Origin of the sequence: Falsirhodobacter sp. alg1, from assembly GCF_000739715.2 — a bacterium.
Taxonomy (GTDB): Bacteria; Pseudomonadota; Alphaproteobacteria; order Rhodobacterales; family Rhodobacteraceae; genus Falsirhodobacter.
This window is the reverse complement of sequence record NZ_BBJC02000004.1, coordinates 1-111,761: the sequence shown is the minus strand read 5'-3', so window position 1 is coordinate 111,761 and position 111,761 is coordinate 1. Positions and strand designations below refer to the sequence as shown.

At 59.5% G+C, this 111,761-nt stretch carries 125 protein-coding genes, 3 tRNA genes and 3 pseudogenes (1 of these 131 running past the window's edge); 36 read left to right on the top strand and 95 right to left on the bottom strand.

Going from position 1 to position 111,761, the window contains the following annotated elements; translation table 11 throughout:
* Positions 1-56, top strand: partial view of a helix-turn-helix domain-containing protein gene (locus TR36_RS08965; RefSeq protein WP_045391613.1) — the 3' portion only. It extends 355 nt beyond the left edge of the window; the window shows 56 of its 411 coding nt (coding positions 356-411); its start codon lies beyond the left edge, outside the window; its stop codon occupies positions 54-56.
* Positions 57-76: 20 nt separating this feature from the next.
* On the opposite strand, the gene TR36_RS08960 is transcribed toward TR36_RS08965, so the two are convergent.
* Positions 77-661 (bottom strand): TetR-like C-terminal domain-containing protein, encoded by a 585-nt coding sequence (locus TR36_RS08960; RefSeq protein WP_045391616.1) that lies wholly within the window; start codon positions 659-661, stop codon positions 77-79.
* 137 nt (positions 662-798) lie between these two features.
* On the opposite strand from TR36_RS08960, the gene TR36_RS08955 reads away from it, so the two are divergent.
* A complete protein-coding gene (locus tag TR36_RS08955) occupies positions 799-1,995 on the top strand; it encodes a multidrug effflux MFS transporter (RefSeq protein WP_045391619.1) in 1,197 nt (398 codons plus the stop codon).
* A 281-nt stretch (positions 1,996-2,276) separates the two neighbouring features.
* On the opposite strand, the gene TR36_RS08950 is transcribed toward TR36_RS08955, so the two are convergent.
* Genes TR36_RS08950 through TR36_RS08940 form a run of 3 tightly spaced genes read right to left on the bottom strand, consistent with a single transcriptional unit; the run spans position 2,277 to position 5,504 of the window.
* The gene (locus TR36_RS08950; protein WP_045391622.1) at positions 2,277-3,446 is read right to left on the bottom strand and encodes a hypothetical protein; all 1,170 of its coding nucleotides are present in this window, start codon (positions 3,444-3,446) and stop codon (positions 2,277-2,279) included.
* Positions 3,447-3,487: 41 nt separating this feature from the next.
* Positions 3,488-4,576, bottom strand: coding sequence for an NAD(P)/FAD-dependent oxidoreductase (locus TR36_RS08945; RefSeq protein ID WP_045391625.1), 1,089 nt, complete (start codon positions 4,574-4,576; stop codon positions 3,488-3,490).
* Positions 4,577-4,580: 4 nt separating this feature from the next.
* Positions 4,581-5,504 (bottom strand): pirin family protein, encoded by a 924-nt coding sequence (locus tag TR36_RS08940; protein ID WP_045391628.1) that lies wholly within the window; start codon positions 5,502-5,504, stop codon positions 4,581-4,583.
* A gap of 103 nt (positions 5,505-5,607) precedes the next feature.
* Between TR36_RS08940 and TR36_RS08935 the strand changes: the two genes are divergently transcribed.
* The 5 genes and pseudogenes from TR36_RS08935 to TR36_RS08915 form a co-directional block, all read left to right on the top strand.
* A complete protein-coding gene (locus tag TR36_RS08935; protein WP_062763048.1) occupies positions 5,608-6,501 on the top strand; it encodes a LysR family transcriptional regulator in 894 nt (297 codons plus the stop codon).
* Between the two features lie 310 nt (positions 6,502-6,811).
* Positions 6,812-7,648, top strand: coding sequence for a helix-turn-helix domain-containing protein (locus TR36_RS08930; protein WP_045391631.1), 837 nt, complete (start codon positions 6,812-6,814; stop codon positions 7,646-7,648).
* Positions 7,645-8,643 carry an ArsJ-associated glyceraldehyde-3-phosphate dehydrogenase gene (locus TR36_RS08925; protein ID WP_045391634.1) on the top strand — a complete coding sequence of 333 codons (999 nt, stop codon included), beginning with the start codon at positions 7,645-7,647 and terminating at the stop codon, positions 8,641-8,643. The genes TR36_RS08930 and TR36_RS08925 overlap by 4 nt, the downstream gene beginning before the upstream one ends.
* Positions 8,640-9,917 carry an organoarsenical effux MFS transporter ArsJ gene (gene arsJ, locus TR36_RS08920; RefSeq protein WP_045391637.1) on the top strand — a complete coding sequence of 426 codons (1,278 nt, stop codon included), beginning with the start codon at positions 8,640-8,642 and terminating at the stop codon, positions 9,915-9,917. Before TR36_RS08925 ends, arsJ begins: the two co-directional genes overlap by 4 nt.
* A pseudogene (locus TR36_RS08915) lies at positions 9,914-10,499 on the top strand (arsenic resistance protein); the annotation flags it as partial. The gene arsJ and the pseudogene TR36_RS08915, both read left to right, overlap by 4 nt.
* Before the next feature lie 151 nt (positions 10,500-10,650).
* Here the strand turns inward: TR36_RS08915 and TR36_RS08910 are convergent.
* Together TR36_RS08910 and TR36_RS08905 are read right to left on the bottom strand one after the other, a co-directional pair.
* Positions 10,651-10,727, bottom strand: a tRNA-Arg gene (locus TR36_RS08910).
* Positions 10,728-10,795: 68 nt separating this feature from the next.
* Positions 10,796-12,133 carry a HAMP domain-containing sensor histidine kinase gene (locus TR36_RS08905; protein ID WP_237763553.1) on the bottom strand — a complete coding sequence of 446 codons (1,338 nt, stop codon included), beginning with the start codon at positions 12,131-12,133 and terminating at the stop codon, positions 10,796-10,798.
* A 261-nt stretch (positions 12,134-12,394) separates the two neighbouring features.
* Here TR36_RS08905 and rpmH point away from each other — a divergent pair, with 261 nt between their 5' ends.
* The 10 genes from rpmH (at position 12,395) to TR36_RS08865 (ending at position 20,543) form a co-directional block, all read left to right on the top strand.
* On the top strand, positions 12,395-12,529 hold the full coding sequence (gene rpmH / locus TR36_RS14940) for a 50S ribosomal protein L34 (protein WP_082714905.1): 135 nt from the start codon (positions 12,395-12,397) through the stop codon (positions 12,527-12,529).
* 20 nt (positions 12,530-12,549) lie between these two features.
* Positions 12,550-12,930 carry a ribonuclease P protein component gene (gene rnpA / locus TR36_RS08900; RefSeq protein ID WP_045391643.1) on the top strand — a complete coding sequence of 127 codons (381 nt, stop codon included), beginning with the start codon at positions 12,550-12,552 and terminating at the stop codon, positions 12,928-12,930.
* A complete protein-coding gene (yidD, locus tag TR36_RS14935) occupies positions 12,927-13,163 on the top strand; it encodes a membrane protein insertion efficiency factor YidD (RefSeq protein ID WP_082714904.1) in 237 nt (78 codons plus the stop codon). Before rnpA ends, yidD begins: the two co-directional genes overlap by 4 nt.
* On the top strand, positions 13,156-14,025 hold the full coding sequence (ttcA, locus tag TR36_RS08895; protein ID WP_045391645.1) for a tRNA 2-thiocytidine(32) synthetase TtcA: 870 nt from the start codon (positions 13,156-13,158) through the stop codon (positions 14,023-14,025). The genes yidD and ttcA overlap by 8 nt, the downstream gene beginning before the upstream one ends.
* A gap of 84 nt (positions 14,026-14,109) precedes the next feature.
* Positions 14,110-15,930 carry a membrane protein insertase YidC gene (yidC, locus tag TR36_RS08890; protein WP_045391647.1) on the top strand — a complete coding sequence of 607 codons (1,821 nt, stop codon included), beginning with the start codon at positions 14,110-14,112 and terminating at the stop codon, positions 15,928-15,930.
* Complete coding sequence (locus TR36_RS08885; RefSeq protein WP_045391649.1) at positions 15,927-16,676, top strand: MOSC domain-containing protein; 750 nt, start codon at positions 15,927-15,929, stop codon at positions 16,674-16,676. Before yidC ends, TR36_RS08885 begins: the two co-directional genes overlap by 4 nt.
* Positions 16,676-17,323, top strand: coding sequence for a ribosome biogenesis GTP-binding protein YihA/YsxC (gene yihA, locus TR36_RS08880; protein WP_153010532.1), 648 nt, complete (start codon positions 16,676-16,678; stop codon positions 17,321-17,323). Before TR36_RS08885 ends, yihA begins: the two co-directional genes overlap by 1 nt.
* Positions 17,324-17,497: 174 nt before the next feature.
* Positions 17,498-19,102, top strand: coding sequence for an MFS transporter (locus TR36_RS08875; RefSeq protein WP_062763158.1), 1,605 nt, complete (start codon positions 17,498-17,500; stop codon positions 19,100-19,102).
* 77 nt (positions 19,103-19,179) lie between these two features.
* Positions 19,180-20,058 carry an acetylglutamate kinase gene (argB, locus tag TR36_RS08870; RefSeq protein ID WP_045392052.1) on the top strand — a complete coding sequence of 293 codons (879 nt, stop codon included), beginning with the start codon at positions 19,180-19,182 and terminating at the stop codon, positions 20,056-20,058.
* Positions 20,058-20,543 (top strand): histidine phosphatase family protein, encoded by a 486-nt coding sequence (locus tag TR36_RS08865; protein WP_045391653.1) that lies wholly within the window; start codon positions 20,058-20,060, stop codon positions 20,541-20,543. The genes argB and TR36_RS08865 overlap by 1 nt, the downstream gene beginning before the upstream one ends.
* Here the strand turns inward: TR36_RS08865 and TR36_RS08860 are convergent, their stop codons facing one another.
* The 58 genes from TR36_RS08860 to TR36_RS08575 form a co-directional block, all read right to left on the bottom strand.
* Positions 20,544-21,329, bottom strand: a complete 786-nt coding sequence (locus TR36_RS08860; RefSeq protein WP_275477448.1) for an amino acid ABC transporter ATP-binding protein — start codon at positions 21,327-21,329, stop codon at positions 20,544-20,546.
* A gap of 10 nt (positions 21,330-21,339) precedes the next feature.
* A complete protein-coding gene (locus TR36_RS08855) occupies positions 21,340-22,656 on the bottom strand; it encodes an amino acid ABC transporter permease (RefSeq protein WP_045391657.1) in 1,317 nt (438 codons plus the stop codon).
* 1 nt (position 22,657) lies between these two features.
* A complete protein-coding gene (locus tag TR36_RS08850; protein ID WP_045391659.1) occupies positions 22,658-23,920 on the bottom strand; it encodes an amino acid ABC transporter permease in 1,263 nt (420 codons plus the stop codon).
* Positions 23,921-24,028: 108 nt separating this feature from the next.
* Complete coding sequence (locus TR36_RS08845) at positions 24,029-25,045, bottom strand: amino acid ABC transporter substrate-binding protein (RefSeq protein ID WP_062763044.1); 1,017 nt, start codon at positions 25,043-25,045, stop codon at positions 24,029-24,031.
* Positions 25,046-25,262: 217 nt separating this feature from the next.
* Positions 25,263-25,964, bottom strand: a complete 702-nt coding sequence (locus TR36_RS08840; RefSeq protein ID WP_045391663.1) for an ATP12 family chaperone protein — start codon at positions 25,962-25,964, stop codon at positions 25,263-25,265.
* Between the two features lie 2 nt (positions 25,965-25,966).
* Positions 25,967-26,992 carry an RluA family pseudouridine synthase gene (locus TR36_RS08835; protein WP_045391666.1) on the bottom strand — a complete coding sequence of 342 codons (1,026 nt, stop codon included), beginning with the start codon at positions 26,990-26,992 and terminating at the stop codon, positions 25,967-25,969.
* Complete coding sequence (crcB, locus tag TR36_RS08830; RefSeq protein WP_045391669.1) at positions 26,989-27,363, bottom strand: fluoride efflux transporter CrcB; 375 nt, start codon at positions 27,361-27,363, stop codon at positions 26,989-26,991. Before crcB ends, TR36_RS08835 begins: the two co-directional genes overlap by 4 nt.
* Positions 27,364-27,394: 31 nt before the next feature.
* Complete coding sequence (locus tag TR36_RS08825) at positions 27,395-28,708, bottom strand: replication-associated recombination protein A (protein WP_045391672.1); 1,314 nt, start codon at positions 28,706-28,708, stop codon at positions 27,395-27,397.
* A gap of 44 nt (positions 28,709-28,752) precedes the next feature.
* Positions 28,753-29,400 carry an autoinducer binding domain-containing protein gene (locus TR36_RS08820; protein ID WP_153010530.1) on the bottom strand — a complete coding sequence of 216 codons (648 nt, stop codon included), beginning with the start codon at positions 29,398-29,400 and terminating at the stop codon, positions 28,753-28,755.
* A 115-nt stretch (positions 29,401-29,515) separates the two neighbouring features.
* On the bottom strand, positions 29,516-29,929 hold the full coding sequence (gene rplQ, locus TR36_RS08815) for a 50S ribosomal protein L17 (protein WP_045391675.1): 414 nt from the start codon (positions 29,927-29,929) through the stop codon (positions 29,516-29,518).
* Positions 29,930-30,052: 123 nt separating this feature from the next.
* Positions 30,053-31,069: a DNA-directed RNA polymerase subunit alpha gene (locus TR36_RS08810; RefSeq protein ID WP_045392058.1), complete on the bottom strand. Its 1,017-nt coding sequence runs from the start codon at positions 31,067-31,069 to the stop codon at positions 30,053-30,055.
* Positions 31,070-31,184: 115 nt separating this feature from the next.
* Positions 31,185-31,574 (bottom strand): 30S ribosomal protein S11, encoded by a 390-nt coding sequence (gene rpsK / locus TR36_RS08805; protein WP_045391678.1) that lies wholly within the window; start codon positions 31,572-31,574, stop codon positions 31,185-31,187.
* Between the two features lie 13 nt (positions 31,575-31,587).
* Positions 31,588-31,956 (bottom strand): 30S ribosomal protein S13, encoded by a 369-nt coding sequence (gene rpsM / locus TR36_RS08800; protein WP_045391681.1) that lies wholly within the window; start codon positions 31,954-31,956, stop codon positions 31,588-31,590.
* Between the two features lie 154 nt (positions 31,957-32,110).
* Positions 32,111-32,770 carry an adenylate kinase gene (locus TR36_RS08795; RefSeq protein WP_045391684.1) on the bottom strand — a complete coding sequence of 220 codons (660 nt, stop codon included), beginning with the start codon at positions 32,768-32,770 and terminating at the stop codon, positions 32,111-32,113.
* A 7-nt stretch (positions 32,771-32,777) separates the two neighbouring features.
* Positions 32,778-34,136: a preprotein translocase subunit SecY gene (secY, locus tag TR36_RS08790; RefSeq protein WP_045391687.1), complete on the bottom strand. Its 1,359-nt coding sequence runs from the start codon at positions 34,134-34,136 to the stop codon at positions 32,778-32,780.
* A gap of 97 nt (positions 34,137-34,233) precedes the next feature.
* A complete protein-coding gene (rplO, locus tag TR36_RS08785) occupies positions 34,234-34,713 on the bottom strand; it encodes a 50S ribosomal protein L15 (RefSeq protein WP_045391690.1) in 480 nt (159 codons plus the stop codon).
* Positions 34,714-34,917: 204 nt separating this feature from the next.
* A complete protein-coding gene (rpmD, locus tag TR36_RS08780; protein ID WP_045391696.1) occupies positions 34,918-35,103 on the bottom strand; it encodes a 50S ribosomal protein L30 in 186 nt (61 codons plus the stop codon).
* Positions 35,104-35,115: 12 nt separating this feature from the next.
* Complete coding sequence (rpsE, locus tag TR36_RS08775) at positions 35,116-35,670, bottom strand: 30S ribosomal protein S5 (protein ID WP_045391699.1); 555 nt, start codon at positions 35,668-35,670, stop codon at positions 35,116-35,118.
* A 10-nt stretch (positions 35,671-35,680) separates the two neighbouring features.
* Positions 35,681-36,040: a 50S ribosomal protein L18 gene (gene rplR / locus TR36_RS08770; RefSeq protein ID WP_045391702.1), complete on the bottom strand. Its 360-nt coding sequence runs from the start codon at positions 36,038-36,040 to the stop codon at positions 35,681-35,683.
* A gap of 11 nt (positions 36,041-36,051) precedes the next feature.
* Positions 36,052-36,585 (bottom strand): 50S ribosomal protein L6, encoded by a 534-nt coding sequence (gene rplF / locus TR36_RS08765; RefSeq protein ID WP_045391705.1) that lies wholly within the window; start codon positions 36,583-36,585, stop codon positions 36,052-36,054.
* Between the two features lie 10 nt (positions 36,586-36,595).
* Positions 36,596-36,994, bottom strand: a complete 399-nt coding sequence (gene rpsH / locus TR36_RS08760) for a 30S ribosomal protein S8 (RefSeq protein ID WP_045391708.1) — start codon at positions 36,992-36,994, stop codon at positions 36,596-36,598.
* A 13-nt stretch (positions 36,995-37,007) separates the two neighbouring features.
* Complete coding sequence (gene rpsN, locus TR36_RS08755) at positions 37,008-37,313, bottom strand: 30S ribosomal protein S14 (protein ID WP_045391711.1); 306 nt, start codon at positions 37,311-37,313, stop codon at positions 37,008-37,010.
* Between the two features lie 15 nt (positions 37,314-37,328).
* Positions 37,329-37,889 carry a 50S ribosomal protein L5 gene (rplE, locus tag TR36_RS08750; RefSeq protein WP_045391714.1) on the bottom strand — a complete coding sequence of 187 codons (561 nt, stop codon included), beginning with the start codon at positions 37,887-37,889 and terminating at the stop codon, positions 37,329-37,331.
* On the bottom strand, positions 37,889-38,194 hold the full coding sequence (rplX, locus tag TR36_RS08745) for a 50S ribosomal protein L24 (protein ID WP_045391717.1): 306 nt from the start codon (positions 38,192-38,194) through the stop codon (positions 37,889-37,891). Before rplX ends, rplE begins: the two co-directional genes overlap by 1 nt.
* On the bottom strand, positions 38,194-38,562 hold the full coding sequence (rplN, locus tag TR36_RS08740) for a 50S ribosomal protein L14 (RefSeq protein ID WP_022705624.1): 369 nt from the start codon (positions 38,560-38,562) through the stop codon (positions 38,194-38,196). The genes rplX and rplN overlap by 1 nt, the downstream gene beginning before the upstream one ends.
* Before the next feature lie 63 nt (positions 38,563-38,625).
* Entirely contained in the window at positions 38,626-38,862 is a 237-nt protein-coding gene (gene rpsQ, locus TR36_RS08735) for a 30S ribosomal protein S17 (protein ID WP_045391723.1), read from the bottom strand.
* 11 nt (positions 38,863-38,873) lie between these two features.
* Positions 38,874-39,077 (bottom strand): 50S ribosomal protein L29, encoded by a 204-nt coding sequence (rpmC, locus tag TR36_RS08730; protein WP_062763042.1) that lies wholly within the window; start codon positions 39,075-39,077, stop codon positions 38,874-38,876.
* 108 nt (positions 39,078-39,185) lie between these two features.
* A complete protein-coding gene (gene rplP, locus TR36_RS08725; protein WP_045391729.1) occupies positions 39,186-39,599 on the bottom strand; it encodes a 50S ribosomal protein L16 in 414 nt (137 codons plus the stop codon).
* 12 nt (positions 39,600-39,611) lie between these two features.
* Positions 39,612-40,319, bottom strand: a complete 708-nt coding sequence (gene rpsC, locus TR36_RS08720) for a 30S ribosomal protein S3 (protein WP_045391732.1) — start codon at positions 40,317-40,319, stop codon at positions 39,612-39,614.
* A complete protein-coding gene (gene rplV, locus TR36_RS08715) occupies positions 40,319-40,699 on the bottom strand; it encodes a 50S ribosomal protein L22 (RefSeq protein ID WP_062763040.1) in 381 nt (126 codons plus the stop codon). The genes rpsC and rplV overlap by 1 nt, the downstream gene beginning before the upstream one ends.
* Before the next feature lie 3 nt (positions 40,700-40,702).
* The gene (rpsS, locus tag TR36_RS08710) at positions 40,703-40,981 is read right to left on the bottom strand and encodes a 30S ribosomal protein S19 (protein WP_045391738.1); all 279 of its coding nucleotides are present in this window, start codon (positions 40,979-40,981) and stop codon (positions 40,703-40,705) included.
* Between the two features lie 3 nt (positions 40,982-40,984).
* Positions 40,985-41,821, bottom strand: coding sequence for a 50S ribosomal protein L2 (rplB, locus tag TR36_RS08705; protein WP_045391741.1), 837 nt, complete (start codon positions 41,819-41,821; stop codon positions 40,985-40,987).
* 125 nt (positions 41,822-41,946) lie between these two features.
* On the bottom strand, positions 41,947-42,243 hold the full coding sequence (locus tag TR36_RS08700) for a 50S ribosomal protein L23 (protein WP_045391744.1): 297 nt from the start codon (positions 42,241-42,243) through the stop codon (positions 41,947-41,949).
* A complete protein-coding gene (rplD, locus tag TR36_RS08695) occupies positions 42,240-42,860 on the bottom strand; it encodes a 50S ribosomal protein L4 (RefSeq protein ID WP_045391747.1) in 621 nt (206 codons plus the stop codon). Before rplD ends, TR36_RS08700 begins: the two co-directional genes overlap by 4 nt.
* Positions 42,857-43,711: a 50S ribosomal protein L3 gene (rplC, locus tag TR36_RS08690; RefSeq protein ID WP_045391750.1), complete on the bottom strand. Its 855-nt coding sequence runs from the start codon at positions 43,709-43,711 to the stop codon at positions 42,857-42,859. The genes rplD and rplC overlap by 4 nt, the downstream gene beginning before the upstream one ends.
* Positions 43,712-43,722: 11 nt before the next feature.
* Positions 43,723-44,031: a 30S ribosomal protein S10 gene (rpsJ, locus tag TR36_RS08685; protein ID WP_045391753.1), complete on the bottom strand. Its 309-nt coding sequence runs from the start codon at positions 44,029-44,031 to the stop codon at positions 43,723-43,725.
* Positions 44,032-44,103: 72 nt separating this feature from the next.
* Positions 44,104-45,279: an elongation factor Tu gene (gene tuf, locus TR36_RS08680; RefSeq protein ID WP_062763036.1), complete on the bottom strand. Its 1,176-nt coding sequence runs from the start codon at positions 45,277-45,279 to the stop codon at positions 44,104-44,106.
* Positions 45,280-45,399: 120 nt separating this feature from the next.
* Complete coding sequence (fusA, locus tag TR36_RS08675; RefSeq protein WP_045391759.1) at positions 45,400-47,523, bottom strand: elongation factor G; 2,124 nt, start codon at positions 47,521-47,523, stop codon at positions 45,400-45,402.
* A gap of 23 nt (positions 47,524-47,546) precedes the next feature.
* Entirely contained in the window at positions 47,547-48,017 is a 471-nt protein-coding gene (gene rpsG / locus TR36_RS08670) for a 30S ribosomal protein S7 (RefSeq protein ID WP_045391762.1), read from the bottom strand.
* A gap of 11 nt (positions 48,018-48,028) precedes the next feature.
* The gene (gene rpsL / locus TR36_RS08665; protein ID WP_045391765.1) at positions 48,029-48,400 is read right to left on the bottom strand and encodes a 30S ribosomal protein S12; all 372 of its coding nucleotides are present in this window, start codon (positions 48,398-48,400) and stop codon (positions 48,029-48,031) included.
* Positions 48,401-48,650: 250 nt separating this feature from the next.
* Positions 48,651-49,475 carry a glycosyltransferase gene (locus TR36_RS08660; RefSeq protein ID WP_045391768.1) on the bottom strand — a complete coding sequence of 275 codons (825 nt, stop codon included), beginning with the start codon at positions 49,473-49,475 and terminating at the stop codon, positions 48,651-48,653.
* 92 nt (positions 49,476-49,567) lie between these two features.
* A complete protein-coding gene (gene rpoC, locus TR36_RS08655) occupies positions 49,568-53,770 on the bottom strand; it encodes a DNA-directed RNA polymerase subunit beta' (RefSeq protein WP_045391771.1) in 4,203 nt (1,400 codons plus the stop codon).
* A 46-nt stretch (positions 53,771-53,816) separates the two neighbouring features.
* The gene (rpoB, locus tag TR36_RS08650) at positions 53,817-57,950 is read right to left on the bottom strand and encodes a DNA-directed RNA polymerase subunit beta (protein ID WP_045391774.1); all 4,134 of its coding nucleotides are present in this window, start codon (positions 57,948-57,950) and stop codon (positions 53,817-53,819) included.
* Positions 57,951-58,192: 242 nt separating this feature from the next.
* Positions 58,193-58,564, bottom strand: coding sequence for a 50S ribosomal protein L7/L12 (gene rplL, locus TR36_RS08645; protein WP_062763038.1), 372 nt, complete (start codon positions 58,562-58,564; stop codon positions 58,193-58,195).
* Between the two features lie 66 nt (positions 58,565-58,630).
* Entirely contained in the window at positions 58,631-59,146 is a 516-nt protein-coding gene (gene rplJ / locus TR36_RS08640; RefSeq protein WP_045391780.1) for a 50S ribosomal protein L10, read from the bottom strand.
* Between the two features lie 330 nt (positions 59,147-59,476).
* Complete coding sequence (gene rplA, locus TR36_RS08635) at positions 59,477-60,172, bottom strand: 50S ribosomal protein L1 (RefSeq protein ID WP_045391783.1); 696 nt, start codon at positions 60,170-60,172, stop codon at positions 59,477-59,479.
* 3 nt (positions 60,173-60,175) lie between these two features.
* Complete coding sequence (rplK, locus tag TR36_RS08630; protein ID WP_045391786.1) at positions 60,176-60,628, bottom strand: 50S ribosomal protein L11; 453 nt, start codon at positions 60,626-60,628, stop codon at positions 60,176-60,178.
* 76 nt (positions 60,629-60,704) lie between these two features.
* Positions 60,705-61,244, bottom strand: a complete 540-nt coding sequence (gene nusG, locus TR36_RS08625; protein WP_045391789.1) for a transcription termination/antitermination protein NusG — start codon at positions 61,242-61,244, stop codon at positions 60,705-60,707.
* Between the two features lie 145 nt (positions 61,245-61,389).
* Entirely contained in the window at positions 61,390-61,578 is a 189-nt protein-coding gene (gene secE, locus TR36_RS08620) for a preprotein translocase subunit SecE (protein ID WP_045391792.1), read from the bottom strand.
* Positions 61,579-61,646: 68 nt separating this feature from the next.
* Positions 61,647-61,722 (bottom strand) — tRNA-Trp (locus tag TR36_RS08615).
* A 100-nt stretch (positions 61,723-61,822) separates the two neighbouring features.
* Positions 61,823-62,065, bottom strand: a complete 243-nt coding sequence (locus tag TR36_RS08610) for a hypothetical protein (protein ID WP_045391795.1) — start codon at positions 62,063-62,065, stop codon at positions 61,823-61,825.
* Positions 62,066-62,235: 170 nt separating this feature from the next.
* A complete protein-coding gene (locus TR36_RS08605) occupies positions 62,236-62,460 on the bottom strand; it encodes a hypothetical protein (protein ID WP_045391798.1) in 225 nt (74 codons plus the stop codon).
* A 487-nt stretch (positions 62,461-62,947) separates the two neighbouring features.
* A complete protein-coding gene (locus tag TR36_RS08600) occupies positions 62,948-63,172 on the bottom strand; it encodes a hypothetical protein (protein ID WP_045391801.1) in 225 nt (74 codons plus the stop codon).
* Positions 63,173-63,631: 459 nt separating this feature from the next.
* On the bottom strand, positions 63,632-63,877 hold the full coding sequence (locus tag TR36_RS08595) for a hypothetical protein (RefSeq protein ID WP_045391804.1): 246 nt from the start codon (positions 63,875-63,877) through the stop codon (positions 63,632-63,634).
* Positions 63,878-64,055: 178 nt separating this feature from the next.
* Complete coding sequence (locus TR36_RS08590; protein ID WP_045391807.1) at positions 64,056-64,280, bottom strand: hypothetical protein; 225 nt, start codon at positions 64,278-64,280, stop codon at positions 64,056-64,058.
* Between the two features lie 284 nt (positions 64,281-64,564).
* Entirely contained in the window at positions 64,565-65,740 is a 1,176-nt protein-coding gene (gene tuf / locus TR36_RS08585; protein ID WP_062763036.1) for an elongation factor Tu, read from the bottom strand.
* Between the two features lie 85 nt (positions 65,741-65,825).
* Positions 65,826-66,443, bottom strand: coding sequence for a hypothetical protein (locus tag TR36_RS08580; RefSeq protein ID WP_062763034.1), 618 nt, complete (start codon positions 66,441-66,443; stop codon positions 65,826-65,828).
* 54 nt (positions 66,444-66,497) lie between these two features.
* Entirely contained in the window at positions 66,498-68,789 is a 2,292-nt protein-coding gene (locus tag TR36_RS08575; protein ID WP_062763032.1) for a DNA topoisomerase IV subunit A, read from the bottom strand.
* 134 nt (positions 68,790-68,923) lie between these two features.
* Here TR36_RS08575 and TR36_RS08570 point away from each other — a divergent pair, with 134 nt between their 5' ends.
* The 6 genes from TR36_RS08570 to TR36_RS08545 all read left to right on the top strand — a co-directional run bounded on the left by TR36_RS08570 (position 68,924) and on the right by TR36_RS08545 (position 72,756).
* Complete coding sequence (locus TR36_RS08570) at positions 68,924-69,334, top strand: SH3 domain-containing protein (RefSeq protein ID WP_045391816.1); 411 nt, start codon at positions 68,924-68,926, stop codon at positions 69,332-69,334.
* A 70-nt stretch (positions 69,335-69,404) separates the two neighbouring features.
* Positions 69,405-70,211, top strand: coding sequence for an SDR family NAD(P)-dependent oxidoreductase (locus tag TR36_RS08565; protein ID WP_237763544.1), 807 nt, complete (start codon positions 69,405-69,407; stop codon positions 70,209-70,211).
* Positions 70,211-70,417, top strand: a complete 207-nt coding sequence (locus tag TR36_RS08560; RefSeq protein WP_045391819.1) for a hypothetical protein — start codon at positions 70,211-70,213, stop codon at positions 70,415-70,417. The genes TR36_RS08565 and TR36_RS08560 overlap by 1 nt, the downstream gene beginning before the upstream one ends.
* Positions 70,417-70,986 (top strand): cob(I)yrinic acid a,c-diamide adenosyltransferase, encoded by a 570-nt coding sequence (locus tag TR36_RS08555; protein WP_045391822.1) that lies wholly within the window; start codon positions 70,417-70,419, stop codon positions 70,984-70,986. Before TR36_RS08560 ends, TR36_RS08555 begins: the two co-directional genes overlap by 1 nt.
* Before the next feature lie 97 nt (positions 70,987-71,083).
* On the top strand, positions 71,084-71,842 hold the full coding sequence (locus tag TR36_RS08550; RefSeq protein WP_062763030.1) for an electron transfer flavoprotein subunit beta/FixA family protein: 759 nt from the start codon (positions 71,084-71,086) through the stop codon (positions 71,840-71,842).
* Complete coding sequence (locus TR36_RS08545; protein ID WP_045391828.1) at positions 71,842-72,756, top strand: electron transfer flavoprotein subunit alpha/FixB family protein; 915 nt, start codon at positions 71,842-71,844, stop codon at positions 72,754-72,756. Before TR36_RS08550 ends, TR36_RS08545 begins: the two co-directional genes overlap by 1 nt.
* 34 nt (positions 72,757-72,790) lie before the next feature.
* On the opposite strand, the gene TR36_RS08540 is transcribed toward TR36_RS08545, so the two are convergent.
* From TR36_RS08540 to TR36_RS08510, 6 genes and pseudogenes are all read right to left on the bottom strand, one after another.
* Positions 72,791-73,060 carry an HPr family phosphocarrier protein gene (locus TR36_RS08540; protein ID WP_045391831.1) on the bottom strand — a complete coding sequence of 90 codons (270 nt, stop codon included), beginning with the start codon at positions 73,058-73,060 and terminating at the stop codon, positions 72,791-72,793.
* The gene (locus TR36_RS08535) at positions 73,057-73,455 is read right to left on the bottom strand and encodes a PTS sugar transporter subunit IIA (protein WP_045391834.1); all 399 of its coding nucleotides are present in this window, start codon (positions 73,453-73,455) and stop codon (positions 73,057-73,059) included. The genes TR36_RS08540 and TR36_RS08535 overlap by 4 nt, the downstream gene beginning before the upstream one ends.
* Positions 73,456-73,459: 4 nt before the next feature.
* Positions 73,460-74,356: an RNase adapter RapZ gene (gene rapZ / locus TR36_RS08530; RefSeq protein WP_045392064.1), complete on the bottom strand. Its 897-nt coding sequence runs from the start codon at positions 74,354-74,356 to the stop codon at positions 73,460-73,462.
* A gap of 5 nt (positions 74,357-74,361) precedes the next feature.
* Positions 74,362-74,769, bottom strand: a complete 408-nt coding sequence (locus TR36_RS08525; RefSeq protein WP_045391837.1) for an HPr kinase/phosphorylase — start codon at positions 74,767-74,769, stop codon at positions 74,362-74,364.
* A pseudogene (locus TR36_RS16430) lies at positions 74,766-76,147 on the bottom strand (ATP-binding protein). The gene TR36_RS08525 and the pseudogene TR36_RS16430 overlap by 4 nt, the downstream one beginning before the upstream one ends.
* The gene (locus TR36_RS08510; protein ID WP_045391840.1) at positions 76,116-76,811 is read right to left on the bottom strand and encodes a response regulator transcription factor; all 696 of its coding nucleotides are present in this window, start codon (positions 76,809-76,811) and stop codon (positions 76,116-76,118) included. Before TR36_RS08510 ends, TR36_RS16430 begins: the two are co-directional and overlap by 32 nt.
* Before the next feature lie 324 nt (positions 76,812-77,135).
* Between TR36_RS08510 and TR36_RS08505 the strand changes: the two genes are divergently transcribed.
* The gene (locus tag TR36_RS08505) at positions 77,136-78,734 is read left to right on the top strand and encodes a phosphoenolpyruvate carboxykinase (RefSeq protein WP_045391843.1); all 1,599 of its coding nucleotides are present in this window, start codon (positions 77,136-77,138) and stop codon (positions 78,732-78,734) included.
* A gap of 40 nt (positions 78,735-78,774) precedes the next feature.
* Here the strand turns inward: TR36_RS08505 and TR36_RS08500 are convergent, their stop codons facing one another.
* The 13 genes from TR36_RS08500 to folK form a co-directional block, all read right to left on the bottom strand.
* Entirely contained in the window at positions 78,775-79,539 is a 765-nt protein-coding gene (locus tag TR36_RS08500; RefSeq protein ID WP_045391846.1) for a sulfite exporter TauE/SafE family protein, read from the bottom strand.
* Positions 79,540-80,298: a DNA repair protein RecO gene (gene recO, locus TR36_RS08495; RefSeq protein ID WP_045391849.1), complete on the bottom strand. Its 759-nt coding sequence runs from the start codon at positions 80,296-80,298 to the stop codon at positions 79,540-79,542.
* 6 nt (positions 80,299-80,304) lie between these two features.
* Positions 80,305-80,640 carry a DUF1491 family protein gene (locus TR36_RS08490; protein ID WP_045391852.1) on the bottom strand — a complete coding sequence of 112 codons (336 nt, stop codon included), beginning with the start codon at positions 80,638-80,640 and terminating at the stop codon, positions 80,305-80,307.
* Complete coding sequence (gene era / locus TR36_RS08485) at positions 80,637-81,545, bottom strand: GTPase Era (protein WP_045391855.1); 909 nt, start codon at positions 81,543-81,545, stop codon at positions 80,637-80,639. Before era ends, TR36_RS08490 begins: the two co-directional genes overlap by 4 nt.
* Position 81,546: 1 nt before the next feature.
* Positions 81,547-82,227, bottom strand: a complete 681-nt coding sequence (gene rnc / locus TR36_RS08480; protein WP_045391858.1) for a ribonuclease III — start codon at positions 82,225-82,227, stop codon at positions 81,547-81,549.
* Complete coding sequence (lepB, locus tag TR36_RS08475) at positions 82,224-83,021, bottom strand: signal peptidase I (protein WP_062763026.1); 798 nt, start codon at positions 83,019-83,021, stop codon at positions 82,224-82,226. Before lepB ends, rnc begins: the two co-directional genes overlap by 4 nt.
* A gap of 52 nt (positions 83,022-83,073) precedes the next feature.
* Entirely contained in the window at positions 83,074-83,481 is a 408-nt protein-coding gene (gene acpS, locus TR36_RS08470) for a holo-ACP synthase (RefSeq protein ID WP_045391865.1), read from the bottom strand.
* Positions 83,478-84,215, bottom strand: coding sequence for a pyridoxine 5'-phosphate synthase (locus tag TR36_RS08465; RefSeq protein WP_045391868.1), 738 nt, complete (start codon positions 84,213-84,215; stop codon positions 83,478-83,480). Before TR36_RS08465 ends, acpS begins: the two co-directional genes overlap by 4 nt.
* Position 84,216: 1 nt before the next feature.
* Positions 84,217-84,855: a DUF2062 domain-containing protein gene (locus tag TR36_RS08460; RefSeq protein WP_062763024.1), complete on the bottom strand. Its 639-nt coding sequence runs from the start codon at positions 84,853-84,855 to the stop codon at positions 84,217-84,219.
* A 63-nt stretch (positions 84,856-84,918) separates the two neighbouring features.
* Positions 84,919-85,563 (bottom strand): DUF2062 domain-containing protein, encoded by a 645-nt coding sequence (locus tag TR36_RS08455; RefSeq protein ID WP_045391874.1) that lies wholly within the window; start codon positions 85,561-85,563, stop codon positions 84,919-84,921.
* Positions 85,564-85,576: 13 nt separating this feature from the next.
* Positions 85,577-87,691 carry a bifunctional (p)ppGpp synthetase/guanosine-3',5'-bis(diphosphate) 3'-pyrophosphohydrolase gene (locus TR36_RS08450; protein WP_045391877.1) on the bottom strand — a complete coding sequence of 705 codons (2,115 nt, stop codon included), beginning with the start codon at positions 87,689-87,691 and terminating at the stop codon, positions 85,577-85,579.
* A gap of 17 nt (positions 87,692-87,708) precedes the next feature.
* Positions 87,709-88,062 (bottom strand): DNA-directed RNA polymerase subunit omega, encoded by a 354-nt coding sequence (gene rpoZ, locus TR36_RS08445; RefSeq protein ID WP_045391879.1) that lies wholly within the window; start codon positions 88,060-88,062, stop codon positions 87,709-87,711.
* Positions 88,063-88,099: 37 nt separating this feature from the next.
* Entirely contained in the window at positions 88,100-88,675 is a 576-nt protein-coding gene (folK, locus tag TR36_RS08440; protein ID WP_045391882.1) for a 2-amino-4-hydroxy-6-hydroxymethyldihydropteridine diphosphokinase, read from the bottom strand.
* Positions 88,676-88,755: 80 nt separating this feature from the next.
* Between folK and ispH the strand changes: the two genes are divergently transcribed.
* Positions 88,756-89,718, top strand: coding sequence for a 4-hydroxy-3-methylbut-2-enyl diphosphate reductase (gene ispH, locus TR36_RS08435; protein ID WP_045391885.1), 963 nt, complete (start codon positions 88,756-88,758; stop codon positions 89,716-89,718).
* Positions 89,719-89,906: 188 nt separating this feature from the next.
* Positions 89,907-90,371, top strand: coding sequence for a ribonuclease HI (gene rnhA, locus TR36_RS08430; RefSeq protein WP_045391888.1), 465 nt, complete (start codon positions 89,907-89,909; stop codon positions 90,369-90,371).
* Positions 90,372-90,387: 16 nt separating this feature from the next.
* On the opposite strand, the gene TR36_RS08425 is transcribed toward rnhA, so the two are convergent.
* The 4 genes from TR36_RS08425 to def (TR36_RS08410) all read right to left on the bottom strand — a co-directional run bounded on the left by TR36_RS08425 (position 90,388) and on the right by def (TR36_RS08410) (position 93,724).
* Complete coding sequence (locus TR36_RS08425; protein ID WP_062763022.1) at positions 90,388-91,668, bottom strand: Nramp family divalent metal transporter; 1,281 nt, start codon at positions 91,666-91,668, stop codon at positions 90,388-90,390.
* A gap of 133 nt (positions 91,669-91,801) precedes the next feature.
* A complete protein-coding gene (gene fmt / locus TR36_RS08420) occupies positions 91,802-92,692 on the bottom strand; it encodes a methionyl-tRNA formyltransferase (RefSeq protein ID WP_045391891.1) in 891 nt (296 codons plus the stop codon).
* Positions 92,693-92,705: 13 nt separating this feature from the next.
* The gene (def, locus tag TR36_RS08415) at positions 92,706-93,203 is read right to left on the bottom strand and encodes a peptide deformylase (RefSeq protein WP_045391894.1); all 498 of its coding nucleotides are present in this window, start codon (positions 93,201-93,203) and stop codon (positions 92,706-92,708) included.
* A complete protein-coding gene (def, locus tag TR36_RS08410; RefSeq protein ID WP_062763153.1) occupies positions 93,200-93,724 on the bottom strand; it encodes a peptide deformylase in 525 nt (174 codons plus the stop codon). Before def (TR36_RS08410) ends, def (TR36_RS08415) begins: the two co-directional genes overlap by 4 nt.
* Positions 93,725-93,829: 105 nt before the next feature.
* Here def (TR36_RS08410) and TR36_RS08405 point away from each other — a divergent pair, with 105 nt between their 5' ends.
* The gene (locus tag TR36_RS08405; protein ID WP_045391897.1) at positions 93,830-95,002 is read left to right on the top strand and encodes a MalY/PatB family protein; all 1,173 of its coding nucleotides are present in this window, start codon (positions 93,830-93,832) and stop codon (positions 95,000-95,002) included.
* 3 nt (positions 95,003-95,005) lie between these two features.
* On the opposite strand, the gene TR36_RS08400 is transcribed toward TR36_RS08405, so the two are convergent.
* Positions 95,006-95,356, bottom strand: a complete 351-nt coding sequence (locus TR36_RS08400) for a hypothetical protein (protein WP_045391900.1) — start codon at positions 95,354-95,356, stop codon at positions 95,006-95,008.
* A 147-nt stretch (positions 95,357-95,503) separates the two neighbouring features.
* On the opposite strand from TR36_RS08400, the gene TR36_RS08395 reads away from it, so the two are divergent.
* Both TR36_RS08395 and TR36_RS08390 read left to right on the top strand, forming a co-directional pair.
* Positions 95,504-96,373, top strand: a complete 870-nt coding sequence (locus TR36_RS08395; RefSeq protein ID WP_045391903.1) for a glycosyltransferase family 2 protein — start codon at positions 95,504-95,506, stop codon at positions 96,371-96,373.
* Positions 96,370-96,909 (top strand): hypothetical protein, encoded by a 540-nt coding sequence (locus TR36_RS08390; protein ID WP_062763020.1) that lies wholly within the window; start codon positions 96,370-96,372, stop codon positions 96,907-96,909. Before TR36_RS08395 ends, TR36_RS08390 begins: the two co-directional genes overlap by 4 nt.
* On the opposite strand, the gene TR36_RS08385 is transcribed toward TR36_RS08390, so the two are convergent.
* Positions 96,906-100,349, bottom strand: a complete 3,444-nt coding sequence (locus tag TR36_RS08385) for a chromosome segregation SMC family protein (protein WP_062763018.1) — start codon at positions 100,347-100,349, stop codon at positions 96,906-96,908. The two genes, TR36_RS08390 and TR36_RS08385, sit on opposite strands and share 4 nt — an antisense overlap.
* A 169-nt stretch (positions 100,350-100,518) precedes the next feature.
* On the opposite strand from TR36_RS08385, the gene TR36_RS08380 reads away from it, so the two are divergent.
* From TR36_RS08380 to TR36_RS08370, 3 genes are read left to right on the top strand one after another with little or no spacing between them, the layout of a single operon-like run.
* Positions 100,519-100,878 carry a CidA/LrgA family protein gene (locus TR36_RS08380; RefSeq protein WP_237763543.1) on the top strand — a complete coding sequence of 120 codons (360 nt, stop codon included), beginning with the start codon at positions 100,519-100,521 and terminating at the stop codon, positions 100,876-100,878.
* The gene (locus tag TR36_RS08375) at positions 100,878-101,588 is read left to right on the top strand and encodes an LrgB family protein (protein ID WP_202814395.1); all 711 of its coding nucleotides are present in this window, start codon (positions 100,878-100,880) and stop codon (positions 101,586-101,588) included. The genes TR36_RS08380 and TR36_RS08375 overlap by 1 nt, the downstream gene beginning before the upstream one ends.
* Positions 101,585-102,568, top strand: a complete 984-nt coding sequence (locus tag TR36_RS08370) for a P1 family peptidase (RefSeq protein ID WP_045391912.1) — start codon at positions 101,585-101,587, stop codon at positions 102,566-102,568. The genes TR36_RS08375 and TR36_RS08370 overlap by 4 nt, the downstream gene beginning before the upstream one ends.
* Before the next feature lies 1 nt (position 102,569).
* Here the strand turns inward: TR36_RS08370 and TR36_RS08365 are convergent, their stop codons facing one another.
* The 5 genes from TR36_RS08365 to TR36_RS08345 form a co-directional block, all read right to left on the bottom strand.
* Positions 102,570-103,004, bottom strand: coding sequence for a molybdenum cofactor biosynthesis protein MoaE (locus TR36_RS08365; protein ID WP_045391914.1), 435 nt, complete (start codon positions 103,002-103,004; stop codon positions 102,570-102,572).
* Between the two features lie 2 nt (positions 103,005-103,006).
* The gene (moaD, locus tag TR36_RS08360) at positions 103,007-103,255 is read right to left on the bottom strand and encodes a molybdopterin converting factor subunit 1 (RefSeq protein ID WP_045391917.1); all 249 of its coding nucleotides are present in this window, start codon (positions 103,253-103,255) and stop codon (positions 103,007-103,009) included.
* Positions 103,252-103,917: a CDP-diacylglycerol--glycerol-3-phosphate 3-phosphatidyltransferase gene (gene pgsA, locus TR36_RS08355; protein ID WP_045391920.1), complete on the bottom strand. Its 666-nt coding sequence runs from the start codon at positions 103,915-103,917 to the stop codon at positions 103,252-103,254. Before pgsA ends, moaD begins: the two co-directional genes overlap by 4 nt.
* 74 nt (positions 103,918-103,991) lie before the next feature.
* A complete protein-coding gene (uvrC, locus tag TR36_RS08350) occupies positions 103,992-105,860 on the bottom strand; it encodes an excinuclease ABC subunit UvrC (protein ID WP_045392073.1) in 1,869 nt (622 codons plus the stop codon).
* Positions 105,861-106,212: 352 nt separating this feature from the next.
* A complete protein-coding gene (locus TR36_RS08345) occupies positions 106,213-107,004 on the bottom strand; it encodes a S49 family peptidase (RefSeq protein WP_045391922.1) in 792 nt (263 codons plus the stop codon).
* Between the two features lie 112 nt (positions 107,005-107,116).
* Between TR36_RS08345 and leuB the strand changes: the two genes are divergently transcribed.
* From leuB to TR36_RS08325, 4 genes are all read left to right on the top strand, one after another.
* Positions 107,117-108,217: a 3-isopropylmalate dehydrogenase gene (leuB, locus tag TR36_RS08340; protein WP_045391924.1), complete on the top strand. Its 1,101-nt coding sequence runs from the start codon at positions 107,117-107,119 to the stop codon at positions 108,215-108,217.
* Positions 108,218-108,315: 98 nt separating this feature from the next.
* A complete protein-coding gene (locus TR36_RS08335; RefSeq protein WP_062763014.1) occupies positions 108,316-109,269 on the top strand; it encodes a DMT family transporter in 954 nt (317 codons plus the stop codon).
* A 51-nt stretch (positions 109,270-109,320) separates the two neighbouring features.
* Positions 109,321-109,397, top strand: a tRNA-Pro gene (locus TR36_RS08330).
* A gap of 415 nt (positions 109,398-109,812) precedes the next feature.
* On the top strand, positions 109,813-110,334 hold the full coding sequence (locus tag TR36_RS08325) for a GNAT family N-acetyltransferase (protein WP_211783562.1): 522 nt from the start codon (positions 109,813-109,815) through the stop codon (positions 110,332-110,334).
* Positions 110,335-111,278: 944 nt separating this feature from the next.
* On the opposite strand, the pseudogene TR36_RS08320 reads toward TR36_RS08325, so the two are convergent.
* Positions 111,279-111,761 (bottom strand): annotated as a pseudogene (locus TR36_RS08320) (integrase core domain-containing protein); the annotation flags it as partial.

Sequence of the window (111,761 nt, the reverse complement as noted above, 5' to 3'; positions counted from 1 at the left end):
GCGGGACGACGATTTCCGATTGCCGGATCATAGATGCACTGAACCACCGCCCCTGATCGGCGGCACCTTTGACGTCCTATCCGTTTTTCCGGAAGACCTCGGTCGTGATGGCATGGGCAAAGGCCGCGTCCATGGGATCGTCATTCAGCAGTGCGTACCAGAAAGCTCCATGGACGAATGCCGACAGCATTCCGATATCGCGATCGGCAGCAAGCTCACCGCATTGGCGGGCACGGGCCAGAATATCCGTAATCATCTGCTCGCGTGGCCTGACGAACCGTTCCTTGAACACCTTGCGGAACGCCGGATCTTCCTGCGCGGCTGCAATCAGCGACCGTACCGGACCGCCGCCCTCGGTCAGATGGTCAAACACCTGAACCAGAAAAGCCTCAAGCTGCGCGGCAAAGGACAGACCGCACTCCGTGAGGGGCGCCGCTGCATATCGGCCCGTTTCCTCGTATAGCGCGTCCAGCACCAGATCCGCCTTTGCATTCCAACGGTTATACAGGGTCTGCCTTGCAACCCCCGCCTCGGCGGCGATTGCCGCGATGCTGACGGCTCCGTACCCATTTTCACGCAACAATTTCAATGTGGCTGCCTTGATTGCACCTGCAGCCTCTGCATCCCGCGGCCGACCGCCCATGCGCTTCTGTTCACCCATGCACATCCTCTGTCCGGGCAAAACCACCCGAACCTTCCATTAAGTCTGGACTAGGGTTCTATTCTATTGATAGACCGCAGTCTACAAACCAATCCCGAAATTTCACTGATTGCCTTTAAACAACCAAAGGTTGCGAAATGCCCCATGAACCCCTGACCGCCCGTAAGGCTGCATGTCTGACAGCCGTCCTTGGCCTGCTCTCAATATTTCCCCCTCTGGCCACGGATATGTACCTTGCAGGCTTGGGCGATATCGCGGTGTCGCTGAACGCGAGCGCCTCGGCGACCGAGCTGTCCCTCTCCATCTTCTTCTTCGGACTGTGCGTGGGGCAGCTGCTTATCGGGCCATTGCTGGACGGGCTTGGCCGCAAGGGGCCATTGCTGGCGGCAACGGCGCTGTTCGTCGTCACATCGCTTGCGCTTATTGTGGTAAAGGACATCACGACCTTCAACACGCTGCGCTTCCTGCAGGCCTTGGGCGCGTGTGGCGGCATGGTTGTGGGCCGTGCCATCGTTAATGACCTTTATGAAGGGCGAAGGGCCGCACAGGCCATGACCGTGCTTGTCATGCTGCTGACGATCGGGCCGATCATTTCCCCGACGCTGGGAAGCCTTCTGCTGGGCGCTTTCGGATGGCGCTCTATCTTTGTCGTCATGATTACCGTCGGAATCATCGCATTCATCCTGTCACTGATCATCGTCCCGGAAACCCTGCCGCGGGAAAAACGGCTTGCCTCACCTTTCCGCAGCGGGGCAAAAACCGCAGCCACGCTGCTGCAATCCACCAACTTCATCATTCCTGCGGTTATTGCAGGGCTGGTTCAGGCGGGGATGTTCGCCTTCATCACCGGATCATCCGGGGTGTTTCAGGGCGTATTCGGCCTGAGCGCAGTATCGTTCGGGCTGATGTTTGCGGGTATTGCCGTTGCGCTGATGCTGTTCGGGCAGATCAACAACCGGCTGCTGGATCACTTCACCCCGGAGCGTATCCTGAAGACCGGCCTGCCCTGCTATGTCGCCTTTGCATTTATCCTTACGCTGCTTTCCAGCACCCAAACGCTGTGGATTTTCATTGTACCGCTTTGGCTGGCAATCGGCATGGTCGGACTGCTTTCGGCCAATGCGATGCATCTGGCCATGGCCGCAGCACGGAACAGCGCGGGGATCGGCTCCGCCGTTCTGGGCGCGGTCCAGTTCGGAATTGCATTCGCCGTATCGTCCTGCGTCGCATTGGGAGGAAGCGACAGCCCCCTGCCCATGGCATTGGGAATTCTGATCCCGGCGACAGGCGCATTCCTCTTGTCACGCATTCCATCCAAAAGGGTAGTCCAATAATCCGCAACCTGCGTGTGTCCCACTGCCGTTGGGACATACCGAGATAGATAGCACGACCAGATACCGTGGCGTCGAGTTTGAACATGCGTTGGCTATCGAAACCTAAACAATTGGGCCGTCTTCACAGACGGCCCGAAGCTGCTGTTGGCATAGTTACGCATGACAGCATTGCGAACCAGCCGTTCCAAATATCGCGCCGAAATGTTCATTTCTGGAGAGTTTACATCAAGGCATCCGGCCCCCCCTTGCGGCGAATGCCCGCAAGGGGAGCGAGCCTGGACCTACAAAAGCCAGTTTGCGTCCGATTTGGGAATACTTTCCGAGAAGGACATTTCGTGGATGATGTTGCCCGTTGCGACCTCGGCACCACCCGCGAGTGGCACCGTCACCCTGATGTCGCCGCCTAGGCGGATATAGCCAGGCCGTGCGGTTTCGGCATCCGGTTGCTGGTTGGAATTGAGCGCGTCGCTTAGAAGGTGATTGTTCGAAATCTCGATTCGGACCCTGTCGCAGTTGTAGGGTGCTTCGATCAGAAAGCCGTCAGGCCAGCCGTTGCCGGACTGCGGGCCGACATGGATTTCACCAACGAAACTGTCCTCGAATTCACCCGTGCTGAGCAAGATCTCACTGCCCTTTGCCAACATGAACTTGCAGACGACCTTGTTGCCGTAATCCGCGTTGTGAAGAATATACGAGAAATTCAGCGTGAAATCTCCGCATTCCGCACGGCCCCAGTGCCACGCCTTGAGAACACCTTCGATACCGGCATTGCCCCAGTTGTGGTCATGATAACCATGACCATCCTCGATCGTGATGGTTTCGCCCGCGACCTGAATGGTGCCGTTCACAACCGCGCGCGGTGCGGGCACGACATGCGCGTTGAATATCGTCAGCGCCTCGTCGAAATACATCGCACCGGATCCGGCACGCCAGGATTCAACGGTCGCGACAAGCTCAAGGTCGACGACCACATCCCCATGCTCGGCATGAAGCTGCCAATTCGGGTAGCGGCCTTTACACCAGTTGTTGCCCAGTTTTACGTCGCAATGCTCCTCGGAGGCGATGAAATCCACACCGGGAAACGGCACTTGGAAATCGCGGTTGGTGCCATCGGGGAGTTCGACATTCAACATCATCATCGGTGGCAGATCAGGGTTGTCCAACATGATCAACGGGCGGTCCATCAGGATCACCGCGGCCTTGAGGCCTGCCTGGGTGAACAGATCGAAATACCACCACTCGTAATGGCGCGGGTTTCCATCATTGTGATAGCCGTCGTCGCGGTCTGTCACGACCTCTTGGGCGGCCTGATCGTACAGGGCCGGTGCCTCGTAGTTGCCAATGACGCGTTTGGCCGTCTGGGCACGGGCAGCAGACCGCAAGCCGGGCACAAGTAGAAGCCCCGCTCCGACCGCGGTCGACGTCAGAAGGGATCTTCGGGAGTTTTCCATGACATTTCCCCTTTTGGAAGTTTGGTTCAGCCGTGTTCCGATCAGTGTTCAGGCCTGTTCAGCAGCTTTGCGTATTTCTTGAGAAACAGGTCCGCACCCTTCATCTTGCTGGTCAAAAAGTCTCCAGCGGTGAAGAACCCAAGGAAGGAGTTTCCCTGTTTGGGGCCAAGCGGCACAAGGATTGGCGCCCTGCTGCCCCATGGCTTGTAAGGTTTCATGTCCTCGACGGTTTTGCCCTGCCCCAATCCGGACAGCGTCCCCTTGAGCCAGGGCAGTTGGCGGCTTGTGGCGACGATGGTCATGGCGTCGCCTGCATCCGCGACATCGCCGACCGCAAAAACGTTCGGCAGCGACGATGGGCGCATCCACGGATCGACCTTGATCCGGTTTGCCGTCGTTTTCTGGACACCGGCAAGCGTTTCAAGCACCTCGGAATTCGCGCGAGATCCGATGACCGGAAAGATCAGGTCGAAGTCGTGCTGTGACCCATCGGTGAGTTGTAGGGTTCCCGCATAGGGCTCGGTCAAGCTTTTCAGGTTCTCCGCCCTCTGGCCAAGAATAAGCGTGACGCCAGCCTTGCGCAGTTTCGCGGCCAAAGAGGTGCCCAGCTTTGAGGGCATCGTCGGAAACAACGCCTCGTCGCTTGAGATCAACGCCACCTTCTTGTCCGGCATGGCATAGGCAATTTCGCCCGCAAGCTCGGTGCCAACGGCACCAGCCCCGACGATACCGATGCGCCGCGCTGCTTTGAGTTGCTGGTGAATGCGCTGGTTGTCCGCCCTGAGGCCCACAATGTCGGCACCCTGCGGCTTGAAGGGCATGGCGTTGCCGGACCCGGTGGCAACAACGATTTGATCCGCTTCTACCCGAGTGCCATCCTCCAATGTGACACCCTTCGCGTCTATGGCTTTTGCCTTGGACGCGATAACCCTGCCGTTTGTAAGCAGCCGATCATACGGAATGAGAGCGCGATCCAGCAGCGAAGGGTCGACAACCGCGCGGATCATGGCCGGGGCGTGAACAAAGTGACTGCGCGGCTCGATCAATGTGACGTCCGCGGTACCGTCCAGAGACTTCGCAAGTTCGGCGCCTATGTAGCCGCCGCCGACAATGGCAATTTTCTGTGACATGATTTTAACTTTCTTGGGGCTTTGCGGCGTTCGTTCCTGATTTGTGGGCGGCGTGATCGGCGGGATAGGTGATCCGCCCGAATTCCCCTGCGCGATACGCGCGGAACGCTTGCGCCAGTTCCCCCTCGCTGTTCATGACAAACGGGCCGCGCATGGCGATGGGGTCGGTGATCGCATCCCCGCCAAACAGCAGCAGATCGAGCGGTTCAACAGCCGGGTTGGTTATCTCCAACGTCCCGCCCCGAGCGTCCAACCCGATAAGGGTATGGGCATCGATCCTGGCATTACCAACCATGGCGCCATGCGTCGGCAGGTATCCCGCGACAGGCAGACCGGCGCGCAAGGCGATATCAACCGTCGCAAGCGGCTCGATCCTGAGGTGCCAGATAAATTCGCCCGCATAGGTTGGGATAGGCGAGGATTGCCCATCATAACCGCCAAGCAGAACTTTGACCTCTCCACGCCCACCCGCGAGCATCACAACGGGCAGGTCCGAAGATGCGACGGGCATGTATTTCGCAGGCTCGACCTTGTTCGGCGCGGGCAGGTTGATCCAGAATTGAAAGGAATGCAGCACCCCGCCATCACGGCGCAGGGGCGTCGCGAGCATTTCGTCATGGATAATGCCGTTGCCCGCATTCATCCATTGTACACCTCCCCCGGTGACGGTGCTGTTGTTTCCCAGGCTGTCGAAATGGGTCATGGCGCCTTCCATGACATAGGTGAAGGTGACGATCCCCGCATGGGGATGGGCGAAGCTGCCATCGGGCTCGGGCAATTCACCGGCAGCAATTTCGCGCCTTGGCAGATGATCGAGAAGCATGAACGGGCCGATCGCAGTCACAGCCCGGTTCGGAAGGGCACGTGCGATGGTGAATGTACCGACCCGATCGGGCTGCGCCGGTTTCTGGAAAGAAACTTGTTTCATTGAAACGCTCCGGTTGCTGATCCAGTGGTAGGCGAAGCGGAACTTGATTGATATTTATACTTTCTTAGCATCTATATAAGCAATTCTTAACTTCTGGCGCCTCATGAAACTCGATCAACTGAACGTTTTGCGCGCCGTTGTTGAAACCGGCTCGGTCAAAGCGGCCGCCGAACGCCTCAACCGGACGCAGCCAGCGATCAGCCAGGCGTTGAAGGCCTTGGAATTCCAGACAGGAACCGAACTGTTTGATCGGTCGGGGTATCGGCTAGACCTCACCCCTGTCGGCAAACGGGTCTATCTTCAATCCTTGCGCGTTCTGACGGAGGCAGAGGATCTGGGTCAGTTGATTCAGCATTTCGAGAAAGGGCAGGAAGAAACGATCACGATCGCGGTGGACACCAGCACCAACCTCAACGCGCTGACCCCCGTCCTGCACAAACTGCAAACGGACTTTCCCGAGACACGCGTGGTCTTGCGGCCCGAGGTTCTGTCCGGCGCCATCGAGGCCGTGAAAACGGAAACCGCGGCAATCGCGATTTCGCCAATGTCCTCGATCATGCTCGAGGAAGAGGGCTTCGACTACATCCCCATCGGGACATCGACGTTGCGCAATGTTACGTCCCCGTCCCTCTGGGCTGAGATGGACAATCCCAAGCGGCTCTCGGACATGCGACGCTTCCATCAGGTCATCGCAAGCGACAGCGGGCAAGCCGGAGGGCTGTTCCACCGCGAAATCGGCGTCCAGAAAGGGCAGCGCCGCTGGTACGTCAGCGATCTGCACACAAAGAAGCAACTTCTGATCGCGGGCCTCGGCTGGGGCCGCCTGCCAGAACACATGATTGCCGAAGAGTTGAAGCAAGGGTGGCTGTGCGAGATAGACCTGCCACACACGCATCTTGCCTTCGACGTCACCATTTATGCGTTTCGCCAGTCCAAACCAGTCGTCCGCGCCGTAGCGGAATTGCTCTGGAGAGAGTTTGAAGCCCATGCTTCGTAAGGCATGTATCGAGAAAGTCGGCTTTGTTGGCCGATTTCCTGACGCGGTCTGCTCCTGCCCCTTTATGAAAGTAGTGCCCTAACTCTCTCCGTGGTGCCGACACATGCATATGGGAACTGACCCGCTCCCCTGAAACGTCCGCGATTTGCGGTTAGTCTGTTCCTTGCAAATGAAACAAACGATGAAGCGATCAAGGTTCACGGAAAAGCGGATCATCGGCCTTTTGAAGCGGCCCCTGACCGCCTTTTTGATCTCTGTGTCACAGAAGCTTCACTTTGCATAAACCCATTATTTTAGTATTCCGTGAAATATGGAAAAAGAGATTCCCGACCAATTGGCCATCTTGGGCCACCCGCAGCGATTGGCGATCTTCCGGCTCTTGATGCGTCGCTACCCTGACCGTGTTCCGGCAGGGGAGATCGCCTCTACGCTTGGCGTCAAGGCAAGCACCATGTCCACCTATCTGTCCGCTTTGACGCGGGAGCGGTTGGTGGACCAACAGCGGGCGGGCACGTCGCTTCTCTACTCGATCAACATGACCACGGTGCAACGGCTGTTCGGCTTCCTGTTCAGTGATTGCTGCCGAGGCCGTCCCGACATCTGCATGCCTTTCAGCACAGGAACCGTCCCCATGATGCCTGACAGCAAATACAACGTTCTTTTCATCTGCGTGGGCAATTCCGCGCGGTCCATCTTCGCCGAGTCGATCCTGCGCAAGACGGCGGGCGATCGGTTCAACGCTTTTTCAGCAGGGACACGGCCCGGATCGCAGCTCGATCCCTTCGCCGTACAGGTCCTGAAGGACAAGGGGCACGATACTTCGGTCCTGCGCTCGAAAGATGTCTCCGAGTTCTCAGGGGCGAACGCGCCGCATTTCGATTTCGTCTTCACGGTCTGTGATCAGGCGGCGAACGAGGAGTGCCCGGCATGGGAGGGCCAGCCCGTCACCGGACACTGGGGCATGCCAGATCCGGTCAAGGCTACAGGTAACGATGCTCAGAAGGCGCTCGCCTTCCAAGAAGCCTATGGCGCACTCAAGCATCGCATCGACCTCTTTACCGCGCTCAATCTCGAAACCCTGAGCCGTATCGTCATCCAGCAATCTGTCGATGACATCGGCCGTACCAACCCTGAGGTACTCGCATGACCACCTACGCACTGAATGGCCTTGGGCGCATGGGCAAGCTTGCCCTCAAGCCGCTGATCGAAAGCGGCGCCAAGATCGCCTGGATCAATGACGCGGTCGGCGATCCGGAGATGCACGCGCATCTGCTGGAATTCGACACGGTCCACGGACGCTGGGATGCCGCGTTCTCGCATGATGCTGACAGTGTCACGATCAATGGCATGCGCCTGCCGTTCATCGGCGCACGCGCGATTGCCGATCTGCCGCTGGACGGCGTCGATGTGGTGATCGACTGCACCGGCGTTTTCAAGACCGAGGCCAAGATCGCCCCCTACTTCGAGGCGGGCGTGAAGAAGGTCGTGGTCTCTGCCCCGGTCAAAGATGGCAACGCCGCCAACATCGTCTATGGCGTCAACAACGAGACCTATGATCCAGCCGAGCACCGGATCGTCACTGCGGCTTCCTGCACAACCAATTGCCTCGCGCCGGTGGTGAAGGTGGTGCACGAGACTTTCGGCATCAAGCATGGCTCCATCACCACGATCCATGACGTGACCAACACCCAGACCATCGTTGACCGCCCAGCAAAGGACCTGCGTCGTGCGCGATCTGCGCTGAACTCGCTGATCCCGACGACGACCGGCTCGGCCACCGCGATCACCCTGATCTACCCCGAACTGAAGGGCCGTCTGAACGGCCATGCCGTGCGCGTGCCGCTGCTCAATGCCTCGCTGACCGACTGCGTCTTCGAACTGGAGCGCGCGGTAACGGTGGCAGAGGTGAACGCGGCCTTCGAGGCTGCGGCCAATGGCCCACTGAAAGGCATCCTCGGCTACGAGACGCGCCCGCTGGTCTCGACCGATTACACAAACGATCCGCGCTCCTCGATCATCGACGCGCCATCGACCATGGTGATCAATGGGACACAGCTGAAGATCTACGCCTGGTATGACAACGAATGGGGCTATGCCAACCGGCTGGTCGATGTGGCGCTGATGGTCGGAGCATCGTTGTGAGCAACGCCACCCAAGCCAGACCCGAAGGGCTGTCGGCCTATATCGCCGTCACGGCGGCCTATTGGGCCTTCATGTTGACCGATGGCGCGCTCAGGATGCTGGTGCTGCTGCATTTCCACACGCTGGGCTTCAGCGCGGTGCAGCTGGCCTATCTGTTCATCCTCTACGAAGTGGCGGGGATGATCACCAACCTCGCGGCGGGCTGGATCGCCCTGCGGTTCGGCCTCACCTCGACGCTCTATGCCGGGCTCGGGTTGCAGGTGGTCGCGCTGATTGCGCTTGCGCAGCTCGATCCGGGCTGGAGCATCGCGGCCTCGGTCGCCTTCGTGATGTGCGTCCAGGGTCTTTCAGGTGTGGCCAAGGACCTCGCCAAGATGTCCTCGAAATCAGCGGTGAAACTGCTCGCCCCTTCGGGCAATGGCGGGCTGTTTCGCTGGGTCGCGGTTCTGACGGGCTCGAAGAACGCCGTGAAAGGGCTGGGCTTCCTGCTCGGCGCCGCACTGCTGGCGGTGCTTGGCTTCGACTGGGCCGTGCTGGGTATGGCCATCGTTCTCGGCCTGATCCTCGTCGCGGTGGTGCTGTTCATGCCTTCGGGCCTACCCAAAGGCAAGAAGGGCACCAAGTTTTCCGAGGTCTTCTCGAAATCGGCCAACGTCAACTGGCTGTCGGCGGCGCGCGTATTCCTGTTCGGGGCGCGCGACGTCTGGTTCGTCGTGGGCATCCCGATCTACTTCTATGCGGTGCTCTCGGACGGCACCGAGGATGGCAACCGCGCGGCCTTTTTCATGATCGGCACCTTCATGGCGGTCTGGGTCATCCTCTACGGGATGGTGCAGGCCAGCGCACCGAAGATCCTGCATGCGGCAAGCCGCCCGGAGGGCGAGCTGATCCGTGCAGCTCGCGGTTGGGCGCTTGCGCTCTTCGTCGTGCCAGCCGCGCTGACAGTGGTCGTGGCACTTGCGCCTGCGCCTCAGACCTGGCTGACGGTGACGCTGGTCGTGGGCCTGCTGGCCTTCGGCGCGCTGTTTGCCGTGAATTCCTCGCTCCACTCCTACCTGATCCTCGCCTTCTCGAAATCCGAACGGGTGACGATGGATGTGGGCTTTTACTACATGGCCAATGCGGGCGGTCGGCTGATCGGCACGCTCCTGTCGGGCCTGACTTACCAGATTGGCGGGTTGACCCTCGTCATGGGCACGGCGGCGGTCATGGTCGCCCTGGCGGCCCTGACCTCGGGACGCCTGACCGACCAGACGAACGAGGTGTCTGCATGAGTATTCCCGGACGCTACCTGACCGTCCACGTCGGGCTCGTGATGATCGCCGGTGTCCTGATCGGCCAAGGTGCACCCTAGCTTGTCAGGACATTGCGGCGACCAAGATCGCGAGCGTGAACCTTGCCGTGGCAGTGCCTATCTGGAGCCATGGTACATCCGATGATGGTGGGGGTGGATTCCGGCGCGGTTGCTGGTGTCGCGCGCCAACCCAAAGGTCTTCTGGTGACGCTGGCTTATGAAGCCGTTCACCATGGCACTTCTGTCCGTGCTGTTCTTTGCCCCTGTCTTCACGCCGCTGATTTGGCCTGAAGATGCCGCCCAATATACGGCAGGTCTGATCCTGCTCGGGGCCGCGCCCTGCACGGCGATGGTCTTCGTCTGGTCGCTGCTGACTAGAAGCGATGCCACCTACACGCCGGTGCAGGTCCCGATGAATGATCTGGTCGTGGTAGTGGCCTTTGCACCAGGTTTGGCCCTTTTTCTGGACGTGACGGAGCTGTCGGTGCCGTGGGAAACACTTGTCCTGACCACAGTGCTGTATGTCGTCCCGCCCTTGGCAGCAGGTCTGACCATCCGCCGCAAGCCGACAAAGCGGGCTCGTTCCCGCCACTCGCTGCAATTTTCATGAATGACCACTTGGCCCCTACCCCGTCCTTCGGAAGTAGCGCCATGCTTTGGGTGAGCAATATGAGACAAAAGTCGGTTTTGTCTATCAACTTACAAAAGATAATTGGTGAACCCGGAGCGATTCGAACGCCCGACCCTCAGATTCGTAGTCTGATGCTCTATCCAGCTGAGCTACGGGTCCACTGTGGGGGCCTTCTAGCCAGTGGCATCGGAGGCCGCAAGGGGAAAATTTGATTTGCGACGATTTTTTTACACTTCGCCCATATTTTCAGATTTTGGCAGCCGGATCAGGAATTCCGAACCCGTCTCGCCAGAATCCAGCAGCTCCAGATTGCCGCCATGCCCACGGATCAACTCGGAGGCGATGGCCAGCCCCAGGCCGGAGCCTCCCTTGCGGGCACCCCCCTGGAACGCCGTAAACAGATGTTCCCGCGCCTTGGGGGGCAGGCCGGGGCCGGTATCGCCCACGCGGATCCACCATTCGTCATCCGCCTCGCCACCGGCAATCTCGATATTGCCCGGCTCTCCGGTCGCCTCGATCGCCTGACGTGCATTTCGGATCAGGTTCGAAAGGACCCGGTATATCTGTTCATGGTCCGCACGGATCATGACACCGGCCGGGACATCCAGCACAGGGGTGATGGCGCTTTGATCCGGGATCTCGGCCTCCAGCACCTCATCCACCAGGGTCCGCAATGAAAAGCGCGCCAATGTGGGGGGCGGCTCTTCGGCCTTGCCGAAGGCCAGTGTCGTTTCACAAAGGCTGACGGCGCGGCTGATCGAATTCAGCAGCTTGGGCGCAGCACGCGACACCACCGGATCGGCACTGTCACCGATCCGGTCGGCAAACAACTGGGCCGATGTCAGGATATTGCGCAGATCGTGGCTGATCTTTGCCACCGCGCTTCCCAATTGCGCCAGCCGCTGCTTTTGCCGCAGGGCGCTGGTCAGCTGCGTCTGCATGGATTTGAGCGCATCCTCCGCCTCCCGTATCTCCCGGACACCCGAACGGGGAGCGATCAGGCGGCGTGCATCCTCCGGCGCCTCCGAATAGGCCGCGATATGTGAAACGACACGACGGATCGGCACGACCATCAGCTTCTGCACGGCAATGAACAGGATGGCCGCCGTAACAATGGAGATGGCGGCCGAGATCGCCAGAATCCGCCGGCTGTACTCAAGCATTTCGGCACGCAGCGGGCCGGTGGACATCGCCACCTCGATCAGGTCGCCGCCCTGCTCTACCGGGCTGCCGATGACGCGGATCACCCGCAATTCCGGATCGAAGAATTCGGCCATGGCATCACGAATCAGCCCGGCATGGCTGACGGTGCGCAAATCATAGGTGGCATCGATCGGTAGCGGAATCGGCGAAGACAGAACCAGCTGCCGGACAGCATCGCGCCGCAGCACAACGTTATACACCCCCGCATTATCCAGCAGCTCTTTTTCCAGCTGCGGAGAAATGGTGCCATCGGTTGTCAGCAGCGCCAAGGACGCGATTTGCGCCTTTTCCAGCCGCAATTGCAGGTAATCCTCACGGAAACGGGCAATGGAGGGCACGAGAATCATGATCTCGGCCAACATCACGAATATGATCGTCAGCACGAAGAATCGCCCGGAAAGCGAATTCAGAAAGCCCGCACGCCCAAATATCACCATCACACCCGTTTTAACCTACATAGGTATATGTCAGCGTTACACCTTAACAACTAAATGGTTTACTGCAAATCACAGGGCGAAACGGTTGACTCGGGCGGGGGGTACCCTTATGGAGCGGTCTTCGAATAGATGGCGTACCGATCCGCACTCTGCGTTCACGTCTGCCCGAAGTCATGGAGTTTCGCAATGAAGCGCACTTTTCAACCGTCGAACCTGGTTCGCGCCCGTCGCCACGGCTTCCGCAGCCGTATGGCCACCAAAGGTGGTCGTATCGTGCTTAGCGCGCGTCGTGCCAAGGGCCGTAAAAAGCTGTCGGCCTGATATTACAGGACGATGACGCGATGACGCCGCCGGATCGTAAGGTACCGGCGGTTTTGTCGTGTTCAGGGGCGGATATGCAGGTTTTGATCAAACGTGCCGATTTCCTGCGTGCGGCGCAGGCACGGCGGCAAGGGGCCCAAGGGTTTCTGCTGCAGGCACGTGCACGGGGCGATGATGCCCCGATGCGGGTCGGATACACCTGCTCGAAAAAACTCGGCAACGCGGTGGCGCGGAACCGGGCCAAGCGCCGTCTGCGCGAGATTGCCCGCCTGACACTGCCCGAACTCGGGCGCGACGGGTGGGATTACGTGCTGGTCGGACGCCCCAAGGTGACGGGCACGCGCGAATTCTCTGCCTTGATGAACGATCTGAAGGTTGCGCTGCGGCAGATCCACAAATGACACCGCTGGCGCATATCGTCGCTTTGCCCATACGGGCCTATCGGTTATTGCTGTCCCCCTGGGTCGGACATGGGTGCCGGTTTCAGCCAACCTGCTCTGTCTACGGGCTGGAGGCGCTGTCGCGCCATGGTGCGGTTCGTGGAACATGGCTGACCGTGCACCGGCTGTGCCGATGCCACCCGTTTGGCGGATCGGGTTATGACCCTGTGCCGGAAAGGAAACGCGATGCTTGACGAAGCTGACGACATTCACCCGCTGTTCTACGGTGCCCCCAAGACGACCGAGTTTCGCAAGCTACGCAAACGTCTGGTGCGTGAAACGCGCGAGGCGATCGAGGCGTATGGCATGGTGCGGCCCGGCGATCGCTGGCTCGTATGCCTCTCGGGCGGCAAGGACAGCTATACCCTGCTGGCCGTCCTGACCGAGCTGAAATGGCGCGGCCTGCTGCCGATCGACATTCTGGCCTGCAATCTCGATCAGGGGCAGCCGAATTTCCCCGCCACGGTCCTGCCGGAATTCCTGTCGAAAATGGGCGTGGAACACCGGATCGAATATCAGGATACCTATTCCATCATGATGGACAAGGTGCCGCAGGGCCGGACAATGTGCGCCCTCTGTTCCCGCCTGCGCCGCGGAAACCTGTACCGCATTGCCCGTGAAGAAGGTTGTTCGGCGGTTGTGCTGGGCCATCACCGCGATGACATTCTCGAAACATTCTTCATGAACCTGTTCCATGGCGGACGGCTGGCCACGATGCCGCCGCGCCTGTTGAACGAGGATGGGGATCTTTTCGTCCACCGCCCCCTCGCCTTCGTATCCGAGGCGGATTGTGATGCATTTGCCCGCGCCCTGAATTACCCGATCATTCCCTGTGACCTTTGCGGATCGCAGGAAGGGCTACAGCGGCAACAGGTCAAACAAATGCTTGACGGGTGGGAGGCGAACAGCCCCGGCCGGCGTCAGGTGATGTTCCGCGCCCTGATGAATACACGTCCGTCCCATCTTCTTGACCCCGCCCTGTTCGACTTTGCAGGGCTTATGGCAGGCGAAATGCCTGCTTTGGGCGCGGCTCCGCGCCTGAACCCCGAGGGGTGACGGGGGGAAAAGGCTTGACCTTTGCGCCCCCCTTCTGTTGAACCACCCCAGACCTTGCACCCTGGAAAAGGCGCCGTCCGACGCATGGAAAATCCTAAGAACCTCCTTATAGCAATCCTACTCAGCCTCCTCGTGATGCTGGGGTGGTTCTGGGCCTTCCCGCCCGAACAACAGGCAAATAATCCTGAAGTGCCCGATCAGGTCACCTCGGCCCCGGCACAGCCCGTGACCGAGCAGACCGGCACCTCGCAGGCTGCCCCCGTCGCGGCCGAGGCCCCGCGGATCACGATCGACACACCGGAGCTTTCCGGCTCGATCTCCACCATCGGGGCACGTCTCGATGACCTGCTGCTCAAGGGTTACCACGTCACACTGGACGATGCCTCGGACAATGTCCGTCTGCTGACCCCGGTGGGTGAGGACCATGCCTACTACGCCCTTCAGGGCTGGGTTCCCGGCGGCGCGTTGGATTACACCGACGTTCCCGGACCCGATACGCAATGGACGGTTCTCGGCTCCGGCACGCTGACTGCCGATGCCCCCGTTGCACTGGAATGGCAAAGCCCCGCCGGCCTGACGTTCACCCGCACGATCTCGGTTGACCAGCAATACATGTTTACCGTTACCGATCGTGTGCAGAACAACAGCGAGGCAGAGCAGAAGCTGGCCCCCTACGGCATGATTGCACGGCACGGCACCCCGGCTGACCTGCAGGGCTTCTTTGTGCTGCACGAGGGCGTTGTGGGCCGCACGGATGGCGAGCTGCTGGAAACCAAGTACAAAGCGGTCCGCGATCTGCCTGCTGCCCCACGCGAAAACGGCCTTGTCGCCACGCATGAGGCTACGGAAAACGGCTGGATCGGTTTCACCGACCACTACTGGATGACCACCCTGATCCCGGCCGACGGGCAGCCGTTCACGGCCGTGGAAAAATACATCCCCTCGGGCGATATCTATACCACCGAAACCCGCCAGCCCCTCATGACCGTTGCCGCCGGCCAATCCATCGAGACGTCCTCGCGGATGTTCGCAGGCGCCAAGGAATGGGCGACGATCCGTCACTACCAGAACGATGCGGGCGTTGGCGGCTTCATCGACAGCATCGACTGGGGCTGGTTCTTCTTCCTGACCAAGCCGATCTTCTCGGTGCTGCACTGGCTGAACGCGCATATCGGCAACATGGGTGTGTCGATCATCGCCCTGACCTTCCTGTTGAAGGCGCTGGTTCTGCCGCTGGCCTATAAATCCTATGTCTCCATGGCCCGCATGAAAGAATTGCAGCCCGAGATGGAGGCCCTGAAGGCCCGCGCAGGCGATGATCGTCAGAAACTGCAGAAGGAAATGATGGTTCTGTACAAGGAGAAGAAGGTCAATCCGGCTGCGGGCTGTCTTCCGATCCTGATCCAGATCCCGATCTTCTTCTCGCTCTACAAGGTTATTCTGGTCACGATCGAACTTCGCCACGCCCCGTTCTTCGGCTGGTTGCAGGATCTGTCCGCGCCCGATCCGTCCTCGTTGTACAACCTGTTCGGCCTGCTCCCCTGGGATGCCCCCGAGGCGGGCACGACGATGGCCCTGGTCTTCATCGGTGTTCTGCCGATTCTTCTCGGGATCTCCATGTGGTTGCAGCAAAAGCTGAACCCGGCGCCCGCAGATGCCACGCAAAAGATGATCTTCGCCTGGATGCCATGGGTCTTCATGTTCATGCTCGGCCATTTTGCCAGCGGTCTGGTCGTCTACTGGATCACGAACAACCTGATCACCTTCAGCCAGCAATACATGATCATGTGGAGCCACGGCAAACGGCCTGAAATCTTCAGCAATATCCGCGACGGGTTCAAGCGTAAGCCAGCCCCTTCCGGCACCCCCGCGAAAGAACAGAAACCGGGGAAACCACGCAAATGATCACAGTCGCCGCTTTATACCGGCACCCGATCAAGGCACACGGACGCGAGGAACTCGCGTCCGTTCTGCTTTCCGCGGGAGCCTGCCTGCCATACGACCGCCATTGGGCTGTGGCGCATGAAGATGCGCGGCTGACCGAAGGCTGGAATCCATGCAATAATTTCTCGCGCGGGGCCAAGGCCCCTGCCCTGATGGCGATCACCGCACAGATGGACGGGGACCGCATCACCCTGTTGCACCCCGACCGCCCGGACATCACCTTCAGCCCGGATGACCCTACAGACCTGCCCCGCTTTCTTGACTGGGTCGCGCCGCTGATGCCCGCCAACCGCAGCGCCTCGGCACGGATCATTTCGGCCGGGCGGGGCATGACGGATAGTGCGTTTCCCTCCGTTTCCATCCTCTCGATGTCCACACTGGCGGATCTGTCGGCACGGATGGGGCACGATCTGTCGATCCATCGCTGGCGCGGCAACATCTGGCTGGACGGATTGCCCCCCTTGGCCGAACGTGACCTGATCGGCAAGACCCTGCGGATCGGCGATGCCCTGCTGCGGATAGAAGAACCGATTACCCGCTGCCGTGCCACCATGGCCGATCCGGCCACCGGAATGATCGATGCCGATACCTTGGCAGGGCTGTCCGCAGCCTATGGCCATCGTGATTTCGGCGTTTATGCCACTGTTGTCGAAGGGGGCCTCATTGAACGCGGCAGCCCCGTAACCCCCGCCGAGGAGCGCACCTGATGCTTACCTTCCCCCTCGCCCAGGATCCCGAATTTGCCGAACGCGAGGCAGGTCGCCTTCTGTTTGCGGGCCCTGTGGATTTTGTCAAAGGCGTGGTCGCCATGCCCGGCCTGCCCCCGGCCGACCGGGTGGAATTCTGCTTTGCCGGCCGTTCGAATGTGGGCAAATCCAGCCTCATCAACGCCCTGACAGGCCGCAAATCCCTGGCACGTGCATCGAACACACCCGGCCGGACCCAAGAGATCAACTTCTTTGCCCTGGGGCAGGAACGCTATATGGTCGACCTTCCGGGCTACGGCTATGCCGAGGCTCCCGTTGCCATCGTCCGCAAATGGCAGGCCCTGCTGAAATCCTATCTTGCCGGTCGTTCCACCCTGCGTCGTGCCTTCGTGCTGATCGATACCCGCCACGGCGTAAAGGATGTGGACGAGGAGATCATGACCCTGCTCGATAAATCCGCCGTCACGTTCCAGACCGTTCTGACCAAGGCGGACAAGGTCAGCAAGGCCGACCGCGAACGTATCACGGATCAGGTGCGTGGTGCGCTGGCGCGCCACCCCGCCGCCTATCCGGAACTGGTCGTCACCAGTTCGGAAAAAGGTGACGGAATCGAAACGCTCCGCGCCATCATTGCCGGTCTGGACTAGGCGCGATACGCCGCTAGGATCTTGTGGCAAGGAGATATCGTAATGCCAGCCGACGCCACACCCCCCGATAACAAAGGCGCCCCAGAACACCCGCAGGTGGTGACAGGCCCAAGCAGCGTGCCATTCGGACCGGGGGGTGCAGATCCTGCCCCCGACGTGAAAAAGGCGGAATCAATGTTCTCGCCCCTGCGCCACCCCGCATTCCGGATGATCTGGATCGCGACGCTGGTGGCCAATATGGGAACGCTGATCCAGAACGTCGGCGCCGGTTGGCAAATGGCAATCCTGACACCATCACATGACATGGTTGCGCTGGTTCAGGCCTCTACCACGCTGCCCGTCATGATATTGGCCATTGCAGCCGGGGCGCTGGCCGATAATTTTCCCCGCCGTCTGGTGATGCTTTCCGCCCAGAGCTTTTTGCTGGTGGTTTCCCTCGTGCTGGCAGTCGTGGCGTTCATGGGGTTGCTGACCCCCTGGCTTCTGCTGACATTCACGTTTCTTCTGGGATGCGGGAATGCGATGCACCTGCCGTCATGGCAGGCGTCCATGCGCGATATGGTTCCGCGGGAGGACCTTCCTGCTGCGGTCACCCTCAATTCCATGAGCTTCAATCTTATGCGCTCGGTCGGGCCGGCGATCGGCGGCATCATCGTTGCCTCCTCGGGGCCGGCAACGGCCTTCGCCCTGAATGCCATCAGCTATACTGCGGTGATCTACGCCCTTGCCCGCTGGAAAAGCCCGCAAGAGGCGCGCTCGCTTCCGCCGGAAAAGATCGGCGGGGCAATCGCGGCGGGGCTTCGCTATGTGGCACTCTCTCCAAAACTGGGCCGTGTGATCCTGCGCGGGCTCGTGTTTGGTGTCTCGGCCATCATCATGCTGGCGCTCCTTCCTGTTATCGCGCGGGATGTGCTGCAGGCCGAAGCCCGCACATTCGGTGTGTTGCTGGGTGCCTTCGGTCTGGGGGCCATTGGCGGCGCCTTTGCCGCGCCCCGCCTGCGCAAACAGTTCCGGATCGAAACCATCGTCGCCGGTGCATTCCTGCTTTATGCCATGGGAACGCTGGTCGTTGCCTTTTCCAGCTTCCAGCCTGTGACCATGATCGGCCTGATGATGGGCGGAGCCTCATGGGTCAGCGCCCTTTCGCTGTTCAACGTATCTGTCCAGCTATCGACCCCCCGCTGGGTGGTGGGGCGGGTACTGTCCATCTACCAGACGGCGACATTCGGCGGCATGGCCATGGGCAGCTGGCTATGGGGTGCATTATCCGAATCCTTCACAATCCAGATCACCCTGCTGATTGCAGTAGGGGTGATGCTGCTGGGCGCCCTCATGGGCCGGATCTGGCCCATGCCCGATTTCAACAATGAAAATCTGGACCCCGCCGATACGTTCAGCGCCCCTGCCCTGCGACTGGACCTGAAGCCCCAGTCGGGGCCGATCATGATCATGATCGATTGGGATATACCGCCGGAAAACACCGCGGCCTTTCTGGCCGCGATGACAGCGCGGCGGCGGGTGCGTATCCGGGACGGGGCGCGGCAGTGGGCATTGCTGCGCGATCTGGAAAACCCCGACATCTGGGTGGAAACCTATCACGTCCCTACATGGGTCGAATACATCCGCCATAACATCCGGCGCACCCGCGCAGACGTCGAAAGCTACAACGCATTGCGCGCCCTTCATCAGGGAGAGGGCGATCCCCCGGTTCACCGGATGATCGAACGGCAAACCGTCCCGCTGACAGACGATCTCGTAATACCGCCAAAGCTACCGTAACGCTTGGCAGGCCCCCGTAAAGCGGCTAGTCCTTGTGCGATCCTCAAGGACTGCCCCCCATGAAGAAACAGCTTGCCATGATGCGTGATTCCATTGCCACCGCCCGCACCCTGTCCGAAGCGCTGCCCTATCTGCAGCGCTACGCGGGTGCCGTTGTCGTCGTGAAATTCGGCGGAAACGCCATGGGCGATGATGAGGCGATGGCCGAATTCGCCCGGGACATCGTGCTGATGCGCCAGGTGGGCGTAAACCCCGTGGTCGTTCACGGCGGGGGACCGATGATCAATGATCTGCTGGGCCGGCTGGGTATCAAATCTGAATTCGTGCGCGGCAAGCGAGTGACCGACAAAGCAACCGTCGAAGTCGTGGAAATGGTTCTGTCCGGCCTTGTGAACAAGCGCATCGTACAGGCTATCAACGATCAGGGTGGCCGTGCTGTGGGAATTTCGGGCAAGGATGACGACCTGATGGTTGCCGTCGCCGATGATCCGGAACTTGGCTTCGTTGGCCGCCCTGTCGAGATGAACGTTCAGGTCATCCGTGACCTGTATCAGGCGGGTATCATTCCGGTCGTAGCCCCCGTGGCCACGGGCATGGAAGATAACGAGACGTTCAATGTGAACGGGGATACCGCCGCAGGCGCGATTGCCGGTGCATTGAAGGCGGACCGCCTGATGCTTCTGACCGATGTTTCGGGTGTGAAGAACAAGGCGGGCGATGTCATGACCCAGCTGACCCCGGACGATGTACGCTCAATGACCGAGGACGGGACCATTGCCGGCGGGATGATCCCCAAGACCGAAACGGCACTGGCCGCCATCGAGGACGGCGTGCGGGCCGTTGTCATTCTGGATGGCCGTGTTCCGAATGCGGTGCTGCTGGAACTTTTCACCGATCACGGTGCAGGCTCCATGATCCGTTCCAGCGAGGCACGCGTGAAACCGAGGGTCGACTGATGCCGCGCCTGATCCTGATCCGGCATGCAAAATCCGGATGGGATGATCCGCTTCTGACAGATCACCAGCGCCCGCTTGCCCCACGGGGAATAGAGTCATGTGCCGCCATTGCCGGATGGCTGGAGCAGCAGGGCATCGCCCCCTCCGAGATCTTGTGTTCGGATGCGCGGCGAACCCGGGAAACATCGGCGCTGGTATTTCCGGCGATCACGCCGACCCTTATTCCGGACCTCTATCATGCCAGCCCTGACTGCATGATGCGTGAATTGCGAAAGGCCACCGCAGGCACGGTGGCCATGATCGGGCATAATCCCGGGATCGGCAGTTTTGCCCAGAATATCCTGATGCGTTTTCCTTCGCACATACGCTTTGCCGATTATCCGACAGCCGCCACGCTGATTGCAGATTTTGGGGGCGACAGCTGGAAAGACGCAGGATTTGCGGGTGCGGAGCCGGTTGCCTTTACCGTGCCCCGCGACCTTTGATCAATGCCCCAGAATCTGGCTGAGGAATGTACGCGAACGTTCTGACTGCGGATTGTTGAAGAATTCGCGCGGGGTATTCTGCTCCACGATCTGACCCTGGTCCATGAACACGACACGGTTCGCGACAGCTTGGGCAAAGCCCATTTCATGGGTCACGCAGATCATGGTCATCCCCTCTTCTGCCAGGGAGATCATGGTATCCAGAACCTCCTTGATCATTTCAGGATCCAGCGCGGATGTCGGCTCGTCAAACAGCATGATGCGCGGCTTCATGCAAAGCGAACGGGCAATCGCGACCCGCTGTTGCTGCCCGCCTGAAAGCTGCCCCGGGTATTTATGCGCCTGATCGGGGATCTTCACCTTTTCAAGGAAATGCATTGCCGTGGCATCCGCCTCGGCCTTTGGCACCTTGCGCACCCAGATGGGCGCAAGGGTACAGTTTTCCAGAATCGTCAGATGCGGAAACAGGTTGAAGTGCTGGAACACCATACCAACCTCGGAGCGGACCTTGTCGATATTCTTCAGGTCCGATGTCAGCTCGGTGCCATCTACGATGATCTGACCGGCCTGATGCTCTTCCAGACGGTTGATGCAGCGGATCAGCGTCGATTTGCCCGAGCCGGACGGGCCGCAGACAACGATTCGTTCGCCCCGGTTCACGGTCATGTTGATGTCGCGCAATACGTGGAATGTGCCGTACCATTTGTTCATATCACGGATCTGGATCGCGATTTCGTCGCTGACCTGCATATGGCTCATATCGGGGGCGCGTTCGATGGTTTCCATGATGGTCTCCTTAACGGTGGTCGCGTTTCAGCCGGCGCTCCAGATACATGGAGTAGCGGGACATGCCGAAACAGAAGAGGAAGAAGATCGAGCCGACGAAGATATACGGCTCCCAATAGATGCCTTTCCAGTCGATCGAGGCACGGACGGCATCGGTGATACCCTTCAACGGGTCCAGAAGCCCGACGAAGATGACCAGCGTGGTATCCTTGAACAATCCGATGAACACCGACACGATTCCGGGGATGGAGATCTTCAGCGCCTGCGGCAGCACGATAAGGCGCTGCGCCTGGAAATAATCCAGCCCGAGGGAATCCGCGGCCTCATACTGTCCTCGTGGCAGGGCAGCCAGACCGCCGCGGATCACCTCGGCGATATAGGCGGCAGCAAACAGCGAGACCATGATGATGACGCGCAGGATGATGTCGAAATTCGTGCCCGGCGGCAGGAAGTAGTTCAGCAGCAGAGACGCCGTGAACAGCAGCGTGATCAGCGGAACCCCCCGGATGAATTCGATGAAGCCGACCGACAGTGTCTTGATCAGGAACATGTCCGACTGCCGGCCAAGCGCCAACGCAATTCCCAGCGGGAGGGAGATCGCAATGGCCGCCACGCCAATCGTCAGGGACAGAACAAACCCGCCAAACCGGTCCGAACGGACGGATTCGATTGCAAGCGGTGCGATCGAGCGGAACAGGTCGATGACCGGTCCGGCCAGCAGCAACCACCAGAGAAGCGCAATGACTACCGCCACCAGAATACCGACCAACGGACGGTTCTCCCGTAGCACTCGCCAAGCGATATAACCCAACACAAATCCTGCCATTCCACCCAGTGGCACCCAGGCCGAACCGCCCCAGAGCAGCCAGAACCCGAGGAACGGATAGATCGCCGAAAAGATCATCAGCTTGCGCGGGACACCCGGAAACAGGACCGGCGCCATGGCGACAAACATCAGGACCAGCGTCAGAACGGGCCGCCAGTACAGATGGCGCGGGTAGAAACCGAACAGCCATTGCGTCCAGCGTTCGCGCACGACGGCAAAACACGCCCCTGTCGCATCAGGTCCCCATTTTGCCGCGATGATCTGCCGGCATTCCGACAGGGTATCGGCCGTCCAGACCGAATGGGCAAACCACGGCAGCAGCCCACGCAGCAGGAAATAAAGCGCGATCAGACCGCAAATGGTCAGAATGGTATTGAACCACCCGGAAAAAAGGTTTTCGCGCAGCCACCGCACCGGGCCGGATTGCCCCGCAGGCGGCGGGACCTGCGGCAGCATCGTATCGCGCATGAAGAATACGGATTGTGCGTCGGTATCGCTCATCTTACCGCTCCTTCAGTTTTACGCGGGAGTTGTAGACGTTCATTCCGCTGGAGATCACAAGGCTGATCGCAAGATAGATCAGCATCATCAGCAAAACGCATTCCAGCTCTCGCCCGGTCTGGTTCAGGGTGATCCCGCCAAGTGTGCCACGCAGATCAAGATAGCCCACGGCAATGGCGAGGGACGAGTTCTTCATAAGGTTCAGGTATTGCGAAATGAGCGGAGGGATGATTACCCGCAGTGCCTGCGGCAGGATCACGAGGTTCATTGTCCGGCGCGGGCGCAGCCCCAAGGCAAAGGCCGCCTCGGATTGTCCCTGCGATACGGCAAGAATACCGGCCCGCACGATTTCTGCAATGAACGCTCCTGTATAAAGCGAAAGCGCCAGCCACAGGGCCATCAACGAGTTGGAAACATTGAGCCCTTCGACAAAGTTGAACCCGCGCAGCACGGGCAGATCGAAATGTGCGCCAAGGGCAATGCACAGCAGGATCGTCGGCAGGAAAACCACCAGAAGCGATTTCCACCAGGTCTGGGGCCGTTTACCCGTAGCGTGCTGCACTGCGGTGGCATGGCGAATGATGCGGCTGCGGACATAAAGCCCGATAGCCAGCAGGACGACCACAGCCGCGAACGTAAGGTTCAAAGAGAACAGGCCGAGATCCAGCGACCCGAGACCCTGCTCGAATTGCAGGTTCGGAATGGCGGTATAGCGGTTGGTGATCGCGAAAAGGCCAAGGAACAGCGTTTTCGTCACCTCACCTGTTTGCGGATCGGGGCGGAAGGCATTCGGTGCAGGAGAGGCTTCGGTAAAGACCGTGTAGATCAGCAGAATCCACAACAAGACCGGCACGTTACGGAAAATTTCCACGTAGACCGTCATCAACCGCGCAACAAGCCAGTTGGAGGACAGCCGCAGAACGCCGACCATCACGCCAACGATCGTGGCCATGATACAGCCCAGAACCGCCACCAGAAGCGTGTTCATCAGCCCGACCAGCAGCGCCATCGCATGCGTGCTGTTCTGCGAATAAGGGATCAACCGCTGCGCGATATCATAGCCTGCGCGGACACCCAGAAATCCGAAATCGAAATCCTTACCCAAAGCGGAAAGATTGCGGATGATGTTGTCGACGAGCCAGGCTGCGCCAGCCATAACAAGCAGGAAAACAATGACCTGAATGGTAAGCGACCGGTAACGTGTGTCGTAGATCAGCATGCTCAGCCGAAAGGTGTCTTTCGGCCTCTCCACGGCATGTGCCATGTGCACCCCCTGTTATGGAATGTCAGTCTTTGCGACCGGTGGCGTCTATGCGGCCTTACCTGTCGTCATGAAGCGGGCGCGGCAGTCATGCCGCCGCGCCCCGAAACCTTAGCGGAAGGGAGGCGCGTACAGCAGGCCGCCTTGTGTCCACTGGGCGTTCAGCCCGCGTGCCAGGCCGATCGGGGTCGATTCACCGATCGTGGCAGAGAAGATTTCGCCATAGTTGCCGCCGACCGAAATCGCGCGTTTTGCCCAGTCGGCATCAAGACCGATCATGGCGCCGAGGTTGTTTTCGGTTCCCAGAAGGCGCTTGACCTCGGGGTTCTGCGAATTGGTCGCCAGCTCTTCGATATTGGCCGAGGTGACGCCGTATTCCTCGGCCGCAACCAGGGCATTCAGCGTCCAGCGAACGATATCGTTCCACTGGCTGTCACCTTGGCGCGTAGCAGGCCCGAGCGGCTCTTTGGAGATGATTTCCGGCAGGATGATGTGGTCGGAAGGCGTGGCAAAGGCAGCGCGCGTCGCAGCCAGGCCGGACGCGTCCGTGGTATAGGCATCACATGCGCCTGCCAGATACTGCTGCTCGCCTTCGGCATTCGACTGGATCGCAACAGGCGTATAGCTCATGTTGTTGATCGCGAAGTAATCTGCGAGGTTCAGCTCGGTCGTGGTACCGGTCTGGATACAGATCGTCGCGCCATCCAGCTCCTTGGCCGATGTTACGCCAAGCGCCTTGTTCACCATGAAGCCCTGGCCGTCATAGTAGTTCACGCCTGCAAAATCGAGCGCAAGGTCTGTATCACGCGAGAAGGTCCAGGTGGAGTTCCGTGCGAGCATGTCGATCTCGCCCGAAGCCAGCGCGGTAAAGCGTGTCTCGGCAGTGGTCGGAACGAAACGCACCTTGGTGCCATCCCCCAGCACCGCAGCGGCAACCGCGCGGCATAGCGAGATATCGAAGCCAGTCCATGTGCCGTTGGCGTCAGGGGCCGCAAATCCGGTCAGGCCGGGGTTCACGCCGCAGACCAGCTCTCCGCGTGCCTTCACGTCATCAAGCGTTGCCGCCGATGCCAGGCCGGCAGCAAGGCCAGCCGCTGTGAGGGTGCCAAAGAATACGGTTTTTTTCATAGTTACCTCTTCCTGATTGTCCGCCCCGTTGGACGGTATGTCGGCCTCGAACACCGCAGGGAGAGTTCCCGTTAGGCGTTTTTCCGCGCGTGCCCATATTCGGGCTTATGGTTTCATCGCGTCAAGTCGCGCCACAGCCCCAGAGTATCTTTTTCAATCAGACAATCTGGAACTGCTTAATTCGCGATCCGGATGACCAAGCTATTCCGTCAGATTGTCACCGACACAATAGGAAAAACGCTTCGGCGCTTAAAAATGAAGCGCGCCGACGGGCATCAACAATGGAAGATTCTTCGTCTACACCCCAGGTCTCTGCCTGAAATGCTTCGTCTATACGGGATATTTCGAAGGCTTCGGCGCCTTTGAGCCGCTGGTTCGCAACCGCCAGCCCCAAAATCAACGAGCCGGAAATTGCTACTAAATCATGCAGCGCCGCAAGTTCGAACGATGAAAGATTAGACACATGTGCCCGCAAACGGGCAATGGACGCATCGGGCTGCTGTATGGGAATCAATCCGACAGTAACATCCAGGGGGGCATCCAGATGGGTCCGTGACCAGTCCAGCAGCGCATCCCACGCCGCCTGACGGCCGACCAGCTCGGCAGGGCCATCGGCACGGTAGCACAGAAGATCGCTGCCACCGTAATTCGCGATTTCATTCACCACGGCCTCCCTCTGGGGGGCAACCTTGTCGAGGGCTGCATTCGCGCTGCGGGTGGCGGGCATCGTGTCCGGGCGGACGGCATCGGTCTGCGCTTCCCACTCCGATGCAATCAGCTTCGCCAGCCCCTCCGTCGGCACGATCAGCGGAGTCTTTGCCGGTGTGCGTACGGGGCGACCATCAAGATGAACGGCAAAACCGTCGCCTTCAGGGGCAACGGTGGCAGCGGTCCAGAACCGTTTGGGCGACCATTCCATGTTCAGGCCCCGAAAGGATCGGCAGGAACGTCGTTTTCCTTCATGTCCAGCAGCTTGAACGTACGGAGCATATGATCGGGCAAGGGCGCAACGAAGGTCATGTCCTTTTTCAGGATCGGATGTTCGATCGTCAATTGGCGCGCGTGCAGGTTCATCTTGCGGCTGACATCGCCGCCCACCTGTGCGCCCCAGCCATCGCCAAGATTCTCCTGACCGCTGCCGCCGTATTTGCCATCCCCCAAGATCGGGTGACCCATTTCGGCCATATGCGCCCGCAACTGGTGGGTGCGGCCCGTTACAGGCTCCAGCGCCATCCACGACATACGGTTACCAAGGAACCAGAGCACGAAATAATCGGTCTGCGCCCGCTTGGCCAACGGGAAATCTGACATCTTTGCCGGATGCACGCAGACCATCTTTTCACCATCCCCACGGCCACCTGTTTTCATGAGGCCGTATTTGATCGTGCCCTTTTTCGGCGTAGGTACACCTGCCACCAATGCCCAATAGATCTTGCGCGCATTCCGGTGGCGCAAGGATTCGGACAGGGCACGGGCCACGCGATCCGTGCGGGCCAGCATCAGGACACCCGACGTATCCTTGTCCAGTCGGTGGACCAGCTTGGGCTTGTCCTTGTACCCGAACATCAGGGCTTCGGCGAGGCCGTCCACGTGGCGCATCCCCTGCCCCGAACCGCCCTGGCTGGGCAGGCCCGGAGGCTTGTTGATGACGATTATATGTTCATCCTTGTAGATGACCGCATCCTGGATCATCTTGATATCAGCCGAAGTTATGCGCGCACCTGCGGGATGCGGGGCCTGCTCTTCCGGCAAAGGTGGCACGCGGACCGACATTCCCGGCTCTACCCGGTCGGATGCCTTCACCCGGCCACCGTCCACGCGGATCTGGCCGGTGCGGCACATCTTTTCGATGGCCCCCTGCGTTACCTGCGGAAAACGGCGACGGAACCATTTGTCCAGACGCTGCTCCCCCTCATCCTCGGATACGGTCACGGTTTGAACGCTCATGCCAGCACTCCTCGGGCAAGGGCCGCGCCGGCCATCACGGCAAGGAGCGACAGGATAACGGATGCCAGCACATATGCACCGGCGGTAAGAACCTCGCCACGTTCCCAAAGGGTCAACGTATCCAGCGAGAAGGCGGAAAAGGTCGTGAAGCCGCCAAGGCAGCCTGTGAGCAGGAACGGTGCGAAACGCATGCCGCCCTTTTCCGCCAGTGTCATTGCCAGAACCCCCATCAGCAACGATCCTGCAATATTAACAGAAAGCGTAGCCCACGGCACGGCAATACCCAGACGTCCGACGGTCATATTGACCCCGAACCGCAAACAGGCGCCAATGGCGCCACCCAAACCGACTTGTAGAATTGTGAGAAACATCGACGCTGTCTCCGGTGCTGGGCTTCGAATGTCAACCGCCGTTGCGTTTGATACGCAGTTTGGCGAAATACTCGACCCGCTTTTTCAGCTCCCGCTCGTATCCGCGCTCCTCCGGTGCATACCATACCGGGCGCTTCATGCCTTCGGGGAAATAATTCTGGCCTGAAAAGCCATCCTGCTGGTCATGGTCATAGGCGTAATCGGCCCCATAGCCCATATCCTTCATCATACGGGTGGGAGCGTTGCGGATATGCAGTGGCGGGGGCTGGGATCCCGATTCACGCGCAGCGGCACGGGCCGCCTTGTAGGCGGTATAGACAGCGTTGGATTTGGGGGCCAAGGCGATGTACACGACCGCCCCTGCAAGCGCCAATTCCCCCTCGGGTGATCCCAACCGTTCATAGGTCTGCCACGCCTCAAGGCAGATGCCCATCGCCGTAGGGTCGGCAAGGCTGATATCCTCAACTGCCATCCGAACGATCCGCCGCGCCAGATAACGGGGGTCCTCGCCCCCTTCCAGCATGCGGGCGTACCAATAAAGCGCTGCATCTGGATCGGACCCGCGCACCGATTTGTGCAGGGCGGACATCAGGTTGTAATGCTCCTCCCCGGCCTTGTCATATTTGGCGGCACGGCGCATCAGCCGCTCTGACAGGGCCGTACGGTCCAGGATACGGTCCAGCTTCCACGCGCTGACCTGCTCGATCAGGTTCAACAGCGCACGACCGTCACCATCCGCCATTTCCATCAGGCTTTCCCGGGCCGGTCCATCAAGCGGAAGGGCACGGCCCATTTCCTGTTCGGCACGCTGCGCCAGACGCTCCAGATCCTTCAGCGCCAATCGTTCCAGCACAATGACCTGAGAGCGGGACATGACGGCTGGGTTCAGCTCGAACGACGGGTTTTCCGTTGTGGCCCCGACCAGAAGGATCGTCCCATCCTCCATATGCGGCAGGAAGCTGTCCTGCTGCGCCTTGTTGAAGCGGTGTATCTCATCCACGAACAGTAGCGTCCCCTGCCCGTTCTGACGCCGGACACGGGCCTGTTCGAAAACCTTGCGCAGATCGGGCACGCCGGTGAAAATGGCGCTGATCTGCACAAAGGCCAGATCTGTTTCATGGGCCAGCAAGCGGGCGATCGTTGTCTTGCCGACACCCGGCGGCCCCCAGAGAATGATCGACGAAAGGCTATGCGCCGCAAGCATCGCCCCCAGCGGCCCGTCAGCTGACAGAATACGCTCCTGCCCGATAACATCGGCCAAGGTGCGCGGCCGCAGACGGTCCGCCAAAGGGCGGTTGCCTTGCGGCGGCGGCGGGGCGGGAGTTTCGTCAAAAAGATCGGCCATGCTTGGGATGTAGGCGGAAACTCCGTGCCGGAAAAGAGCAGGCTTCAGATCAGCCCGTAATCCTGCGCCCGGCGGATGGCTTCTGGAGTGGTCTTTGCCTGCAATCGGGCCCGGGCAGAATGCAGACGAGCCTTCAGCGCGCTTTCGGAGATATTCAAGGCAGCCGCAGCCGCAGCATAGCGCGTCCCTGCTGCAATCAACCTTAGGGCTTCTATTTGCGCCGTAGTCAGATATTCGGGCGGAATAAGCCTGTCATGTGCAAGCTGGACGACATTAAAGAACATCTCCATTTCATCGTCACTGATTTCGGAATTATACCGGCATAAAAATCCATAGGTTAGCGAGGATGGCGGCCCGACAGCAGCCACAATGGCATGTTTTATTCCGAAGCGTCGCGCTTCATCGAAAATCCCATGTGGATCCAGAATTGAAGGATCAGTCCAGCGCAGAACGCCATTGGTCGTACACCCCCACCCAATTCCGGGATCGCGCAAAAGAAAGCCCATCTTTTTGTAGTAATGGGTCCAAATCGGATCAAGCGTGGTAAAATAAGTCGAAAAACGGCCGAACCGGATATGCGGTACAATTACGTAATTCGTATCAGGTAATCCTGACAGTTTTTCTATTTCCAATTCTACGGCATCATCGACCAGATCGTCATCAATCTCGTCTATTTCGTGATCTGCTGACACAGGCCGGCCTTTTAACTATAAGTTGCGCTAATACAGTGTTGTGCCTGAAACGCCTTATCGCAATAGAAAAAGCCCGCCAAACGGCGGGCTTTTGAAAGAACATTTACGTAAATGCTTATTCGGCTTCGAAAGCTTCGAGACGCGCCCGGTCGCCTGCGCCTTTGGCGGAGGTGTCGCGGTCGACAAACTCGATGATTGCCATCGGCGCCATGTCGCCATAGCGGAAGCCGGCTTTCATGATGCGGATGTAACCGCCCTGACGCTCTTTGTAGCGCGGGCCGAGGATTTCGAACAGACGCACCAGGTGCTTCTCTTCTTTCAGTGCCGATTGCGCCTGACGACGGGCATGCAGGTCGCCACGTTTTGCCAGCGTGATCAGTTTTTCAACGATCGGACGCAATTCTTTTGCTTTGGGCAGAGTCGTCTTGATCTGCTCGTGCTCGATCAGGGCACCCGACATGTTGGCAAACATTGCCTTGCGGTGCTCATGGGTACGGTTCAGGCGGCGGTATCCGCGTGCGTGACGCATGGTCATCTCCTTTTGCTTTGTCCGGCTGATCAGTCGTTGCGACCAGCTCACCTTGGGGCGGAATTGCCCTTTAATTCCCCCGCATCCGGGGCATTTCGAGGGCGCCGAAGCGCCCCCTGATTCTTAGAACTGGTCTTCGAAACGCTTGGCCAGATCCTCGATGTTCTCTGGCGGCCACTCTTCAACGTCCATGCCGAGATGCAAGCCCATGCCCGAAAGCACTTCCTTGATCTCGTTCAGGGATTTACGACCGAAGTTCGGTGTACGCAGCATCTCAGCTTCGGTTTTCTGGATCAGATCACCGATGTAGACGATATTGTCGTTCTTCAGGCAGTTCGCCGAACGGACCGACAATTCCAGCTCATCAACCTTCTTCAGCAACAGCGGGTTGAATTCCAGCCCGTCATCGGAGTCCGAACGTGTCGATGCTTCCGGCTCGTCGAAGTTGACGAAGATCGACAGTTGATCCTGCAGGATGCGGGCGGCATAGGCCACAGCATCATCCGGGGTCAACGATCCGTCGGTTTCGATACGCATCGTCAGCTTGTCGTAATCCAGCACTTGGCCTTCACGGGTCGGCTGGACATCGTAGCTGACTTTTTTGACGGGCGAATAGATGGCGTCGATCGGAATCAGACCGATCGGCGCATCTTCCGGACGGTTCTTGTCAGCCGAGACGTAACCTTTACCGGTGTTGACCGTCAGCTCCATCGAGACTTCGGCACCATCGTCAAGGTGACAAATGACATGATCCTTGTTCAGGATCTCGATTCCATTGGTTTCGGAGATATCACCAGCGGTGACAACGCCCGGACCCTTGGCATTGATCGAAAGACGCTTCGGCCCTTCGACTTCCATCTTGATCGAAACGCCCTTCAGGTTCAGCACGATGTCCGTGACATCTTCGCGAACGCCTGAAACCGAGGAGAACTCGTGCAGGACATTGTCGATCTGAACCGAAGTGATAGCAGCGCCTTGCAGCGACGACAGCAGCACACGACGAAGTGCGTTGCCCAGCGTCAGACCGAAGCCGCGTTCCAACGGCTCGGCAATGACCGTCGCGTGACGCGCGGCATCGTTACCTGCCTTAACAACAAGCTGTGTCGGCTTGATGAGTTCTTGCCAATTCTTGTGGATCATGCGTGTCGCCTCCATACCAGTCCCTTGCCCATGTCCAGAAGCGGGGACGCCCGAGGATCAGAAATGACGAAACCGGGCCACGCAAAAGCGCAGCCCGATCAGTAGTGTAATGTCGTTATACGCGACGACGTTTCGGCGGACGGCAACCGTTGTGGGCCATCGGCGTTACGTCACGGATCGACGTGATGTTCAGACCTGCTGCCGCCAAGGCGCGCAGGGCCGATTCACGGCCCGAACCAGGACCCTGAACTTCGACTTCGATCGTCTTCAGACCATGGTCCTGTGCTTTTTTGGCAGCATCTTCAGCAGCCATCTGTGCAGCATAGGGGGTCGATTTACGCGAACCTTTGAAACCCATCGTACCGGCGGACGACCAGGAGATCGCATTGCCCTGCACGTCAGAGATCAGGATTTTTGTGTTGTTGAAGGACGAGTTCACATGAGCAACGCCAGCAGCGATGTTCTTGCGCTCTTTGCGCTTCATACGGACTTTATCACGAGCCATCTGTCACGCCTCCTTATTTCTTCTTGCCGGCAATGGCCTTCGCAGGGCCTTTGCGGGTACGAGCATTGGTGTGCGTGCGCTGACCACGAACCGGCAGGTTACGACGGTGGCGCAGGCCACGGTAGCAACCCAAGTCCATCAGACGCTTCACGTTCATCGAAACTTCACGACGCAGGTCGCCTTCGACCGTGCAGTTCGCGTCGATGTATTCGCGGATCGCCAGTACTTCGGCATCCGAGAGTTCGTTCACACGGCGAGTGCGGTCGATTTTTACCGACTCACAGATCTCTTCAGCAATCTGGCTGCCGATGCCGTGGATATATGTCAGAGCGATGGGAACCCGTTTTCCCGTCGGAATGTTTACGCCAGCGATACGTGCCACGCGTTGTCCTTTTCCAAGGTTGCGGTTCCGTAGCGCCGGAACCTTTTTTCACAAACCCGCCCCGACGTATCGGAACGATCCTCGTCTCGAATAGACGAAACCACCCACGGCGATTCCATGGGACGCCGTGAGGTATTTGATTTTCAGGCCAGCGTCAAGTCGCCTGTTCGCCGTCCAGAATGGCAGAGATGCCGATGGCAACCTCATCAACCGATGCCAGCGCATCTACGTGCGCGAGGTCGCCCTTGGCGTAGTAGTAGCCGATGAGGGGTGACGTCTTCTTGTAGTATTCCATCAGACGATGGCGCAGCGCATCTTCGTTGTCGTCAGAGCGGCGCGTAAGATTGGTCGAACCGCAGGTATCGCAGACACCGGGGACCTTCGTCGGACTGGTCTCGTCGTGATAGACCGCGCCACAGTTTCCGCAGGTAAACCGGCCGGTGATCCGGCGCACCAAGGCAGCGTCGTCCACTTGCATCGAGATGACCGCGTCCAGCTTCTGCCCCAACTGCGACAGCAATTCGCCCAGAGCATCCGCCTGACCCAGTGTACGCGGGAAGCCGTCAAAGATGTAACCCTTTGCCCCGCCCTGCTCCAGTTTTTCACGGATGAGGCCGATGACGATTTCATCGGTCACAAGGCCGCCTGCATCCATGACGGCCGAGACGAGCTTGCCCATCTCGGAGCCACTGCTCCGTGCCTCACGAAGCATGTCCCCTGTTGAAAGCTGGGTCATGCCGCGCTCGGCCTCAAGCCGTTTCGCCTGCGTGCCTTTACCTGCCCCAGGTGGTCCGAGCAAAATTACGTTGGTCATAATGTCCTCAGCGCCGTGTCGGAGCACGCTTACCGGACCGTTTCCGACCGCGCAGCTGCGACTTTTCAATCAACCCTTCGTACTGATGGGCAAGAAGATGCGATTGCACCTGCTGGATCGTATCCATCGTTACAGAAACGATGATCAGAACCGATGTCCCGCCGAAATAGAACGGAACACTCAACTGTCCACGAATGATCTCGGGCAACAGACAGACGAAGGCGAGATATGCGGAACCGATTACGAGGATACGGTTCACGACATAAGTCAGATACTCTTCGGTGCGTTTCCCCGGACGGACACCCGGAATGAACCCGTTCTGGTTCTTCAGGTTGTCAGCCACGTCATCCGTCTTGAAGGCCACGTTCGACGTATAGAAATAGGCGAAGAACACGATCATCGCCGTGAAGAACAGCAGGTAAAGCGGCTGTCCCGGCCCGAAATAGGCCAGCAGCGTCGACATTACCGGACCGGTTTGCGAACCAGAGAATGTCGCGATCGTTGTCGGCAAGAGCAGAAGCGACGATGCGAAGATCGCAGGAATGACCCCCGACGGGTTAACCTTGACGGGCAGATGGCTCGATCCGCCATCATAAACCTTCATCCCGACCTGGCGCCGCGGATACTGGATATGGATCTTGCGCAGCGCCCGCTCCATGAACACCACGAAACCGATTACCGCCACGATCATGACTGCCACCCCGATGATGACAGCGGGCGAGACGGCACCCGAACGCCCCTGGCTCAGGAACTGGCCGATGTGCAGGGGCAATTCCGCAAGAATACCGACGAAGATGATCAGCGAGATGCCGTTACCGACACCGCGGGCCGTAATCTGTTCGCCTAGCCACATCAGGAACATCGTCCCACCGACCAGCGTGATGACACAGGCGGCCTGGAAAAACAGGCCGGGGTTCGTGACAAGATCACCGGCTTCAAGGCTACGCGCAATGCCATAAGCCTGGAAGGCCGCCAGAACCACGGTGAAATACCGCGTGTACTGGTTGATCTTCTTACGTCCCTGCTCACCCTCTTTCTTCAACTGCTCCAGCTGCGGCACAAGGGAGGCCAGCAGCTGAACGATGATCGAGGCGGAGATATATGGCATGATGCCGAGCGCGAAGATGCCCATCCGGCTAAGCGCACCGCCCGTGAACATCGAAAGGATGCCCCCCAGCCCGGCAGCGGCACCGTCCATAAACTGGCGCAATGCCGTCCCGTCAATCCCGGGCACCGGAATGTAGGTTCCGATCCGGTAGACGATCAACAGGCCGATGGTGAAGAAAATACGGCGACGCAGCTCAGTGGCCTTACCCAAAGACCCCCAGCTCAGGTTCGACGCCATTTGCTCTGCAGCAGATGCCATGCACGTTCTCTTTCATCGAAGCGCCGCCGAACCGGTTCGGGCTCGACGGCGCGGAAAAACCGAAAAATCAGGGAGCGGGCACAAGGCCCGCCCAGCCTTACTCGGCGCTTGCGACAGTCCGCGTCACCAGCGTAACCGACCCGCCCGCTTTTTCAACGGCTTCGATTGCCGTTTTCGAAGCACCAGCAACCGTCAGGTTCAGTTTGGCGGTGATTTCACCTTTTGCAAGGATGCGGACGCCATCGCGCAGGTGCGAGGTCAGGCCAGCAGCAACCAGGGCCGGGCCATCCAGTGCAACCGAAGCGTCCAACTTGCCGGCGTCGACAAATTTCTGGATGAGGCCGAGGTTGACTACCGCATATTCCTTGCGGTTCGGCTTCGAGAAACCGCGCTTTGGCAGGCGACGGTAGAGGGGCATCTGGCCGCCTTCATAACCGTTCAGCGCAACGCCCGAACGCGATTTCTGACCCTTGATACCGCGGCCAGCCATTTTACCTTTGCCCGAACCCGGACCACGCGCAACGCGCTTTTTCTTGCGTGCCGCGCCTTCGTTATCGTGCAATTCGTGAAGTTTCATGTCGCTCTCCTAAGCCGGAACTGCCCCGCCAGCGACGATCAGGGCAAACACGGCGTGTAAATGATTCCGAACCCGAAGCAGGGTCCAAGTGCGCGTATAGCGGCTTGACCTGACGGCTTCAAGCAGGATGGACATTTTGAATGCCGTAGAATTTCCATGCGCGATCCGGCAATGAAAAATGCCCCCGTCACCGGGGGCATCATATCAGTTCTTTTCTTCGATGATTTTCACAAGATGCGAGATCTTGTTGACCATGCCGCGGATCGAGGGAGTATCCTCAAGTTCGCGTGTACGGTTCATCTTGTTCAGCCCAAGACCCTTCAGCGTTGCTGTCTGGATCGCGGGGCGACGGGCAGCCGAAGCCACCTGTTTCACAACGATAGTTGCCATATCCCGATCTCCTTACGCTTCCGCGACTTCGGCTTCGGGCTTCTTCAGAATATCCGCAACCTTCTTGCCGCGACGATTCGCGACCATACGGGGAGAGGATTCCTGCTTCAGACCGTCCAGAGTCGCACGGATCATGTTATAGGGGTTCTGCGAACCGAGCGATTTTGCAACGACGTCCTGGACGCCCAGCATTTCGAACACGGCGCGCATCGGACCACCCGCGATGATACCAGTACCCGGAACTGCTGCGCGCATCACAACCTTGCCCGCACCGTGGCGGCCATTGGTATCATGGTGCAGAGTCCGGCCGTCGCGCAGAGCGACACGGATCATCTGACGTTTGGCTTGCTCAGTCGCCTTGCGGATCGCCTCAGGCACTTCTTTCGCTTTGCCTTTGCCGAAGCCAACACGACCGCGCTGGTCGCCGACAACCACCAAAGCAGCAAAGCCGAAGCGCTTACCACCTTTTACGGTTTTCGACACGCGGTTGATCGCCACGAGACGATCGGCGAATTCCGGGTTTTCATCGCGTTCACGACGGCCCCCACGGTTATCACGTTCTGCCATAATCGCCTCCTTAGAACTTCAGGCCGCTTTCACGGGCAGCATCGGCCAAAGCCTTGATCTTACCGTGAAAGAGGAACCCACCACGATCGAAGTAGCATTCTTCGATCCCCGCCTTTTTCGCACGCTCGGCAATAGCCTTGCCCACGGCGGCCGACGCTTCGACGTTGTTCTTGCCAACGAAACCAAGATCCTTTTCGAGGGTCGAGGCCGAAGCAAGCGTAACGCCATTGGTGTCGTCGATCAGCTGTACGCTGATGTTCTTCGCAGAGCGATGAACCGACAGACGCGCACGTCCGTTGGCCATTGCTTTCAGTTTGTTCCGCACGCGCAAGCGACGCTTCAGGAACAGCTCTCGTTTTTTCAAAGCCATTTTTGCGCCCCTTACTTCTTCTTGCCTTCCTTGCGGAACACGAACTCACCTTTGTACCGGATACCTTTGCCTTTGTAGGGCTCGGGACGTTTCCAGTCACGGATGTTCGCAGCGACCTGACCAACGTGCTGTTGGTCGATGCCTTCCACAACGATTTCAGTTTGCTTGGGCGCCGTAACGGTGACGCCCTGCGGCACTTCGAAGTTCACTTCGTGCGAATAGCCGAGCGACAGTTTCAGGACGTTGCCGTTCATCGCGGCGCGGTAACCCACACCTTGAATCTCGAGCTCTTTCTTGAAGCCTGTGGTCACGCCGATCACCAGATTTTCAACCTGGCTGCGGGTCATGCCCCACTGCTCGCGCGCCCGCTTGGATGTACCACGCGGAGTAACTTTGACCGAACCTTCGTCCAGCGTAAGCGTCACGTCGTCGGAAGCGGTGAAGCTGCGGGTCCCTTTCGGGCCCTTTACTTCGACCGTTTGACCGCTGACGGAGGCTGTAACGCCTTTGGGCAGGTCGATCGGTTTTTTGCCAATACGAGACATCTTGCCCTCCTCAGAACACGGTGCAGAGCACTTCGCCGCCAACATTGGCAGACCGTGCGCTTGCATCGGACATAACGCCTTTCGGCGTGGAGACGATCGAGACACCAAGACCGTTGCGAACCGAAGGCAGATCGTCCGACGCCATATAGACGCGGCGGCCCGGCTTCGAAACACGCCTCAGTTCACGGATAACCGGGGTGCCTTCGAAGTATTTGAGGCTGATGACCAATTCGCCCTGGCCGTTCTCAGTCTCTTTCTTCTCGTAGCTACGGATATAACCTTCCGCCAGCAACACATCGAGAACCCAGGCGCGCAGACGCGAAGCCGGAGTTGCCACGGTGGACTTGCCACGCAGCTGTGCGTTGCGGATACGTGTCAGCATATCGCCGAGAGGATCGTTTACAAACATAAGTGCTCCTCCCTTACCAGCTGGACTTAACCATGCCCGGGATCTGACCGAAGGAGGCCAGTTCACGCAGCATGATCCGCGAAAGTTTAAGCTTACGGTAGTAAGCATGTGGACGGCCCGTCAGCTGGCAACGGTTGTGCAACCGGGTCGCCGAGGAGTTACGGGGCATCTCGGCCAATTTCAGCTGCGCCTTGAAGCGCTCTTCCATCGGCAGGTCTGCGTTGGTGGTGATTTCCTTGAGGGCGGCGCGTTTTGCAGCATGCTGTTTCACCAGCTTCGCGCGCTTGACCTCACGTTCAACCATGGATTTCTTGGCCATTTGGTCTCTCTCCGCTCAGCTGATGAAGGGCATGTTGAAATGCTTCAACAGTGCCTTCGCTTCCGCGTCGGTGTGCGCGGTGGTGCAGATGATGATGTCCATGCCGAGGATCTCATCGACTTTGTCAAAGTTGATCTCGGGGAACACGATCTGTTCTTTCAGGCCCATGGCGTAGTTGCCACGACCGTCGAACGAGTTGCCTTTCACGCCGCGGAAGTCGCGGACGCGGGGCAGCGCGATCGTGATCAGACGATCCAGGAATTCGTACATCCGGTCGCCACGAAGAGTAACCTTGCAGCCAAGCGGCATTTCTTCACGAACGCGGAAGCCGGCAATCGACTTTTTCGCATGCGTGATGACAGCCTTCTGACCTGCGATGAGCGACAGCTCTTCCGCAGCGGCTTTCACCTTCTTGGTGTCTTTTACAGCTTCGCCGACACCCATGTTCAGGACGATCTTGTCCAGACGCGGGATCTGCATCTCGTTCTTGTAGCCGAAGTCCGACTTCATGGCGCCGCGGATCGTGTCCTTGTACAGCGTCTTGTAGCGGGGTGTGTATGTCGCGGTATCCAGCATCAGATCACGTCCCCTGTCGTCTTGGCGAAGCGTACCTTGTTGCCGTCTTCCATGCGGAAGCCGACACGTGTCGCTTTACCGTTCTTATCCAGCAGCGAGAGGTTCGACAGGTCGATCGGCATCTCTTTCGAGATACGGCCGCCTTGCGAGCCCTGAGTCGCCTTCGTGTGACGGATGGCCATCTTCACGCCCTCGACCACGGCTTTGTTGTCCTTGGGCGACAGAGACTGGATCGTCCCTTTCTTGCCCTTGTCCTTGCCGGTGAGAACGATGACTTCATCGCCTTTTTTGAGCTTAGCGGCCATCAGAGAACCTCCGGTGCCAGCGAGATGATCTTCATAAAGTTCTTCGCCCGCAGCTCGCGTACGACCGGCCCGAAAATACGGGTTCCGACCGGCTCACCCTGGTTGTTCAGGATAACGGCGGCATTACGGTCAAAGCGGATGGCGGTGCCATCCTCACGACGGACTTCCTTGGCGGTACGAACGACAACGGCCTTACGCACGTCACCTTTCTTCACACGACCACGCGGAATTGCTTCCTTGACCGACACCACGATGATGTCACCCACGGAGGCGTACCGGCGGTGCGAACCACCCAGGACCTTGATGCACTGCACCCGGCGAGCGCCGGAGTTGTCAGCGACATCCAGATTGGTCTGCATCTGGATCATTAAAGGTACTCCCGACCTTTGGGGACCAGCGGACCGGCCCCAGGGTTTCGTTTATCGGGACAATCAGACCGTTTCGGTCACAACCGTCCAGCGTTTGGTTTTCGACAAAGGCGCGCACTCTTCGATACGAACGCTATCACCTACCTTGTAGGTGTTCAGTTCATCATGTGCGCGGTACTTCTTCGAACTACGGACCGTTTTCTTCAGCAGCGGATGCTTGAAGCGGCGCTCAACCAGAACAGTGATCGTCTGTTCGTTCTTGTCGCTCGTGACGGTGCCTTGCAGGATACGTTTGGGCATCTATCGGCTCCTCAGTTCGCCGCCGCGGAAGCGGCTTTCTGGTTAAGAACCGTTTTGATACGTGCAACGTCACGACGGACGGTGCGCATACGTGCGGTATTCTCGAGTTGGCCTGTCGCCTGCTGGAAGCGCAGATTGAACGCTTCTTTCTTCAGCGCGATCAACTGCTCGCGCAGCTGGTCAGGCGTTTTTGCCGTAAAATCAGTGGCGGACATGCGTCCTTCCTTTCCATCTCACCAGAAGGCCCCTTTAGGGTGACCCATAACCTGGTGGGTTCCTTAAAATCCAAACCCCCGGAGTATTTCCGGGGGTTTGGCAAATTCTTACCAGTCTTCGCGGAGGATGACCCGGGTCTGTACCGGCAGTTTCATCGCTCCCAAGCGGAGCGCTTCCCTTGCCACAGATTCGGGTACGCCGTCAATCTCAAACATGATGCGGCCCGGTTTAACCTTGGCTGCCCAGAAATCGACGGAGCCTTTACCTTTACCCATCCGCACTTCGGTAGGCTTCGAGGTAACCGGCACATCCGGGAAAATCCGGATCCATACACGGCCCTGACGTTTCATGTGACGCGTGATCGCGCGGCGGGCCGCTTCGATCTGGCGCGCAGTCACACGCTCCGGCTCGGTGGCTTTGAGACCAAAGGTCCCGAAGTTCAGCAGGAAGCCGCCTTTGGCCTCCCCGTGAATCCGGCCTTTGTGCTGTTTGCGGAACTTAGTCCGTTTCGGTTGCAGCATCTGTTCTGCTCCTTACGCGCGCTCGCGGCGGGGACGCGGTGCGGCACCCTCCTGCGATTCCGCATGGCGGCGATCGTGCGCCTGCGGGTCATGCTCCAGGATCTCGCCTTTGAAGATCCACACCTTTACACCGATGATGCCGTAAGGGGTCACGGCTTCATATGTGGCATAATCGATATCCGCGCGCAGCGTGTGCAACGGAACCCGACCTTCACGGTACCATTCGGTCCGTGCGATCTCGGCACCGCCCAGACGGCCGCCAACGTTCACACGAATACCCAGGGCGCCGATGCGCATCGCGTTCTGAACGCCACGCTTCATCGCACGACGGAACGAAACACGACGCTCCATCTGTTGCGCGATAGATTCAGCAACCAGCTGTGCGTCCAGCTCGGGCTTGCGAACTTCAACGATGTTGAGGTGCAGTTCCGAGGCTGTGAACTGGGTCAGCTTCTTGCGCAGCGTCTCGATGTCCGCGCCTTTTTTCCCGATGATGACACCAGGGCGGGCAGCGTGGATCGTGACGCGGCATTTCTTGTGCGGACGCTCGATGATGACCTTCGAGATACCGGCCTGTTTTGCTTCCTTGTGAACAAAGTCACGGATCTTCAGATCCTCAAGAAGCAGATTGCCGTAATCTTTCGAGTCCGCGTACCAGCGGCTATCCCAAGTCCGGTTGACTTGGAGACGCATCCCGATTGGGTTTACCTTCTGACCCATTATGCAGTCTCCCCTTTCTGACGCACCAAGATGGTCAGTTCGCTGAACGGCTTCATGATCTTGCCGAAACGGCCACGCGCACGCGGACGACCACGCTTCAGCGTGATGTTCTTACCGCAGTAAGCTTCGGCAACAATCAACTCATCCACGTCAAGACCGTGGTTGTTTTCGGCATTGGCCACAGCGGACTGCAGGCACTTCAGCACATCCTGGCTGATACGCTTCTTGGAGAAGGTCAGATCGGCCATAGCCTTATCAACCTTCTTGCCACGGATCAGGGCCGCCACGAGGTTCAGCTTTTGCGGCGAAGTGCGCAACATGCGGGCTTTCGCCATTGCCTCGTTTTCGGCCACGCGGCGCGGATTTTTTTCCTTGCTCATGGCTTACTTCCTCTTGGCTTTCTTGTCAGCCGCATGCCCGTAATAGGTGCGTGTCGGGGAATATTCACCGAACTTCTGACCAATCATTTCCTCGGTCACGTTGACCGGGATGTGTTTCTTACCATTGTAAACGCCGAACGTCAGACCGACGAACTGCGGAAGAATGGTGGACCGACGCGACCAGATCTTGATCACTTCGTTTTTGCCCGACTCACGCGACTTTTCGGCTTTCTTCAGCACGAAGGCGTCGACGAACGGGCCTTTCCAGACGGAACGGGACATGGATTAACGCCCTTTCTTCAAGTGACGCGAGCGGACGATGTACTTGTCCGTCGTCTTGTTCGTGCGGGTACGGTTGCCCTTGGTGCCCTTGCCCCACGGAGTAACCGGGTGACGACCGCCCGAAGTCCGACCTTCACCACCGCCGTGCGGGTGATCAACCGGGTTCATGGCAACACCGCGAACCGTCGGACGAACGCCTTTATGGCGCATACGGCCGGCTTTACCGAAGTTCTGGTTCGAGTGGTCAGCGTTCGAAACGGCACCGATGGTCGCCATGCACTCCTGACGAACCATACGCAGTTCGCCCGAAGACAAACGGATCTGCGCATAGCCACCGTCACGGCCGACGAACTGGGCATAGGTACCGGCAGCACGAGCGATTTGACCGCCCTTGCCCGGCTTCATTTCGACGTTGTGCACGATCGTACCGATCGGCATGCCCGAGAACGGCATCGCGTTACCCGGCTTAACGTCGGTTTTCAGACCAGCAACAACCTTGTCACCTACGGCCAGACGCTGGGGCGCGAGGATGTAGGCAAGCTCACCGTCCTCGTACTTCACCAGCGCGATGAACGCGGTCCGGTTGGGGTCATACTCGATACGCTCGACAACAGCCGAGATATCGAACTTGCGACGTTTGAAATCGACGATACGGTAGAGACGCTTCGCGCCACCACCCTTGTGCCACATCGTAACGCGTCCGGTGTTGTTCCGGCCACCCGTCTTGGTCAAACCCTCAGTAAGAGTTTTGACCGGGCGTCCTTTCCACAGCTCCGAACGGTCGATCAGAACCAGCCCGCGCTGGCCAGGCGTCGTCGGCTTATACGACTTTAGTGCCATGTTATCTGTCTTCCGTACAGCTGGGACCCGTAGCATTGGGTCCGGTGAAGGGCTCCGAAGATCCCCGTCTTAAAAATCTGCGGCCCCGGTAAATACCGGGGCCGCGTGATTCGAGTTGCGTTCTATCAGAGGCCTGTGGAGACGTCGATAGTGTTTCCCTCTTCGAGGGTGACATACGCTTTCTTCTTGTCGCTACGCTCGCCAAGGCGACCCTTGAAGCGCTTGGTCTTGCCCTTCAGGATCGACGTGTTGACGGCTTTCACCTTCACGCCGAATACTGCTTCAACCGCTTCTTTGATCTGCGGTTTGCTGGCATCCATGGCAACCTGAAACACGACTGCATTCGCCTCGGAGGCCATGGTGGCCTTTTCGGTGATGATCGGCTTCTTGATGATGTCGTAATGTTCGGGCTTCACGCTCATTTCAGTCGAGCCTCCAGAGCTTCGACACCTGCTTTGGTGATGACCAGGGTATCACGCTTCAGAATGTCATAGACGTTGGCACCCATGGTCGGCAGGATGTCCACGCCTTCCAGGTTGCGTGCGGCCTTGGCGAAATCTTCATTCACATCGGCACCGTCGATGATCAGAACGCGCTTCCAGCCGAGTTCTTTCGCAGCCTTTGCAAGAACCGAAGTTTTCGCTTCGGAAATGTTCAGGTCTTCCAGAACGATCAGGTTGCCGGTTGCAGCTTTGGACGACAAAGCGTGCTTCAGACCCAGGGCGCGGAATTTCTTCGGCAGGTCATGGGCGTGGCTACGCGGGGTCGGGCCTTTGTAGACACCACCGTGACGGAAGATCGGCGCTTTCTTGGAACCGTGACGCGCGCCACCGGTGCCTTTTTGGCGATAGATTTTCTTGGTCGAGTAGGACACGTCCGATTTGCCGAGCGTGGAGTGCGTACCGGCCTGGGCCTTCGCACGCTGCCAGCGCACAACACGGTGCAGAATGTCGGCACGGGGCTCTAGTCCGAAGACATCGTCCGCGAGCTCGATCGAGCCTGCCTTGCCGGCATCAAGCTTGATGACGTCGAGTTTCATTTCGCTTCTCCTTCATCGGAGGCATCGGAATCGCCAGCCTTGATTTCGGCTTCGGCAGTGGCCAGAGCGGCCTCTTCTGCAGCGGCTTGCTCAGCAGCGGCAGCGGCAGCAATGCGTGCTTCTTCTTCTGCAGCAGCGGCAGCAGCTTCTTCAGCAGCACGATGTGCAGCCAAGGCAGCCGAACGCAGGGCAGCAGGAAGAATGACGTTCTCAGGAGCAGGCTTCTTCACCGCGTCCTTGACAGTCACCCAACCACCTTTGGATCCTGGGACAGCGCCCTTGATCATGATCAGGCCGCGCTCGCTGTCGGTTTTGACAACTTGCAGGTTCTGGGTCGTCACACGAACGGCACCAAGGTGGCCGGCCATTTTCTTACCCTTGAAAACCTTGCCCGGATCCTGGCACTGGCCTGTCGAACCGTGCGAACGGTGCGAAACCGACACACCGTGTGTCGCGCGCAAACCGCCGAAGTTGTGACGCTTCATCGCACCGGCAAAACCTTTACCGATCGACACACCCGCAACGTCAACGAATTGACCTGCAAAATAGTGGTCGGCAATGATTTCTTCGCCAACTTCGATCAGGTTCTCCGGGCTCACCCGGAATTCCACGATCTTACGCTTCGGCTCTACATTCGCCTTGGCAAAGTGGCCACGTTGAGCAGCCGTCGTACGCTTCACTTTGGCCGTACCGGCACCCAGCTGCACAGCCGAATAGCCATCACGGTCGGAAGTGCGTTGTGCAACAACCTGCAGCGTGTCGAGTTGAAGAACGGTTACAGGAACCTGACGGCCGTCTTCCATGAACAGCCGGGTCATGCCCAGCTTCTTTGCAATAATTCCAGAGCGCATAGGTCTGCCCCTTACACTTTGATTTCGACGTCAACGCCAGCGGCAAGATCGAGCTTCATCAGCGCGTCTACCGTTTGCGGAGTCGGATCAATGATGTCGAGAAGACGCTTGTGCGTACGGATTTCCCACTGGTCGCGCGACTTCTTGTCGATATGCGGACCACGGAGAACCGTGAATTTCTCGATTTGGTTCGGCAAAGGGATCGGGCCACGAACTTGTGCTCCCGTCCGCTTGGCTGTGCTAACGATTTCCTGCGTGCTGGCATCCAGTACGCGGTAATCGAAGGCTTTCAGCCGGATACGAATAGTTTGATTTTGCATTTTAAATGCCCTTTGGGCCCGACGGGAAAGCGGGGGCCATCATGGCCCCCACCCCTCTTCCGGTGCGGTGAATTAAGCGATAATTTTGGAAACGACGCCTGCGCCGACGGTACGGCCGCCTTCACGGATGGCGAAGCGCAGTTTTTCTTCCATGGCGATCGGGGCGATCAGTTCGACGTTGAACTTCAGGTTGTCGCCCGGCATGACCATTTCAGTGCCTTCCGGCAGCTCTACCGTGCCCGTGACGTCAGTCGTACGGAAGTAGAATTGCGGACGGTAGTTCGCGAAGAACGGCGTGTGACGGCCACCTTCCTCTTTCGTGAGGATGTAGGCTTCTGCTTCGAACTTCGTGTGCGGCTTGACCGATGCGGGTTTGCACAGAACCTGGCCGCGCTCGATGCCTTCACGATCAACACCGCGCAGCAGCAGACCGACGTTGTCGCCAGCTTCGCCCTGATCGAGCAGCTTGCGGAACATCTCTACGCCCGTGCAGACGGTTTTCTTCGTGTCGCGGATACCAACGATCTCGACTTCTTCGCCGACCTTCACAACGCCACGCTCGATACGGCCCGTTGCAACGGTACCACGACCCGAGATCGAGAACACGTCCTCGACCGGCATCAGGAACGGCTGGTCAACAGCACGTGCCGGCGTCGGGATGTATTCGTCAACGGCTGCCAGCAGCGCGCGGATCGAGTTCTCGCCGATTTCAGGATCACGGCCTTCCATCGCAGCAAGAGCCGAACCCTTGATGATCGGAATGTCGTCGCCCGGGTAGTCGTACGAGGACAGAAGCTCACGCACTTCCATCTCAACCAGTTCCAGCAGCTCTTCATCATCTACCTGGTCAACCTTGTTCAGGTACACAACCATGTAGGGGATGCCGACCTGACGGCCCAGCAGGATGTGCTCACGCGTTTGCGGCATCGGGCCGTCAGCAGCGTTAACAACCAGGATCGCGCCGTCCATCTGCGCAGCACCGGTGATCATGTTCTTAACATAGTCAGCGTGGCCGGGGCAGTCGACGTGCGCGTAGTGACGGGTTTCCGTCTCGTACTCGACGTGAGCCGTCGAGATCGTGATCCCGCGGGCTTTCTCTTCAGGTGCACCATCGATCTGGTCGTATGCACGGAAGTCACCGAAGTACTTCGTGATCGCCGCCGTCAGCGTCGTCTTGCCGTGGTCAACGTGGCCGATCGTGCCGATGTTGACGTGCGGTTTATTACGTTCAAACTTTGCCTTTGCCATCGTGGCTTCCTCTCGATTCGCTTGCGGTGCGGCGGGAAAGCCCCGCCCTACTTGATTGACCGAGCGTTTACAACACCCGGCCGGAAAGTGGTAGGGCGGGGAAGACCCCCGCCACACCGTTTACGCGTATTTCTTCTGGATTTCGTCCGAGATATTCTGAGGAACAGCTTCGTAGTGATCGAAGGTCATCGAGAACACGGCACGACCAGACGACATGGAGCGCAGGTTGTTGATGTAGCCGAACATGTTTGCCAGCGGAACCATTGCCGTAATGACGTTGGCATTTCCGCGGCTGTCCTGCCCCTGAACCATACCCCGACGCGAGGTCAGGTCGCCGATGATCGAACCGGTGTATTCTTCCGGCGTCACAACTTCGACTTTCATGATAGGCTCAAGCAGCTTGGCGCCCGCTTTTTTCATGCCTTCGCGCATCCCGGCACGTGCCGCGATTTCGAACGCAAGAACCGAGGAGTCGACATCGTGGAAAGCACCGTCGATCAGTGCAACCTTGAAGTCGATAACCGGGAAGCCTGCCAGCGGACCGGAGTCCATGACCGACTTGATGCCTTTTTCGACACCCGGGATGTATTCCTTCGGAACGGTACCACCAACGATTTTCGAATCGAACGAGTAACCTTCGCCCGGCTCTGTCGGTGTGATGACGAGTTTCACGCGCGCGAACTGGCCGGTACCACCGGTCTGTTTCTTGTGCGTGTAATCGATCTCTGCTTCACGCGAAATCGTTTCGCGATAAGCCACCTGCGGCGCACCGATGTTCGCCTCGACCTTGAATTCGCGACGCATACGGTCGACGAGAATGTCGAGGTGAAGTTCGCCCATGCCGCGCATGATCGTCTGGCCCGACTCGAAATCGGTTTCTACACGGAACGAGGGGTCTTCTGCCGACAGGCGCTGAAGGGCGAGGCCCATCTTTTCCTGGTCAGCTTTAGACTTCGGCTCGATCGCGATCTCGATCACCGGCTCGGGGAACGTCATCGTTTCCAGAACGACCGGGCTTGCCGGATCGCACAGGGTGTCACCGGTGGTCGTATCCTTCAGACCAGCCAGCGCGATGATGTCGCCTGCATAGGCTTCTTCGATCTCTTCACGGTTGATGGCGTGCATCATCATCATCCGCCCGACGCGTTCCTTGCGGTTCTTCGTCGAGTTGATCATCTGGTCACCCTTACGCAGGATGCCGGAATAGATGCGTGTGAAGGTCAAGGAACCCACGAAGGGGTCGTTCATGATTTTGAACGCCAGGCCCGAGAAGGGCATGTTGTCATCAGCCGAACGCTCGATGTTACGGGTCTCGGTTTCATCGCCGGGGGCGAAGCCGAGGTAAGCCGGAACGTCCAGCGGAGACGGCAGGAAGTCGATGACGGAGTTCAACAGCGGCTGAACGCCCTTGTTCTTGAACGCCGAACCGGCAGTAACCGGAACGAAGGTCAGGGACAGAGTGCCTTTACGGATCAGCTTGCGCAGGGTCGCCTCGTCGGGCTCGTTGCCCTCCAGGTAGGCTTCCATGGCCGCATCGTCCATGTCCACAGCCAGTTCGACCATGTTGGCGCGCCATTCGTCGGCAAGGCCCTTCAGGTCGTCACGGATGGGCTTACGGACCCAGGATGCGCCAAGGTCTTCACCTTCCCACACCCATTCTTCCATCTTGATCAGGTCGATGATGCCTTCCAGCTTGTCCTCGGCGCCGATCGGCAGTGCGATCGGGCACGGGGTCGCGCCGGTACGGTCCTTGATCATCTTCACGCAGTTGAAGAAGTCGGCACCGATCTTGTCCATCTTGTTGACGAACACGATCCGCGGAACCTTGTAGCGGTCGGCCTGACGCCAGACGGTCTCGGTCTGCGGCTCGACACCTGCGTTGGCGTCGAGCAGACAGATCGCACCGTCCAGCACCGCCAGCGAACGCTCGACTTCGATCGTGAAGTCAACGTGGCCGGGGGTGTCGATGATGTTGAAGCGGAACTTCGTATCCGACGTGCCTTCGGCAGTCGGATCTTCCTGACGTTGCCAGAAAGTGGTGGTCGCAGCCGAGGTGATCGTGATGCCACGCTCCTGCTCCTGCTCCATCCAGTCCATCGTTGCGGCGCCGTCATGCACCTCACCGATCTTGTGGGACTTTCCGGTGTAGAACAGGATCCGCTCAGTCGTCGTCGTTTTACCGGCGTCGATATGGGCCATGATCCCGAAGTTGCGGTATCTTTGCAGCGGGTAGTCGCGTGCCATTGGGTCGGTCCTCAGGCTAAGGGTTACCAGCGATAATGGCTGAATGCTTTGTTAGCATCGGCCATCTTGTGCGTGTCTTCGCGTTTTTTCACAGCGGTGCCACGGTTGTTCACGGCGTCCGAAAGCTCGGCAGCCAGACGCTCTTCCATGGTGTTCTCGTTGCGCTTGCGAGCGGCGATGATCAACCAGCGGATTGCCAGTGCTTCACGACGCTCGACACGCACCTCGACCGGCACCTGATACGTAGCACCACCAACGCGGCGCGAACGCACCTCGACGGACGGCTTCACGTTCTCAAGCGCTTCGTGGAACGCTTCGATCGGCTCGCGCTTCAGGCGGGCTTCGACCCGGTCCAATGCGTTGTACACGATCGTCTCTGCAGTCGACTTCTTGCCGTCGACCATCAGGTTATTCATGAATTTCGTTAGAACCCGATCACCAAACTTGGCATCGGGAAGGATTTCGCGCTTTTCGGCGGCGTGACGACGGGACATCTCTCAGAACCTCACTTCGGACGTTTCGCGCCGTATTTCGAACGGCGTTGACGACGGTCTTTCACGCCTTGCGTATCAAGTACGCCGCGCAGGATATGGTAACGGACGCCCGGAAGGTCTTTGACCCGGCCGCCGCGGATGAGCACGACCGAGTGCTCTTGCAGGTTGTGCTTTTCGCCCGGAATGTACGAAATCACCTCAAACCCGTTGGTGAGGCGAACCTTCGCCACTTTCCGCATAGCGGAGTTCGGTTTCTTCGGTGTCGTCGTGTAAACGCGCGTGCACACGCCGCGTTTTTGCGGGCATGATTCCAAGTGCTGCGACTTGGAACGTGTTTTCTTCGGCTCCCGCGGTTTGCGGATTAGCTGTTGGATCGTCGGCATTCGGTTCCCCGTGCTTCCTGTTTCGTTTACGCCTGCCCGGATCCTTTCGGGGGGCGCCAGCTCAGGGCATTCCATAGCTATGAAACGCCAAAACCGCATACATCCCTGAAAAGGAATGACGCGGTAGAATCTCAGAGGATCGAGGCGAGATATGCCCGGATCATGACCACTTCAAAACCGTTAGTTCCGTCGCGGCGGGGCAAAACCCGCAATTCGGTAGCGCGGCGTATACGAGGAGTCGGCGCCCTTGTCAACAAGGGCTGCGCAGCAGCACACCTTCGGCCGCAGCCAGATCGATCCCGAACCGCTCGCTCAGAATGGCCGGCAGCTCTTCGGGATTCTGGTCGATCGCGAGCCCTTCGTGACGATACATGCCCTTGGTACTGTCATTCGTCGCATGCTTGCCACGCAGGTACATGTAACTGTCCTGAAAGGTAAGTCCCGGCATGAACTGATGCACACGGTGGTGACCGAAGTCCATGACGCACGCCTCATCCTCGGGGTCAAGAACAACCGCGAGGCCTACCGACATACGCTCGGCGATCTGGGCGATGACCTCGACCCCCTCCGGTGGGGTCAGCAGCGCAAAGCCTTTGGAATAATCGATATACAAACGGCGGTACTGATCGAAGATGCCCCTGCCCTGCCCGAAATCCCCGCGCAGCCGTGCAACGAAATCCACCGCAATGGCATCGTCATCGTCCAGACGGAACTGGACGACGGCCTCAGCCGCCGGGTCGATCAGGCGCTGCATGGCATGGCGGCAGACCACCCGGTGGCGGGCAGGCTTCTCCTGCACCAGAACGATCTGCGGAATATCAGCGGTCAACGCGCGCAATCGTTCCAGCGCCGCGTCGGGCAGATCCTGGCCCGTCAGCAATACCAATGTGTAATCCGGATCGCTCTGCATCCGAAGGGCCGGCAGACATACCTGTTCGAACCAGGCAAACCGCAGCTCCAGCCGCTCCGGGTCATATAACATCGTTCGACGTGCATCGAGGCTGTCATGCATGGTCTGGAACCCGCCATCGACCAGAAGCGAAAAGCGGCAAAGCCCGAGAACTTGAACGGTCAATTTGGTCTCCGTTAGCGTTGCGCGAATGTGGCACAGCTCCCGCGCATGAAAAAGCCCCCTTGCGGGGGCTCTTCCGTAACTGTGATGGCAGATCAGTCGTTTCCGGCTGCGGATGCTTCGGGGGCAGCCAGTGCGGCAGCTTCCTCGGCAGCGCTGCGGCGAGCGTCGATGACCGTCTGGTCCCGCTTCGTCGCGATCTGCTTGACGCGGCTTGTCGCACCACCCGTCCCTGCCGGGATCAGGCGACCGACGATCACGTTCTCTTTCAGACCAACCAGCTTGTCGCGTTTGCCCTGAACCGAAGCCTCGGTCAGCACGCGGGTGGTTTCCTGGAAGGATGCCGCCGAGATGAAGCTGCGTGTCTGCAGCGACGCCTTGGTGATACCCAGCAGGATCGGTTCGCCGGAAGCCGGACGCAGGTTATGCGCGATCGCCTTCTCGTTGACCTCGTCAAGCTCCGATTTATCGACATGCTCGCCTTTGAGCAGTGTCGTTTCACCGGAATCAAGGATCTCGAACTTCTGCAGCATCTGCCGAACGATAACCTCAATGTGCTTGTCGTTGATCTTAACGCCCTGCAGTCGGTAAACCTCCTGCACTTCGTCGATCATGTAGTTGGCCAGCGCCTCGATCCCCAGAATCCGCAGGATGTCGTGCGGTGCCGGGTTGCCGTCCATGATGTAGTCACCCGTCTGCACGAAGTCGCCTTCCTGCACCGGAATGTGCTTGCCTTTCGGCACCATGTATTCGACCGCGGCAAGGCTTTCATCGACGGGCTCGATCGTGATGCGGCGCTTGTTCTTGTAGTCCTTGCCGAAGCGCACATAACCGTCATGCTCGACGATGATGGCGTGGTCCTTCGGACGACGGGCTTCGAACAGTTCCGCAACACGCGGCAGACCACCGGTAATATCCTTCGTCCGCGCGCCTTCACGCGGAATACGGGCTACTACGTCACCGGCCTTGATTTCCTGACCGTCCTCGACCGACAGAATCGCATCGACCGACATCGGATAGGAGATCGGATTGCCACCGTCACCACGCATCGGTTCACCGGTTTCCGGATCCATGATGATGATTTCCGGCTTCAGCTCGTTGCCTTTCGGCGCCGAACGCCAGTCCGTTACGATCCGCTGGCTCATGCCCGTCGCGTCATCGGTATCCTCGCGGACCGACAGACCGGGAACAAGGTCGACGAAGCGTGCTGTACCGGACCGCTCCGCGATGATCGGAAGGGTATAGGGGTCCCATTCGACCAGCTTGGTGCCGCGCTTGATGATGTCGCCATCCTTTACGTGCATTTTCGTGCCGTAAGTGATCTTGTGCGAAGCCCGCTCCTGCCCTGCGTCATCAATGATGACCAGTTGCATGTTACGGCCCATCACCACGTTCTCGCCTGCTGCGTTTTCCAGCAGGTTGGCGTTGCGCAACTCTACACGACCTTCTTGCGAGGCTTCGAGGAAGGACTGCTGGCCACCCTGGGCAACACCGCCGATGTGGAATGTCCGCATCGTCAGCTGCGTACCCGGCTCACCGATGGACTGGGCAGCGATGATACCCACTGCTTCGCCCTGGTTGACCAGCGTACCCCGTGCAAGGTCACGGCCGTAGCACATGGCGCAAACGCCCTCTTCGGCCTCACAGGTCAGCGGGCTGCGGATACGAACCGATGCCACGTTCGCCTGGTCGATTGCATCGGCCTTGCGCTCGTCGATCAGCTCACCCTGCGCAACAAGCACCTCATCGGTGCCCGGAACGAAGATATCATCCGCAGCAACACGGCCCAGTACGCGCTCGGCCAGGGCCGCGACCACTTCACCGTCGTTGATCGCAGCCGAAGCCGTGATCGCCTGATCGGTTCCGCAATCATGCGAACGCACGATGCAGTCCTGTGCCACGTCCACCAGACGGCGTGTCAGGTAACCCGAGTTCGCCGTTTTCAACGCGGTATCCGACAGACCCTTCCGGGCACCGTGGGTCGAGTTGAAGTATTCAAGAACGGTCAGACCTTCCTTGAAGTTCGAGATGATCGGCGTCTCGATGATCTCGCCGTTCGGCTTGGCCATCAGGCCGCGCATCCCGCCCAGCTGTTTCATCTGCGTAACCGAGCCACGAGCACCGGAGTGGGCCATCATGTACACCGAGTTCGGCTCCATTTCGGCGCCGTTCTCGTCATGACGCGTGGCGGAGATGGTGGTCATCATCGCCTCGGTCACCTTGTCGTTGCACTTCGACCATGCATCGACAACCTTGTTGTACTTCTCGCCCTGAGTGATCAGACCGTCCATGTACTGCTGTTCGAAATCTTTCACCTGATCCCGAACTTCGTTCACGATTTCCCACTTGGATTCAGGGATCAGCATGTCGTCCTTACCGAACGAGATACCGGCTTTGAACGCCTCGCGGAAACCCATGCCCATGATCTGGTCGCAGAAGATGACCGACTCTTTCTGACCGCAATAGCGGTAGACGGTGTCGATAACGTTCTGGACGTCCTTCTTACGCAGAAGGCGGTTTACCAGTTCGAATGGAGCCTTGGCATTCAGCGGCAACAGGTTGCCCAAACGCAGACGGCCCGGCGTGGTTTCGTAACGCTTCACGATTTCGATGCCGTCATCGTCGATCTGACGGATACGCGCCGTGATCTTGGCGTGCAGATGCACCTCACCCGCAGCAAGGGCGTGCTCCACTTCGTCAACCGAAGCAAAGATCATGCCTTCGCCCTTCATCCCGTCACGCTGCATGGTCGTGTAGTACAGACCAAGCACCATATCCTGCGACGGAACGATGATAGGCGCGCCGTTGGCTGGCGACAGAACGTTGTTCGTCGACATCATCAGAACGCGTGCCTCAAGCTGGGCTTCCAGCGACAGAGGAACGTGAACAGCCATCTGGTCACCGTCAAAGTCGGCGTTGAAGGCCGAACAGACCAGCGGGTGCAGCTGAATCGCCTTGCCTTCGATCAGGATCGGCTCGAACGCCTGAATACCAAGACGGTGCAGTGTCGGCGCGCGGTTCAGCAGAACCGGGTGTTCGCGGATCACTTCATCAAGAATGTCCCAAACTTCGGGACGCTCTTTTTCAACCAGCTTCTTCGCCTGCTTCACGGTGCTGGACAGGCCCTTGGCCTCCAGACGTGAATAGATGAAGGGCTTGAACAGCTCCAGCGCCATTTTCTTCGGCAGACCGCACTGGTGCAGCTTCAGCTCCGGCCCCGTCACAATGACCGAACGGCCCGAGAAGTCGACCCGTTTACCCAAGAGGTTCTGACGGAAACGACCCTGTTTGCCCTTCAGCATATCCGACAGCGATTTCAGCGGGCGCTTGTTGGTGCCCGTGATCACGCGGCCGCGACGGCCGTTGTCGAACAGCGCGTCCACAGCTTCCTGCAGCATCCGCTTTTCGTTCCGCACGATGATATCGGGCGCACGAAGCTCGATCAGGCGCTTCAGACGGTTGTTCCGGTTGATGACCCGGCGGTAAAGATCGTTCAGATCCGACGTTGCGAAACGGCCACCATCCAGCGGAACCAGCGGACGCAGTTCCGGCGGGATAACCGGCAGCACCGTCAGGATCATCCACTCGGGGCGGTTGCCCGATTCAAGGAAGCTTTCGACGATCTTCAGGCGCTTGATGATCTTCTTCGGCTTCAGTTCGCCGGTTGCTTCCTTCAGGTCTTCGCGCAGCTGGTCGGCTGTTGCCTGCAGATCGATCGCGGACAGCATTTCACGGATCGCTTCGGCACCGATGTTCGCGGTGAAAGCGTCTGCGCCATACTGGTCCTGCGCGTCGAGGTATTCGTCTTCCGTCAGCATTTGCGCATAGGTCAGATCGGTGAGACCCGGCTCGATGACGACGTAGTTTTCAAAGTAGAGGATACGCTCCAGATCCCGCAGCGTCATATCCAGCATCAGGCCGATGCGCGACGGCAACGACTTGAGGAACCAGATATGCGCAACCGGCGATGCCAGTTCGATATGGCCCATCCGCTCACGGCGGACCTTCTGCAGCGTAACTTCAACACCGCACTTCTCGCAGACGACGCCGCGATACTTCATGCGTTTATATTTGCCGCACAGACATTCGTAGTCCTTGATCGGCCCGAAGATCCGCGCGCAGAACAGACCGTCCCGCTCCGGCTTGAACGTACGGTAGTTGATGGTTTCCGGCTTCTTGATCTCACCATAGGACCACGACAGAATCCGCTCTGGCGAGGCCAGAGAGATCTTGATTTCGTCGAAGGTCCGGACGGGGGCCACCGGATTGAACGGATTTGTGCTCAGTTCCTGGTTCATCTTGTGTCCTTAAAACAGGGTTGGGGTGAGTGGGGCGAGACCGCCCTCACTCTTCCTCCGAATCCAGGAGTTCCATGTTGAGGCCGAGACCACGGACCTCTTTGACGAGAACGTTGAACGACTCCGGCACGCCGGCGTCGAAGTTGTCCTCACCCTTCACGATGCTTTCGTACATCTTGGTCCGGCCAGCCACGTCATCCGACTTGACCGTCAGCATCTCTTGCAGGGTGTAGGCGGCGCCATAGGCTTCCAGTGCCCAGACCTCCATCTCACCCAGACGCTGACCACCGAACTGCGCCTTACCACCAAGCGGCTGCTGCGTCACAAGGCTGTATGGGCCAGTAGAACGCGCGTGCAGCTTGTCATCCACAAGGTGGTGCAGCTTCAGCATGTACTTGACGCCGACAGTCACCGGACGCGTGAACTGCTCTCCGGAGCGGCCATCGAAGACGATCGACTGACCGGATTCGTTGAAGCCCGCGCGACGGAGCGCATCGTTCACATCCGGCTCTTTCGCGCCGTCGAATACCGGTGTCGCGATCGGAACACCTCGGGTCACCGTGCCGGCCATCTCGAGGATGTCCTCGTCCTCACGGCCTTCGAAAGCCGCTTCGAACGTCTCATCGCCATAGGCAATGCGCAGGGCATCCTTCACCGGGGTCATGTCCCCCTTCTGACGGTATTCCTGCAGGGCTTCGTCGATCTTGATCCCCAGACCGCGTGCGGCCCAACCCATGTGGGTTTCCAGAATCTGACCGACGTTCATCCGCGATGGAACGCCAAGCGGGTTCAGCACCAGATCGACCATGGTTCCGTCAGCAAGGAACGGCATATCCTCGATCGGAACGACCTTGGAGATAACACCCTTGTTGCCGTGACGCCCGGCCATCTTGTCGCCCGGCTGCAGCTTGCGCTTCACCGCCACGAACACCTTGACCATTTTCATCACGCCCGGAGGCAGATCGTCACCACGACGGACCTTTTCGACCTTATCCTCGAAACGGTGATCGAGCTGACGCTTCTGCGCCTCGTATTGCTCGTGCAGCGCTTCGACATCCTTGGCTTCGGCTTCTTCGCCGATCGCCAGTTGCCACCACTGGCCACGCGACAGCGTGTTCAGCAGCTCGGCATCGATGGTCGAGTTCGTCTTGACGCCTTTCGGACCTTTGACCGCCGTCTTGCCCAACAGCAAGGTGCGCAGACGCGAGTAGATGTTACGGTCAAGAATTGCCAGCTCGTCGTCACGGTCACGCGACAGACGTTCGACTTCTTCCCGCTCGATCTGCAGCGCACGCTCGTCCTTGTCGACGCCGTGACGGTTGAAGACCCGCACTTCGACGATCGTCCCGAAAGCACCCGGAGGCAAACGCAACGAGGTGTCACGAACGTCAGAAGCCTTTTCACCGAAGATGGCGCGGAGCAGTTTCTCCTCCGGCGTCATCGGGCTTTCACCCTTGGGCGTGATCTTGCCAACCAGAATGTCGCCAGGCTGAACTTCAGCACCGATGTACACGATCCCGGCTTCGTCCAGATTGCGCAGGGCTTCTTCACCTACGTTCGGGATGTCGCGCGTGATCTCTTCCGGCCCAAGCTTCGTATCGCGGGCAGCAACTTCATATTCCTCGATGTGGATCGAGGTGAAAACGTCATCCTTCAGGATCCGCTCGGAAATCAGGATGGAGTCTTCGTAGTTGTAGCCGTTCCAGGGCATGAACGCGACGACCACGTTCCGGCCAAGCGCCAGTTCACCCATATCGGTGTTCGGACCGTCAGCGATAACCTCACCACGGACAACCTCACTGCCAACTTTCACCAGCGGGCGTTGGTTGATGCAGGACGACTGGTTCGAACGCTTGAACTTGCGCAGACGGTAGATGTCCACGCCCGGCTCGCCCGCTTCCAGCATTTCCGTCGCACGGACAACGATCCGCGTCGCATCGACCTGATCGATGATACCGGCACGGCGCGCCATGATCGCAGCACCCGAATCGCGGGCCACGACAGCCTCGATCCCGGTTCCGACATAGGGTGCGTCGGACTGCAGCAGCGGCACGGCCTGACGTTGCATGTTCGACCCCATCAGGGCCCGGTTAGCATCGTCGTTTTCAAGGAACGGAATTAGCGAGGCAGCCACCGAAACCAGCTGTTTCGGCGAAACGTCGATCAGGTCAACCGCATCCGACGGGTTCAACATGAACTCGCCCGACTGACGGGTGGAAACCAGATCGTTCACAAAGCGGCCGTTTTCGTCCAGCTGCGCGTTCGCCTGCGCAACCGTGTGACGCATTTCCTCGGTGGCAGACATATAGACTACGTCGTCGGTCACAAAGCCGTCCACAACCTTGCGATAAGGCGTTTCGATAAAGCCGTATTTGTTCACACGGGCAAAGGTCGCCAGCGAGTTGATCAGACCGATGTTCTGACCTTCGGGCGTTTCAATCGGACACATCCGGCCATAGTGGGTCGGGTGAACGTCACGTACCTCAAAGCCGGCACGTTCGCGTGTCAGACCACCCGGGCCAAGCGCCGAAAGACGGCGTTTGTGGGTCACTTCGGACAGCGGGTTTGTCTGGTCCATGAACTGCGACAGCTGGCTGGAGCCGAAGAATTCACGAACGGCAGCCGCCGCAGGTTTCGCGTTGATCAGGTCTTGCGGCATGATCGTGTCGATTTCGACCGAAGACATCCGCTCCTTGATCGCACGCTCCATCCGCAGCAAGCCGACGCGATACTGGTTTTCCATCAATTCGCCAACCGAGCGAACCCGACGGTTACCCAAGTGATCGATATCGTCGATCTCGCCCTTGCCGTCGCGCAGATCGGTCAGGGCCTTGATGCACGACAGGATATCTTCACGGTCCAGCGTACGCTGCGTGTCCGGCTTGCCCAGATCCAAACGCATGTTCATCTTCACGCGGCCCACCGCGGAAAGGTCATAACGCTCGGAATCGAAGAACAGGGTCTGGAACAGGTTCGACGCTGCTTCGACGGTCGGCGGCTCACCCGGACGCATGACGCGATAGATATCGGTCAAAGCGCCGTCGCGGTTCATGTTCTTGTCTGCCGCCATCGTGTTGCGGATATACGGACCAACATTGACGCCATCGATGTCCAGAACAGGAATCTCGGTGATCCCCTGCTCCATCAGCACCTGAAGCGAACCGCCTTTGATTTCGCCGTCACGATCGTATTCCATCGTCAGCTCGTCACCGGCTTCGACGTAGATCTCACCGGTTTGCTCGTTGATGATGTCACGGGCAACGAAACGGCCGACGATACGATCGAACGGCAACAGCAGTTCCTTGACCTCACCAGCGTCGATCAGTTTCTTGACCATGCGAGGAGTCATCTTCTCGCCAGCCTTGCAGATCACTTCGCCGGTTGCGGCATCCACCACATCGTATGCCGGACGGGTTCCGCGCATACGATCAGGGAAGAACTTGGTTACCCAGCCCTTGTTCTTCACATAGGTGTAGTTCACCGTGTCGTAATAGGCCGACATGATGTCTTCCTGGTCCAGACCCAATGCATACAGCAGGGTCGTAACCGGAAGTTTACGGCGACGGTCGATGCGTGCGAACACCAGATCCTTGGCGTCGAATTCGAAATCGAGCCACGAACCACGATAAGGAATGATCCGGCAAGCGAACAACAGCTTACCCGAGGAGTGCGTCTTGCCTTTGTCGTGGTCGAAGAACACGCCCGGCGAGCGGTGCATCTGGGAAACGATGACACGCTCGGTCCCATTGATGACAAAGGTCCCGTTGGTCGTCATCAAGGGCATGTCGCCCATGTAGACGTCCTGTTCCTTGATGTCCTTGACCGAGCGGTTGCCCGAAGTCTCGTCGACATCAAATACGATCAGACGCAGGGTAACCTTCAACGGCGCGGCATATGTCATGTCGCGCTGCTGGCACTCGTCCACGTCGTATTTGGGCTTCTCGAGTTCGTATTTCACGAACTCCAGAACGGAGGTTTCGTTGAAGTCCTTGATCGGGAAAACCGACTGGAAAACACCCTGAATACCTTCACCATCGGTCGCCTTGGGGCCTTCACCCGACCTCAGGAACAGATCATAGGACGACTTCTGAACCTCGATAAGGTTCGGCATTTCCAGAACTTCACGGATTTTTCCGAAGTAACGGCGGATGCGCTTCTGGCCAATGTAGCTCTGAGCCATGCTCAAGGTCACCTTTCGTGTCTCGCGGGCGTGCGTCCGTCGGGGACCGGGCGCGCGCCGCTTGCGAAGCAGGGGGTTAGGTTCCATTCATGCCCGCCGTCCCACCGGCAAGCTCCCGAACCTTAAACCGCGCCTTGGGCGGAGCTTTCGCAAAAGCCCCCTCCAAGACAGGTTCGGCTGGGCCCGAAAATCTCGGACCCAGCCTTTTCGTTATGCGACGATGCCAGACAGCATCGGCCGGATTACTTCAGCTCGGCTTTAGCGCCAGCTGCTTCCAGCTTTTTCTTCATTTCTTCGGCTTCAGCTTTCGCTACGCCTTCTTTGATCTTGCCACCGGCTTCGACCAAGTCCTTGGCTTCTTTCAGGCCAAGACCGGTGATGCCGCGAACTTCCTTGATCACGTTGATCTTGTTCGCGCCAGCGTCCGTCAGGACAACGTCGAATTCGGTTTTTTCTTCTTCAGCTTCACCAGCTGCAGCCGGGCCAGCCATCATGACAGCGCCACCGGCAGCTGGCTCGATGCCGTACTCGTCTTTCAGGATGGTTTTCAGTTCTTGCGCTTCCAGCAGCGTGAGGTTCACGATTTGCTCAGCGAGTGCTTTCAGATCAGCCATGTTCTGTTCCGTTCAATAAGATGGGTTCCAACGCGGTATATTTCAACCACACAGGTCGGTTGTCGCTCAGGCGGCTTCCCGCTCCTCCAAGGTGGAGAGGATGCCGGCGATGTTCGAAGCAGGCGCGCCAATGGCACCAGCGATGTTCGAGGCGGGCGCACCGATGCAGCCGACGATCGAAGCGATAAGCTCTTCACGCGACGGCAGGGCGGCCACGGCTTTCACACCGGCCGGGTCCAGGATCATTTCACCCATGGCTCCACCAAGAATGACGAATTTCTCCGTCGTCTTAGCATAGTCTTCCGCAACCTTTGCCGCAGCAACAGGGTCATCGGAATAGGCGAAAACAGTCATACCCGTAAGCAGGTCACCCATCGCGGACGCGGGCTTTCCTTCTAGGGCGATCTTGGCGAGCTTGTTCTTGGCAACGCGTACCGAACCACCGACGGCGCGCAGGCGCCCCCGAAGATCCTGCATCTGTGCAACTGTCAGACCTGCATAGTGGGCAACGACCACTACGCCAGAGCTTTCGAAGATCTGGCCGAGTTCCTCGACCACTTGCTCTTTCTGGGCTCTATCCACAGGTTCACTCCAAGTATGGGGGTCTCCCCCCGGCTCAATTGTGTTCACTTCCATAAAAGGAAGGAACGTTCGGATCCCAACAGGGTCCCGAGGCCTAGATCACCCGAGGCAAGCCACGGAAGTTCAGTCTCGACAACCCATCTCAGGCAGGAAATTAAGCGGTTTGCGCCGCACCCACCGTCTAGGACGAATGCAGCATGACACGACGAATCGCGCAACAGCTGCAAGGTGCTGCTATAGAGCACAGGATATGGCTTGCCAACCCTTTGCCGCAAAAGAAAAGGGCCGCCGCATCCCCGATGCGACGGCCCCTTCCCCGTAATGGCCGGATCAGTTGCCCGAAGCCGAAGCCAGATCCAGTGCCACGCCCGGACCCATGGTCGAGGACAGCGACACCTTGCTCACATAGGTACCCTTGGCACCTGCCGGGCGTGCGCGCGACACGGCACCAACAAAGGCGCGAACGTTTTCAGCCAGTTTCGCCTCGTCGAAGGAAACCTTGCCAATACCTGCGTGGATAACGCCGGCTTTTTCGACCTTGAACTGGACTTCGCCACCTTTGGCTGCTTCGACGGCCGATTTCACGTCCATCGTCACAGTACCGACCTTGGGGTTCGGCATCAGGTTGCGCGGTCCGAGGATCTTACCCAAACGACCCACCAGCGGCATCATGTCCGGCGTTGCGATGCAACGGTCGAACTCGATCTTGCCCGATTGGATCGATTCCATCAGGTCTTCTGCGCCAACGATGTCGGCACCGGCAGCGGTTGCTTCGTCAGCTTTTGCGCCGCGTGCGAACACTGCAACACGGACGGTTTTGCCCGTGCCGTTCGGCAGGGTGACCACACCGCGAACCATCTGGTCTGCGTGGCGCGGATCAACACCGAGGTTCATTGCGATTTCGAGTGTTTCGTCGAATTTCGCCGACGCCGCGCCCTTGATCAGCTTTACTGCTTCCTCGACGGAAATCAGGTTTTTGCCTTCGAACGCAACACGAGCGGTTTTTGTACGTTTACCAAGTGCCATGACTTACCCCTTGACCTCGATACCGCAAGACCGGGCCGACCCCAGGATGATCTGCATAGCAGCTTCAACGCTGTTGGCGTTCAGGTCTTTCATTTTCGCTTCGGCGATCTGGCGCACCTGTGCGACGGTCACGTTACCCGCAACGTCACGACCGGGCTTCTCGGCACCCCGCGGACGGTTACGCTTGCCAACCGAAGGAAGGCCGGCAGCCTTTTTCAGCAGGTACGAAGCAGGTGCGGTCTTCAGCTCGAGGCTGAACGACTTGTCCTGGTAATAGGTGATGATGACCGGCGTCGGCGTGCCCGGCTCGACATCAGCGGTCTTCGCGTTGAATTCCTTCACGAAGGCCATGATGTTCAGACCGCGCTGACCCAGTGCAGGGCCGACGGGCGGGGACGGGTTGGCTTGGCCCGCCTTAACTTGCAGCTTCAGCTGCCCAATAATCTTCTTGGCCATCTGGCCTCTCCTTTTTCACAGTGCCCGAAGACACGGTTTAGTGGTTCGGCCCATGACAGGCCTCCCACGCGGTCGCTCAGGTGTTTTTCGACACCTGAGTGAATTCCAGTTCGACAGGCGTTGCACGCCCGAAGATCGAAACGGTGACTTTCAGACGCGAGTTCTCGTCATCGACGTCCTCGACCTGCCCGGCAAAGCCCTCGAACGGGCCGTCGGTCACATTCACCGTCTCACCAATATCGTAACGGATCAGGCTGCGCGGCTGTGCGGCCTCGCCCGCGGCGTCAGTGCGGTTCAACATGTCATTGACCTCGCTGTCACGCATGGCCATCGGACGGCCCTGCGGACCAAGGAAGCCCGTCACACGGTTGATGGAGGTGATCAGGTGATACCCCTTGTTCGTCATTTCCATGCGCACCAGAACATATCCGGGCATGAAGCGACGCTCGCTTGTGACTTTCTTGCCGCGACGAACTTCCAGCACCTCTTCGGTGGGCACCAGAACTTCTTCGATCTCGTCCTCGAGACCCGCCTCAATCACAGCTTGCTTGATTTGCTCGGCAATTTTCTTCTCGAAATTCGAGAGGACGCTCACCGAATACCAACGCTTCGCCATGCCAGCCACCTATCCTGTCGTTAGCGGGTTGTTCCGCCGATAATAAAAAACAGCACGCAACCGAATCGCTGCGTGCACGCCCTATATCGCGGGGGAAGTAACTTTCCCTACCCGCGATGACAAGGAAGAATCTGGTCTTGCCGGATCAGAATGCGCTGAGAATCGCGCTCAGTGTCATACGGATCGACACGTCGATCAGCGAAAAGAACGTTGCCGTCAGTGCCGCCAGAACAAGCACCATAACCGTTGTCAGAACGACCTCGCGGCGCGTTGGCCAAACGACCTTACCTACTTCGGTACGAACCTGCTGAACGAATTGGATCGGATTTGCCATGCGATTTCCCTCTCACGTATTCGGGCGGATACCCGTTTCATTGCCGAAGTTCAAGGCAAAGAGGAAAATGGCAGGAGTTGGGGGACTCGAACCCACGACCCTCGGTTTTGGAGACCGATGCTCTACCAACTGAGCTAAACTCCTACTGCGCGCTTACCTAGGCGAATGTATCGATGTTGGCAAGCGGCAAAATAGATAGGGCCGCCCCGAAGGACGGCCCAGCAATATATCTTGTTCGCTCGGATCACATGGTTTCGAGAATCGTGATCAGCTCGCCATCTGTCAGGCCGCCATCATCGACCTTGCGGTTGACCTCGTTGATCTGGATCGCGCTCAGGCTACCGATGTCCAGATCAGGCTTCAGCTCCATCAGTTGCTCGATGGCGCCGGAGGAAAGCTGCAAATCACCGGGTGCCGCATTCTGGGCCGAAGCAGCCGTTGCAACGGCAAAAAGAGCAGCGGCAGTCGTCATGGCAAAGGTTTTCATAATCTGTTCCAATCTGTTTCACGCCGTATTGGCGTCTTATTCAATTCGCTTCATTACGATTATGAATAGACAACGCCACTCCACATGATTTGGTTCAGATAAAAATACGATCTTCAAAACAAAAAGGCCGCTCATTCAGAGCGGCCTTCGACAAATTCATGTGAAACGTATCAATTCCGCAGAATTGTCTGCAGTTCGGAATGGTTCAGCCCCTCATCCGAAACAACTGCACGGTTCAAACGCTTTACCTGCAGTGTATCGAGCGAGTCTGTATCAAGTTCAGGTGCCAAGGTCGAAAGCGTTACCTGCGCATTGGAGCTGAGCGTCGGGGTAGCAGCATTAGCCGAAGATGCAGCAGCAAGAGCCAAGGCAGCGATGATTGCGATATGTTTCATTTTCTATTCCTTCAGTCTGTTCGTTTTGTTTTCTCTATGAGCATCAATATATACCTTCGCCTCGATTTAAGAAGCCTACGAGCGGACAACTCATCATTTCGTTTGCGTGAGAACATGAAACACAAAAAACAAATATCGTAATATCAATAGGTTACATATCGTATTTGCACTTATTTGCCCATAAAATCATCATAATTAGTGTATTAATTGTAGAGATTCACCCTGTTTTACCTCAGATCACGTACGCTCGTGATATTTGTTACAATGATCCGTCAGATTAAAGCCAAAATATATACGTTTCAAAATCCATGAATTCGCGTTTCTGCGATCATAAGATTAGGGGCAGAGCGTACTGCACAATGAGCGTAAATATGATTGAGGCAAGTTATGCCTCATATTTTGAATAGATGAAAATTTCAGAAAACGTCGCACAACAAATGAAAAAAGCCGCCTCGAAAGGCGGCTCTTTAAAAGTATTGATAGTGGATCAGTTACGAACGATGCTTTGCAAATCCGACTTATCCAGACCATTGTCCGAACCAACAGCGCGATTGATGCTTTTGATCTGAAGGCTATCCAAAGAACCTTCGTCAAGCTGCGGTGCCAGCGTTGACAATGTAACCTGCGCGTTGGAGCTCAATGTGGGCACAGCAGCATTTGCCGAAGCGGCGGCAGTAAGAGCCAAGGCAGCGATGATGGCGATGCGTTTCATAGGTCGTTTCCTTATACTATATCAGATCAAGAGTCTTTGCGTGTTCTGTTACTCAATATAAATAACTGGCGCCTTTTATGAAGACCTACGGCAAACAACTCGTGCCATCATTGCCGTGAACACCTGTAACATTATATATTTGTAATATTTTACATATACTTATAATTAAACAGGAGCGTAGCCAGTCGCATAAAGCGACATTAAACTGAACATAGAACCTGTTTTAAGAAGCCATTTTTCGGCATTTATCTGTTCACTGTGAGCATTGTTACAGCCTTGTAGTGCAATACGACCTCGGACCACTGACGGTAGCGGCACACCTACATCCACCTTGCAAAGCATGAGGCTTAAGAATTGGTTGTAGGATAGCCCCACATCGGCTGTTCATCTGCCACAGATGCGATGTACAAAAGCCGCCCTCTGGGGGCGGCTTCACTCAGTCTCTATTTGATGCGGTTCTCACATAGTTTCCAAGATATCGATCAGCTCGCTATCAGTCAGACCATCAGTCTCGACTTCACGGTTGATTTCATTAACCTGAATCGGTGTAAGGCTCTTCAGATCCAGCTCCGGCTTCAAACTGCGCAGCTGCTCTACCGCACCCGATGAAAGCGGCTTATCCCCCGGTGCAGCCGTCTGGGCAGAGGCAGCACCTGTTACAGCGAGAATAACAGCGGTGGCGGCGGTCAATGCGAACGTCTTCATAGTGTCTTCCCATCTTCTAGGGCACAAGGTTATTGCGCTGGTTTCGATCCGCTCGATGGCGGCTACGATGGGTAAACGTCGCTTTTCGCATTTTGGTTCACACAAAAGGATCAAATTATTTCGGGAACCAATACAAAAGCCGCCCGTTAAGGGCGGCTCTTTTCAAATCTTGGTCAGATCAGTTACGCAGGATGTTGCGCAGTTCCGGCTCACCTAGGCCTTCGTCCGATACGACAGCACGGTTGATACGTTTGATTTGCAATACGTCCAACGAGCTTTCTTCAAGCTGGGGCGCCAGGGTCGACAAGGTCACCTGAGCATTGGAGCTGAGGGTCGGTGCAGCAGCGTTTGCCGAAGCTGCTGTTGCAAGTGTAAGGGCGGCGATAATAGCAATGCGTTTCATCTGATATATCCTAGTAGTAATTGGGTCGGCTTCGTTGCCGTCCCAACAAATATGAACATCAGATACGAATTTAACAGGGCTTGGTGCGCACAAAAACGGTGCCGAACTTGTTATCGCTAACTAGCTTGTCAAGATTTCCCATTACTATCAGTGGCTAACGTAGACATTGGGCCTAACTTGACATACTGCAATCCTGTTATGCGCTTCGCACATAATCACAGCAGTTTAAAAAAGGGCCGCCTCCTTCCCGGAAGCGGCCCTTTATGCGTTAGAATCGCGGTGAATTAAGCGATAATTTTGGAAACGACGCCTGCGCCGACGGTACGGCCGCCTTCACGGATGGCGAAGCGCAGTTTTTCTTCCATGGCGATCGGGGCGATCAGTTCGACGTTGAACTTCAGGTTGTCGCCCGGCATGACCATTTCAGTGCCTTCCGGCAGCTCTACCGTGCCCGTAACGTCAGTCGTACGGAAGTAGAATTGCGGACGGTAGTTCGCGAAGAACGGCGTGTGACGGCCACCTTCCTCTTTCGTGAGGATGTAGGCTTCTGCTTCGAACTTCGTGTGCGGCTTGACCGATGCGGGTTTGCACAGAACCTGGCCGCGCTCGATGCCTTCACGATCAACACCGCGCAGCAGCAGACCGACGTTGTCGCCAGCTTCGCCCTGATCGAGCAGCTTGCGGAACATCTCTACGCCTGTGCAGACGGTTTTCTTCGTGTCGCGGATACCCACGATCTCGACTTCTTCGCCGACCTTGACAACGCCACGCTCGATACGGCCCGTTGCAACGGTACCACGACCCGAGATCGAGAACACGTCCTCAACCGGCATCAGGAACGGCTGGTCAACAGCACGTGCCGGCGTCGGGATGTATTCGTCAACGGCTGCCAGCAGCGCGCGGATCGAGTTCTCGCCGATTTCAGGATCACGGCCTTCCATCGCAGCAAGAGCCGAACCCTTGATGATCGGAATGTCGTCGCCCGGGTAGTCGTACGAGGACAGAAGCTCACGCACTTCCATCTCGACCAGTTCCAGCAGCTCTTCATCATCTACCTGGTCAACCTTGTTCAGGTACACAACCATGTAGGGGATGCCGACCTGACGGCCCAGCAGGATGTGCTCACGCGTTTGCGGCATCGGGCCGTCAGCAGCGTTAACAACCAGGATCGCGCCGTCCATCTGCGCAGCACCGGTGATCATGTTCTTAACATAGTCAGCGTGGCCGGGGCAGTCGACGTGCGCGTAGTGACGGGTTTCCGTCTCGTACTCGACGTGAGCCGTCGAGATCGTGATCCCGCGGGCTTTCTCTTCAGGTGCACCATCGATCTGGTCGTATGCACGGAAGTCACCGAAGTACTTCGTGATCGCCGCCGTCAGCGTCGTCTTGCCGTGGTCAACGTGGCCGATCGTGCCGATGTTGACGTGCGGTTTATTACGTTCAAACTTTGCCTTTGCCATGACGGGGCCTCGGTTCTTGAGGGCCCGCCCATCGGGCCCTATTACACCGCGCCGAAATAGCCATCAGCAGCCTGTAAATCAAGTATCAGTTCACAACAGGCAGTGCTTGTGTGTCTGTTGTTGCCGGTCTGCCCGGAGGGGCTGCCTGTGCCGCCTCGGAGGTAGGGGCCGCACTCTTGATATCGAACCACTCCGGATGGGTCAGGAACCATTCCTCGACCTTTTTCACGGCGTTATAGGACAGAACCTCCATCTGGCGATCACGCCCGCGGGTAAGGCCAGTGCCGATTACGCTGGCCCCGCCCTCTTCCCATACGGTGATCTGGCGACCCTCGTCGTTCAGCTTCTTCTGTTCCGCATCGTCCCAGACGTTGGCGGTAATCACCAGCACGGACTTCGGGGCCAGCAGCACCGGCACACCCGGAGGGGCCAATGCATATCCGTCGACGCTGATTCCGATGTTGTACAGCCGTGATCCCGCATAGCGGCCAAAGCGATCATCCACCGCCTTGCGCATGGCTTCTTCCCATTCATCCGGCGTCGCGGTCCGTGAAATCGGAACCTTTTCGGCTTTATCCGCCACGGCAATATTCAGGCCCAACCGGAAATTCCCCATATCCACGGGGGGATCCTGAAGGTCGCTTCCCCCGCAGGCCGACAGGGTGGCCAGACCGGCACACAAAACGAAAAGGCGGATCAGCATGGGGTACTCCATTCAAGTCGGGCCGGGATTGAAAGTCTGCCCATGTCGCATGGATCAGAAACGGTTGTCACGGGGGAAGCCGCGCGGCGCCATACGACCAGCGGTCGCGCGCGCACCGGACCATTCGGACATATCGGGTTCCCGACGGGTCCGACCGCCCTCCATCTGCCATGACAGGCCGTCGGCAATATTGAAGGTGATCGCATCGGACAGGCCGCCGTCCTTGTATTTTTGTAAACGGACACCCTTGCCGCGAGGCATTTCCGGCAGTTCGGCCAGCGGAAAGACCAACACCTTGCGGTTGTCGCCCACCACGGCCACGTGGTCACCCGCCACACGACGCACCAAGGCGGTCTGCACACCATCCTTGACCGTCAGCACAGCCTTGCCCGCTTTGGTCTGGGCCAGCGCCTCGTCCGAAGGCAGAATGAAACCATCCCCTGCGGTGGAGGCAATCAGCCATTTCTCACCGGGGCGCCAGATGATCAGATCGGTAATCTCCACCTCATTCGGCAGATCCACCATCAGGCGCACAGGATCGCCCATGCCCCGACCGCCCGGCAGATTGGCCCCGATCAGCGTGTAGAACCGCCCGTTTGACCCTATGACCAGCAGCTTATCCGTCGTTTCCGCATGCAGCATGAACCGGGGGCCATCGCCGTCCTTGAACTTCACATCCGAATCCAGGGACACATGCCCCTTCATCGCACGGATCCAGCCCATCTTCGAACAGATCACGGTAATCGGTTCGCGTTCGATCATTGCCTCCAGCGGAACATCCTCGACGATCCCCGCCTCGGCAAACGTACTGCGGCGTGCCCCGAGGGCGGTGGATTTGCCGAAAGTCTTCTGGATCCCTGCCAGCTCCTTGCCGATCGCCTTCCATTGCCTTGCCGGGCTTTCCAGCAAGGCAATCAGATCCGCCCGCTCAAGCGTCAGGGCATCCCGCTCGGCCAGAAGCTCCATCTCCTCCAGCCGCCGCAGGGACCTAAGCCGAAGGTTCAGAATAGCTTCGGCCTGCACCTCGGACAAACTGCCCGGCCCTTCGCCGGGGCCGACATAATCCTCTTCGGACGTGGCTTTCGCAGGGCTGGAATTCCAATCCTCGGCCATCAGGGCCCGCTTCGGGCTTTCGTCATAGCGGATGATGTCGATCACACGATCCAAGTTCAGGAACGCGGTAATCAGGCCCTCAAGCACTTCCAGCTGATGGTCGATCTTGTCCAGCCGGTGCTGGCTCCGACGCATAAGAACTTCGCGGCGATGATCCAGAAATGCGCGTAGAACCTCTTTCAAAGAGCAGACCTTCGGCACACGGCCGTCGATCAGTACGTTCATGTTCAGGCTGAAACGCGTTTCAAGGTCGGAATTTTTGAACAGCATTCCCATCAGCATATCCGGCTCCACCGTGCGCGCACGCGGCTCCAGCACGATCCGGATATCATCTGCCGATTCATCGCGCACATCGGCCAGAATCGGTATCTTGCGCGTATGAATCAGCTCGGCCAGGCGCTCGATCAGTTTGGATTTCTGCACCTGATAGGGAATTTCGGTAACGACGATCTGCCAGTTGCCACGGCCCAGATCCTCCTTCTCCCACTTGGCGCGCAGGCGAAACGCCCCCCGCCCCGTGCGATAGGCATCGGCAATGGCGTGCCGCGGCTCCACGATCGTGCCACCGGTCGGAAAATCCGGTCCGGGCACCAGATCCACCAGCGCCTCGTCCGACAGTTCGGGATCGCGGATCATCGCCTGACAGGCATCGATCAATTCGTGCAGGTTGTGCGGCGGAATATTGGTCGCCATACCCACCGCGATACCCGATGAACCATTGGCCAGCAGGTTCGGAAAGGCCGCTGGCATCACCACAGGCTCTTCCAGCGTCCCGTCGTAATTGGCCCGGTAATCTACCGCGTTTTCCGCCAGCCCGTCCATCAAGGTCTCGGCTATCGCCGTCAGCCGGGCCTCGGTGTACCGGCTGGCCGCAGGGTTGTCCCCGTCAATATTGCCGAAATTGCCCTGACCATCGACCAACGGATAGCGGACGTTGAAATCCTGCGCCAGGCGCGCCATCGCATCATAAATCGCCGCATCGCCATGGGGGTGATAGTTCCCCATAACGTCGCCGGAAATCTTGGCCGATTTTCGAAAGCCCCCCGTGGGCGACAGCCGCAGTTCGCGCATCGCATACAGGATTCGCCTATGGACCGGCTTCAACCCGTCCCGCGCATCGGGCAATGCGCGGTTCATGATCGTCGACAGGGCATAGGTCAGATACCGCTCACCAATGGCGCGCGACAGGGGTTCAAAGGTCAGGGCGGCGGGTTCATCAACGTCATCGGTCATTCCTCTCTCCTACGGTGCGGCGAAGGCCCGGTCCAGCCCTTCGCAACAGCGCCCGGCTGATCATGGAACCTTTTCACGTTTTTGCGATTTATATGGTATACAGGCGAAATACTGCCGATACGGAGGTTCCCCCGATGATCCGCATGACCCTTTTCCTATGTGCCTGCGTGTACGGTACGCTGCTGATCGGCGGATCCGGTGACGCTCCCCTGCGTTCCGGCCTGCAGGCCGAACCTGCCAAGGCAGATGCGGCACCAGTTTTCGTGCGTGTCCCCGTAAAATCCCCGGCACCACAGGCACATAGGGTCGCTGTAGATACGAACCTTCCGGTGATGACCGCCTCGGTCACGGCCGGGAACCTCAATCTGCGTGACGGGGCTTCTCTTAGCGCGCCGGTTCTGGATCGCCTGTCCCGCAATCAGGAGGTGGGCATCATCCGGCAAAAGGGTGACTGGACGTTGGTCCGAACCGAAGGGGGCGATCTTGAGGGTTGGGTTTCTTCCAGCTATCTGACGGCCATTCCCTTGCAGATGGCCGGGAATTGACCGTTTGTCTTGGCCGCTGATCCGGCCCATAACCACCTTCATGAACGCAAATAATCCCAGAACCATCCTGATGACCGGCTGTTCCTCCGGAATTGGTCTTGATGCAGCCCGCGGAATGGCCGCACGCGGGTGGCGTGTCTTTGCCACCTGCCGCAACGCCGAAGATTGCGAACGTCTGGCTGCCGAAGGGCTGGAAAGCTTTCCGCTGGATCTGGACAGTCCCGCCAGCATCTCTGCCGCTGTCACCGAGACTCTGGCACGCACCGGCGGCACGCTGGATGCCCTTTATAACAACGGCGCCTTTGCCTGCCCCGGGGCGGTAGAGGATATTCCCCGCGATGCCCTGCGTGCGATATTCGAGACGAACCTGTTCGGCCCCCATGAATTGACCCGCCAGATCATCCCGATCATGCGGGCCCAAGGCCATGGGCGTATCGTGAACTGCTCCTCCGTTCTGGGGTTTGTCGGGGCAAAATGGCGAGGGGCCTATGCCTCCACCAAATTCGCGATGGAGGGGCTTACGGATATCCTGCGGCTGGAAATGGCGGGGACCGGCATCCATGTCGTACTGCTGCAACCCGGCCCGATCACATCCGAGCTGCGCCAGAAGGCAATCCCACATTTTGAACGCTGGATCGATTGGCGCGCCTCGGCCCGCTCGGCGGAATACAAGGATATCCTGCACCGCCTTTACGAAGATAAAGGCAATGACCGCTGGGAACTGCCCGCGTCTGCCGTTACCGCGAAACTGGTTCGCGCGCTGGAGGACGAACGCCCCCGCGCCCGTTACCGGATCACAACCCCGACCCATGCCATGGCGATCGCCCGCCGCCTATTGTCCACCCGCGCGCTTGACGCCCTACTCCGGAGAGCATGATGCCAGACATTGCCCCAAACACGATGATGATCCTTGGCGCAATCTGCGCCTTCTTTACCCTGATGACCATCGTCCTGATCCTCGGTGCCTTCATGGCCGAAAGCAAACCACGCGTCGCCTCGGCCCTGCACAAGATCCGGATCGGCGCATTGGTCGGAGCCATCGGCACGTTGGTCCTGCTGGTCTGGCTGTTCATCTCACGCTGATGGTCACGCTTTCGAAAATATACACCCGCACCGGTGATGATGGCACGACAGCGCTCGGTGATGGACAGCGCGTGGCGAAAACCGATCCGCGGGTCGAAGCATATGGCACCGTGGATGAGCTGAACGCCACCGTAGGGATTGCCCGGCTTTACGCCTCCGCCCTGATGGACAAGGCATTGGCGCGCATCTCGAATGAACTTTTCGATCTGGGCGCGGATCTGTGCCGCCCCGATCCTGACCGTGATGCTGACAGCCCCTACCCCGTTTTGCGCATGATCCCCGCACAGGTGGACCGCCTGGAACAGGAAATGGACCGGATGAATGCCACTCTGGACCCTCTTCGCAGCTTTGTGCTGCCCGGCGGATCGCAGGTGGCCGCCCATCTGCACCTGTGCCGCACCGTATGCCGCAGGGCCGAGCGGATGGCACTGGCCGTGCCCGACACCAACCCTGTCGCGATCAGATACCTCAATCGCCTGTCGGACTGGTTTTTCGTGGCCAGCCGTGCCGCCAATGCCGAAGCGGATGGCGATGTCCTCTGGCAGCCGGGTAAGACGCGAGACGCATGATCTGACGGTTTCCGTTTGAAATTTACGCCCCGCCACCCCTATCTAGGGCGGCAATAGCAGAAAACGGTCCCGATATCGGGACCAAATGGGAGGCCGCATGAAGGTTCTGGTACCTGTAAAGCGAGTGATCGATTACAACGTGAAGGCGCGCGTCAAGGCTGACGGCACCGGCGTCGATCTTACAAATGTCAAAATGTCGATGAACCCTTTTGACGAGATCGCTGTCGAGGAAGCGGTCCGCCTGAAGGAAAAAGGCATCGCAACCGAAGTTGTGGCCGTATCGATCGGTGTGAAACAGGCCGGCGATACACTCCGGACCGCCATGGCCATGGGGGCCGATCGCGCCATCCTGATCAATGTGTCTGACGACGCAGGCACCGACATCGAGCCACTGGCCGTTGCAAAGCTGCTCAAGGGCGTGATCGATGCCGAACAGCCAGGCCTTGTCATCGCGGGCAAACAGGCCATCGACAACGACATGAATGCCACGGGCCAGATGCTTGCCGCACTGCTGGGCTGGGGCCAGGCGACATTCGCATCGAAAGTCGATGTCGAGGGCGACACCCTGCGCGTGACCCGTGAAATCGACGGCGGCCTGCAGGACATTACCATGACGCTGCCGGCGATCATCACTGCGGATCTGCGGCTCAACGAACCGCGTTATGCCTCTTTGCCGAACATCATGAAGGCGAAGAAAAAGCCGCTCGAGGAAAAGACCGCCGCGGATTACGGCGTTGACATCACCCCCCGTCTGACCGTGATGAAAACGGTGGAGCCTGCTGGGCGTACCGCCGGCATCAAGGTGGCCTCGGTCGATGAACTTCTGGCAAAACTCAAAGCGGCGGAGGTCCTCTGATGGCTGTTCTTCTTCTGGCTGAATCCAATGCAAACGGGCTGAACCGCGATGCGACCGCCCGCGCCATAACCGCAGCCTCTACTCTGGGTGAGGTGACGGTACTTGTACCGGGTGCGGGTGCGGCCGAAGTTGCCGGCATCTCTGGCGTCTCGCGCGTTCTGACCGCCGAGGGTGACGGGGTGGCGCATGGTCTGGCCGAGCCTTTGGCCGCGCTGATCATCGGGATGGCTGCTGACTATAGCCACATCGTCGCCCCTTCCACCGCCATGGCAAAGAACGTGCTGCCGCGGGTTGCCGCCCTTCTGGATGTCATGGTCATTCCGGATGTGATCGCGATCATCGATGCCGATACCTTCGAACGCCCTGTCTATGCCGGAAATGCCGTCCAGACGGTGAAATCCGCAGATGCGACCAAGGTGCTGACCGTTCGCACCGCCGGGTTCGCCGCTGCGGCGGATGGCAATACGGCCCCTGTATCCCCTGCCCCCGAAGCGGCAGACCCTGCCCTTTCTGCCTGGGTTGCGGATCATATCGCCGACACCGATCGCCCTGATCTGACATCAGCGCGTATCGTCGTATCGGGCGGACGCGGGATCGGCTCCGAAGAGAACTTTGCGCTTGTAGCGAACCTGGCTGACAAGATGGGGGCTGCCGTTGGTGCATCCCGTGCCGCAGTCGATGCGGGCTTTGCCCCCAACGACTGGCAGGTTGGCCAAACGGGTAAGGTCGTTGCGCCGGACCTGTATATCGCCCTCGGCATTTCAGGCGCGATCCAGCATCTCGCCGGAATGAAGGACAGCAAGGTAATCGTCGCGATCAACCAGGACGAAGACGCACCGATTTTTCAGGTGGCCGATTTCGGACTGGTCGGCGATCTGTTCACAATCGTACCGGACCTGACCAGCAAGGTCTGATGATGACAGGGGCGGCTCCGGCCGCCCTCGTTGCCTACGCCCCTTCGCCGAAGTAATTGGCAACCAGATCCTGCAACGCATCCGCAAGCTCTTCGGCTTCGGCCCCGGAGGTAGAGATCTTGATGACACTGCCGCGCGCGGCAGCCAGCATCAGCAACCCCATGATCGAATCGCCAGACACGTCCATCCCGTCCTTCGAGACGGTCGCTTCTGCATCGAACTCCTCGACCACTTCCACGAATTTTGCCGACGCACGGGCATGCAGCCCTTTGACGTTGATAATTTCCAATGTGCGCTGGCTCATGTAGAAACGTCACCCAGATCAAGACTATTGATGTATTTGCGGCCTGCATCCAGCGCCAGCGACACGGCATCGGACACCGGTAGCCCGCGCGATTTGGTCAGCTTGATCAACATGGGCAGGTTCGCCCCGTAAACAATGCGCCGGTTGCGCCCCATGCAGGCCGGCAACGACAGGTTCGAAGGCGATCCCCCGAACATATCCGTTACCACCACTACACCGCCACCATCATCCACGGCCTCGGCAGCGGCGCAAATCTCCGCCTGCTTCTGGCTACGGTCATGCTCGTCCTCGATTGCGATGGCCGCCATTGCAAGCTGCTTGCCCACAACATGCTCCACCGCCGAGAGGTACTCGCGTGCCAATCCACCATGTGCAACGATCACGATGCCGATCACGCGTTCATCCTGCTTGTACCAAGGGCTTTTGCGTCGCCCTGCGTTCCAGTTCCCGATGCCGTTTTGACACCGGCCAGCCTTGCTGCGCAAGGAGGCCGGACAAGATTTCTACCATGGCCACGGAACGGTGCTGCCCCCCCGTGCAGCCGAACCCGATGGTCAGATGCGCCTTCCCCTCATCCAGCTGCGCGGGCAACAGGAACAGCACAAGATCCTGTATCTTATCAAGGAATTGATCAAACCTCGGGTCCTGCCGGATGTGATCCACAACCGGCGCATCGCACCCAGTCATCTCCCTCAGGGCAGGAACCCAATGCGGGTTGTTCAGAAAGCGGCAATCAAAAATCATGTCAACGCCGCGCGGCACACCCCTTTTGTAGGAAAACGACTGGATCGAGACAGACATCCGCGTGTTGTCGGCGCCGCAATACCAGCGCGCGATCTCGGCCTTCAGATCATGCGGCGTCATCTCGGTCGTATCGATCAGATTGTCGGCGCGCACGCGAACGGGGGACAGCAGATCAACCTCGCGCGTGATCCCTTCGACAAAGGCCTCACCCAGAGGGTGGCGGCGGCGGGTCTGGTTATAGCGACGCGCCAACTCCTCGGCGGAACAATCCACATAAAGCACATCCAGCGATACGTCGGGATTGCGCGTCAGCCGGTCGATCAACTCGATCAGCGCCGTGGCGTTGAAATCACGGTTGCGGATATCCAGCCCCAAGGCAAGCCGTCCGACGGGCGCCCCCTCGATCAACCGCGGCACAAGGCTCAGCGGCAGGTTGTCGATCACCTCGTATCCCAGATCCTCCAATGCGTTCACCGCAGTGGATCGCCCGGCACCCGACGGGCCGGTTACCAGAACCAGATTGTGACCAAGGCCGTCAGGGGCCGGCGGCAAGGCGTTCAATATCGTCGTCCACCTTTAAGATATTGCAGGATCGCATCTGCAAGGTGCTCGTGCTTTGCGCCCAACACAAGGGGCAAGGCAATACCGAGCACAGATCTGTGACCCGCCTGCGGCAGGCGCGCCACCTCCTCTTCGGCCATATCGACCATAAGCACGATTTTTGCAGGGGCATGTTCGGCATACAGCACACCAATGCCCCGCGCCTCGATCAGGCCGGCGAGCGCAGGCGGGGCGGCGCCGTGAAGGCATCCATCCGCGGCATGCAGCATGGTCCGGTCGTCCGATACCAGCACCGCGCCCCGTGCCATCAAGGCCAGCGCCAAGGTTGATTTCCCGCTACCCGAAGCCCCGACAATCAGCACGCCGCGTCCGTCCACAGCCACCGCAGAGGCGTGCATGATCATGCGTTCACCGGCAGGCCAACGACAAAACGCGCACCTTTGGCCGGACCCAGATCATTTCCGTTGCGGATATTCTCTGCCCAGATCGCTCCGCGATGGGCATCGACAATCTGCTTGGCAATCGAAAGGCCCAGGCCCGAATGGTCTCCGAACTCCCCCGACGGGCGCTCCGAATAAAACCGCTCGAATATCTGTTGCAGCGCCTCTTCGGGAATTCCCGGCCCCTGATCCTCTACAACCACCAATGCCCGGTGGTTGCGATGCAGAACCCATATCCGCACCGTTCCGCCCGCTTCCGAAAATGAAAGCGCATTGTCGATCAGGTTCAGTACCACCTGCGCAAGCCGCGCCTCCAGGCCTGCCACCATCACCGGCCCCTCTGGCAGGTCGGCAACCAGCTTGACCCCCTGATCCTCGGCCTTGGGCTGGCAATGCATGACCAGATTTCCAACCAGCCGCGTCAGATCGACAGGGGCCTCCTGCTCTTTCACAAGTTCCGCATCCAGCCGCGATGCATTGGCGATATCGCTCACCAATCGGTCCATACGCCGCACATCATGGTCGATGATGCTCATCAATGCTGCGCGCTGGTCGGGGCGGGCAACATGTAGGGTTTCCACCGCCGATCGCAACGATGCCAGCGGATTGCGGATTTCATGGGCCACATCGGCGGCGAACCGTTCGTTCGCATCGATGCGGTCATAAAGCGCATCCACCATGCCGCGCATCGCTTCCGACAGGCTGCCGATCTCGTCGGCGCGCTTGCTCATGTCCGGAATGGCGATCCGGTCCCCCGCCCCCAGGCCGCCGCGGTCAGATCCCGCAAAGGACGTGCGATGCGGGAAGCTACGACAAGGCTCAACCCTGCAGAAAACAGCAGGGCGGCAAGGGGCACGATGATACCGTGCTGCAGACCATGCGGCGCATCGGGGGGAATGATCCCGTCCATTTCCCGCAGGATGACCCGCTCTCCGGTCGGGGTCAGCGCCTCGACCACCCGCGTATCTTCCTTTCGGGGGCCGAACAGACGCATCCATTTCGGCGGCAGGGCCGGTTCTCCACCCGACACATGCACCAGCTCCTCGCCAGCGGCATTCCGCACGATGATCTCCTGCCCCATCTTGGGCGGCACCGCCCGGAGCATGGGGTCATTGGCATAGGCAAGAGCTGCCAGACGCACCTGCAACCGCAGGGTATCATCCCGCAGATCGCCCATCATTTCACGCGATGGGCTGAGGGCCACCATGCCGACGAGAATGACCGCCACCGTCAGAAGGTTGATCCCGACAATCCGCCGGACGAGCTGCGATGTCAGCAACCCTCCGCACCACGCAGCGCGACGGCGCCCCTTACCCGTCATTGTAGCGATAGCCGATGCCATAGAGCGTCTCGATCGCAGAAAAATCGGAATCGGCAAAACGCAGTTTCTTGCGAAGACGCTTGATATGGCTGTCGATGGTGCGGTCATCCATAGGGCCGTCATCCTGATACGCCGCCCGCATCAGCTGATCACGCGATTTCACGATGCCCGGGGCCTGCGCCAGCGTCTGCAGCAGCAGGAATTCCGTCACCGTCAGCGCGACCTCCTGCCCCCGCCAGATTACCGAATGTCGCGCCAGATCCATAAGCAGATCGCCCCGTTCCAAAATCGGGGACATGTCGGGCAGTTCGGGCAAATCGCGCATCACCTGCCGCCGCAGCAGCACGCGGATCCGTTCCACCAGCAGGCGCTGTGAAAACGGCTTGCGCATGTAATCATCCGCCCCCATCCGCAGCCCCAGAATCTCGTCGATCTCGTCATCCTTGGACGTCAGGAAGATGACGGGAATATCGGCATGACGCCGCAACCGCTGGAGGACATCCATACCGTCCATCCGGGGCATCTTGATATCCAGAACCGCCAGATCGGGCATGCGTTTGGAAAAGGCCGCCAAAGCACTGGGGCCATCGCTATGCGCATCAACCTCGAAGCCCTCTGCCTCAAGGGTCATCCCGATTGATGTAAGAATATTACGGTCATCATCCACAAGGGCGATACGCGACATCGGCTGCAATCTTTCACGTCCGCGACAATTCCGGGGTCGCCTCCTTCTCCCATCCCCCAGAATCACTTACAACTCCAAATCTCGGATGGCGCGCGGGAAACCGTTAGCGGTAAAATGCGCCCTTATGGCTGTGCAATACCACGGGACCGCCGGGCCAAACCACGGATGATTGCGCTAACGTACTGATTTACCGCTATTCTTTTCAAACCCCAACATGATATATCTCGAATTGTCACGCACGGCGTGCCGCGTGACCGACGCCCCGCATAGGGCTGTCGAAATCGGGTTATGAAATGTCGCCACGACGACATCGGGAGCTTGCAAATGACCATCGGACGAGTGAATCCGGCACAGACGCTGGACGATCAGGGCATCACCGGACTGGGTTCGGTTTATTACAACCTGATCGAACCGGCGCTTATGGAAGCGGCCGTATCGCGCGGCGAGGGAAAGATCGGCATCGGCGGCACATTCCTGGTATCGACCGGAAAATTCACGGGCCGCTCCCCCAAGGATAAACATGTCGTTCGCACCGCAGGCGTTGCCGAGCATGTCTGGTGGGAAAACAATGCCGAAATGTCCCCCGATGCCTTCGACCGTCTGTATGACGACATGCTGGCCCACATGAAGGGCAAGGACTACTTCGTTCAGGATCTCTATGCCGGGGCCGATGCCACGCACCGTCTGGATGTGCGCGTCGTGACCGAACTTGCATGGCACGGGCTGTTCATCCGTCATCTGCTGCGCCGGCCCGAGCGTGCCGAACTGGACAGCTACACCCCCGAATTTACGATCATCAACTGCCCGACGTTCAAGGCGGACCCCGCACGGCACGGCTGTGCTTCCGATACGGTTATCGCCCTGAACTTCGAACGCAGGCTGATCCTGATCGGCAATACCGAATACGCGGGTGAAAACAAGAAATCCGTATTCTCGCTGCTGAACTACATGCTGCCCGAAAAGGGCGTGATGCCGATGCACTGTTCGGCCAATCATGCCAAAGACAATCCGGACGACACCGCGGTGTTCTTCGGACTCTCCGGCACCGGAAAAACCACACTCTCGGCGGATCCGGCCCGCACCCTGATCGGGGATGACGAACATGGCTGGTCCGATGAAGGTACCTTCAATTTCGAAGGCGGCTGCTATGCGAAAACCATCTCGCTTTCCCCTGCGGCGGAGCCCGAGATATATGCCACGACCCGCAAGTTCGCCACGGTCATCGAGAACATGGTATACGATCCGGACACGCTGGAACTGGATTTCGAAGATGACAGCCTGACCGCCAACATGCGCTGCGCCTACCCGTTGGAGTACATCTCCAACGCATCTGCGACCGGGCTTGGCAGCCATCCGAAGAACATCATCATGCTGACATGTGATGCCTATGGCGTGCTGCCCCCCATTTCGCGCCTGACACCGGCGCAGGCCATGTACCACTTTTTGTCCGGCTTCACCTCAAAGGTGGCCGGCACCGAACGGGGCGTGACCGAACCCATGCCCACATTCTCCACCTGCTTCGGCGCGCCGTTCATGCCCCGCCGCCCCGAGGTCTATGGCAAATTGCTGCAGGAAAAGATCGCCCAGCACGGCGCCTCCTGCTGGTTGGTCAATACCGGGTGGACCGGCGGCGCCTATGGCACCGGCAAACGGATGCCCCTTAAGGCGACACGCGCCCTGCTGACGGCAGCACTGGACGGCACGCTGGACAAGGGCAAATTCCGCAAGGATCCGAATTTCGGATTCGAAGTACCGATCGATGCGCCCGATGTGGACACCGCCCTGCTGGACCCGCGCCGGACATGGGCCGATACGGCTGCATATGACGCGCAGGCGCAAAAGCTGGTTGGCATGTTTGCTGAGAATTTCGCCCAGTATGTGCCCTACATCGATGCCGACGTGAAGGCCGCCGCCTTGGGCTGAACAGACACAGGGGCGGTCGCAGGGTCGCCCCCACCTGATTTCACATGAATGCCTGCCGAACCAGATTGGCCCCGGTCACGACCAGCAGCAGCTGTGTCCACCACCGGAAACGTGCCTGATCCAACCGGTGATAGACCTGGAACCCCAGCAGCATCCCAACAAAGGCCGGCACGATCAAAAATGCCGAGAACATCAATCGATCCCCCGTCAGCAGCCCTGTTGTCAGATGGGCCGTCAGCAGCGCAACCGAGCCGATCAGGAAAACCACCCCCTGGATCCGCACGTTCTGTGCCTTCGGAATATCCGAGGACAGCAGGTACACCAGCAGCGGCGGCCCCCAGATACCCGAGATTCCGCCGTACAAGCCGGCCAGTGTGCCCAATATCCATTCCGCACGGCGCTGGTGGTGCAGCTTCAACGCCAGCGGAACCCCCATGAGCTGCAGGCCGGCATAAAGCGTGATCGGTATTCCCAGCAGAAGCAGAAATCCGACGTGCGGGATATATTGGGCAAAGGGAGCGGACACGCAGATGAAAATGATTGTGACCAAAATGAACCGCCGCACTTCCCATGCCGCCTCTCGGGCCGGGGCAAAGCCGTCCCGAAATGTCTGATGCAGGTTCGTGGTCAACGTAGGCAGGATCAGGCCCGCCAGCGCATATTCCGGCGGCAGGAATGTAGAAAAGAAGGAGATCATGATCAGCGGCATCGCAAACCCGATGGCCCCCTTCACGATTCCCGAAAACAACGTGATTCCCATGGCCAGCCAGAATACCCCTGCCGGCAACCCGAACACCTGATCCATTCAATCCCCCGCGCGATTCACGCTTTCATCTGCCTTTGCCTGTGGCGATGCAAGCCGTGTCAGCAGGTCGATCAGGCGGGCCCGCGCCTCGGGCAGGGCACGCCCCCCGTGGGCTGCCAATTCACGCTCCAGAAAATATGCGGTCATGCGAAAACCGTCATGGAGTTCGCCCTGCGTTGCCGGTCCCTGCCCCAACAAGGCGGGCGGCAGGGGCAGCAGCCTGTCCGCCCAGACCCCAGCCCCGCCGCGAGACACGGCACGCCCCGTGCGGGGGGAAACATAGACCAGATCATCACGTGATCCGGTTACAGCGCAGCGGGTAAGATCAAGGCCGAACCCCGTTTCCTCCAGCAGGGACATTTCCCACCGCAGATAGCGCGTCGCCCAGTCCGCGGCCCCCAATGTGTCCAGCACCTGCATCGACAGATGCCAAAGGGCTGGATAGGCTTCACGCTCCGGCAGGGCCACACGGATCATGGCACACACGGCATTCAGACCCGCCAGCCCCAGCCGGTCATCCAGAACCATGCGCGGGCGGATCGGCTCCACCGCAAAGGTACCCAGCTGGTCATCCAGCCGGGCGCGCCATGTCACATCCACCTGATGCCCCGGCTGCAGTGTGGCCGCCATTTTCCGAGAGGCGCCCCCATGGACCAGCCCCGCATGGCGGCCGTGCGCCGCCGTGAACACTTCGATGATCGCGGCTGTTTCGCCGTGCCGCCGCACGGACAAAAGCGCGCCTTCGTCCCGCCATTCCATAGCCTATTAGCTATCTGAAAGTCCGGGTTCGTCCAGTAAGGTTCGCCCTTTGCGGTCCTCTATTTCGACGACCCATAGGTCGGGATCGAAACCGCGCTGGCGGGCAATTGTCGCATCTACCTCCGGCTCCGGCCCTTCGACTAGCAGAACCCATGCGCGCGCACCTGTCATAAGATCGAAACTGCGGTGGTACGCACGGGCAGATCCGTCCAGCGTAGCAAGCTTTACCAGCACTGCCCCCGCCGTCGGATCGCCCTTGGCCGTGATAAAGGCGGGAATGTCCGCCAGCCGCAACCGTGTCAGATAGGCGCGGACCCAGAAGTCCGCGGTCAGTCTGCTCAAGCGTTGCCGTCCTTGAAATCAAGGCCCATCTCGGTATAGCGCTCCGGCTCTTCCAGCCAGTTCGGGCGTACCTTCACCTGAAGGAACAGGTGCGCGGGGCGGCCCAGAAATTCGGTGATATCGATGCGGGCCGCCTGCCCGACGGATTTGATCGTCTCGCCCTTGTTGCCCAGAACGATCCCCTTGTGACCATCGCGCGCAACATAGACGATCTGATCGATACGGGTGGAGCCATCGGGGCGATCCTCCCATTTTTCCGTCTCGACGGTCAGCTGGTAGGGCAGCTCCTCGTGCAGACGAAGCGTCAGTTTTTCACGGGTGATCTCGGCGGCAATGACCCGCATGGGCAGATCGGCAATCTGGTCCTCAGGGTAGAACCATGTTCCTTCGGGCATTTCGCCTGCGAGCCACTTTTTCAAGCGGTCCACGCCATGGCCTTTTTCAGCCGAGATCATGAAGGTTTCCATGAAGGGGAACGCTTCGTTCATCTTCTGGGTCAGCGCCAGCAGAACCTCGGCCTTGACCCGGTCGATCTTGTTGATTGCCAGCGCCACCCGAACACCCTGCGGAACCCGATCCTTGAGCGAGTCGATGATTGCAGCCGTCCCATCCGTCAGACCGCGATGCGCCTCGATCAGCAGAACGATCAGATCGGCATCGGCGGCACCACCCCATGCAGCCGCCACCATCGCACGATCCAGCCGGCGACGCGGGCGAAACAGGCCGGGCGTGTCCACGAACACGATCTGCGATTCACCTTCCATCGCCACGCCGCGGATACGCGCGCGGGTGGTTTGCACCTTATGGGTGACGATGGACACCTTTGCCCCGACCATGCGGTTCAAAAGGGTGGATTTGCCTGCATTCGGCTCTCCGATCAGGGCGACGAAACCGGCGCGGGTCATTTCATTTCTCCATCCGCGCCAGAAGCGCCTTTGCCGCCGCCTGTTCAGCGGCGCGTTTGGTGCGGGCACTGGCCCGCTCGGTCTCACCGGTGTCGAGATGAGCCTCGACGATAAAGACAGGTTCATGGTCCGGACCGGACCGGTCAAGTTCCGTGTAACGTGGCGGCTGCTGTCCGCGGGCCTGTGCCCATTCCTGCAGCGCCGTCTTGGCATCCCGGGCGTGGGTTGCGGCAAGGGCGATACGGTCGCCCCATAGCCGCAGGATCGTATCACGCGCCACCTCGAAGCCGGCATCCAGATAGATGGCTGCGATCACCGCCTCCATCGCATCTCCCAGCAACGCCTCCTTGCGGCGCCCCCCCGACATCATTTCCGAACGGCCCAGCTTCAATGCCTCACCCACACCGGTGGCGCGGGCCACATCGGCGCAGGTTTCCTTGCGCACCAGCGCGTTGAAACGCGGCGCCAGCTGACCTTCGGCGGCGGTCCGGTCGGCACGGAACAAAGCCTCGGCAATGGTCAGGCCAAGTACCCTATCGCCCACGAATTCCAGACGTTCGTTCGACGGACGCGTTCCGGATGAAATGGAGGCATGCGTCAAGGCCCGAAGCAGATACTCCGGATTCTTGAACTCATACCCCAGACGATCCTGAAGCGCGCGAAGATCAGCTGAAAGTTTCACTCAACCGCCTTGAAGAAACGATCCGGACGCCATGTCCAGAAATAGAGAAGCGAACGACCTGCCGAGGAGAAGATGATCCGGTCGGCACGACCGATCAGATATTCGGCCGGCACAAATCCGACCCCGCCCACGGCTTGGCTGAAGCGGCTGTCCTCGGAATTGTCGCGATTGTCGCCCATGAAGAAATATTCGCCATCGGGAACCTGATACACATCGGTATTGTCGGCATAGCCGTTGCTGTCGATGTTCAGAATCTCATGCGTCACGCCATTCGGCAACGTTTCCGTCAGCCGTTCGGTTTCGCAGACACCGCCGTCGCCAACCGGCGAGTTGGAGCAGCGCGGATATTCCCCCATCGGGCCCTGGCGCTCGTATGTTTCCGTAAAGGTGCCGGCAGGCGTCTGCGGCACTTCCTGACCGTTGATGAAAACGACACCATTGCGCAACTGGACGGTATCACCCGGCAGGCCGATCAACCGCTTGATGAAATCGGCACCGGTCACGGGATGGCGGAATACCACAACATCGCCACGCTCGGGTGCCCGCTCGAAGATACGCCCCGTGATCGGGCAGAAGGCGAAAGGACAGGAGAACCGGGAATAGCCATAGGCCATCTTGTTCACGAACAGGAAATCACCGATCAGCAGGGTATCCTTCATGGATCCTGACGGGATCCAGAACGGCTGGAAAAACAGCGTTCGGAAAATGCCCGCGATCAGCAACGCATAGACGACAGTTTTCACTGTTTCGGCGATACCGCCTTTGGTCTCGGTCTTTTTCTTGCGTGCGAACATGCGGGGCGCCCTCTGGATGTTCTCGGCTTCATGCGCGGGAGACGCCCATAAGTCAAGTTATGCGAACCGGACGCGCCTCTATCACGACAAAGGCCTGCGCCCAAGGGTGGTCATCGGTCAGGGTGACATGCACCACCGCCTCATGTCCGGGCGGGGTCATCGTGGCCAGCCGGTCCGCAGCCCAGCCGGTCAGATGCATGACGGGCTGACCGGTCGGCAAATTTGTCACCACCATGTCTTTCCACGAAATCCCCATACGCAGCCCTGTACCAAGTGCCTTGGAGCAGGCTTCCTTCGCGGCCCACCGTTTGGCATAGGTTGCGGGCGGATCGGGGCGGCGTTCGGCCCGCGCCTGTTCGGACGGGGTGAATACACGATTGCGGAACCTGTCGCCAAAGCGGGCCAAAGTCCGCTCGACACGTTCGATATTCGCCAGATCGGTGCCGATACCCAAGATCACGGGCGGGCCGCATCCATGCGGCGGCGCATCTCTTCGATCGCACCACCCAGGCCACGGAAAATGGCCTCACCGATCAGGAAATGACCGATGTTCAGCTCCACCACCTCGGGAATGAGGGCGATCGGGGTCACGGTATCATAGGCGATGCCGTGGCCCGCATGCACCTCCAGCCCTAGTTGCGCGGCAAGGCTGGCCGCGCGCTTCAGGGCCGCCAGCTCCACCTCGGCGCCCGCATCATTGCCCGCGCTGACCATATCGCAATAATGGCCGGTGTGCAGTTCGACCACGGCCGCGCCGATTTCGGCACAGGCCTCGATCTGCCGTGCCTCATGGCCGACAAACATCGACACCCGCGCCCCCGCCTCTCGCATGGGCGCAATGAAATCGGCAAGACGTGCGATATCGCCTGCAACATCAAGGCCGCCTTCCGTCGTACGTTCCTCACGACGCTCCGGAACAAGGCAGACGGCATGGGGGCGATGGCGCAGGGCAATCGCCTGCATTTCCGCAGTGGCAGCCATCTCGAAATTCAGCGGAATGGCGATTCCCGCCATCAGCGCATCAATATCGGCATCGCGGATATGGCGGCGATCCTCGCGCAGATGTGCGGTGATCCCGTCCGCACCCGCCGCCTCGGCAAGGATGGCCGCGCGCAAGGGATCAGGCCAGGTACCACCGCGTGCATTCCGCACCGTTGCCACATGGTCGATGTTCACGCCCAATCGCAAAGCCATTCTAGCCTCCGTTGTCTTTTTGCGCGGCGGCCCGCGCCAATGTTTCGCTTCTGGCCCGCAGCCGCGTAATGCGCAAGCCGCGATAGGCCCGCACCAGCGACAGTACCAAGGTATAGGCCCCGATTGCCGCAGCCAGCCCGAGAATGGACCCGCCCAACAGATAGGGCAGATATATCCGTTGGAAAAACAATTGCAGGCTCAGCCATCGCATATCCGCGTCGGTGAAAATTGCAAAGAAATTATGAAGCAGCTCACCCGCGGCCTTGGCAAAAAACGCCACGATCTGCCATGAAGGCAGCCCTTCGCCCATCCCGAGCAGATATTGCCCCAGCCCCACGCCCGATACCGCCAGAAACGGCAGTGTCAGCGGGTTCTGGACGAAGGCTGCAATAATCGCCGCAAAGATATTGCCCCGAATGACCCAGGCCAGCGCGGCGGCAATAATGTAGTCATGAAAAAGATAGGGGCCGAATGCCGCGAATACGCCACAGGCAACCCCGCGGGCCACACGCCGCGGGTCATCCGGCAGCCGCACCACCCGATGCCACAGGTATTGCACTGCCCGCCGCCAGCCACTGCGAGGCCACAGCGTCCGGCCCAGTTTCTGCCAAAACGTGAATGTCTCGCGCCGCTTGAACACAGATCAGGGCCCCCTTCAGTCAAGGGATAGGCGTCACGGACCGATCACACAAGCAAAACGGCACTAATCCTGACCGATGTCCCGAGATGAGGCATGGGCGCGACGCTTCTGAACGCGCTCTTCGGCTTTGGCCGCCCGTAATTTCTGATATGCCCTGACCAGGGGCAACGTCAGATAATAGAAGATCCCGCTGACAACGATTCCCGGAAACAGGCCGCCGATCATATAGGGGAAATAGATTTCCCAGAAAAACTCCCGCAGGCGGTTCCAGTGCATGACATCGGGGGTGAACAGCGCACAGGCATTGAACCACAGCTGCGTACCGGCGTTCGCAAATGCATCGCCAATCTCTCGCAGATCCAGCGCACCGGGCATTCCCAGCAACCAATGACCCAAACCGACGGATGTGATGGCGACGATGGGTGTGGTCAGCGGATTGCCGACGAATGTTCCCAGAAGCGCTGCAAGGAAATTGCCCCGCATCACCCATGCCAGAACCAGGGACCCCATAAGGTGGAAACCGAAGAACGGCGTAAAACTGATGAAGACACCCGCCGCGAACCCGCGGGCCACACGCTCCGGCTCGTCCGGCAGGCGACGCATCCTGTGCATCACATATTGGATCGCACGCCGGAAACCGCCCTTGGGATACACAAGCTCCCGCCCCCATTCGGTGAGCGTCCTTGGCTTGCGCCGTCTGAATACCATGGGACGCGCCCTTTCACGGCTTGCGGGTCAGATCCCGCACACGGGCGATTTGCGCCACTTGGCTCTCGGCTTCAAGGGCCGTCATCACGAGATGCAGATGCTCTACGTCACGGATGTCGATGTCCACCAGCAAACGATAGAAATCCGGCTTGCGGTCCATCAGGGTCAGATCGATGATATTGGCCTTCTGTTCGCCGATCAGCGAACAGACCCGCCCCAGAACGCCTGCATCATTGGCGATGGTCAGATCAAGAGAGGCATTGTTGACCGGCGCATGGCGACCCGGTTCCCAATGCAGATCGACCCACCTCTGGGACTGATCCTCGAACTCTTCCAGCGCGGGGCAATCGATCGTATGGATCACGACACCCAGCCCACGATAGGAAATGCCGACGATCCGTTCCCCCGGAAGCGGCTGGCAGCATTGTGCCCGGCGGAACGACTGGTCCAGCGCCAGCCCGACGACCGGCCGCTGCATCACATCTTCGGCACCATGCGGCGCAACCTCGGGATACAGCACCTCGATGACCCGGCGGGCCGGCAACTCGGCAGCACCGATTCGCGACAGAAGCTCTACCTCATCGGCGGTGGCCAGCATCCTTGCAGCGGTCCGAAGGGCCTTGTCGGTCATCTTGCGGCCAACCTGATCGAAGGTCGCACGCACCAGTTCCTGCCCCAGACGTACAAAGCGGCTGCGGTCGTCTTCACGCAAGGATCGCCGGATCGCGCTTTTGGCGCGTCCCGTGGTCACGATATCGATCCAGCTTGCCTGCGGGCGCTGCCCTTCGGCGGTGATGATCTCCACCGACTGGCCATTGCGCAGGCGGGTCCACAGAGGCACGCGGATCCCGTCCACCTTGGCCGAGACACAGGAATTGCCGATGCGCGTGTGGATGGCAAAGGCGAAATCCAGCGGTGTCGCCCCTTTGGCAAGCTGAATGACATCCCCTTTCGGGGTGAAGCAGAACACCTGATCGGTGTACATCTCCAGCTTCACCGTCTCCATGAAGGCGACGTGATCCTCATCATCCAGACGCTCGGTCAGGCTCGCGATCCACTTTTGCGGATCGACGGCAAAGGGGTTCTTGACCCGCTGCCCCTCACGATAGGCCCAATGCGCGGCAACGCCGGCTTCGGCGACCTCGTTCATCTGGCGGGTCCGGATCTGCACCTCCACGCGCTTGCCGTCGCGGCCCGCAACCGTGGTGTGAATGGAGCGATAGCCGTTCTGCTTGGGCTGGCTGATGTAATCCTTGAACCGGCCCGGAACTGCCCGCCAGCGATGATGGATGACACCCAGAATGCGATAGCAATCGGCCTCGGTCTCGCAGATCACGCGAAAGCCGTAGATGTCCGACAGGCGCGAGAAGCTGAGGTTCTTCTCCTGCATCTTGCGCCAGATGCTATAGGGCTTTTTCGCACGACCATAAACAGTTGCATCGATATCGGTCTTGTCCAGCTCACCCCGGATATCGGCCGTGATGTTGTGAACCATATCGCCCGCTTCACGCTGCAGCGTGATAAAGCGCCGGATGATCGAATTGCGCGCTTCGGGATTTATGACGCGAAAGGCCAGATCCTCCAGCTCCTCACGCATCCACTGCATCCCCATACGACCGGCAAGGGGGGCAAAGATCTCCATGGTCTCGCGCGCTTTTTGCGCCTGCTTTTCCGGGCGCATCGACTTGATCGTGCGCATATTGTGCAGACGGTCGGCAAGCTTCACCAGAATGACACGCAAATCGCGCGACATCGCCATGAACAGCTTGCGGAAGTTATCGGCCTGCTTGGACTGGGCGGACGAAAGCTCCAGATTGGTCAGCTTGGTGACACCATCCACCAGCTCGGCAATCTCGGTAGAAAACAGGCGCTCCACCTCAAGAAAGGTGGATTTGGTATCCTCGATCGTATCATGCAGCAGTGCGGTGACGATGGTTGCATCGTCCAGCTGCTGCTCTGTCAGGATCGCGGCAACGGCCACGGGGTGCGTGAAATACGGCTCCCCCGACTGGCGCATCTGTCCTTCATGCATCTGCGCGCCATAGGCATAGGCGCGCGAGATCAGGTCTGCATTGGTTCGCGGATTGTAATTGCGAACAAGGGCAAGAAGGTCGTCAAGATCGATCATTCCCGCCTTGCCGCCAATCAGTTCTGACCTTGCGCTTCCATAAGGGCACGCAGCAGTTTTTCTTCGGACATATCGTCTTGTGCAGGACGGTCGGCTTCGCCGCCCATCAGTGCAGCCATCTTGTCTTCTTCCGGCTCGTCAACTTCGATCTGGGTCTGGTACCCTTCGATCATCCGTTCACGCAGCGCGTCGGCTGCCTGTGTTTCGTCAGCGATCTCGCGCAGCGAAACAACGGGATTCTTGTCATTGTCACGGTCTACCGTCAGCGGCGACCCTGTCGCAATCTCACGTGCGCGGTGCGCAGCAAGCAGCACCAGCTCGAACCGGTTCGGAACCTTGTCAACGCAATCTTCGACCGTTACGCGGGCCATGGGACACTCCTCGGGTGGGGAACACGGAACGGCCCTCTTACGCGCTTCGCACAGGCTTGGCAAGGGCTACGCCCGCAACATCCCCTGCCGGAAGCGCGTCGCGCATCTGCGCCACGGTCAGCTTCAGGACCGGATGGCACCAGTCGGGGGCCACATCGGCCCATGGCACCAGAACGAAGCTGCGATCCTGCAACCGCGGATGCGGTAGCACCAGGCATTCCGGGGCCACGGACATCTGCAGATCGGGGGCCAGGCCGTGCCAACGCCGCCATTCCGGGACCGACGGCACCACCTGATCACCAACTGCCAGCAGGTCCAGGTCCAATGTGCGCGGCCCCCACCTTCGGGCGCGTATCCGCGCGGCACCCCGTTCTATCCGGTGCAACGCGGCCAGCAGATCCTGCGGCGCACCCGGCCAGCCAATTTCCGCAACCGCATTGATGTAATCAGGGCCGGAGCCTGCGGGAAACGCGGGTGTCTGATAGAACGGGCTGACAGCGATCAGGGTGATTCCCTCTGCCGTCATGGCACCAATTCCCGCCTGCAGCACCGCATCGGGGCCGGCATCCCCCAACGGCTGGTTGCTTCCAAGCGCTACAAACATGCGTTCCATCGCCTGCCTCTCCTGTCGGGGGCTGGACCTCGCGCCCCCCAGACCTTACCTCTTGCATGATCCTGAAGAAGGCAAGTCGCATGTCCCTGCCCCCGCTGAACCTTTACCTCGCCGCTCCGCGCGGATTTTGCGCCGGCGTTGATCGCGCGATCAAGATCGTGGAGCTGGCCCTGCAGAAATGGGGTTCCCCCGTCTATGTCCGGCATGAGATCGTCCACAACAAATATGTCGTGGATGCCCTGCGGGAACAGGGGGCGATCTTCGTCGAGGAACTGGATGATGTGCCCGATGACCGGCCTGTCATCTTTTCGGCGCATGGCGTCCCGAAGGCAGTTCCAGCCGAGGCAGCCCGGCGCGAGATGGTGTATGTCGATGCCACATGCCCGCTGGTCTCAAAGGTCCATATCGAGGCCGAACGCCATCATCAGGATGGCCTCCAGATGGTGATGATCGGCCATGCAGGCCATCCTGAAACCATCGGAACCATGGGCCAGCTCCCCGAGGGAGAGGTCCTGCTGGTCGAAACCCCCGAGGATGTGGCACATCTGCAGGTGCGTGATCCGCAGCGTCTGGCGTTCATCACACAGACCACGCTGTCGGTAGATGATACCGCAGGGATCGTGCTGGCGCTGCAGCAGCGCTTTCCCGCGATCGTGGGGCCGCACAAGGAAGACATCTGCTATGCCACCACCAACCGGCAGATGTCGGTCAAGGCCATTGCCGACAAGATCGATGCATTGCTGGTGATCGGTGCGCCCAATTCCTCGAACTCCCGTCGCCTGGTAGAAGTGGGGCGTGCTTCGGGTTGCGCCTATGCCCAGCTGGTACAACGGGCAGATGATATCGATTGGCGTGCGCTGGACGGCATCCGCAGCATCGGAATCACCGCGGGGGCGAGTGCCCCCGAAATCCTGGTAAACGAGGTGATCGACGCCTTTCGCGCCCGCTTCGATACAACTGTGGAAATTGTCGAAACCGCACAGGAGCGTGTGGAATTCAAGGTTCCCCGCGTATTGAGAGAGCCTGTCCAAGACACTATTTGACATTTGTGCGACAGGGTGAAACGCTGGCTTCGAGTGGGGAGTTTAACGAATGATTACTTCGATCGTGACGATGACTGTTCTGGCCGGCCTTGCTATCGCAATGCGCCCGCAACCTGCACCTGTACGCAGCACGGCACGCCGCCGCTAAGGCACTTGTGTGGCGTGCATCCCTAGGATAGCCCGCCACCATGCCAGAACTTTATGCTTATACCGATGGTGCTTGCAGTGGAAATCCCGGCCCGGGCGGCTGGGGCGTTCTCATGCTTGCCAAGGACGGTGAAACCGTCATCAAACAGCGCACCCTGAACGGCGGGGAGGCGCATACCACCAACAACCGGATGGAACTTCTGGCAGCGATTTCTGCGCTGGAAGCGCTGAGCCGGCCATCCACCCTGATCATCGTTACCGATTCGGCCTATGTCAAAAACGGCGTGACCACATGGATCCACGGCTGGAAGCGCAACGGCTGGAAAACAGCCGATCGCAAACCCGTCAAGAACGCCGATCTATGGCAGAGGCTGGACGGGGCACAGGCCCGTCACAAGGTCGAATGGCGCTGGATCAAGGGCCATGCGGGCCACGCCGAAAACGAACGTGCCGATGAACTGGCGCGCGAAGGCATGGCCCCCTTCAAGACAAGGCCCGCCGGTTAGGGCGGGCCTTGAACGTTCAGCTGATCAGCTTCCAAAGCTCGTTGATGCAAAGGATGATGAACAGGGCAGCGGCAACCCCCAGCAGCCCGTTCGAAACCCAGCTGCTACGCCATTCCTTCGGCAGACGCTTGGAGTTCAGCATCCAGATCAGGGTCAGGGCGAGGAACGGCATGAAGAATGCCCCGAGCGCCCCGTAGAGAACCACAAGCGCGAACGGCCGGCCAAAGGCTAGAAGCGCCATAGGCGGAATCGTCAGCCAGNAAACGAAAAAGCGGAAGGCCGGGGTCTTATCCAGACCTTCACGGGTATCCGCGGTCTGGTTCTTCACATGGTTGCGCCAAAAATCCGCGAACAGCATCGAAACGCCATGCCATACGCCCAGCATCGATGAGATGGAGGTCGCACAGAACCCGATCAGGAACAGGGTGGATACAAGCGAGCCGAACCGTTCGGTCAGAACTTCATCCAGATCCAGAAGGCCACGATCACCGGAAGACAGCGTGATTTGCGCCGTGTAAAGCATCTCTGCCCCGATAACCAACATCGCGATCACGAAAATGCCGGTGATGGCATAGGACACGCGGTTGTCCAGCCGCATGATGCCCATCCACTTGGTAGACCGCCAGCCTTTGGCATTCACCCAGTAACCATAGGAGGCCATGGTGATCGTTCCGCCGACCCCCCCGATCAGACCAAGGGTATAGATCGTCGACCCCTCGGGAATGGTGGGGATCATGCCCGTCAGCGCATTGCCCATATCCGGGGCCACAAGAATTGCCACGCCGACCACGATGATGAACATCAGGCCAATCAGGAACTTCATGACCGCCTCGAAGATCTCGTACTGGTTGGCCAGAACGAATGCGGCCCCTGCAAGCCCCGAGATAACGGCCCAGGCCCAAAGCGGCAGGAACGGGAACAGCGCCGCCAATGGCAAGGCGGTCGCGCTCATGGCAGTGGCGCCATAGACGAAGCCCCAGATCAGGATGTAGATCCCGAAATACCAGCTGGTCCAGCGGCCAAGCGATTTCCACCCATCCAGAATGGTCGTTCCCGTGGCAAGGTGGTACCGCGCAGACCCTTCGGCCAGCGAGATTTTCACGATACAGCCAACAACCGCCGCCCACAAAAGTGCATAGCCGAACAGCGACCCCGCGATCAGGGTCGCCACCAGATCGCCTGCGCCCACACCCGTGGCCGCCGCGACAATTCCTGGCCCGATCAATTTCCAGCGGCCCGATGTGGGGGGCTCCCCCGCATCCGGCACGCCATGGGCCTCGACATCAACCTTCGACATATATCCTCCCCGCTCAGAAGCCCGCGCATCCGAACCCGTGCCCGGTTGATCGCCAGCTGTTATTATAAGTCCGCGTCCTTTCCCCGAAAGGAAAAGACCCTGATAGACCAGCACGTAACGGGTTTTTCGTCTGTCAGTCCAGACGTTTCGGGAATGTCATTCCCCGCAGCAGCTCATCGGGCGTCATTGGCCGTTTGCCCTCGCGCTGCGCAAGCATTACCTGAACCGCGCCCGTACCGCAGGCGATGGTCAGATCATGCAGGACCTGCCCCGGTTCTCCCTCTCCATCGGCAAGCTGGCTGGCAAGGAGTTTCAGACGCTCCCCCCTAGCTTCGCACCACGTGCCGGGAAATGGCGAAAGGGCACGGATCTGGCGGTCTACCTCGGTTGCGGGGCGCGTCCAGTCAATCCGGGCTTCGGACTTGTCGATCTTGGCGGCATAGGTCACATCCGCGTCGGATTGGGTGACGGGCGTCTGCGGGGCTGCGATGGCCTGCCCGATCATGCGCGCCCCCATGGCGGCCAGCCTGTCATGCAGATCGGCAGTCGTATCCGTAGGGCCGATCGGCAGCGCCTCCCGCAGGATAACGGGTCCGGTGTCCAGCCCCGCCTCCATTTGCATGATGCAAATGCCTGTTTCCGCATCCCCCGCCAGAATTGCACGATGGATCGGCGCAGCCCCGCGCCAGCGCGGCAACAAAGAGGCGTGGATATTCAGGCACCCCATTCTTGGCGCATCAAGCACCGCCTGCGGCAGGATCAGGCCATAGGCTACAACCACCGCCACATCGGCGCCCAGTGCCGCAAATTCGGCCTGTTCGCCGGCGTCCTTCAGGCTGCGCGGATGGCGAACCTGCAATCCCAGTTCCAGCGCACGGGCATGAACGGGTGTCGGACGCTCTTTCTTGCCACGCCCCGCCGGACGCGGAGGCTGGGTATAAACGCAGACAATACGGTGTTCGGCGTGCAATGCTTCCAGCGCCGGAACAGAAAATGCGGGCGTGCCCATAAAGATTACGTCCATGCCCGCCTCTCCCTTACCGCCGTGCCGTTTTCTGCGCCCGCGCAACCAGCATCCGCCGTTTCAACGGGGACAGCCGGTCAAAGAACATCTTGCCGTTCAGGTGGTCTATCTGATGCTGGACCGATGTTGCCCACAGGCCCACGAAATCACGATCCTCGCTTTGCCCTTCGGCATTCAGAAAGCGTACGGTCACCGCCCGCGGGCGGGAAATCGTCGCATGAACCCCCGGCAGGTTCGGACTGGCCTCGTCATGCTCGCGCATATGGATGGAGGCGTGCAGAACCTCGGGATTGGCCAGCAAAACAGCCTGTCCCCGCACTTCGGAACAATCGACCACGGCGACACGCCGCATCACGCCGATCTGCGGTGCGGCCAGCCCGTAACCGGGCATCGCATCCATCGTTTCAACCATATCGGCCCAAAGGGCGCGGATTTCATCCGTCACCTCGGCCACGGGCTCGGCAACGCGGCGCAGCCGCTGGTCGGGCCACGGAATGAAGGGGCGGATCATGCCTTGTCCCGCGCCCGTTCACGCTTCAGCTTTTCCATGCGGCGGGTAATCATCTGCCGCTTCAACGCGCCCAGATGGTCGATGAACAGCTTGCCGTCCAGATGGTCGATCTCGTGCTGGACGCAGGTCGCCCACAGATCCTCGAAATCATCCTCGACTGTCTGGCCGTCCAGATCCGTCCAGCGCACGCGCACACGGGCCGGGCGCGACACCTCGGCATATTGCTCGGGAATTGAAAGACAGCCTTCCTCATACACGCTCTGCTCTTCGGACGCGCCGATGATGGAAGGGTTGATCAGAACCATCGGACGGGGCGCAGCCTCGGCATCCTTGGTGCAATCCATGACCAGTACACGCAGCATGACGCCGATCTGCGGGGCTGCCAGGCCGACCCCCGGCGCATCGTACATCGTCTCCAGCATGTCACGCGCCAGATTGCGGATATCCTCCGTAACCTCTGGCACGGCGGGGCAAACCTTTTTCAGGCGCGGATCGGGATGTATCAGGATCGGGCGTATCATACCGGATGATTTAGGCCATGCGCCTGTCTGGTGCAATCCTTCCCGCATACCTTCCCCTCTCGGAAAACCGCCGCTAGGGTTCCCCCGATGCGACAGGAGACGGGCATGACATTCGACGAACAGATCGACCGCACGGACACCCATTCACAGAAATGGGACATGATGGAAAAGATTTACAACGTCCCGCAGGGCAAAGGCTTGCCGATGTGGGTGGCGGACATGGAATTCCGGCCACCGGCCTGCGTGCAGAACGAAATCCAGAAAATGGCCGATCACGGCATCTACGGATATTTCGGGGATGATCGTGCCTATCTGCAGGCCATCTGCTGGTGGATGAAGAACCGCCATGGATGGGACGTCGCCCCCGAGGCCATCTTCACCACCCACGGCCTCGTCAATGGCACCGCAATGTGCATCGATACCTTCACGACACCGGATCAGGGCGTCGTCCTGATGACCCCGGCCTATCACGGCTTTGCCAAGGTTGCCCGTGCATCCGGCCGGCGGATCGTGGAATGTGAACTGGCCTTGGTGAATGGCCGTTACGAATTCGACATCGCCAAATGGGACACCCAGATGACGGGGACCGAGCGGTTGATGGTTCTCTGTTCGCCCCACAACCCCGGCGGACGCGTCTGGTCAAAGGATGAACTGCAAGCCATTGCCGATTTCTGCGTGCGCCATGACCTGATCCTTGTGTCGGACGAGATCCACCATGATCTGGTGTACCCGGGCCAAAAGCATATCCCGATGACGCTGGCCGCTCCGGGCATCATGGACCGTCTGGTCATGATGACCGCGACAACCAAGACGTTCAACATTGCAGGCTGCCACAGTGGCAATGTCATCATTCCCGATGAAGCTCTGCGCGCGAAATTCGCGGCCCGCATTCTTGCACTTGGAATTTCGCCCAACAGCTTTGGTGTGCGCATGGCCACCGCGGCCTATTCCCCCGAAGGGGCAGAATGGGTCGATGCCCTGATGGCCTACCTGGATGAGAACCGCCGGATTTTCGATGCGACTATCGCCGAGATCCCCGGGCTGGTCTCCATGCCGCTGGAAGGAACCTATCTGGCTTGGGTCGATTTTTCAGGCACCGGCATGAGTGCCGATGAAATGCGGACACGGGTAGAACATCAGGCAGGAATTGCCACAAACTACGGGGCAACGTTCGGCGCAGGGGGAGAGCCCTTCATGCGGTTCAACATCGCGATGACACGCGCGCAGATCATGGATGCCTGCGCGCGCCTTCGCAGTGTATTCGCCGATCTTCAATAATGATCAGGCGTGGGTCAGATATCCCGAGATTTCTGGCCCGCTCCGCTCAAAATCCACGGGCGCACGATCACCGACGGTCTGGAATGTCTTGAACTCACAGAGCAATTCGCCGTCTTCCAGTGACGACGCCACGATCAGGCAGCGGCCGACATGATGCGGGCCGTCATAGATGTCGACGAGCCCCCGCAGATGCGTCAGGCGCGACGCCTCCACGGCCATTCCGGTTTCCCACAAACGCAGAACCGGAAAAGCCGCGTCATCCAGCACGACATGCATGCGCGACGCGCGGCGGCGTTTGCGCTGGCTGGCTGCACGCAACCCGTCACGCAGATCATCGGTCAGAAATTCCAGCATGAGAAGCCCCCTAGAATCATGTTCGACAGATCCATTCTGTCCGTAAATTGCAAACTTCGCATGACGTTTTTTCCGTCACCGAATAGATATTGGTGCAACCTGAACGGGACTGCTAAGGTTCCTGCGAATTTACGCGGAGAGCATTAAATGGCCGAATGGGGCATCTGTACGACAGCCAAGGCCCCCCTGCCCAAGCTGAAGGCGTTTTTGGTGCATCATCTTTCGCTTGGCGCGGCCCATATATGGCTGCATCTGGACGATCCCGAAGACCCGGCCCTGGCCGCCCTGAGCGGCCTTGACCGGGTGACGGCCATTTCCTGTGATGCGGCATATTGGGGCCGCCATCGCCCTGCCCGCCACCAGAACCGCCAATCGCGGAACATGCAGCGGGTTTATGCCATGACATCCCTGCCGTGGATCGCACATATCGACGTTGATGAATTCATTCTTCCCAGCCGCCCCATTACGGAACAACTGGACGGATGCACCGAAATCCTGCTGCGGATGCGCCCGTGGGAGGCCCTTCACGATAGCGTTTCCCCGCCGGATATCTACACGGCCCGCCACTTTCGCGCGCCGATACGGGATGCGGACGATCGCACATGGGCCTTCGGTGATTTTGCCGAGGCGTTGCCCAACGGATCCTTGAGCCATTCCGTGGGCAAGGCCTTTTTCCGCACCGGGGTCGATGGCATGGAGCCTCGTCTGCATGGCGGATTCGTGCATGGTGAGCGTATAACGGGCATCTCCTTTGCCGATGACATGCCCCTTCTTCACTTCCACGCCGAAGATCCGGCGGAATGGCACAGTCGTCTGGCCTTCCGTCAGGAAAAAGGGGCCTATCTGTCCAACCCCGTGCTTTCCGGCTTTCTGGCCGAAGCAACCGATGACGAGATCGAAGCCTTCTATAAAACCATCCAGAATCCCGACCCCGATATTCGCGCCCGCCTGAAATCGGCAGGCCTGCTGATCGAGGCGGATCTGGCCCTTGCCGACAGGATACGGACCTTTCCATGATAACCACCGATGCGCTGAATGCCGCCCTGCCGCATGTTCTTGCGGCCCCCAAGGACAATACTCCGGTCACCATGCTGTGCTTTCGTCCAGCGACCGGAGAGCGTGATTTCCGGGATCATCTGCGCCTGACGCGCGCCGAGGGCATCCCCGGTGAACGCTGGCTGACGCGACCGTGGATGCGCCTGCCCGACGGGTCCCCCCACCCCGCCATCCAGGTTTCGATCCTGCCCAAACGGGTGCTGGATCTTGTCTGGACGGACCACAGCGTTCCCCATCCGGGGGATCCGATCATCGCCGACCTTGATACATCGCTGGCGAACCTGCCCACCGGCAGTCTGATCCGTGTCGGCACCGCGGTATTGCGCGTCTCAGGCGAATTCAATGATGCCTGTGTCAAATGGAAGGTCCGTTACGGCAAGGATGCCAAGGACTGGATCACCGCCCCCGGCCACCCCGAATTGCGCCTGCGCGGAATCCTCTGCTCGGTAGAGGAGGATGGCGATGTGCACCTCGGAGATCTGATCGTGAAGCTCTAGGCGATCAGCGCCTCGGCCTTTTTCAGATCCACGCTGACCAGCTGACTGACACCCTGCTCTACCATCGTGACTCCGAACAACCGGTCCATGCGCGACATCGTCACCGCATGGTGGGTGATGATCAGGAACCGCGTGTCGGTCCGGCGGGTCATCTCGTCCAGCAGATCACAGAACCGGGTAACGTTGGCATCATCCAGCGGCGCGTCCACCTCGTCCAGAACGCAGATCGGCGCAGGGTTGGCCAGAAATACCGCAAAGATCAGGGCCATGGCCGTCAACGTCTGCTCCCCCCCCGACAGAAGGGACAGGGTGGACAGGCGTTTACCCGGCGGCTGGCACAGTATCTCCAGACCGGCATCCAGCGGATCATCGGATTCGACCATGACCAGCCGCGCCTCGCCCCCCCCGAACAAATGGCTGAACAATGTGGCAAAACTGGCGTTCACCTCTTCATAGGCTGCCAGCAAACGTTCCCGCCCCTCACGGTTCAGGCTGGCGATACCGGCACGCAGGGTCTTTATTGCCTCTTCCAGATCCGCCTTTTCGGCAGCAAGGGTGCCGTGCTCCTCATTGATCGCCTTCGCATCCTCTTCGGCACGCAGATTCACTGCGCCCAGGCTTTCACGTTGATGCTTCAGCCGCGCCACATCTGATTCCAGTGTTGCGGAATCAGGCAGGGTCTTCGGATCATCCAGCGTGGCCAACAATGCGGCAGGGGTCTTGTCCGTATCCTCATGGATGCGGGCGGCGGCGGCATTACGGGCGGTTGCAGCAGCTTCTTCCAATGCCTCGGCACGGGCACGGGCCTCCCGCGCTTCGCCTGCGTGGCGCGCGGCGTCGCGTTCGGCATCCTGCGCGGCACGGGCCACAGCATCCCCCGCAGCCAAGGCAGAGCGTGCCGCCGCAGCCCGCATTTCCGCCTCTTCAATGCTATGGGTCAGATCTTCGCGGGCAATCGCAATTTCCTCGGGCAGAGCCAATGCCTCTTCCAGATCGGCTTCGGCAGCGGCCCGGCGTTCGGCAAGCTCCGCAGCGCGGCGCCCTGCGGTTTCCAGCCTGATGCGCCAGCTTGCCGCTTCGCGTGCCACCACCTCCTGTCGACGGGCGCGGGCCTCCCCCTCCCGCCGCAATTCATCATGCGCAGACCGTCGGGACATCAGGACGATGCGCGCCCCTTCCACGCCGATGCGACCTTCTTCGATCAGGGCCCGCGCCGCCTCAAGATCCGGCAATGCCGCGATTTGCGCCTCGGCCTCGGCCAGACGGCTGCGGGCGGATTGCGCCTCATCGGCATGGCGGGACATGGCCATCTGTGCGGTTTCAAGCCGCCCCGCCATGATGGAACGATCGGCCTCGGCACGGGAGGCTGCGCGGCTGGCCTCGGCAACAGCGCTATCTGCGGCGCGCCGGGCCTCCCGCGCATCCTGATCGGCACGGGCCGCATTCGCCAGTACCTGCTGCGCTGCTTCATGGGCAGCACGGGCAGTGGCGGCGTTCGCCTCGGCGACCTCCAGATCGGCACGCAGACATTCCAGCTTGTTGATCTGCGCCAGCCGCAGGGCTGCGGCGGACGGCGCATCCTCTGCCCCCGCACAGAACCCGTCCCAACGCCACAAATCGCCCTCGATGCTGACAATACGCTGGCCGGGGCGCAAACCTGCCTGTAATGTGGCGCCCCTGTCTCGCGGCACGATCCCGGTGCGACCTAGGCGACGCGCCAGAACCGCAGGTCCATCCACATGCACCGCCAGGGGTGCGGCCCCATCCGGCAGATCCGGCGCCGGATAGTCCGGCAAGGAACGCCACCCCGAAGGGCCATCCCCCTCTTCGGCCCGCAAATCATCAGCAAGCGCCGCGCCCAGCGCAGCCTCATAGCCTGCGGCCACGCGCAAACGGTCCAGTATCTGCTGTCCGTCCGAACGGTCGCGGTTCACCAGCCGGCCCAGCGCTGCAACTTCGGCTCCCAAGGCGCTGGCTTCGGAGTCCGCGGCCGAGCGGACGGCACGGGCGGATGCCTCATGCCTTTGCGCGTCGCCATACGCATCCTCGGCAGCGGCCAGAACCTCTTCTGCGGCCTCGGTCCGCTCACGCGCCTCGGCAAGATTTTCCTCGGACAGGGCATAGGCGGCGGCGGCGGCATCCTGTGCCGCACGGGCGGCATCGGCATCCGCCTGCGCCCGCGCAGCCTCGGTTTCCGCGCGAACCATCGCGTTGCGTGTATCGGCCAGCAGGCGCTGGGCGGATTGATGGCGTGCCGACAGGCGGGCCACATCCTCTGCCTGTTCGGTCTGTTCCTCTTCACGCTCTGCCAGCCCGGAGGCGGCTTCACGTGCGGCATCGGCAGCCTCGGCAAGGGCGGCATCATGCCCGTCATGGGCAATGGCAAGCTCTTCGGCCTCTGCCTCCAGACGCTCCAGACTGTCGCTGGCGTCCCGGTTCAGGGCCCCTTCACGCTCCGCATCATGTACCAGCTGCTCGATCCGCTGACGCAGGCTGTCGATGGCGGTACGTGCCCTGCGTTCGCGATCTTCTAGCGTGGCACGTTCGGCTATCATGCGCTGCAACAGAGCCGAGGCAATGATGTCTTCATCGCGCAGCGGAGGCAGGGCAGCATCGGCAGCCTCGCGCGCATCCGCAGCGGCCACTGCGGCACGATCCCCTTCGGTTGCCGCAGTGATACGGGCACGCAGATCGGCGGCAGCCGCCCCATGGGCGGCTTCGGCCTCGGACCAGCGGCGCCACAACAGGGCCCCTTCGGCGCGTCGCAGCGCTGCACCGATCTCCCGGTACTTCTGGGCTTGCCGCACCTGCCGCGCCAAGGACGCCATCTGTGCTGCCAGCCCATCCACCACATCCGCCACACGGGCCAGATTGGCCTCGGTCGCATTCAGGCGCAATTCGGCATCGTGACGGCGGGCATAGAGACCGGAAATTCCCGCAGCCTCCTCCAGAATGCGGCGGCGGGCCTTCGGCTTTGCGTTGATCAGCTCCGAGATCTGGCCCTGCCGGACAAGGGCCGGACTGTGCGCCCCGGTTGAGGCATCGGCAAACAGCATCTGCACGTCGCGCGCCCGCACATCGCGGGTATTGGCCTTATAGGCAGAGCCTGCATCCCGGGTGATCCGCCGGATGATCTCTATCTGGTCCTGATCGTTGAACCCCGCGGGGGCCAGACGGTCTTCGTTGTCGATGACCAGCGCCACCTCGGCAAAGTTGCGCGCCCCGCGACTGGCGGTGCCGGCAAAGATCACATCCTCCATCCCGCCGCCCCGCATGGCCGTGGGGCGGTTTTCCCCCATCACCCAGCGCAGCGCCTCCAGCAGGTTCGATTTTCCGCAGCCGTTGGGACCGACCACGCCCGTCAGACCCCCCTGGATGACCAGGTCGGTTGGGTCCACAAAGCTCTTGAAGCCATTCAGGCGCAGACGGGTGAACCGCAAGCCACAACTCCGTTGTTTCAGCCATGTTCCGCGCCCATGGGCACGAGTCAATCGGGCGCCCCTCATATGAGGGAACGGCACGTTAGTCACGCCCGATATTGAAAAGGGGGCGTTTGCCGCCTTTTCCTTGGCCCCGCAGGTGACTACGATCCCCCGATTCGGAGTTTATATGATTATCCAGACCATATTTATCCTGCTGGGCTGCCAGACCATGGGTGAGGTTTTGGCCCGCTTGCTACATCTGCCGGTGCCGGGCGCCGTGATGGGCATGGTATTGATGTTCGGATTGCTGGTCGCGTTTCCGGCCCTCGCCCAGATGACCCGCGCGGTGATTGTCGTTATCCTTGCAAACCTGTCGATCATGTTCGTACCTGCCGGTGCGGGCATCATAGGATATCTGGCAGAACTGCGGACAGAGGGGCTGGCTCTGGCCGTGACGCTGATCGCATCCACCGTGGCCGCCTTGGCCGTAGGGGCCTGGGCCTTCGTTCTTACGGCCCGGCTGACCGGCAACCACGGGGTGGAATGATGGCGGCGTCGCTCTGGGCAGCCGTCGGCGGATCGGCACCCTTCTGGATCTGCGTGACACTGGGCTGCTACATGGTCGCCACCACGCTGTCGAATGCGGCGGGCAGGCACCCTCTGGTCAACCCGGTCCTGATTACGGTTCTCATGGTCATGGGTAGCCTTCTGGCCACGGGAACGGATTACCAGACCTATGCCGACGGCACGCATATCATCACCTTCCTGCTCGGGCCGGCAACGGTGGCCCTTGCCCTCCCTATCAGGGACAACCTGCATCATGTGCGGGCCGCTCTGTTGCCCTTGGCTGCCGCCCTGATCGCAGGCTCCTGCACCGCTGCTGTCACTGCGGTGGGTTTTGCATATATGTTCGGACTGGATGGAACGGTTCTGGCCTCATTGGCCCCGAAATCCGCCACCGCCCCGGTGGCCATTGCCGTTTCCCAGACATTGGGTGGCATTCCGACGCTCACCGCCGGTATGGTGATCGTGACAGGCGTGACGGGGGCGATTGTCGTCACACCCCTGATGACGCTGCTGCGCATTACCGACTGGCGCGCGCATGGCTTTGCCACCGGGGTGGCGGCCCACGGGGTCGGAACGGCGCGCGCACTTCAGATCAATCCCATCGCCGGGGCCTTTGCTGGCTTGGGTATGGGGTTGAACGCCATCGCAACGGGGTTTGTGGCCCCATGGGCATTAGGATTGTTCCAATGAAACAAGGACCACGCAACCTTATCACCGATGTTGCAGGGCTGCGCGTCGGGCATGCCCATGACAAGGGCCTCCGGTCCGGCACCACGGTCCTGACGGCGGACGCCCCCTTTGTTGCGGCGGTCAGCGTCATGGGTGGGGCCCCCGGCACGCGGGAAACGGACCTGCTGGCCCCACACAACATGGTTCAGGCGGTGGATGCGCTGGTCCTGTCAGGCGGATCGGCTTTCGGGCTGGGGGCCTGCGGCGGGGTGGCCGACGGACTTCGGGCCATGGGACGGGGCTTTGCCGTAGGGGACGTCCGTGTGCCGATCGTGCCAGGTGCAATCCTGTTCGATCTGCGGAACGGCGGCGACAAAGGCTGGACCACCAACCCCTACCCCGCACTTGGCCGGGCCGCCCTGAAGGCCGCGAAGCCGTCATTTGATCTGGGCAGCGTCGGGGCGGGCTATGGCGCCACCACATCCTACTGGAAAGGCGGGCTCGGCTCTGCCTCGGCGGTGCTTTCCAACAAGATCACCGTGGGCGCATTGGTCGCCGTGAACGCCGTCGGGTCCGTCACTGCCGGAAAAAGCCGCCGGTTCTGGGCCGCCCCATGGGAGATCGATGCCGAATTCGGGGCTGTAGGCCTACCGGCCGTTCTGGTGGCCGAAGACGAGCCACTGCTGACCAAACAGCAGGGAGAGGCGACGACGCTGGCCATCGTAGCCACCGATGCCGCGCTGACACAGGCGCAGGCGAAACGGATCGCCATTGCGGCACAGGACGGGATTGCTCGGGCCATCGTGCCATCCCATACCCCGTTTGACGGAGATCTGGTCTTTGGCGTATCAACCGGCCAACGCCCCGTGACGGATGAGGATCTGTTCCTTCTGGGGCATGCGGCGGCCTCTACCCTGGCCCGCGCCATCGCGCGTGCGGTCTATGAGGCGACACCCCAGCCCGGGGATCTGCAGCATGTCTGGCGCAACGGATTGGCCTGATCTACCAGCGGGCCAGCGCCTTTTCGTCGCTGGCCTTTGCATCTACCCAGGACGTGCCAGCCTCTCCAATTTCCTTTTTCCAGAAGGGCGCGCGGGATTTGAGGTAATCCATCAGGAAATCGGCCGCCTGAAACGCCTCGGCGCGGTGCCGGGCTGCTGTAGCCACCATCATGATCGTCTCTCCCACCTCCAGCAGTCCGTAGCGATGGATGACGAGGGCGCATTCCAGAGACCAGCGGCGTGACGCCTCCTCGGCAATGGCGGTCAGCGCGCGTTCGGTCATGCCGGGGTAATGTTCTATTTCCATTGCCGTCATACCGCCACCGCCGCGGACAATCCCCGTAAAGCTGACGACCGCCCCCGCAGCCAGCCCTTTGGAAAAGCCGTTCAATTCGGCACCGGCATCAAAGGCTGCGGTTTGTACACGGACAGGCATTGTCAGCCCCCGGTCATCGGTGGGAAAAACGCCACTTCGCGGGCATTGCCGAGGGGCGCATCCAGCTCTACCAGATCCTGATCGACTGCGGCACGGATGGTCGAAAGATCGGCAAAGGCAAGGGCATGCCCCCCACTCCGGGACTGCAATTCCTCGATCAAGGCCGCGACGGTGGGCGCCGATGTTTCCAGACGCTCGCGTCCGATGCCGATCCGTTCACGCAGCCATGCGAAATAGAGAATGTCGATCATTTGTCATCCCGCAAATAGGGCAGCGCCTTGATGAAATAATCGATTCCGGTGATCGCCGTCAGGATCGCGGCAATCCAGATCAGCAGCAGGCCGATCAGCGTAGCCGTGGTGGCACAGCCCAAGGAGCCGCAGGGGCGCAGGGGCTGGGCAAGGCCCGCCTCTACCGCTGCCACATAACTTTCGGCCGTCATCCCCTGAAGCGACAGCCCTTCAAGATATTCCAGCCCGGTCCCGAGAAAAAGCACGGCTATGGCCACCATCTGCGCGGTGGTTTTCAGCTTGGCCAGCTTGGTCACCCGCAGCAGACCTGCCCGCGCCCCCAGAAACTCCCGCAGCCCCGAGACGAACACCTCCCTGAACAGGATCACGGTCGTCGGCAGGATCAGCCAGGGGTTCATGCCGGAATAGCCGGTGATGATCACAAGGGCGATGACGACCATGGCCTTGTCGGCAATGGGATCCAGCATCCGCCCGAAATTGCTTTCCTGTTTCCACAGCCGCGCAAGATAGCCATCGAACCAATCGGTGACGGCCGCCCCTACGAAAAGGGTCAGCGCAGCCCAATCCGCCCACGGGCGGTGGAAATACAAGAACATGATCGCCACGCCGGGCGCCGCAATCAACCGCAGAACGGTCAGGATGTTGGGCAGATTCCAATTCATACTCTGGGCGTATCCTAAGGCGGGCCATCATGGAAAGAGGCGTGTCGTGTTAGATAGATAACAAGGACGGCAAGTCAGCTTTGCGTGTGAAAGAAATCGTGCAGTTTTTGGGCCATCTGTGCCGAAATACCCTCGACAGCCTGCAAATCGTTAATCCCGGCCCGCGCCACGGCCTTGGCTGACCCGAAATGCGCCAGAAGGGCGCGCTTGCGGGCGGCGCCGATGCCCGGCACCTCGTCCAGCGGGGTGGTGCTGACCGCCTTGGCACGTTTGGCACGATGCGCGCCAATAGCCCAACGGTGGGCCTCGTCGCGCAGACGCTGCACAAAATACAGAACCGGATCATTGCGGCGCAAGGCAAATGCGGGTTTGCCTACGCGGTGGAATTCCTCTTTCCCGGCATCCCGGTCGATCCCCTTTGCCACACCGATCATGGCAATATCCTCGACACCCAAACCGACCATCACCTCATGCACGGCGCTGACCTGCCCCGCGCCGCCGTCGATCAGCAGCAGGTCCGGCCAGGCCTCGGTCTCACGATCGGGGTCCTCCTTCAGCAGACGCTCGAACCGGCGGGTCAGCACCTCGCGCATCATGCCGAAGTCGTCGCTGTTGGCTCCCGCCTCTCCCTTGATGTTGAACTTGCGGTATTGCCCTTTCAGGAACCCCTCGGCCCCCGCCACGATCATCCCGCCCACGGCATTGGTGCCCTGAATATGCGAGTTGTCGTAAACTTCTATGCGGCGCGGCGGCACATCCAGCGCAAAGGCTTCGGCCAGGCCTTCCAGCAGCCGGATCTGCGTGGCGCTCTCGGACATGCGGCGCGCCAGGCTTTCGCGGGCATTGCGGGCGGCATTCTCCACCAGCGTCGCCTTCTCGCCACGTTGCGGCACGCCCACCGCAACACGGCGCCCTGCCCGCCCTGACAGCATATCGGCCACCAGATCCGGGTTTTCCAACTCGTGAGACAGCAGAACCAGACGGGCCGGCTCCTTGTCGTCATAGAACTGGGTCAGAAAGGCCTCCAGAATTTCGGCCTCTCCGGCCCCAGCCCCCGTCTTGGGATAGAAATCGCGGTTGCCCCAGCTCTGGTTCGCCCGGATGAAAAAGACCTGCACGCAGGCCTGCCCGCCTTCGACATGCAGCGCGATCACATCGGCCTCGGTCACCCCCTGCGGGTTGATGGACTGCCCCTGCTGCACCTGCGTCAACGCCTTGATCCGGTCCCGCAGGGCTGCGGCACGCTCGAATTCCATCGCATCGGAGGCCGCTGCCATTTCGCGTGCAAGATCGGCCTGCACACGTGTGGTGCGCCCCTTCAGAAACTGTTCCGCATCCGCGATCAGGCCGTTGTATTCCTCGGCATCGACCTTTCCCACACAGGGGGCCGAACACCGCTTGATCTGGTACAGCAGGCAGGGGCGCGACCGGCTTTCGAAAACGGAATCGGAACAGGTACGCAGCAGGAACACGCGCTGCAGCTGCGTCAAAGTCCGGTTCACCGCCCCCGCACTGGCAAACGGACCGAAATAGGCACCCTCCTTGCCACGCTTGCCCCGATGCTTGCGGATCATCGGAAACGGATGGTCCTTGGCGATCAGGATGTCGGGAAAGGATTTGTCATCCCGCAACAGCACATTGTACCGCGGCTTCAGTTGCTTGATGAGGTTCTGCTCCAGCAGCAGCGCCTCGGTTTCCGTCCGCGTGGTCAGGAACATCATCGAGGCCGTATCGCGGATCATCCGCGCAATCCGCCCGGAATGCCCGCTCGGGCGCGCATAATTGGAAACGCGCATCCGGAGGTTCCGCGCCTTGCCGACGTAGAGCACCTGACTTTGCGCATCCAGCATCCGGTACACACCGGGCGACCCATCAAGCGTTTTCAGATAGGCCTGAATGACTTCATGGCCCGTAGGTACCGGAGGGGAGGCAGTTTCTGTCATCTTGGCGATTCCCGACGCGGGCTGCAATGATCCCATATGAGGGGCAAGAGCAAAGGCATCCACCGTTTCTGTGGATAACACTGGGCACAACCTTGGACCAAATGCGATTCACCCTTGTTTTATGGGCATCTCGTTGATTTGCCCATTTTTTAGTCACTTATTCAAGTTGTTGATCTTGAACATAAATATAATTTTAACCCCAGAAAACCTTTGTTTTTCAAGCCAAAAGCCCCTGTTACATGACGGTAGGGTGACACGGGGGACAAGTGGTCAGGGTTTCCGGCGCAAAAGTCCGAGGAAACCCAGAACAACCACGACCGCGAGAAAGAGTACGGCGACTTTTATCAACATCCTACAACCCCAGACGCGACCATGAGGCCCGCTCTTCTATTGCGGACAATGCCGCCTCTCCGGCCCGCAGCCCGACGCGCTGCAGCAAACCTCGCTTCGGGGCATGGGGCACAAGCCGCACATCCTTGCCGTAGAGCTCCTTCAGCTTCGGAACCAGATGGCCGACCCCATCCGCCAGCCCCAGATCCACAGCCTGCTGGCCCACCCAGATATCGGCATTGAACAGATCCGCATCCGCCAGACGCGCACCGCGCCGCGATTTCACATGGGCGATGAATGCCTCATGGATCGGGGCCTGAATGGCTTTCAGGCGGGCCACATCTTCGGGCCGTTCCGGCAGGAAGGGATCGGCAAGGCTCTTGGATTTACCGGCCGTATGCACGCGCCGCTCAATCCCGTAGCGGGACATGAAATCAGGAAAGCCGAAGCTGGAAAAGATGACACCGATGGAGCCGATCAAAGAGCTTTGGTCCACCCAGATGTCATCCCCGGCGCAGGCCAGCCAGTATCCGCCCGAAGCGGCGGCATCCTCGACGAATACATGCACACGCAGGGATTTTTCGTCCGCCAGACGTCGGATACGCGCGGCGATCAGGCTGGATTGCGCGGGCGAGCCGCCGGGTGAATTGATGACCACCGCCACGGCCACGGGTTTGCCTTTGGCAAAGGCACGTTCGATCATCGGAGCAAGGCCCGCGTCCGACAGCCCGCGCCCACCGGCCGAGATGGTCCCATGCAGGCGGATGACGGGAACCGTGGGCCGGTTCAACAGGAAGGGGATAAAGCGTTTCATAATTGGGAATGTAGAGTGTGCATTGCCCCGTCACAAGGCCGCAACGCCCCGCGCTTGACCGTTGGGGCCGGGGCCGCTACGCCAACGCTGTACGTAAAATCAGGAGGCGTCCTTGGCCAACCCATCCCTTCTTATCCTCGCCGGTGACGGTATCGGCCCCGAAGTCATGGCCGAGGTCCGCAAGATCATCGACTGGTTCGGCACCAAAGGCACCCCCTTCGATGTGGAAGAAGGGCTGATCGGTGGCTGTTCCTATGACGTGCACGGCGTACCTCTGTCCGATGCCACGCTGGAGCGGGCACAGGCGGTGGACGCCGTTCTGCTGGGTGCCGTTGGCGGGCCGAAGTATGATGGTGTGGAATATGCCCTGCGCCCCGAAGCCGGCTTGCTGCGCATCCGCAAGGAAATGGACCTTTACGCCAATCTGCGCCCCGCGCAGTGCTTCGAGGCCCTCGCAGATTTTTCCAGCCTGAAGCATGAGATCGTTTCGGGTCTTGATATCATGATCGTGCGCGAACTGACCTCGGGCATCTACTTTGGGGAACCGCGCGGCATTCAGACCGATAACGAAGGCGGCCGCGTCGGGATCAACACCCAACGCTACACCACCAACGAGATCCGCCGCGTTGCCCGCTCTGCCTTCGAGATGGCACGCCGGCGCGGCAATCGCGTCTGCTCCATGGAAAAGGCGAACGTCATGGAATCCGGCGTATTGTGGCGTGAAGAGGTCACCTGGATCCATCAGAACGAATACCCCGATGTGGCCCTCAGCCATATGTATGCCGACAACGGGGCAATGCAGCTGGTGCGCAACCCAAAGCAGTTCGATGTGATCGTCACCGACAACCTGTTCGGCGACCTGCTGTCGGATGCCGCCGCGATGCTGACCGGCAGCCTCGGTATGCTGCCATCCGCCAGCTTGGGTGCCCCCATGGAAAATGGCCGACCCAAGGCGCTCTATGAACCCGTTCACGGCTCTGCCCCCGACATTGCCGGTCAGGGCAAGGCCAATCCCATCGCCTGTATCCTGAGCTTTGCGATGGCCCTGCGCTATTCCTTCGATATGGGTGAGGCCGCCACCAAACTGGAACGCGCAGTTGAAACCGTTCTGGCCGACGGCCACCGCACGGCGGACCTGATGGGCGAAGCAGGCGGCACGCCGATCAGCACATCGGAAATGGGCGACGCCATTCTCAAGGCCCTGGCTGCATAATCCAGAAAGCTGCAATCCCCCGACACTCGGGGGGTTGCATTCGAAAACCGTTGCGCCACCATAAGTACGTAATTGCCAGTACCACAAAGCGCACATTCATGTCCGACAAATCAAACCTGCGCGCCGCATTGTCGGCGCTGCTAGCGTTCCTGATCTATTCTACACACGACACGGTCGTGAAATTCCTTGGTGGTTCCTATAATCCTGTCCAGATCGTGTTCTTTTCGGTCTGTCTGGGCATGCCGGTGGTAACCGTCATGCTGATGCGTGACCGGACCGATGGAAACCTGATCCCCCGCCACCCGTGGTGGAGCCTTGCACGCACGGTCGCGGCCGTTGTGTCAGGGCTGTCGGCCTTCTACGCGTTTACCGTGCTGCCACTGGCCCAGACCTATGCGATCCTGTTTGCCACCCCGCTGCTGATTACCCTGCTGGCCATCCCGGTGCTGGGGGAAAAGGTGGGCCTGCACCGCGGCAGCGCCATTCTGGCAGGTCTGATCGGGGTGATGATCGTGATCCAACCGGGCAGTGCCCCTTTGACATGGGGGCATGCGGCGGCGCTTCTATCGGCAATTTCCGGCTCTCTCGCATCGATCATCGTCCGCAAGGTTGGCCGTGACGAACGCAGCGTGGTGCTGATCCTTTACCCCATGATGGCCAACTTTGTGACAATGGCCTGCATCCTGCCCTTCGTGTACAAGCCCATGCCCGTGGAACACTTGGGCCTGCTGGGCTTGATGTCTGTTCTGGCCTTTTGCGGAATGCTTCTGACAATCGTGGCCTACCGCGCGGGTGAGGCCGTCCTCGTGGCCCCGATGCAATACAGCCAGATCATCTGGGCTGCACTGTTCGGCTTCCTGATCTTTGGCGAGTCCTTGAAGCTGAACACCATTTTGGGGGCTGCCGTCATCATCATGTCGGGTCTGTATATCGTCATGCGGGAAGATCGCACCGACGGCACCATGCCCGTCACCCGATCCCGCTGGCGCCCAGAGGGGATCATGCCACGGGTCGGCCCTGTGATGCGGTGGCAAAAACAGCAGAAACGATAAAGCTCGTCTCTTGCAAAGCTGTATCGAAAGGTTTAATCCCCGCCACACGGTCGGAGCGTAGCGCAGCCTGGTAGCGCACCTGCTTCGGGAGCAGGGGGTCGGAGGTTCGAATCCTCTCGCTCCGACCAGTATCCCGGTGAACAGCACCAGATAGTTCTGCCTTTCTCGTCAGAGGATTTGCCTCTGATCGGGCGATCTACGCCGAAGCGGTCATTCCCTGCGGCTGACGCGAGCGTCGGCAGTGCGGACTTTCCTGCCGCTCGTTACAGAAGCTTCACTTGTCCAAATACGGCTCCCCGGGTAAGCGATGGTCATGATGGGTCGCGATAAAACATCTCTTTTTGGCCATGATGACGGCCTCGGTATGAACGGCGCCGGGTAAATCAGTCGCCGCCCGGCGTCGCGAGGTCTGGACTGCGACGACCACCATCATGAGTACCCGCCCTGTTCCACCATCTAGCCTCGCAGCGTGCTTTTGCATGTGTGTGGATTAGGTCCGGGAAAGACCACGCCTAAGGCGTTGGCCATGCAATGATCATGACCATGAACAATACTCGCACTCTTCTTCGATCCTACGACGAGGCCGAAATTGATGACCTGTGCCAACTGGAGCGTGCAGCGCATCGGCGCTACCTTTCACTGAAAGGCTACGAAAAATTTGCGGCAGCTCCAGCGATTAACCCCGAACGTTTCAGAACCGGGACTACAATGGTGGCCGAGCACGCCGGACGCCGAGCAGGCTATATCATCGTGCAGCCGCTTGATGACATGCTCTACATTGCAAGCCTTATGGTCGATGACGGGATGTCAGGCAAAGGCATCGGGCAGCGGTTGCTTGGATGGGCAGAGGACTACGCTTATGCCGCTGGCGTTTCGGGGACATGTTTAGCTACCTTCCGTATCCCGAGGTGGAACGCCCCTTGGTATAGGAAGCTCGGTTATGCAGAGATGCATGAAAGTCGGATTGGGCCGAGCCTACAGGCCATCCTTGATCGCCATGCAACGTTCCTAGACATGACAACTCGGATCGCCATGTGGAAGCCAACACACGCTCCCCTCGAGTGACGGCTTAGGGCTCTCTCCGGGCCTTCGCCGCGCGCTGCGTGAACGGCAGCTTCGGGCGCTGACGAACGCCACGCGGGCCGTGAGAGGCAAACCTTTCTGACGAGAGAGGCAATCTCGTTGCGGAGCCGAGCCTCCGCATTTCTGTTCTCAAACGATTTTCCCCCGTCCGAGAGGCAGGACTTTGTGACTCCTGCCACCCGGTGTTCATTGACACATAGTTCTGCCTCTTCTGTCAGGCAGTCTGCCTCTTAGGCTTGCCACCTTGACGAAAGCGGACGGTCAGCGATCGACGCAGCATCGACGCGAAGAGTCCAATGTAACCGATACTGCATGGTCCATGGATGTCCGCTGTTGCGAGATGCCCGAAAACCTTCAACAACTGCTTATGTTTTGAACGGGGTTATTGGCTGCCGAAAATCGACCGTTTGTCAGCTATGCCACAAGGGAGGGTTTGTTGAGCGCTCAAGAGTGGCCAATAGAATGACTACTCTTTAGTACAGTGATCGAGTGATAGATAGGGGTGGTTGTGGAAGATAATGATGTTGACCGCTTGGCGGTTCTTGGTGAAATGGCTGAAAACTTACCTGCCCCAGTTAGTACAGGCCTCTTGAAAGCAATAGGTGGTTTGCTCGGTGGGCTGACGTTGCTTCCTACAGCGTGGTTAAGAAGACCAGCACAGGCCATAGACGACACAACTGCAGGAAGATCTGCTGTGGCTGCTATTTTAGCTAAGGGTGTTGCTGAGAACGCGCTCCAAGACCCAGTGGTCATGCAAGCTGCTGCCGAGATTTACATGCCAAACATAATTCGCAAAGCGAGAAATAAGGTACAGGTTGCGCAGCTCGCGATAGAGCATATGTCTGAAAACGATACCGATGGTGCTGATGCTGTCGCACCGGATGATGACTGGATGAATACTGACCTGCCCCCCACTGGTCCCTCATTCATAACGAGAGTCTGCAGTTTGGATTTCGGTATTCGGCTTGGTCATCTTTCGCAAGCGCGCCGGGCGCGAAGCCCTCAAATTGCTCAAGCGTCCGGCGCGCTTGCTGCGGCGTCTGGTTGGCCAGGGACGAGTGTGGCCTGATCGTGTTGTAGTCGTAGCGCCAGAGCGCCAGCTTTCGCCGTGCGTCGTCCAAGCTGTCGAAGATTTCTTCGTTGAGTAGCTCGTCCCGCAGGCTGCCGTTGAAGCTTTCGACGAAGGCATTCTGCTGGGGCTTGCCTGGGTCGATGTAGTGCCACGGCACCTCGTTCTCGTCGGCCCATTTGAGGATGGCCCGACTGGTGAACTCGGTGCCATTGTCACTGACGATGCAACCCGGCTTGCCGTAAATCCGGATCAGGGAGCTGAGTTCCCGGGCGACACGCCGCCCCTGACAGGCTGGTGTCCGCGACGAGGCACAGGCATTCCCGGGTGCAGTCATCAA

Bases quoted from the DNA above. Each gene is read 5' to 3' on its own strand.
- TR36_RS08960 (WP_045391616.1), bottom strand. From the start codon at position 661: ATGGGTGAACAGAAGCGCATGGGCGGTCGGCCGCGGGATGCAGAGGCT.
- TR36_RS08955 (WP_045391619.1), top strand. From the start codon at position 799: ATGCCCCATGAACCCCTGACCGCCCGTAAGGCTGCATGTCTGACAGCC.
- TR36_RS08950 (WP_045391622.1), bottom strand. From the start codon at position 3,446: ATGGAAAACTCCCGAAGATCCCTTCTGACGTCGACCGCGGTCGGAGCG.
- TR36_RS08945 (WP_045391625.1), bottom strand. From the start codon at position 4,576: ATGTCACAGAAAATTGCCATTGTCGGCGGCGGCTACATAGGCGCCGAA.
- TR36_RS08940 (WP_045391628.1), bottom strand. From the start codon at position 5,504: ATGAAACAAGTTTCTTTCCAGAAACCGGCGCAGCCCGATCGGGTCGGT.
- TR36_RS08935 (WP_062763048.1), top strand. From the start codon at position 5,608: ATGAAACTCGATCAACTGAACGTTTTGCGCGCCGTTGTTGAAACCGGC.
- TR36_RS08930 (WP_045391631.1), top strand. From the start codon at position 6,812: ATGGAAAAAGAGATTCCCGACCAATTGGCCATCTTGGGCCACCCGCAG.
- TR36_RS08925 (WP_045391634.1), top strand. From the start codon at position 7,645: ATGACCACCTACGCACTGAATGGCCTTGGGCGCATGGGCAAGCTTGCC.
- TR36_RS08905 (WP_237763553.1), bottom strand. From the start codon at position 12,133: ATGTTGGCCGAGATCATGATTCTCGTGCCCTCCATTGCCCGTTTCCGT.
- rpmH (WP_082714905.1), top strand. From the start codon at position 12,395: ATGAAGCGCACTTTTCAACCGTCGAACCTGGTTCGCGCCCGTCGCCAC.
- rnpA (WP_045391643.1), top strand. From the start codon at position 12,550: ATGACGCCGCCGGATCGTAAGGTACCGGCGGTTTTGTCGTGTTCAGGG.
- yidD (WP_082714904.1), top strand. From the start codon at position 12,927: ATGACACCGCTGGCGCATATCGTCGCTTTGCCCATACGGGCCTATCGG.
- ttcA (WP_045391645.1), top strand. From the start codon at position 13,156: ATGCTTGACGAAGCTGACGACATTCACCCGCTGTTCTACGGTGCCCCC.
- yidC (WP_045391647.1), top strand. From the start codon at position 14,110: ATGGAAAATCCTAAGAACCTCCTTATAGCAATCCTACTCAGCCTCCTC.
- TR36_RS08885 (WP_045391649.1), top strand. From the start codon at position 15,927: ATGATCACAGTCGCCGCTTTATACCGGCACCCGATCAAGGCACACGGA.
- yihA (WP_153010532.1), top strand. From the start codon at position 16,676: ATGCTTACCTTCCCCCTCGCCCAGGATCCCGAATTTGCCGAACGCGAG.
- TR36_RS08875 (WP_062763158.1), top strand. From the start codon at position 17,498: ATGTTCTCGCCCCTGCGCCACCCCGCATTCCGGATGATCTGGATCGCG.
- argB (WP_045392052.1), top strand. From the start codon at position 19,180: ATGATGCGTGATTCCATTGCCACCGCCCGCACCCTGTCCGAAGCGCTG.
- TR36_RS08865 (WP_045391653.1), top strand. From the start codon at position 20,058: ATGCCGCGCCTGATCCTGATCCGGCATGCAAAATCCGGATGGGATGAT.
- TR36_RS08860 (WP_275477448.1), bottom strand. From the start codon at position 21,329: ATGGAAACCATCGAACGCGCCCCCGATATGAGCCATATGCAGGTCAGC.
- TR36_RS08855 (WP_045391657.1), bottom strand. From the start codon at position 22,656: ATGAGCGATACCGACGCACAATCCGTATTCTTCATGCGCGATACGATG.
- TR36_RS08850 (WP_045391659.1), bottom strand. From the start codon at position 23,920: ATGGCACATGCCGTGGAGAGGCCGAAAGACACCTTTCGGCTGAGCATG.
- TR36_RS08845 (WP_062763044.1), bottom strand. From the start codon at position 25,045: ATGAAAAAAACCGTATTCTTTGGCACCCTCACAGCGGCTGGCCTTGCT.
- TR36_RS08840 (WP_045391663.1), bottom strand. From the start codon at position 25,964: ATGGAATGGTCGCCCAAACGGTTCTGGACCGCTGCCACCGTTGCCCCT.
- TR36_RS08835 (WP_045391666.1), bottom strand. From the start codon at position 26,992: ATGAGCGTTCAAACCGTGACCGTATCCGAGGATGAGGGGGAGCAGCGT.
- crcB (WP_045391669.1), bottom strand. From the start codon at position 27,363: ATGTTTCTCACAATTCTACAAGTCGGTTTGGGTGGCGCCATTGGCGCC.
- TR36_RS08825 (WP_045391672.1), bottom strand. From the start codon at position 28,708: ATGGCCGATCTTTTTGACGAAACTCCCGCCCCGCCGCCGCCGCAAGGC.
- rplQ (WP_045391675.1), bottom strand. From the start codon at position 29,929: ATGCGTCACGCACGCGGATACCGCCGCCTGAACCGTACCCATGAGCAC.
- TR36_RS08810 (WP_045392058.1), bottom strand. From the start codon at position 31,069: ATGATCCACAAGAATTGGCAAGAACTCATCAAGCCGACACAGCTTGTT.
- rpsK (WP_045391678.1), bottom strand. From the start codon at position 31,574: ATGGCTCGTGATAAAGTCCGTATGAAGCGCAAAGAGCGCAAGAACATC.
- TR36_RS08795 (WP_045391684.1), bottom strand. From the start codon at position 32,770: ATGACCAACGTAATTTTGCTCGGACCACCTGGGGCAGGTAAAGGCACG.
- secY (WP_045391687.1), bottom strand. From the start codon at position 34,136: ATGGCATCTGCTGCAGAGCAAATGGCGTCGAACCTGAGCTGGGGGTCT.
- rplO (WP_045391690.1), bottom strand. From the start codon at position 34,713: ATGAAACTTCACGAATTGCACGATAACGAAGGCGCGGCACGCAAGAAA.
- rpmD (WP_045391696.1), bottom strand. From the start codon at position 35,103: ATGGCAACTATCGTTGTGAAACAGGTGGCTTCGGCTGCCCGTCGCCCC.
- rpsE (WP_045391699.1), bottom strand. From the start codon at position 35,670: ATGGCAGAACGTGATAACCGTGGGGGCCGTCGTGAACGCGATGAAAAC.
- rplR (WP_045391702.1), bottom strand. From the start codon at position 36,040: ATGGCTTTGAAAAAACGAGAGCTGTTCCTGAAGCGTCGCTTGCGCGTG.
- rplF (WP_045391705.1), bottom strand. From the start codon at position 36,585: ATGTCTCGTATTGGCAAAAAACCGATCGACCTGCCCAAAGGCGTTACA.
- rpsH (WP_045391708.1), bottom strand. From the start codon at position 36,994: ATGTTTGTAAACGATCCTCTCGGCGATATGCTGACACGTATCCGCAAC.
- rpsN (WP_045391711.1), bottom strand. From the start codon at position 37,313: ATGGCCAAGAAATCCATGGTTGAACGTGAGGTCAAGCGCGCGAAGCTG.
- rplE (WP_045391714.1), bottom strand. From the start codon at position 37,889: ATGCTGGATACCGCGACATACACACCCCGCTACAAGACGCTGTACAAG.
- rplX (WP_045391717.1), bottom strand. From the start codon at position 38,194: ATGGCCGCTAAGCTCAAAAAAGGCGATGAAGTCATCGTTCTCACCGGC.
- rplN (WP_022705624.1), bottom strand. From the start codon at position 38,562: ATGATCCAGATGCAGACCAATCTGGATGTCGCTGACAACTCCGGCGCT.
- rpsQ (WP_045391723.1), bottom strand. From the start codon at position 38,862: ATGCCCAAACGTATCCTGCAAGGCACCGTCACGAGCGACAAGAACGAA.
- rpmC (WP_062763042.1), bottom strand. From the start codon at position 39,077: ATGTCCGCCACTGATTTTACGGCAAAAACGCCTGACCAGCTGCGCGAG.
- rplP (WP_045391729.1), bottom strand. From the start codon at position 39,599: ATGCTGCAACCGAAACGGACTAAGTTCCGCAAACAGCACAAAGGCCGG.
- rpsC (WP_045391732.1), bottom strand. From the start codon at position 40,319: ATGGGTCAGAAGGTAAACCCAATCGGGATGCGTCTCCAAGTCAACCGG.
- rplV (WP_062763040.1), bottom strand. From the start codon at position 40,699: ATGAGCAAGGAAAAAAATCCGCGCCGCGTGGCCGAAAACGAGGCAATG.
- rpsS (WP_045391738.1), bottom strand. From the start codon at position 40,981: ATGTCCCGTTCCGTCTGGAAAGGCCCGTTCGTCGACGCCTTCGTGCTG.
- rplB (WP_045391741.1), bottom strand. From the start codon at position 41,821: ATGGCACTAAAGTCGTATAAGCCGACGACGCCTGGCCAGCGCGGGCTG.
- TR36_RS08700 (WP_045391744.1), bottom strand. From the start codon at position 42,243: ATGAGCGTGAAGCCCGAACATTACGACATCATCAAGAAGCCGATCATC.
- rplD (WP_045391747.1), bottom strand. From the start codon at position 42,860: ATGAAACTCGACGTCATCAAGCTTGATGCCGGCAAGGCAGGCTCGATC.
- rplC (WP_045391750.1), bottom strand. From the start codon at position 43,711: ATGCGCTCTGGAATTATTGCAAAGAAGCTGGGCATGACCCGGCTGTTC.
- rpsJ (WP_045391753.1), bottom strand. From the start codon at position 44,031: ATGCAAAATCAAACTATTCGTATCCGGCTGAAAGCCTTCGATTACCGC.
- tuf (WP_062763036.1), bottom strand. From the start codon at position 45,279: ATGGCAAAGGCAAAGTTTGAACGTAATAAACCGCACGTCAACATCGGC.
- fusA (WP_045391759.1), bottom strand. From the start codon at position 47,523: ATGGCACGCGACTACCCGCTGCAAAGATACCGCAACTTCGGGATCATG.
- rpsG (WP_045391762.1), bottom strand. From the start codon at position 48,017: ATGTCCCGTCGTCACGCCGCCGAAAAGCGCGAAATCCTTCCCGATGCC.
- rpsL (WP_045391765.1), bottom strand. From the start codon at position 48,400: ATGCCGACGATCCAACAGCTAATCCGCAAACCGCGGGAGCCGAAGAAA.
- rpoC (WP_045391771.1), bottom strand. From the start codon at position 53,770: ATGAACCAGGAACTGAGCACAAATCCGTTCAATCCGGTGGCCCCCGTC.
- rpoB (WP_045391774.1), bottom strand. From the start codon at position 57,950: ATGGCTCAGAGCTACATTGGCCAGAAGCGCATCCGCCGTTACTTCGGA.
- rplL (WP_062763038.1), bottom strand. From the start codon at position 58,564: ATGGCTGATCTGAAAGCACTCGCTGAGCAAATCGTGAACCTCACGCTG.
- rplA (WP_045391783.1), bottom strand. From the start codon at position 60,172: ATGGCACTTGGTAAACGTACAAAAACCGCTCGTGTTGCGTTCGAAGGC.
- rplK (WP_045391786.1), bottom strand. From the start codon at position 60,628: ATGGCCAAGAAGATTATTGGGCAGCTGAAGCTGCAAGTTAAGGCGGGC.
- nusG (WP_045391789.1), bottom strand. From the start codon at position 61,244: ATGGCGAAGCGTTGGTATTCGGTGAGCGTCCTCTCGAATTTCGAGAAG.
- secE (WP_045391792.1), bottom strand. From the start codon at position 61,578: ATGGCAAATCCGATCCAATTCGTTCAGCAGGTTCGTACCGAAGTAGGT.
- TR36_RS08610 (WP_045391795.1), bottom strand. From the start codon at position 62,065: ATGAAAACCTTTGCCATGACGACTGCCGCTGCTCTTTTTGCCGTTGCA.
- TR36_RS08605 (WP_045391798.1), bottom strand. From the start codon at position 62,460: ATGAAACATATCGCAATCATCGCTGCCTTGGCTCTTGCTGCTGCATCT.
- TR36_RS08600 (WP_045391801.1), bottom strand. From the start codon at position 63,172: ATGAAACGCATCGCCATCATCGCTGCCTTGGCTCTTACTGCCGCCGCT.
- TR36_RS08595 (WP_045391804.1), bottom strand. From the start codon at position 63,877: ATGAAGACGTTCGCATTGACCGCCGCCACCGCTGTTATTCTCGCTGTA.
- TR36_RS08590 (WP_045391807.1), bottom strand. From the start codon at position 64,280: ATGAAACGCATTGCTATTATCGCCGCCCTTACACTTGCAACAGCAGCT.
- tuf (WP_062763036.1), bottom strand. From the start codon at position 65,740: ATGGCAAAGGCAAAGTTTGAACGTAATAAACCGCACGTCAACATCGGC.
- TR36_RS08580 (WP_062763034.1), bottom strand. From the start codon at position 66,443: ATGCTGATCCGCCTTTTCGTTTTGTGTGCCGGTCTGGCCACCCTGTCG.
- TR36_RS08575 (WP_062763032.1), bottom strand. From the start codon at position 68,789: ATGACCGATGACGTTGATGAACCCGCCGCCCTGACCTTTGAACCCCTG.
- TR36_RS08570 (WP_045391816.1), top strand. From the start codon at position 68,924: ATGATCCGCATGACCCTTTTCCTATGTGCCTGCGTGTACGGTACGCTG.
- TR36_RS08565 (WP_237763544.1), top strand. From the start codon at position 69,405: ATGACCGGCTGTTCCTCCGGAATTGGTCTTGATGCAGCCCGCGGAATG.
- TR36_RS08560 (WP_045391819.1), top strand. From the start codon at position 70,211: ATGCCAGACATTGCCCCAAACACGATGATGATCCTTGGCGCAATCTGC.
- TR36_RS08555 (WP_045391822.1), top strand. From the start codon at position 70,417: ATGGTCACGCTTTCGAAAATATACACCCGCACCGGTGATGATGGCACG.
- TR36_RS08550 (WP_062763030.1), top strand. From the start codon at position 71,084: ATGAAGGTTCTGGTACCTGTAAAGCGAGTGATCGATTACAACGTGAAG.
- TR36_RS08545 (WP_045391828.1), top strand. From the start codon at position 71,842: ATGGCTGTTCTTCTTCTGGCTGAATCCAATGCAAACGGGCTGAACCGC.
- TR36_RS08540 (WP_045391831.1), bottom strand. From the start codon at position 73,060: ATGAGCCAGCGCACATTGGAAATTATCAACGTCAAAGGGCTGCATGCC.
- TR36_RS08525 (WP_045391837.1), bottom strand. From the start codon at position 74,769: ATGATCATGCACGCCTCTGCGGTGGCTGTGGACGGACGCGGCGTGCTG.
- TR36_RS08510 (WP_045391840.1), bottom strand. From the start codon at position 76,811: ATGTCGCGTATCGCCCTTGTGGATGATGACCGTAATATTCTTACATCA.
- TR36_RS08505 (WP_045391843.1), top strand. From the start codon at position 77,136: ATGACCATCGGACGAGTGAATCCGGCACAGACGCTGGACGATCAGGGC.
- TR36_RS08500 (WP_045391846.1), bottom strand. From the start codon at position 79,539: ATGGATCAGGTGTTCGGGTTGCCGGCAGGGGTATTCTGGCTGGCCATG.
- recO (WP_045391849.1), bottom strand. From the start codon at position 80,298: ATGGAATGGCGGGACGAAGGCGCGCTTTTGTCCGTGCGGCGGCACGGC.
- era (WP_045391855.1), bottom strand. From the start codon at position 81,545: ATGACCCGCGCCGGTTTCGTCGCCCTGATCGGAGAGCCGAATGCAGGC.
- lepB (WP_062763026.1), bottom strand. From the start codon at position 83,021: ATGTTCGCACGCAAGAAAAAGACCGAGACCAAAGGCGGTATCGCCGAA.
- TR36_RS08465 (WP_045391868.1), bottom strand. From the start codon at position 84,215: ATGGCTTTGCGATTGGGCGTGAACATCGACCATGTGGCAACGGTGCGG.
- TR36_RS08455 (WP_045391874.1), bottom strand. From the start codon at position 85,563: ATGGTATTCAGACGGCGCAAGCCAAGGACGCTCACCGAATGGGGGCGG.
- TR36_RS08450 (WP_045391877.1), bottom strand. From the start codon at position 87,691: ATGATCGATCTTGACGACCTTCTTGCCCTTGTTCGCAATTACAATCCG.
- rpoZ (WP_045391879.1), bottom strand. From the start codon at position 88,062: ATGGCCCGCGTAACGGTCGAAGATTGCGTTGACAAGGTTCCGAACCGG.
- folK (WP_045391882.1), bottom strand. From the start codon at position 88,675: ATGGAACGCATGTTTGTAGCGCTTGGAAGCAACCAGCCGTTGGGGGAT.
- ispH (WP_045391885.1), top strand. From the start codon at position 88,756: ATGTCCCTGCCCCCGCTGAACCTTTACCTCGCCGCTCCGCGCGGATTT.
- rnhA (WP_045391888.1), top strand. From the start codon at position 89,907: ATGCCAGAACTTTATGCTTATACCGATGGTGCTTGCAGTGGAAATCCC.
- fmt (WP_045391891.1), bottom strand. From the start codon at position 92,692: ATGGACGTAATCTTTATGGGCACGCCCGCATTTTCTGTTCCGGCGCTG.
- def (WP_045391894.1), bottom strand. From the start codon at position 93,203: ATGATCCGCCCCTTCATTCCGTGGCCCGACCAGCGGCTGCGCCGCGTT.
- def (WP_062763153.1), bottom strand. From the start codon at position 93,724: ATGATACGCCCGATCCTGATACATCCCGATCCGCGCCTGAAAAAGGTT.
- TR36_RS08405 (WP_045391897.1), top strand. From the start codon at position 93,830: ATGACATTCGACGAACAGATCGACCGCACGGACACCCATTCACAGAAA.
- TR36_RS08400 (WP_045391900.1), bottom strand. From the start codon at position 95,356: ATGCTGGAATTTCTGACCGATGATCTGCGTGACGGGTTGCGTGCAGCC.
- TR36_RS08395 (WP_045391903.1), top strand. From the start codon at position 95,504: ATGGCCGAATGGGGCATCTGTACGACAGCCAAGGCCCCCCTGCCCAAG.
- TR36_RS08390 (WP_062763020.1), top strand. From the start codon at position 96,370: ATGATAACCACCGATGCGCTGAATGCCGCCCTGCCGCATGTTCTTGCG.
- TR36_RS08380 (WP_237763543.1), top strand. From the start codon at position 100,519: ATGATTATCCAGACCATATTTATCCTGCTGGGCTGCCAGACCATGGGT.
- TR36_RS08375 (WP_202814395.1), top strand. From the start codon at position 100,878: ATGGCGGCGTCGCTCTGGGCAGCCGTCGGCGGATCGGCACCCTTCTGG.
- TR36_RS08370 (WP_045391912.1), top strand. From the start codon at position 101,585: ATGAAACAAGGACCACGCAACCTTATCACCGATGTTGCAGGGCTGCGC.
- TR36_RS08365 (WP_045391914.1), bottom strand. From the start codon at position 103,004: ATGCCTGTCCGTGTACAAACCGCAGCCTTTGATGCCGGTGCCGAATTG.
- moaD (WP_045391917.1), bottom strand. From the start codon at position 103,255: ATGATCGACATTCTCTATTTCGCATGGCTGCGTGAACGGATCGGCATC.
- pgsA (WP_045391920.1), bottom strand. From the start codon at position 103,917: ATGAATTGGAATCTGCCCAACATCCTGACCGTTCTGCGGTTGATTGCG.
- uvrC (WP_045392073.1), bottom strand. From the start codon at position 105,860: ATGACAGAAACTGCCTCCCCTCCGGTACCTACGGGCCATGAAGTCATT.
- TR36_RS08345 (WP_045391922.1), bottom strand. From the start codon at position 107,004: ATGAAACGCTTTATCCCCTTCCTGTTGAACCGGCCCACGGTTCCCGTC.
- TR36_RS08335 (WP_062763014.1), top strand. From the start codon at position 108,316: ATGTCCGACAAATCAAACCTGCGCGCCGCATTGTCGGCGCTGCTAGCG.
- TR36_RS08325 (WP_211783562.1), top strand. From the start codon at position 109,813: ATGAACAATACTCGCACTCTTCTTCGATCCTACGACGAGGCCGAAATT.